This window comes from Winogradskyella poriferorum (genome assembly GCF_036553625.1).
Lineage (GTDB): Bacteria > Bacteroidota > Bacteroidia > Flavobacteriales > Flavobacteriaceae > Winogradskyella > Winogradskyella poriferorum.
Genome location: NZ_JAZHOU010000007.1, coordinates 88,102 through 178,340 on the forward strand (window position 1 = coordinate 88,102; position 90,239 = coordinate 178,340).

Here is a 90,239-nt window from a genome sequence, read left to right on the forward strand (position 1 = left end):
AAGCTAAAAAATCGAATAAATCCATCAACTTCTCAACACCTAACTAATAAACAACTACACAAATAAACGGTTAATCAATTCCACTAACTTTGCACTTTACAACTTTTAACTCGTAAATTTGTTTTTATGAAAGTATACACAAAAACAGGAGATAAAGGTACTACTGCCCTATTTGGTGGCACACGTGTTCCTAAACATCATATTCGTATAGAAAGTTACGGTACTATTGATGAACTTAACTCGTATATAGGCCTCATCAGAGATCAAGACATTGATCAGTTGTACAAAAATACTTTAATGCATATTCAAGATCGCTTATTTACTGTTGGTGCCATTTTAGCAACCGATCCCGAAAAAGCTACTTTAAAAAATGGTGAGCAACGCTTAAAAATCCCAAAAATATCCAATGAAGATATAGAACGTTTGGAAAAAGAAATGGATGCCATGGAAGCAAGTTTACCACCTATGACACATTTTGTTTTACCTGGTGGTCACCAAACCGTGTCATTCTGTCACATAGCACGTACAGTGTGCCGCAGAGCTGAGCGAATAGCCTCGCACCTTAATGATTTAGAGCCTTTTCAACCAGAAACGCTAATGTACATAAACCGCCTTTCTGACTACCTTTTTGTGTTGGCACGGAAGTTGTCTCATGACTTACACGCTGAAGAAATAAAATGGATTCCTCAAAAAGAATCGTAAAAATTGTAGCCATTGCAAACAAAGCGTGGCAATCTATTCAGAATAGGATTATGACAGCAAATTAATAGTCTGAAATAGTTAAAAACAACACGTTCTTTTTAATAATGAATAATTAATTTACTTTTTTCTTGAATAATTCAGTTAAAAAATTATTTTTGCAAAAAATTAAAACACACAACGCAAATGTATTGGACATTAGAATTAGCATCGTATTTAAGTGATGCACCTTGGCCAGCAACAAAAGATGAGCTTATAGACTACGCGATTAGAACAGGAGCACCTCTTGAAGTTGTAGAAAATTTACAAGCAATAGAAGACGAAGGAGATTCTTACGATTCTATCGAAGAAATTTGGCCAGACTATCCAACAGATGAAGATTACCTCTGGAATGAGGATGAATATTAACATATAATAAAATCTCAAAAAAAGTCTCTTGCGTTATCTTAACTGAGAGACTTTTTTTATTTTCGGATTCTCTTAAACGAGAAGACCGTAGCGGCTGTTTAGCCGTTAAATTTTACTGAAATTAATACACAGATTGAGTATCAATCAATCTGAAGCAAAACATACAAAATGGGCATATTAGATAAAGTACTAAAGGTATTTGTAGGAGACAAATCTAAACAAGACGTTAGTGCCATTAAACCAATCGTAGACAAAATAAAAACATTTGAACAAGCACTTGAAGCCTTATCTCATGACGAGCTAAGAGCAAAAACTGTTGAGTTCAAAGAAAAAATAGCAGAAGCACGTAAACCACTTCTAGAAAGACAAAACGAACTTTTAGCTAAAGCTGAACAAACAGAAGATATAGACGAGCGTGAAGACATCTACCAAGAAGCAGATAAAATAGAAGATGAAATCTACGAAGTTACCGAAGAAGTACTTAACGACATCCTTCCAGAAGCCTTTGCTGTAGTAAAAGAAACTGCTAAGCGTTTTGTTCACAATACTGAAATTCCGGTAACTGCTAATGCTTTTGACAGAGAAGTTTCTGGTGATAAAGATTACGTTACTCTAGATGGTGATCAAGCTATTTGGGCAAACTCTTGGGATGCGGCTGGTAAGCCTATCACTTGGGATATGATTCACTATGATGTGCAATTAATAGGTGGTATTGCAATGCACCAAGGAAAAATTGCAGAGATGCAAACTGGTGAAGGTAAAACCTTAGTAGCAACACTTCCTGTATATCTTAATGCTTTAGCTGGTAAAGGTGTTCACCTTGTAACGGTTAACGATTACCTAGCAAAACGTGATAGCGCCTGGATGGCACCAATTTTTGAGTTCCATGGCTTGAGTGTGGATTGTATAGATTACCATACACCAAACTCAGATGCACGTCGCAAAGCGTATAATGCAGATATCACTTATGGTACTAATAACGAATTTGGTTTCGATTACTTACGTGATAATATGGCGCATTCGCCAGAAGATTTAGTACAACGCCGTCATCACTATGCGATTGTCGATGAGGTCGATTCTGTATTAATTGATGATGCACGTACACCTTTAATTATTTCTGGTCCTATTCCAAAAGGAGAGGAACACGAATTTGACATGCTTAAACCAAAGGTTCAGCAAATTGAAGAAGTACAACGCAAATACTTAGTAGGAGTTTTAGCAGAAGCTAAAAAACTAATTGCGTCTGGAGACACTAAAGAAGGTGGTTTCCAACTTTTACGCGTGTACAGAGGTATTCCAAAAAATAAAGCTTTAATTAAGTTTTTAAGTGAAGAAGGAGTAAAACAATTACTTCAAAAAACTGAAAACTTCTACATGCAAGACAACAATAGAGAAATGCACAAAATTGATGCAGAACTTTATTATGTTATAGATGAAAAAAACAATCAAGTTGAATTAACCGACAAAGGTGTTGAGTACCTTTCTGGTAAAGACGATCCTAATTTCTTCGTGATGCCAGAAATGGGAACCGAAATCGCAAAGATTGAAAACAAAGGACTTTCATCTGAAGAAGAAGCGGTTCTTAAAGAAGAATTATTCAGAGATTTCGGTATAAAATCTGAACGTATCCATACCCTAAACCAATTACTAAAAGCTTACGCACTTTTTGAAAAAGACGTACAATACGTAGTAATGGACAATAAGGTAATGATTGTAGACGAGCAGACTGGTCGTATTATGGATGGTCGTCGTTACTCAGACGGATTACACCAAGCGATTGAAGCAAAGGAAAATGTGAAGATTGAAGCTGCTACACAAACGTTTGCAACGGTTACACTTCAAAATTATTTTAGAATGTACCGCAAACTGTCTGGTATGACAGGTACTGCGGTTACTGAAGCTGGAGAGTTCTGGGAAATCTACAAATTAGATGTTGTTGAAATTCCAACTAACAGACCAATTGCCAGAGACGACAGAGAAGATTTAGTTTATAAAACTAAGCGTGAAAAATACAACGCTGTTATTGACGAAGTTGTAGAATTATCTAACGCAGGAAGACCAGTGCTTATTGGTACAACCAATGTAGAGATTTCTGAGCTTTTAGGTAAAATGTTGAGCATTCGTAAGATTCCACATAACGTTCTTAACGCGAAGCAGCACAAACGTGAAGCAGAGATTGTAGCGCTAGCTGGTAATGCTGGTCAGGTAACAATTGCTACCAATATGGCTGGTCGTGGTACAGATATTAAGTTGAGTGACGAAGTTAAAGCCGCTGGAGGTTTAGCCATTGTTGGTACAGAGCGTCACGATTCGCGTCGTGTAGACAGACAGTTACGCGGTAGAGCTGGTCGTCAAGGAGATCCAGGAAGTTCGCAATTTTATGTGTCTCTAGAAGACAATTTAATGCGTCTATTTGGTTCTGAGCGTATCGCTAAAATGATGGATAGAATGGGACTTAAAGAAGGTGAAGTGATTCAGCATTCTATGATTTCTAAGTCTATTGAGCGTGCTCAGAAAAAAGTGGAAGAAAATAACTTTGGTGTTCGTAAGCGTTTGTTAGAGTATGATGATGTTATGAACGCGCAGCGTGAAGTGGTTTACAAACGTCGTCGTCATGCCTTACATGGTGAGCGTCTTCGTGTGGATTTAGCCAACATGATTTTTGATACGTCGGAAGGTATTGCAATGAGCAACAAAGCTGCTAACGACTTCAAAAACTTTGAGTTTGAATTAATCCGTTACTTTTCAATGGCATCGCCAATTACTGAAGCAGAATTTGCTAAAATGGGTGAGCAGGAAATAGCAGGAGTTATCTACAAAGAAGCCTTTAAGCATTATCGTGAAAAAATGCAACGTGCGGCTGACTTAGCCTACCCTGTAATTGAAAATGTGTACAACACGCAACGCGACAGATTTAAGCGTATCGTTGTACCTTTTACAGATGGCGTTAAGAATTTACAAGTTGTAACAGACTTAGAAAAAGCATACGAAACAAAAGGTAAGCAGTTAATTAATGATTTTGAAAAGAACATTACACTTGCCATTGTAGATGATGCTTGGAAAACACATTTACGTAAAATGGATGAGTTAAAGCAGTCTGTACAGTTAGCAGTACATGAGCAAAAAGATCCGTTATTGATTTATAAGTTTGAAGCTTTTGAATTATTTAAAACGATGATAGATCAGGTGAATAAAGATGTGATTTCGTTCTTATTTAAAGGTGAAATTCCTCAGGAAACTGCCAACACCATTCAAGAAGCAAAGCAACGTAAGCAAGAAAAGCTTGAAACGCAGAAAGAGGAAATCCCTAATATGGACGAGCGTGCTGCACAAAGCAGAGCTGCAGGGCAAGGAGCATCTCGCCAACAGCAACAAGTGGTAGAAACTATTGTTAGAGAGCAACCAAAAATTGGTCGTAACGATAAGGTAATTATTAAGCATGTTATGAGTGGTGAAAGCAAAGAAGTAAAATACAAACAAGCTATTCCTTTAATTGAAAAAGGAGAATGGGTTTTGGTTAATGATTAAACCTTAAACAAAGATTGTCATCCTGAATTTATTTCAGGATCTAAAATCCTGATGTAAACCATCAGGATTTTTTAATTTTATTACATGAAGTTAATCAAAATCATAATCATACTTGGAGCAATATTCATAGGTCTTTCATGCTCTAACCCAAAAAAAGAGCTAGCCACTAATCTAACTCAAAATAATGACATTACCTGCACAAACAACAATTGCGAGGGTACATACATAGGTAAAGAATTTATAAATGGCAGTGATGTAGCACATCAATTCTCTAATACTATGTCTGCTAAAGTTGGTGACCATCTAAAAGCTTTATATAAAGTCGAGAAGTATAGTAAAGTGGATTTCTCTAAGATAGAAATGACTACAGAGGGTATGGGTTCTGGTACAGTAACTTATTATTTAAAAATTCCGTTTGTGAGGGTTGCCAAAAAATGTGATGCTTACACCTCTTTTGATCATGTTGGTGGTTGGAACCACACTCCTGCCCTTTCCCAAAGAAAGAAACAACTCAAAGGAGCTTTAATGAATGGGCAAAAATTAGACATCAGTGACTTAAAAATCACAAAAGAAGGCTTACAGGAGTATTGGATACAATGGAAAAATAAAATCACTCAGGCTGAGTGTGAATAAACATTAATTTTTTTATTCTATATTTACATTATAACCTACTTATAATTAATTTATTATGAACCCAAATCTATTTCGCATACTTACGTTAGTGCTATGTATAGCATTTGTATCGTGTTCTTCGGATGATACAAGCTCAATTCCAGATGAAACCAATAATGCGTTTACTTTTAATGGAAATACTTATGATTTAATGTCGGTAATAATTGTGGACGAAAATACCGCAAATAATGACCCAAGTGACATAAGTATTAGTCTTTTTAACAAAACCAGTTCTGAAATTACAAGCAACAATGATTTGAGCGATATTAACTATGTCAACTTTAAAATTGTTGATCCCACCATTCAGAACACCACTTATAATGAGATTGACAGCTACGATGTTTCCATAAACAGCAGCATAACGAATAGTGAATTTACAGCTGGTACTGTTTTACTTTCTGATGATGATTCACAATCAGATGTGTATGCACAGTCTGGTTCAGTAACCGTAACTAACTTTACGCAATTCAACATTGTTTTTACATTTAGCTTCACCAGAAACGACGGACAGGTTATTTCTGGTAGCTATGATGGTAATTACTATATGCCTAATTAATAGGTTAAACTATTAAATGACATAAGGAAGTGCTCTTTGGACATTTAAAAAACAAAATGATATAGTCAGTTCGAGTGATTTTGAGATTATCGAAAACAAAATATTTTTTGTTTGAAGATACCTAAGCGAAGCTTAAAAAATTGTATCGAGAACTTGTTTATTGAAAAAATTCAGCTTCTCGATACAAATTTTTCTCATTTCAATCGAAAAATCCACTCGAAGTGACGAATTTTATCAACCTGATCTCGTTCCAAATTCTAGAATAAATACGCAGAACTACGTATTCCGAAATAGAAATAGCAATTGTAGTTTTACTTTTTAACTTACAAAAGAGATATGTCTATACTAGCCAGCATTGTAGCACAACCCAAGAAACATCTTAGGGAATGGGATTTTTTAATTTTCGCACTACTAACCGCTTTATCTATTGGCTACGGACAAACAACAGTATTTTATGTCATTTACTTTTTTTGGTGGAATGAGTTTATTAGAATAGTTGTTAGACGTCTTTTTTACAGACACAACAAAAGCAATAGCGACAACCAAATAGGTTCTAAATTTATGTTTGGCTCTTTGTTTATGATGTTCATCTATTTGGTATTCATTATTGTATTTTTTGGGTTGATTGCCAACTGGAACAACTCTGATATTACATTAATCAATATGGAAATTCTGTTTTTTAAAAATTGGTTTTTCAATATAAATTTACTGTTTGTCCTATTTGAGCATATCTACATAAATCTCAACGAAGACAAAACAATAGCTAGTTTTGGACAATTTACATCTAACATGCTGGTATTGCATATTTCAATAATACTGGGAGGTATCATAATGTTTTTTATTGTGAAACCTTTTCCTGAGACATTTTCGCCAGATAATCTATGGACTTCAGTGTTGATTATTCTACCTTTTTTATTGCTTAAAATAGGTATGCAATTTATCTTTTCACCAAAGAAATTGACTGTGAAGTAGAGTTATCAGTTTTAGTTTTTAGGAAAGCGTATTATTTTTTTGACTACCTTAAACCCACTAACTAAGACAAAACTTAATGAAAACGTTTATTGCTACGCTCTTCTTTTGCACTACGATACTATTTAGTTTTTCTCAAACCAAAACAAACTTAGAAGACATCAATAAAACTTGGGAAAAGTTCTACAAAGCTTTTGAAACTCTGGATTATACTTTAATGGCAGAAATTCATTCTAAAGATTTGGTACGAGTTTCTGGTGGAAATCGGATTTTAGATTACGATACTTATATAAATAATTATAAAACTGGTTTTGAACGTGATAAAGTAGCAGAACAAACAAGCACTATTTCACTCCGTTTTTTTGAACGCATAAACAACGACACTAATGCGAGCGAAAGAGGCATTTATAAATTGGTTAGAAATAAAGGAACAGACAATGAACAAGTCTACTATAGTCAGTTTCATGTACTTTTAAAAAAGAGCGATGGTATTTGGAAAATAACTATGGATTATGATTCTTCTGAAGGAGGAACAATTGGTGAAGAACAATACCAAAATGCTTTTGCAATTAATGATTTTGAAAAATTTTAAACTTTTATGTCAGATAAAATAGATTTAAAAGAAGCCATATCTATAGGTATAGGCGGTATGGTTGGTGGCGGTATTTTTGCTGTTCTCGGCTTGGCTGTGTCTATTGCCCAGGGTGGTACTCCAATTGCCTTCTTATTTGCTGGAGCTTTGGCTTTAATAACGTCTTACAGCTATGCTAAGCTTTCAAAAAAATATCCTGACAGAGGCGGAACGGTTAAGTTTATTAATCAAGGTTTTGGTATTTCTATATTTAGTGGTGCTATTAATAATTTGTTATGGATTAGTTACATAATAATGCTTTCATTATATGCATCAGCATTTGGTTCCTATGCACCTAATTTATTAGAAATCACTTCAGACAAAACAGTAGACTTTCACATTTATGCAAGCTCTATAATTATCCTTGCAACTGCTATTAACTATTACAGTATTGCTGTTGTTGGTAAAATTGAATCGTATGCTGTTATCATCAAATTAGTAATACTTATAAGTTTTATAGGTATTGGAGCTTATGGATTAATTGGAAATGAAAATTTATCGCAACTTGCAATTTCTAATTGGGAAAACCCATTACAACTCTTTGCTGCCGGAATGGTAATTTTTGTAGCTTATGAAGGTTTTGAATTAATCGCCAATGCAGCACCTGACATAACAAATCCTGAAAAAAATATTCCAAAAGCTTACTTTTATTCAGTGATTTTTGTAATTATACTCTATATCATAATTGCTATAGTCACCGTAGGATCACTGGCTTTCGATAAAATTGCTAAAGCCGAAGATTACGTATTAGCCGAAGCAGCTAAACCCATGTTAGGACAAATTGGTTTTACCATTATTACTATTGCTGCCTTGATTTCTACATTTTCTGCCATAAACGCATCTTTATATGGAGGAAGCCGTGTAAATTTTGAAATAGCTGAAGATGACGAATTACCAAATCACTTTTTATCAAAACTATGGAATAAACCAATTGGGTTGTTAATTACGGCAATGGCAACTCTAGTTTTGGTTAACATTTTAGATTTAGAAAGTATATCTACTGCTGGAAGTGTTGGCTTCATTTTAATTTTTGGCATTGTAAATTTGGTAGGTTATAAATGCTCAAAGGATACCAAAAGCCTGAAAATAATTCCACTTTTAGGATTTATATTATGTCTTATAGCATTGGTCATTCTTATTCATCAGCAATACAAATCTAACCTTACAGGTGTATTGGTATCTGCAGGTATAATAGTGTTGTGCTTTGTTATTGAATGGATTTTTAAAGCAACAGAAAAAGCAAAAAACAACTAAACTTTTAAAAGTAAATTCGGGTTAGGGCAATTCGTTTTATAAAATTCTAAATCGAGTTGATTGCTCACACCTGGATAATCGCCTTTGTAATTCTGAATATCCTTTATAATCTGAAAATGCAAATGTGGCGCATAATCACCATTAACTTCAGCAGTGCCAAGAGTTGCGATTGTGTCTCCTTGCTTTACTTCTACTCCAACTTTTAAATTACTAATGGACTCTAAACTTAAATGACCATATAAAGTGAAAAACGTTTCGTTTTCAAAATGATGCTCCAAAATTAGTGTTGGTCCATAATCACCATAATTAGTATTATTTTTAAAACTATGGATTTTCCCATCTAAAGGAGCATTAATTTCAGTGCCTGCTTCAATCCAAAGGTCTAATCCTAAATGAATATTGCGTTCTTCTTCTGGTTTGGCTGTATTAAAATAATCACTTCGGTTATAGATAGCACGATGCTCTAAATACCCACCAAAAGCAACTTTAGCGTTATTAGCATTTAAATGATTCCAGATATATAATTCCAAAGCATTAGAAGATGATACCTCAACACTATCTAATTCCTTATTATGAATAGATAAATCCAGTGGCACATAAGCATTATGAGAAACACTAGGATGAATTAAAGGGTGTGCTTGAAGTGATTTTAGAAATTCTTCAAAAGAAGATAAGGTCATAAAAAACAAAATTTCCACAAAAATAAGAATCTATTTTAATGGAAAATAGGAAGAAAAGCTACGATGCCTAGTTGCAACTAATAAACATTCTGAAGTACACTTCGACTGCGCTTAGTGGAACAATTCAGAATGACAGATTTAACTTTTAATAGTTAATTCATAATAACATTACTAAACTTGGCGTTAACGACAATGCTTCTATTAGAGCTTTGGCTGTCTTCACCGTTTCTAATGGTCTTTTGTGAAGTAGCTTTATTATTGAATTTAGATCTACTACCCTTAAAATACATGTTATAATCTACATTTTTTGGCAGGTTAACAAAAGCATCACTATTTTCTAAAACCAAGTTTAGATTTTTAAACGTCTCGGCAAGATTTGAAATCGTAAGGTCACCAAAACTTCCATCTATAATGCCTGTATCAGATAATGTTTCAATATTAATGTTTGAAGACTTAGCATTTAACACTAAATTCTTAACATTTTTAATCTGTGCTTTATCCACATAATTTAGATTTAAAGTTCCTAAATTCCATGAATTAATTACTACAGGCGAATAAGAAACATTAATGGAGGTCTCACCTCCATCAATGTTATCTGCTACCAAAAAGGCGTGAGAGATATCTCCTTGTAGGTTATGAATAACCGAAGATATTTTTAACTCACCATGTCTTATGTTAGTTTTTAGTTTCGCTTTTTTAGGGATTTTAATTTTAATCACCTTACGAACTTTGCTATTGCTGCCAGATTCTAATTTTCTAGCATATCCTATTGCTGCTTTTCTTTCTCTCATTTCCTTTCTGCGTTCTGCCATTTCTTTAGAGCGTTCGGCAGTACGCTCCTTCATACGTTCTGCGCGTTCTACTTGTCTCTCCATAAGCTGAGCTTGTCTTTCCATTTGTTGGCCAAAACGTTCTCCCCAAGCTTCCATTTTCTCTTCCCATTCCTTGCCAAACTTCTCACCAAATTCTTCTCCCCATTTTTCCATCTCTTTGGCATATTTTTCGCCGAATTCCTCGCCCCATTTTTCCATGTCTTTAGCCCATTTTCCTTCAAAGCGTTTACCGTACTCTTCGCCCCATTTAGCCATTTTTTCTTGGTAACCAGATTCTGCAAATTTCTTAGCCCATGCTTCCATACGGTTTTGTAGTTCTTTACCACCTTCTTTTTCGTAGCGTTTACTCCATTCACTTAAATACTTCTCACCTTCCTTTTGGTATTTATCATAATCAAACTTAATAGTTTTTATACCCTCTGGTAATTCCGGAAGCTCGGGAAATTCTGGCATTTCTGGTAACTCTGGCATCTTTGGCATAGCAGCTAATTCTGGGATTTCAGGCAGTACAATAACTTCAGGTATTTCTGGTAAATCTGCCAACTCAAACTCTAAGTCTTTTAATATTGCAGTATAATCTCCTTCTCCATACAAACCTATAGCACGCGCACCATGAGAGGAAATCACTACTTTATTATTAGAACCATCAACTTTGAGATTCCAAGCCTCTAAGGCTTTTTCTAATTCTGCTTCAGATAGTTTATCGCTTTCTAAATAGGCTTCAATTTCCACGATATCTCTGTTCCATGTATCGATTTCAATTTCGGCATAACTTGTATTTAAGTCTACTACAACATCCTTATCTACCTTTATAGACTGCGATATTTTACTTAACTTTTTTTGTGCATAACCAAAAGTGGTTAACAAGCACAACACTAAAATTCTAATTGTGTTCATGATTTTTTGATTTAACTGTTCGTTTTTTGATTTATGATTTTTGATTTGATTACGTAATTTCTTGTTCAAAGGCATCGTCATTAAACTCTTCTAACTTGTCTTTTAGACGCATTACAAGGTTTAATCTCAGCTTTAAATTTTCTATAAGAGCATCTAAGGTTACAGAGTTTGGTCCATTTTCATTAAGCTCTTCTAGTAGTTTATCGTATTCTTTATTTAGCTCCTGCAGTCTTAACACATAGCCATCAAACAATTCTTTGTTTTGTGGTGTTAACTCTACTTTAGACAATTCTAAATTGATACTTGCTAAATAATAATCTTCTACTTTTTTGAGGTCTGGTGATACATCGCCAAGCGTCTTCAAATCTGTATCTACAATTTCTTGTTTTGATTCCACATCAATAGGAGTTTGAAAATACTTGTAAGCACCAAAACTTAAACCAAGTAAGACTACTACACTCGCAGCAATATTTAAGAAACTAAATCCACTAGATTTATTCTCAATTGGCAATTCTTTATCTAGCTTATCTAAAAAGCGTGCTTCATGATCTTGAGACATTTTTGCGCGCTGTGTCAACCTATCTTTCTCAAATAAATTTCTAAGATCTTGTGCCATTTCTTTCTGTTTTTAATACGGTTTGTAACTTTTGTTTTCCTCTGGATAATTGTGTTCTTGAAGCCACTTCAGAAATATTTAATATCTCTGAGATTTCACTGTGGTCATAACCTTCAATTAAATAGAGCATGACGACATATCTATATTTTTCGGGCAATTCTTCAATTGCTGATTTTACATCTTCAATAGTAATATCATCATCAACCAACCATTCATTTTCATCTTTTGCATCAACCACATTAAGATGATGCTCTTCTAATTCTACTAATCGTTGTTTTTTAGATTTTAATACATCAATACATCTATTCACTACAATGCGCTTTAACCATGCACCAAAACTTACTTCAGCTCTGTATTGATCTAATCTTGAAAATGCTTTTATGAATGCTTCCTGCACAATATCTTCTGCTTCCATAGTATCTTTTACAAATCGAAGTGCCACGATAAGCATGCCGTCGCAATATTGTCTATACAATTGCATTTGCGCCTGCCTGTCATTCTGTTTGCATTTTTCAACAATATGAATCTGGAACGTATTAATGACTAATTAGTTTTTTTTTGATTGGTTCACTTTAAAGACGACATAAATTTTTGAGTGTTGCAAAAAATTTCAAAAAAAATTGATTTTATAAGATTTGCTTAAATTTCTGCGTTCTGTTCTATAAATTTAGGGAATTGAATTATCTTTATTTTTTAAAATTTGCTGAAGTATATTCAGCACATATAAATTAGCTAAAAACTGCTTAAGAAAACTCACTATGCTAAAACGCATTCTTATTGTATTATCAATAATAGCTTTAGGTCTGTTATTGTATTCTGTTTTTGTTGAAAATATTTTTGCCTCACGCTTAAGTCCAAAAGACACTGCAAAAGTTACGCTTAATGATTTAAAGTTAAAGGTTGAATACAACAGACCTTCTAAACGCGAACGTGATATTTTTGGTGCACTTGTACCATTTAATGAAGTTTGGAGGACTGGTGCAAACGAAGCTACAACTTTTGAAACTAACGAAGACTTAATGATTGATGGTATGCGTCTTAAAAAAGGAAAATATACCCTTTGGACTGTGCCAATGGAAAATTCTTGGAAGGTAATGTTTAATACCAAGCAGTATGAATGGGGAGTTAACGAGAAAATGGAACCAATGTGGGATCCTAATTATGATGCTATTGAGATTGAAGTTCCTAAGCAAAAACTGGAAGAAGTTGTAGAAAAATTCACTATTGCCTTTGATAATAAAACAGGTGATTTAAAGCTTACTATGGCTTGGGATAAAACATTGATTGAAATACCAATGCAGACCTATCCAAAATTAGATTAACCTTAAATATTGTGGCTAAAAAAAGTGAACCATATAAATCTGCTTTACACGAACAAGACGGTATTGAGCCTCCTAAAACTTTTAGTTCTAACTCTGCTAAATTTATAAAAGCTAAACGCAAAAAACAACCATCTGTTGAGGATTTAGTAAAAGGCATCACTGCAGGAAACATTACTGACCTCAGCAGAGCTATTACCTTAGTAGAAAGCACAAATCAGACTCACACTCAAAAAGCACACGATATTATTACTGATTGTTTGCCATATGCTAACCAATCTGTAAGAATTGGCATCACAGGAGTTCCTGGTGTTGGTAAGAGTACATTTATTGAAGCTTTTGGTAGTTATCTAACAAGCATTGGCAGAAAAGTTGCCGTACTTGCTGTTGACCCAAGTAGTAGCCTCAGTAAAGGTAGTATTCTTGGTGATAAAACCAGAATGGAAGATTTGGTGAAAGATAAAAATGCTTTTATTAGACCTTCACCTTCTGGAGACTCACTTGGTGGTGTCGCAAGAAAAACCCGAGAAACTATTATACTTTGTGAAGCTGCTGGATTTGACACTATAATTATTGAAACTGTTGGTGTAGGCCAAAGTGAAACTGCTGTACACAGTATGGTCGATTTCTTTTTACTTTTAAAACTTGCTGGTGCAGGTGATGAACTGCAAGGCATAAAACGAGGCATTATAGAAATGGCAGATGCCATTGTGATTAATAAAGCCGATGGAGATAATCTCAAAGCTGCCAAGTCTGCCAAAGTAGAATTTAATAGAGCCTTGCATTTGTATCCCGAAAAAGATTCAGGTTGGTCACCAAAAGTATCGCTTTGTAGTGCTTTAAAACAAGAAGGTATTTCTGATGTTTGGGATGTAATACAAGAGTATCTTAAAATCACATCTTCTAATCGTTATTTTGAACACAATAGAAATAATCAAAATAAATTTTGGTTGCTTCAAACTATTGAAGAGCGTCTTAAATCTGACTTCTATAAATCTGAAAAAATAAAAAAGGAGCTGCCAACTCAAATTAAATTGGTAGAAGAAGGCAAAACAACACCTTTTGCTGCTGCTGAGTATTTACTTAAAATTTCAAGTTAGTTTAATTCACCCTAAAACGTCGAGAACACCAAGGTTTCTCTGTAATATTAAAAAAGCATACTTTTGTGCCAGAAATTCTAACAATAGATGAACTACAAGTTAACCATCATAGTCCCTGTTTATAACGAAGAGGATAATCTTGAGCGTGTAGAAACAGAGCTTTTAAACTATATAAATATAGCTTCGGTGCCAACATGTATATTGTTTATTAATGATGGCTCTAAAGACAAAAGCCAAACTATGATTGAGGATATTTGTAATCGTAACGACGCTTTTGACTATGTGCTTTTTAAAGAAAATAGAGGTTTAAGCGCAGCAATAAAAGCTGGTTTTGATTATGCAGACACAGAACTTGTTGGTTACATAGACTCGGACTTACAAACTTCACCAGAGGATTTTAATCTATTACTAGATCATATTAATGACAACGAACTCGTAACAGGTGTACGTGCAGACAGAAAAGATTCCTTTGTAAAAAACATGTCTTCTAAAATTGCCAATGGTATAAGACGTGCGTTTACCAAAGATGGTATGGATGATACTGGTTGCCCTCTTAAAATTATTAAAACAGAATATGCTAAACGTATTCCTATGTTTAGAGGTTTGCATCGTTTTTTACCTGCAATGATAATGCTGCAGAATGGTAGAGTTACCCAAATACCTGTACGTCATTTTCCAAGGATAGCTGGTACCGCAAAGTTCGGACTTTGGAATCGTCTTCTTGGTCCTCTTATGGATTGCTTTGCATACCTATGGATGAAGAAAAAGTACATTAACTACGATGTTGCTAAAACCAGCAAATGAAACATCAACAATTAATTATTAATTACAAATAGAAATGATAATAAGATGTTCCATGTGTCCATTAAAAGGCAATAGATATTAGCACATGAAAGACTGGATTATTTATAGCATAGGTTTTTTAGCGCAGATTCTGTTCTCGTCAAGACTACTCATTCAGTGGGTTACATCTGAAAAGCAACGTAAAGTTATAACACCAACAACGTTTTGGACCCTTAGCTTAGTTGCATCATTCTTATTATTTATTTATGGGTATTTACGTTTAGATTTTGCGATAATGCTTGGTCAGAGTTTAACGTATTTTATTTATATCCGAAATTTGCAGTTACAAGGCCAATGGCAAAAGTTTCCGAAGCTGGTTCAGATATTATTGTTCACTGTCCCTGTTCTAATTGTGATTTTTTATTACAATAATAATAAGATAGACATAGAGCTGCTCTTTAAAAATGAAGCCATACCAACATGGCTACTTATTTTAGGCATAATAGCTCAGGTTATCTTCACGCTACGTTTTGTATACCAATGGATTCATGCAGAACGACATAAAGAATCTTCTTTACCAATGGGTTTTTGGGTACTGAGTTTAATCGGTGCATCATTAATTTTAACCTATGCGGTTATTAGAAAAGATCCTGTATTGTTTACTGGTCATCTGTTTGGCATGTTGATTTATGCCAGAAACGCTTATCTAATTCGAAAAACCAATGATTAAGCTGATAGAAAAATATCCAATTACCAGCCTTTTACTTTTTGTATTGGTTATGCTTGGTTTTACCATAGATGCCATTCCTGTTAGTATTATGGAAGCTCGAAACTTTATTTCGGCCAGAGAAATGCTTACTGATAACAACTGGATTTTAACCACTATGAATGGTGAAGCGCGCTATGAAAAGCCACCCTTGCCAACATGGATTACAGCATTTTTCGGTATGCTGTTCGGAATAAAATCTGTACTCGCACTTCGCTGGCCAGCGCTTTTGTTTTTGGCAAGTATTGGCATTTCAACATATTTAATATCGAAGAAACTAGAACTGACGAAATCGCACAGCCTAGTCAATGGATTTATAGTATTGAGTTCATTCTATGTTATAGGTATTACTATTGAAGCGCCTTGGGATATATACACACATGGCTTTATGCTTATGGCTTTACTTCAGCTTTTTATTATGTTGAAGCATCAGAAAACGAGTATACTTAGTAGCCTTCTCTTTGTGTTGTTTATAGCAGGTTCTGTGTTATCTAAAGGTCCTGTGTCTTTGTATGTATTGTTTTTATCCTTTGCTATTGCTTATGGCATCGCTCTAAAACCAAAAGGCAATCTGTTGCACTTCTTAAAACTATTCAGTTTATTGATATTTGGTGTTGTACTTGGTGGTTGGTGGTATATGCATGTACGCATCGCAGATCCTGAAACCTTTGCTGCTATAGCTGCCAGAGAAACATCTAATTGGAGCAGTTATAATGTAAGACCATTTTATTATTATTGGAGCTTTTTTGTGCAAAGTGGATTATGGACTATTCCTGCATTTATAAGCTTATTGTACCCTTATTTAAAATCTCGTGTCACCGATTTAAGAGCTTATCGTTTTAGTTTCTTCTGGACTATAATTGCGGTAGTTTTATTATCTGTTATTCCTGAAAAGAAATCGCGATACCTTATGCCTGTATTAATTCCACTTGCTATAAATATTGGCTTTTATATTGAATATTTAATCCGTGAATTTAAAAACCTAAAAGACAAACGCGAGACTATTCCTGTGTATTTTCAGTTTGGATTGATCGCTTCTATTGCTTCTCTATTTTGGGTTATCTGGTTTTTTTCGAGTTCGGTATTATATGGTACTGTACTTATCAGATTTATTGTTACAGCAATTATTTTATTAATTATTGGAGTTACAATCTTTAAAAATTTAAAATCGAAAAACATTAAAAATGTATTCTATTTGGTAATAGCTTTTATGCTTAGTGTTGGTCTATTTGCGTTACCAATAGCAGAGACACATACAACGACTGACTACAAACCTATTTCAGAATTACAAGACAAGAATCTTAATTTGTATCATTTAGACTATGTAGCACCAGAAATGATATACAATTACGGTGATAAAATACCTAGTCTTAAAACAGATGAAGGCTATAATATTCCTATTGAAAAAACTTTCCATTTGCTAACTAGAACAAAGCAACCTGACACTATTAAAGTGTTGTCAGAACTATATAAAATGGAATTTATCGATACTTACGACCTTAATCGTGCTTCAAAAGATTCTAGAACGTACAACAAACGATTGTTTAACCAATTGTACAAACTTACTCGGAAATAAAACGCTTAAGGATATATTGATTAAGCTTATAAAAACCAAAACCAGCCAAGGCACCAAAAGCCATTCCGCATAGAATATCTATTGGAAAATGTACACCAACATAAATACGACTGTAGGCCACTAAAAATGCCCAAAAAAGCAGAATAAAAATAAGATTTTTAAAGTACGGTCTCAATACTAAACCGCCAAAAACAGCTGCTGCCATTGAGTTAGATGCGTGGCCAGAGAAAAAACTTCGGTTACTACTGCAACGTTCTGCTATAAAACGAATACTGTCCTTTATCTCATCGCAAGCGCATGGTCTAAAACGCAAAACTGTACGTTTAACAATATTTGTGGTTTGGTCTGTAAACAAAATCATTAATGCTATAGTCACAATGATAAACAAAAGGGCTTTCCACCCTAACTTTCTGTAAATTAAGAACAGTAATAAAGCGTAAAGCGGAGCAAAGGTAAACTCATGCGTAATAGCCAACCACATACTATCCCAAGTTGGCGAACCAAGGCCATTGAGATATACAAATAATTCAGTATCTAGGTCTAAAAGTTTATCTAGCATTAGTCTTCGTCGTAACGTGCTACTTCTCTATCGTAGAATTCTGTAGCCTCTCTAATATAGTTTTCGGCTTCGGTTTCAAGCTCTTTTTGGTCGTGTTGGTCAAATTCTTCAAACCACTCTACCTCATCGTTTTCAAGATTAATAATAAATCTAGGAAACTCAGTATGTATAACGAATATAGCATCAGGATAGTCTGTGTTATCGCCTAAAATGAATTTTGGAAGTTCCATTGGTTTAATTTGAAGTTTGAAGAACAAAAATACAAATTTAGTTATGAGTTCTTCATACTATTTTTAAGCTTTGTTATTACAATTTCCATGCGCTTCTGACCTCTCAATAAAATTCCTTACAACTCCAGAAGCACTAGAAGCGACTTAACTATGATAAATCATATAAGTAGAAATAACAACGATTCTTAATTTCATATTAAAAACGTTTTCAAAAACACTAAAAATTGTAAATTCGCTTCCTATGATTAAAACACAAATTCCAGAACTAAAAACATTACTTAGCACACCACAAGATATTGTGATTGTGCCACACAAAAATCCAGATGGAGATGCCATGGGTTCTACGTTAGGCTTGTATCATTATTTAAAAGCCTATAACCATAAAGCAACCGTTATTGCACCCAATGATTATCCAGATTTTTTAAAGTGGTTACCTGGAGATGATGCTGTTTTAATCTTTGAGTCTAACCGAGACCAGTGCGAAGCTTTAATAAACAAAGCGAAGATTATTTTTACGTTAGACTTTAATGCTTTTCATCGTACTGGTGATATGGCAGTACCTTTAGAGCAGTCGTCTGCAACCAAAATTATGATAGACCATCATCAGCAACCCGATGATTATGCCAAGTACACTTACTCTGATGTTAGCATGTCTTCTACCTGCGAAATGGTTTACAATTTTATTGAAATGCTAGGTGATTTAGATAAAATAGATAGTGCTATTGCTACTTGTTTGTACACAGGAATTATGACAGACACTGGCTCTTTTCGTTTTCCGTCAACCACAAATAGAACACATGAAGTGATTGGCGACTTAATGAAGCGAGGAGCTAAAAATTCTGAAATTCATAATAATATCTACGATACTAATAGCTACAGCCGTTTACAACTTTTAGGCAGAGCTATGCAAAACCTAAAAGTAATACCAGAATTACGTACAGCTTACATTACATTGTCGCAAGCTGAATTGGATGAATTCAACTTTAAAAAAGGAGATACCGAAGGGTTTGTTAACTACGGTTTATCATTAAAAGATGTCAAGTTTGCCGCCATTTTTATAGAAAACAAACAAGACAATATTATAAAAATATCGTTGCGTAGTAAAGGCACTTTTTCTGTGAACGAATTTTCGAGAGCACATTTTAATGGTGGTGGACACACCAATGCTGCTGGTGGACGCAGTGGAGATGATTTACAAACTACCGTTGAAAAATTTATTAGTATATTACAACAATATAAAAATGAACTGTCCCAGTAATGAAACACCTGCTCTACATACTAATTTCAGCTTTTGTTTTAGTGGGTTGTAAATCTCCAGAAGCCAGAATGCCAGAAACGGTACAGTCTGGTTCTTTTCTAAAAGAATCTGCAGAGCGCAACAAAAAACTAAACGAAAAGGAACATGAGATTATTCAGAATATCATAAAGAATAATCCAGAAAAAGACTATATCGCCTCAGAAAGTGGGTTTTGGTACTACTACAATACCAAAGCAGAAAAAGACACTATTCAACCAAATTTTGGCGACATTATTAATTTTGAATACAACGTATCTGACCTTAGCGGAAATGAAATATATGCAACGGCAGAAAGAACCTACGTTATGGACAAACAAGAGCTTTTTACAGGTCTGCGCGAAGGTTTAAAATTAATGTCTGAAGGAGATCATATCACCTTCATTTTTCCATCACAGAAAGCTTATGGCTACTATGGTGATGAAAACAGAATAGGAACAAATGTTCCGTTAATATGCGAAGTAACTTTAAACACTATAACCCAAGAAAATGATTAAAAAAGCACTTACAACGTTAATAATATTAGTTGTATTGGCAAATATCTCTTGCCAAGAGAAGTATCCTAATTTAGAAGACGGACTTTATGCAGAATTTGTTACCAACAAAGGTACAATGCTTGCCAAACTGCACTACGATAAAGTACCTGTAACTGTAGCCAATTTTGTGGCTTTAGCCGAAGGTAACCATCCAATGGTAAAAGAAGAGTACAAAGGAAAACGATACTATGACAGTATTACTTTTCATAGAGTGGTAAATAATTTTATGATTCAAGGTGGTGACCCTACAGCTTCAGGAATGGGAGATCCTGGTTATAAATTTCCAGATGAGTTTCACCCAGATTTAAAGCATGATAAACCTGGCGTTCTATCTATGGCAAATCCTGGTAGAGATGCAAACGGAAGCCAATTTTTTATCATGGAAAAAGAATGGCCAAGTTTAGATAACAGACATGCTGTTTTTGGCCAAGTTATAGAAGGTATGGACGTGCATGACTCTATCTCTAACGTTAAGGTAATTGATCCTGCAAGAAGAAATCATAAGCCTGTTGAAGATGTAGTAATTACAAAACTTAACATCATCAGAAAAGGTAAAGACGCTAAATTCTTTGATGCACCAAAGGTATTTGAAGAAGAGATGCCAAAAATGTTAGAAAAAAGAAAACAAAAAGAAGCTGAAGCCAAGAAAAAAGCTGAAGAACTAGCTCAAAAAGCTAAAGAAGAATGGCTTAAGAAAAACGAATCTTTAGACGGTCGTCGTATAGATTCTCCTACAGGAATGGCTATGATTTTTACACATGAAAGTGATGGTGTACAACCAAAATCTACAGATCGTGTAAATATAGATTGCGCTGGATTTTTTGAAAACGGAGAGTTATTCTGGACAACTTGGGAAGACGTTGCTAAGAAAAACGGAAAATTAGATGAAAGACAAGCGCAAGCTGGGCAATACAAACCATTTGTAATGCCTTATAACGAAACCGCTAGTCTAGTAGCTGGTTTTAGAGAAGCGATGTTAAACATGAAAGTTGGCGATAAAGCAAGAGTATTTATTCCTTACTATTTAGGTTATGGAGATACAGGAAGAGCACCTTTAATTCCACCAAAAACAAACTTAGTTTTTGATATTCAGATTACAAGTATTGCTGAATAAGCAAAACTCAAAAAGTAATAAAAAAGGCAGTTGGTCACTGAGCGTAGTCGAAGTGCAACTGCCTTTTTATTTTTATAAACTATAGTTAGATGCTGAAACAAGTTCAGCATGACACAAATACATTTAAGCTTTCTTAGGAATGTTTTTCAAAATCTCTAAAACAAATTCCCAGTACTTCTGTGCTGATGAAATCTGAGCACGTTCATCTGGTGAGTGAGCACCTTTAATATTTGGCCCAAAACTAATCATATCCATTTCTGGGTAATTTTGCCCTAGAATCCCACACTCTAAACCTGCATGGCAGGCTGCTACATGAGGTTTTTCTCCATTATTAAGACGCTCATAAATTGGCACCATTACTTTTAAAATGGCAGAATCCATATTTGGCGCCCAACCAGGATAACTTCCTGAGAATTCAACCTCACAACCTGTTAACTCAAAAGTTGCACGAAGTGTATTAGCTAAATCCCATTTAGAACTTTCTACAGAACTACGTGTTAAACACCCAATTTTAACCGCTCCATCTTTTACAATAACTCTGGCAATATTATTAGAAGTTTCTACCAAATCTTTAATATCCGGACTCATTCTATACACACCATTTAAGGCAGCATACAAAGCTCTTGTTAATCCTTCTTGCACTCCTAAATCCATGATTTTTTCTGGTGTTTCAGATTTAGAAATTTTAATTTCTAAGTCTGGCTCCATGGTTTTATATTCATGCTTAATGGTATCTGCCAAAGTTTTCATTTCAGCTTCAAAAGTTGCTTCATTAACTGCATCTATCGCAACAATCGCTTTACTTTCTCTTGGTATAGCATTACGTAAACTACCTCCGTCAATTTCAGAAATACGTAAACCAAAGTTTTCAAAACCATCAAATAATAATCGGTTCATTAACTTATTTGCATTACCTAAACCTTCATGAATTTGCATACCTGAGTGACCTCCTTGTAAACCTTTCACTTCAATGGTGTAACCAATTTTAAACTCTGGCGTTTCCTCTTCATTGTATGTACGCGTAGCAGTAACATCTACGCCACCTGCACACCCAACACCTATTTCATCATCTTCTTCGGTATCTAGATTCAGTAGTATTTCACCATTAAGCAAACCGCCTTTAAGTTCCATGGCACCTGTCATACCAGTTTCTTCATCTATGGTAAACAAAGCCTCTAAAGCAGGGTGTGCTATACTGTCACTTTCTAAAATAGCCATAATTGTAGCCACACCAAGACCGTTATCTGCACCAAGTGTCGTCCCTTTTGCCTTTACCCAATCTCCATCAATATACATATCGATACCTTGTGTATCAAAATCAAAAACGGTATCGTTATTTTTTTGATGCACCATATCTAAATGCGATTGCATCACAATGGCTTTTCGGTCTTCCATTCCTGCTGTTGCAGGCTTTCTGATGATGACGTTACCAACCTCATCTTCTATAGTTTCTAAACCTAATCCTTCACCAAAATCCTTCATAAATTTTATAACACGTTCTTCCTTTTTTGAAGGACGAGGTACTGCATTAAGATCTGCAAATTTGTTCCATAGTGCCTTTGGTTCAAGGCCTCTTATATCTTGACTCATATTACTTACCCACAGAAGTGGGTATCTTTTTAAATTAATACTTGATTTTCGATTACAAAAGTACAAAAAGACTTATTGTTTTTTTGTCATCCTGAACTTGTTTCAGGATCTCATATAGATATTCAACCTTCTGCAAATATAGATTCCGCATCAAGTGCGGAATGACAAGTTTTTCCTATTTTTGAGTCATGCTGAAAAACAAAAAACTCATCATTGCGCTTTTCTTGATTGTTCAGATTATTGCTATTCAAATCTTAAAGTTATTCCCTGAATTTGTAGAGCAATTTTACAGTAATGGTGTTTATGTTTTTACCTCTAAATTAATGCGCTATGCCTTTGGTTGGTTACCATTTTCAGTAGGTGATGTGTTTTATACTTTAGCTGGTATTTATATAATCCGATGGCTAATCATTAACCGAAAACGTATTTATAAGGACACCAAAAATTGGTTGTTAGACATTTTAGCAACCTTGTCCTTGGCTTATTTTGCATTTCATATGCTTTGGGCTTTTAATTACTATAGACTTCCTCTCTATAAGTCATTAGATCTTGAAGCGGAATACACCACAGAGCAATTAGTAAATTTCACAAAGCAATTGATTGAAAAATCAAATAAACTCCATAACCAATTAGCCCTAAACGATTCTACAAAAGTGGACATGCCTTTTACCAAATCTGAAGTTTTTGATATGGTAAAAGACAGTTACAAAACATTGTCTGAAACCTATCCACATTTAGATTATAATCCTGTAAGCATTAAAAAGTCCATTTACAGTATGCCTTTAACTTACATGGGATTTTCAGGGTATTTGAATCCTTTTACAAATGAAGCACAGGTAGATGGATTAATTCCAACCTACAAATTTCCAACCACATCGTGCCATGAGGTTGCGCATCAATTGGGTTATGCAGCTGAAAATGAAGCTAATTTTATTGGTTGTTTAGCCGCTATCCATAACAAAGATCTTCATTTTAAATATTCTGGTTACACCTTTGGATTGCGTTACTGTTTGGTAGAAATCTTTAAACGCGATAAAGATTTATACTACGAGATTCTTGCTACAGTAAATAAAGGCATTTTAATGAATTACCAAGAAGTTCAAGACTTTTGGAAATCTTACGAAAACCCAATTGAACCTCTTTTTGAAAAAACCTTTGATAATTTCCTAAAAGCAAACAATCAAAGCGATGGTATGAAAAGCTACAGTTACGTTGTGGCTTTACTGGTAAACTACTTCGAAAACCAGTCGCTATAAACGTTAAAAAAACTGAATTCAATTTCAAAATTGTCTTTAATCATTATCTTTAGAATTCTAATTAACTAACCATTTTATGACAAAAGTATTTTTACGGCTGCTCATGCTTATGTGCAGTTTTTCGCTATTTGCGCAAGATTACTTTCCAAGTAACACTGGTGTAAAATCTAAAAACACTAATTACACTGCGCTTACAAATGCAACAATCTACGTTTCGCCCACAGAGGTTTTAAGCAATGCCACTTTATTAATTAAAGACGGTAAAGTTGTAAACGTAGGCACTTCAGTAAACATTCCGAAAAACACCACAACCATTGATGTTTCAGGAAAAACCATTTACCCATCATTTATAGATATTTATACATCTTTTGGTGTAAAAAACCCTGAACGTGGTGGCAACGGTCCAAGATATGGCGCTAGCCGAAGTGGCTTTTACTGGAATGATCACGTGATGCCAGAGCAAGATGTGATGGCAAGCTTTAACTACGATTCTAAATCAGCAACAGAACTACATCAACTTGGTTTTGGTGTGGTTAACACGCATATGCCAGATGGTATTGTAAGAGGAACTGGTGCGCTTATTGCCTTAAATAATGATGCGGATAATTCACTTCGTGTTGTAGATGGAGAAACCACACAGCATTTTTCGTTTCGTAAAAGTGTAAAATCGCGTCAATCCTACCCTTCTTCAATTATGGGAAGTATGGCTTTATTGAGACAGATGTACAACGATGCTAAATGGTATGCAAGCGGACATGTAGACACCAAAGATCTATCATTAGAAGCCTTAAACAAAAACACATCGCTTTTACAAATTTTTGAAGCTGGTAGCAGAGCCAACCTTTTAAGGGCTGACAAAGTTGGTGATGAATCTAACGTGCAATATACCATTGTTGGTGGTGGTGATGAATATGAACGTATTAACGAAGTAAAGCAAACTAATGCTACAATTATTCTCCCAATTGACTTTAGATTGGCTTACGATGTAGAAAATGCACACTTAGCTTCAACATTATCATTAAGCGATATGCGTGCTTGGAATCAAGAGCCTCATAACCCAAGATTATTGGCTGAGAATGGTATTAATTTCGCCTTAACAACACATGGTTTAAAATCTAAAAAATCATTTAAATCTAATTTACTAAAAGCCATAGAAAGCGGACTTTCTAAACAAAAAGCGCTTGAAGCGTTAACTACAGTTCCTGCTTCATTACTAGGAAAATCTGATGTTTTAGGTACTTTAAAAGCTGGTAGCTATGCCAACTTTTTAATTACTTCTGGAGATATTTTTGAAAAGAACACAAAACTCTTCGAAAACTGGGTACAAGGTGAAGCGCATGTGATTGAAGACATGAATACCAGAGATATTGATGGTGATTACACATTTAAATTAGCAGGCGAAGATTACAAACTATCCATTTCTGGGAGTACATCAAAACCTAATGCAAAACTTGAAAGTGGTGACCATCAATTAGGCTCTAAATTGAACTACGCAAATGATTGGGTTAACCTCACCTTTAAAACTGCAGACAGTACAAAAAGTGAATTTATTAGAGTTGTAGCCAATGCTGCAAATAGCAACGGTCTAAATGGTAAAGCCATTTTACCAAATGGAAACGAATTGTCTTTCTTTGCAAGTAAGGCTAGTTCAAACGAGCAAGACGACTCTAAGAAAAAGGATAAGAAAGACTCAGAAGTTTCAAACGAAAGTATGAGTCCTATTACCTATCCTAATCTGGCATTCGGATTTACAGAACAACCAAAATCTGAAACCTTATTATTCAAAAATGCTACGGTTTGGACCAACGAAAAGGATGGTGTTTTAGAAAATACCGATTTACTAATTAAAAACGGCAAGATTTCAAAAATTGGTAAAAACCTTTCAGACAAAAATGCTACCGTAATTGATGCTACCGGAAAACACATTACTGCTGGAATCATTGACGAGCATTCACACATTGCTGCTGCTTCTATTAACGAAGGAGGACAAAATTCTTCTGCCGAAGTGACTATAGAAGATGTTATCGATGATGAAGACATTAACATATACAGAAATCTTGCTGGTGGAGTGACATCGATTCAGATTTTACATGGATCTGCAAATCCTATTGGTGGTCGTTCGGCAATTATTAAATTAAAATGGGGAGAATCTGCGGATAACCTCATCTACGATAATTCACCAAAGTTTATAAAATTCGCTTTGGGTGAAAACGTAAAACAATCGAGATCTAGTAGAAATGAGCGTTTCCCACAATCGCGTATGGGAGTTGAGCAGGTTTTTGTAGATTATTTTACAAGAGCAAAAGCTTATGACGATGCCAAAAAAAGCGGTAAACCTTACCGTAAAGATGCTGAAATGGAAGTTTTAGCTGAAATTTTAAATAAAGAACGCTTCATTTCTTGCCACTCTTATGTGCAAAGTGAAATAAATATGTTGATGAAAGTTGCTGAGCAATTCAACTTTAATATTAACACATTCACCCACATTCTTGAGGGTTATAAAGTTGCTGACAAAATGAAAGAACATGGTGTTGGTGGCTCAACCTTTAGTGATTGGTGGGCATATAAATATGAAGTTAATGATGCTATTCCATATAATGCTGCTATAATGCACAGCGTTGGTGTTACTACTGCAATAAACAGCGATGACGCAGAGATGTCTCGTCGTTTAAATCAGGAAGCTGCGAAGTCTGTAAAATATGGTAATGTTAGCGAAGAGGATGCATTAAAATTCGTGACTCTAAATCCTGCAAAACTACTTCATTTAGATGACAGAGTTGGTAGCCTTAAAGTTGGTAAAGATGCTGATGTCGTTTTATGGTCAGATCATCCGCTTTCAGTATATGCAAAAGCTGAAAAAACAATCATTGAAGGTGTAACTTATTTTGATTTGGAGCGCGATAAACAAATGCGAAAAGCCATTCAAAAAGAAAAAAGTGAGCTTATTAACAGTATGCTACAAGAGAAAAACAAAGGGTTAAAAACACAGCCTATCCAGAAGAAAGAAAAAGAATTATTGCATTGCGATTCTATGGGTGGAGAGCATACAACACATAATCATTAAAAATTATTAAGATGAAAACATTAAAACATATAAATATTGTTCTTTTAATGCTGTGTGTTACTTTAAATTTTGCACAGCAAACACCTGCACCAAAGCAAACCAAGGATTTTGCTATTGTTGGTGCCACTGCGCATATTGGTAATGGTGAGGTTATTGAAAATAGTATCATTGTTGTAAGCAATGGTAAAATAACAACGATTGGTCCTGAAGCTTCTACTCCACTGACCAGACAAGCCATGGATATCATTGACGCCAAAGGCAAACACGTGTATCCTGGATTTATAGTTTCTAACGGAACCTTAGGCTTGGTTGAAGTTGATGCTGTAAAAGCCTCTAACGATCTTTCGGAAATGGGTACTTTTAATCCTAATGTTCGCAGTATTATTGCCTATAATGCAGAATCTAAAGTTGTAGAATCTATGCGACCAAATGGTGTGTTACTTGGTCAAGTAGTGCCTCGAGGTGGACGTATTACAGGAACCTCTTCTATTGTACAATACGATGCTTGGAACTGGGAGGATGCGTCAATTAAAACAGACGATGGTTTACACATTAACTGGCCAAGTAGTTTTAGTCGTGGTCGTTGGTGGCTGGGTGAAGATCCTGGATTAAAACCAAACAAAAACTATAGCACTCAGGTTAAAGAATTATCGGACTATTTTGCTGAAGCTAAAGCTTACAATAAAGGCAGTAAAAAAGACAAACACTTGCCATATGAAGCGATGTCTGGTTTATTTGATGGTTCTAAACATTTATATATTAATGCAGATGATGCTAAAAGCATCACGGACGCTGTAAACTTTGCAAAAAATCAAGGTATAGAAAAGTTAACTATTGTTGGTGGTTACCAAGCTGGCGATGTTGCCGATGTGTTAAAACAAAATAATGTATCAGTAATGTTGCAACGTGTACATTCATTACCAGAATTAGAAGACCATGATTATGACTACACCTTTAAGCAAGCAAAAACATTAGTGGATGCTGGTGTATTAGTGTCTTTAGAAACTAGTGGACAAATGGAACGTATGAACTCTAGAAATTTACCATTTTACGCAGGTACTACAGTAGCTCACGGGTTAACGAAAGAGCAAGCGCTTCAATTAATAACACTAAATGCAGCCAAAATAATGGGTATTGACGATATGTATGGAAGCTTAGAACTTGGCAAAAGCGCAACACTCTTTATTAGCGAAGGTGATGCCTTAGATATGCGAACTAACAAATTAACTCATGCATTTATTGATGGTAGAAACATTAGTTTAGAAACACATCAAACTAAGCTCTGGAAGCGTTATTCTGAAAAATATGAGAATCAGGAAGTCAAGCAAAAGTGATTTATATTAAAAATGCAAAACGTAATTAGTTTCATTTTAGATCTCATATCTCAAGTTTTTGAAAGCAATACTAAAATAGCCATAACTGCAGCAATTTTAATAATTATCATTTTTATTATAGTTCTTGTTTAACCATAAGTTTCTAAAAGTTAAAACTAAAAAAGTGAGCTGAAAAGCTCGCTTTTTTTAGTTGATGTCATTCTGAACGCGTTTCAAATCTAGAACATAAATGAGAATCTGAAACAAGTTCAGATTGACAAATTTTTATCATTTTACTACAGTTGCTCCTTCTGGCATTTTAAACATTGTGCTATCTGGTGCTTCTTCAGATAGCAAAACATCAATAAATTCTACTGTACTTCTTTTTTCTGTTGGCAGGTTGTTTTCGTACTTATACCAATCTACTGATTTAGGTAATTTCAAACCATTAATGGTTTGCCAATTGTTATAACGAATAAAATGAAAATCTTTACTCTTTTCATCCTTACCGAAAGTTACCGTATATCCTAACCATGACATTTCGCCTGTGGCTTCATCATAGTAAATTTTATATTGGTCGTCTGGAGACTCACCAACTCCAGATTCGTAAGAAATTAGAATTCCTTTGTAAGTTTTTCCTTCAAAAGTAAGTGGTTCAATATCTTCATACATGATGCCATCATCGCCTAAAACAAAAGGCATTGCATAAAAATAAAACATTAGACCTTTGTAAAACTTAGCATTGCCCTTGTATGGTTTATTATCCTTCTCTAAAACCCATTGTGTAGTGCCATCGTAACCCATTTTATAATCAGGATTTTCAATAACTTCGGCTCTGGTTTTTAGATTTAAGGTTGTTACTTCTTTTCCGTTTGGTTTTTCTAATGTAAAAGAAAGTGACTTCATGGTATTCCAAGTATCTATTCCACCGTGTGCATTAAACACTTTAGTAATTGACTCTGGATAAATACTTGTTGTAATGTCTTCTTTTGCTACTTCATTTATAACTGTAGATTCTGTTTGTTTTTCGTTTTTACAAGCTGAAAATAATACGGTAAAAAGTAAAAGATAAATTGCTTTTTTCATGGTTAGATTTATTAATTGTTGAATTGGACGAAATCTATTTTTAAACATTACAAAAAAAGCTTCAGAATTAATCTGAAGCCTTTTTGAAGAATATTTTTATCTAACTTTTATTCAACAATCAACTTTTCAATAATTAAGTTGTTTCCGCTTCTAAGCTGGATAAAATATAAACCAGCATTTAAAGAGGAAACATCTAACTCCACAGTACTATTAAATTTCTTTTTAGGAATATTAATCATCTTACCTTGAATGTCTACCAAAGATACCGTTGTTGTATTTAAAACATTTTGACTTAAAGTAACCTTTACTTTGTCTTTTGCAGGGTTTGGATAAACCTGCACTTCAACATTATCAAGGTCATTGATAGATAATGGTTCTACAAATTCAGAATCAAAACGGTTGGTTATAACTGGTGCATTAAAATCAAAATAAATAGCTGCAGTATTTGGTATAATATCACCAACTGCATAACCTGAAAGAGGCTTTATTCTAAAGTACACAAAACCAATACTTCCTGCCGCATCATCTTGCTCTGCTGGTAAATTAATATTGTCAAAATACCACTCTAAATCTCTTCCTGTTCTTGTAACAACATAATCGTGGCTAGATCGCAACATTTGAAATGTTGACTCATCTAGTTGAGCATTTAAGGCATCTTCAATTCTAACAAAAATGGCTTCTGCTGTTCCTAAGTTTTGGAATCGTATCGTGTAATATAACCACTCATCTGAAACTACAAAATCATCATATACTATATCTGGTCCGTGAGCTTCCATTTTATCATTTGGATCCCAAGACCCAACTACAACCTCAGACAATGTTGAGTAATTATTATCTGGTACTAAATCATTAGTATCAGTAAGATATGTTGCAGTATTTGTTACAATATCATCTAGTGCTACACTTGCAGGACACGTTATTGAAATTCCAATACTCTCAACGTCTCCTGGTTGTAGGTTTACAAAATCTACCGTAAAACCATTGGCAGTATTTGTTATGGTGTAAGCAGGATTTACACTAAATGTATTATTAAAAATTAGTTGAGAATCTAGAGTAAACTCAACAGATCCAGAAGCTATAGTCGTAAAGCCTAAATTCTCTAAATACAAGTAATTAGTGTGAGTAAATCCAGGTCTTGGAGGTGCCCAATTATTGATTAGGTATACCGCTAAGTCTTCACAACTTTGCTCTTCAACAACAGGAAAATCTACAGTTACAGTGCTACCATTTGCCACAGAAACACCGTTAAAACTCGTTGTAGTTATATCATAACAAGCTTCTGATTCATCATATAAATTAAAGGTAATATCATATGAATCTGTTTCGTTAGCACTAATTATTTGAAAACTTCCGGTTGAAGAATTTACTGTATTAATTACACCATCTCCATTAACTTCATAAGTAAAATAACCGTTAGTAAAACCAAACTCGTTAATATCAAAGACACTATTAGTATTGGCATCTACAAAGGCATTAACTTGAATAAAACCAACAGATGAAGCGCAAAAGACATCAAAGTCAAACTGCGCAGTACAACAACTACTACCAGACGTACAACTCACTGTACCATCGGTATCAAATCTAATAGATAAAGTATCACCTGAGGAGGTATATGTTAATCCTGCAAAATCACCACCATTACCATATGGTAAATCAGGGTTTAATACTGTGCCATCAGAATCTTCAATATAAAGTTCGTCCCAATTAACCTCAATACCACCAGTATTAAACACTACTGTTAGAGGCTGACCATCCGAACTTTGAAAATTGAATTCTGTAGTATCATTATTACCATAGCAATATGTTGTATTTACAGGTCCATCCTGACAAATAATTGTTTGATTTGGATTAGCTCTGGTCGTAAAACTAAACTCACTACAATTTTCGGCCGGACCATTTGTATTGTAAGGTACAACTGTTACATAATACGTAGTTTCATAATCTAGTGTTTCTAAATCATACTCATACACTGCACCTACATCTACATTATCAAGAACTTCGGTTCCACCAGAAGTAAGACCAACAGACACTGTATAGCCTGTTACAAAACCAACTGCTGGACTCCAACTTAAATCTACATTTTCACTAACATCAATGGCACCATCTAAGGGTTCGGATAAGGCTTGTAGACAATCTGGAATTGCGCTTGTATCTACACAAGACACTTCGTACGTTATAGATGTAAAGTTTTGAGTTTGACATGAGATACTTCCATCAGCCTGAACGAAAATAGTGATATTATCTCCTGAAGAGGTAAATACTAAACCAGACAAATCACCATTATTACCATACGTTGTTTCGGATGGGTTAAGATTAGTAACACCATCAGAATCTAAAATGACTAACTCATCCCAATTGTTTTCTACAATTCCTTCTATAAAATTAACTTGAAGTGGAGTTCCATCAGTACTTTGATATATGTATTGTATTTGAGTGTTATTTTCGTAGCAAAAAGTATTTGTTATTGGTCCTTCTTCACAACTAAACTCTAATGGACATGATGCATCAGTAGATATATTAAAGCTAGAAATTGAATAACAATCGTCATTTAGATTTTGAACTCTAACATATATTATCTCTAATGTAGATTGCAACGAATAACTTTCTGGCGAAGCAATAGCATTGTTATTAGTATTAGCTAAAACAATATCATTGAAATACCCAATTATAAATTGAGATGCGTCTAATCCATTTAAAATTTCGGGTAAATTAGAGGTCAAATCAAAAACAGCATTAGGCTCACAACTTGTTAGAGCAGTTGCTACTTCACTTATTGACGGAGAGTCAGTTACTACAACCTCAAAAGTTACAGTCTCCGAACAACTTTCTTCTGATGAACGTACTTCTACAGTGTAGATTCCGGCTTCACTTACAACAATTTCTGGAGTGGTTTGAAATGTACTCCAATCAAAAATCCAATTTCCATTAGAGTTTGGCGCAGGATTCAATACGACCTCTTGCCCATCACAAATCGTATAGGTCGTGTCTGAAATAACTTCAGGTATTTCTAATATATTTAATGTTATTGTAGTTAAATCATTATCACCCGTTGCAATTTCTTCAACCCTTACATGAATAGTTTGAGTACTATCCGTATTCATATAATTTGTAGGATTGGCAATTTCATTTATTTGCGCTTCTGCATCAGTCTGAGAAGTAAAATACGAAAAGAGGAAATTTGACACATCTGCTCCATTAACAATTTCAGAATTTAAAGATGTTAAATCAAAAGTTACGATATCGTTTATACTTTCTGAACATTCATTCATCGTAACAGCACTCAGTGAAATACAATTAACATCTGCAACAAGATCTAAAGGTAATATCTGATCGCAATCATCAAAAACAGGACTTATGTGAACATATATTGTTTGGTTGAATTGAACAATATTTGAATAATATTGACCTAATGCATTCGTAGAATTTTGAGCATCTACTAAAGTTTCATGATACGTAAGATTAAAAGCATTCGCATCTAACTGACCAATAATTTCTTCATTCTTTGAAAATAAATCAAACACTTCAAATCCATCATCATCCAAGTCGCATACAATTAATGGTGTTGGCTGATTAAACTCATGCACATCACTTACATTAAGATACAGATTATTATTAGAACTCGCAGTAGAGCAACCTGTTACGTCATTCTCTACTCGCACATATAGCGTTTGGTAATAAGGTGAAGTGTTTGTAAAAGCTTGTGGATTGGCAATTGGATTAACATTAGTAATAGCATCTTGAGCAGTTAAAAAGTATGAAACTGTCAGATTAGGTTCGCCACCCATAAACACAGCAGAACTTTGTGTTAAGTCAAAGACAGCAAAACCATCCACACCACACAAAATCTGCTCTACGCCAATGTTACCTACAGGACTTGGGTTTACTCTAAGATTAAAATTAGTTATCTCATAATTTCCTGTAGATAATTCAAAAACGCGTGCATAAATAGTTTCTGGGTTCGATGTATTTGTGTATGGACTCGATAATGCATTAGTTTGATTAGTAGCATCTGTTAATGTTAAGTGATAAGTCAATTCATAAGAAACAGGATCTAAACCATTTAGTATTTCAGCATCCTTTATAGTTAAATCAAAATCATATACCTCATCACTATTATCATCACAAACCTCGTAATCTGTAGGTTGATTAATGCCTATTTGGCTGTAGGATTTTAAAGAAAATAAAAGGGGAATGAGGAAAAAGAGTAATGTTTTTTTCATGAATGATTGATTTTTAGTTTAGCTAACTAAAGTTTATAGCACCTTAATATAAGACATCTATTTGACTTACAGATACAAAACAGATAAACACATAAAATTCCTACCTGTGATGTAGGCTTAGATTTCTAATATTGAAAATTTGTTTATAGTAATTATTACTTCACAATCAATTTTTCAATAAATGAGTTGTTTCCGTTTCTAAATTTTACAAAATAAAGCCCTGAATTTAAAGAAGATACATTCAATTCAATAGTATTACCTAACTCCTTTTGTGGAACATTAATCATTTTACCTTGAATATCAAACAATGATAAATCAGTAGACTTTACTACATTCTGATTTACCGTAATAATCACTTTCTCTTCAGCTGGATTTGGAAAAACACTTACTTGTGTAGCATCCAACTCATTAACTGAAAGTGTCTCTACAAAAGTTGTATTAAATGTGTTGGTTATAATTGGTGCATTAAAATCGAAATAAATTGCCGCATTGTTTGGAATAATATCTCCTATAGCATAACCTGGCTTAGGCTTTAATCTAAAATATACAAAACCTACACTACCAGCAGGATCATCTTGTTCTGCAGGTAAATTTATGTTATCAAAATACCACTCTAAATTATTACCAACTCGTGTTACAGAATAATCATGACTTGATCGCAACATCTGAAATGTCCTTTCATCTAACTGAACATCTAATTCATCTTCGATTCTAACAAAAATGGCTTCAGCAGTTCCTATATTTTGAAAACGAATGGTGTAATATAACCATTCATCACTATTAATAAAATCATCATAAATCAAACTGGGACCATGGGACTCCATTTTATCATTAGGGTCATATGAACCAACAACTGCTAAAGTAAGACTAGAATTATTATTTATCGGATTAAAATCGGTCGAATTTGTTGTATAGGTAGCATTACTACTAAGAATAGTACCTAATGGTACATCAGAAGGCAATAAAAAATTAAAGTCTACGTAAACTTCTTCTCCTGCTTCTAAACTGGTAAAATTTACACTAAAACCATTAGTTAACGGTGTGGCACTTAAATTAGGACTAGAAAAACTCATATCCTGAAACAAAAGCAGATCTCCATACAAAAATTCCACATTCCCATTTTCTACTGTAGTTGTATGCTCATTAGAAATATATAGTCTATTTGAATAGGCAAAACCAGGTCTTGGAGGTGCAGAAATTCTTACAATATCTACAGAGATATCTTCACATTGCGAACCATTGACTATTAAATCTAATTCAACAATTTCCCTACAATTATATTCAACCGGAAATGGGTTAAGAGATACACACGCAAATATAGTTTGATTATTAGGTGTAACATTTGTGTATTCTAAAGGTAAAGGATTAATTAGATTAATAGCGTCATCATATGTTTCATAAAATGTTAAATAATTACCTAAATCTGATGGTTCATATATAATTTCTTGACTTTTTGAATATAAATCAAAAACCGAAAAACCCGAGTCATCAAATTCACAATTAAATAAAGGCGTAGGCCAATTTGCCGTAGGTGCTGTTCCAATAATTAAAGGTTCACCTGCAATCAAAACATTATGCTCTTCACTATTAATAGGATCAGCTCTTCTGTAAATATCCTGGTATTCAGATGCAAAAAAACTTTCTGCATTAAGAGCATTAGCAGAATTTAAAGCATCTTCTTCACTTAAATAATAAGTTAAAGGGTAATAATTAGAAGCTTCACTTGATGTTATACTGCAAAAATTAAATGGAAAAATCTCACTTAAATCTACCAAAACAACACCATCTAAATCTTGGTCGCAAATTACTATTGGTGTTATACCACAAGGTGGTGGTATTTGAGCATCTGAATTAAAAGTAATTAGAATAAGCAATAAGATATTAAGTAGTTTTATCCTCATTTTTAAAGTATTTTTACTCTTTAAATTTATAACAATAATATGTCAAAAGTTATAAACAGTGTTAATAATCCACTTATAAAGCAACTTTATCAGTTAAAGGAAAAATCTAGACAACGAAAAAAAACAGGTCAGTTTTTAATTGAAGGTAAGCGTGAGTTGTCTTTGGCGATAAAAGGTGGCTACAAGATTGAAACACTTTTATTTTTCCCAGATTTATTTTCTGAAAGTGAAGCAAAAGCCATGTCGCAATATGGTATTGATATTATTGAAATTTCTAAAGAAGTTTTTCAAAAATTGGCACATCGAGACACCACAGAAGGTGTTATTGCTGTCGTAAATAGTAAAGCACACCAACTTGAAGATTTAAAACTCACTAACAAAAACCCTTTAATTTTAGTTGCTGAAGCACCCGAAAAACCAGGTAATATTGGTGCTTTATTAAGAACTGCTGATGCTGCTAATGTAGACGCTGTGATTATTGCCAACCCAAAGTCAGACTTATACAATCCAAATATTATACGCTCTAGTGTTGGTTGTGTCTTTACAACACAAATTGCGATGGCAAGCACTACTGAAGCTATCGATTTTTTAAAGCATTACAATTTCAACATTTTCTCTGCTATTCTGCAAGAATCTGAGCCTTATCATACGCAAGATTACACCTTACCAACAGCTATTGTGGTTGGCACAGAAGCCACAGGACTAACCCAGGAATGGCGAGATGCAGCTACACAAAACATTAGTATACCAATGCAAGGTGTTATCGACTCTATGAATGTTTCTGTTGCTGCAGGAATTCTTATTTTTGAAGCAGTTCGCCAAAGGCGAATTAATGAATAATGATTGATGAAGAATTAGTAATGAAAGAGAATATAATTGCAACCAAGTCTTATAATTTTGCTATCAAAATAGTGCATCTCAGTAAAACGCTAATTACCAATAAAGAGTACGTATTATCAAGACAACTATTAAAATCAGGAACCTCCATTGGTGCCAATGTTGAAGAAGCTATTGGAGGGATTTCTAAAAAAGACTTTAGAGCAAAAATGTCTATTTCATATAAAGAAGCGAGAGAAACTCACTACTGGCTTAGAATACTAAAAGACACTAGCTATATTACCATAGAGGAATTTGAAGAATTAGAAAAAGAACTCTTAAGCATCCTAAAAATATTATTTAAGATTATACAATCTTCAAAGGAATAACTAAATTATTAATCATTCATTATTAATTACTAATCATAATGACAGCGCAAACCCTTTTCTACATCATCATAGCCATAATCCTTATCAACTTTATAAAGGATAAAATTCTAGATGCGTTAAATGCCAAACATTTTAACGATGTTGTTCCTTCTGAAATAAATGATGTTTACGATGAAGACGAATACAAAAAATCGCAAGCTTACAAAAAAGTCAATTACAAATTTGGTGTATGGTCTTCTTCATTTTCATTAGTATTAACCTTAGGTTTTCTGTTTTTAGATGGTTTTGAATATGTAGACAATATAGCCAGAAAATATTCTGATAACCCTATCATTATTGGATTAATTTTCTTTGGAATTATTATGATTGCTAGCGACATAATTACTACACCATTTGCTTATTACAAAACCTTTGTGATTGAAGAAAAATTTGGCTTTAATAAAACCACAAAAAAGACATTTATCTTAGATAAATTAAAAGGCTTAGTAATGATGGCCATATTAGGTGGTGGTATCATTGCCTTAATTATTTGGTTTTATCAAATTACAGGGAATCAATTTTGGCTGTATGCTTGGGGAATTGTAACCGTATTCACGGTGTTTATGAACATGTTTTATTCTAAGCTCATTGTACCCATGTTCAATAAGCAAACACCTCTAGAAGATGGAGATTTACGACAAAAAATATCTAATTATGCTGCTTCTGTTGGTTTTAGCCTGAACAAAATATTCATCATTGACGGTTCTAAACGTAGCACTAAAGCCAATGCGTATTTTTCGGGTTTTGGAAGTGAAAAGCGTGTTACACTTTACGATACTTTGGTCAATGATTTAGACGATGAAGAAATTGTTGCAGTTTTGGCACACGAAGTAGGGCACTATAAGCGCAATCATATTATTTTCAATTTGATTGCTTCTGTTTTACTTACAGGATTGACATTATACATTTTATCGATTTTTATTTCAAATCCATTATTATCTTATGCTATTGGTGTAGAGCAACCTAGTTTTCATGTTGGGTTAATTGCCTTTGGATTGCTCTACTCGCCCATTTCAGAAATTACAGGTTTGATTATGAATTACGTTTCAAGAGTTTTTGAATATCAAGCGGATGATTATGCCAAAAACACCTACAAAGCTGAGCCACTAATTACGTCTTTAAAAAAGCTATCAAAGAACAGTTTAAGTAATTTAACTCCTCACAAAGCTTATGTGTTTATGCATTATTCGCATCCAACGCTTTTGGACCGTGTAAAAAATTTAAGGAAATTAAAAGCTTGATTTTATAACAGAAAAAGCCGAACTTGGTTATCTTATAATTAAGCATTAATCAACAATCTGAGGCTAACAATGATAAAAGAAAATCATATTTCGAGAATAATACTAACTGTTTTAATTACACTTTTCAACTTGAGTTTAGTTAGCATTTATGCTCAAGTTGCTAAAAACCCTGTTATATGGGCAGATGTTCCAGATGTTAGCACCATTAGAGTTGGTGATACTTACTATATGAGTAGCACCACAATGCATATGAGTCCAGGGTTACCAATCATGAAATCCAAAGATTTAGTCAACTGGGAAATCGCTGGTTATGCATACGACCGTTTAGTAGAGAATGATATAATGAATCTTGAAAATGGTCAAGAAGCATACGGAAAAGGGTCTTGGGCTAGTAGCCTTCGTTATCATAATGACACATTCTATGTTTCCACTTTTTCCGCTACATCAGGCAAAACCCATGTTTACAAAACAAAAAATATTGAAACAGGACCTTGGGAGTCCCATTCTTTTGAACCTGTTCTTCATGACAACTCTCTCTTTTTTGATGATGATGGTAAGGTATATATGCTTTACGGAGGTGGAACTATAAAACTTGTTGAATTACTTCCAGATGCCTCAGCAATAAAACCAAACGGTATAGAAAAAGTAATTATAGATAATGTCAACTTAGTTTTTGGAAAAGATGAAGTTGGAGGTTTGCCTGGTGAAGGCTGCCAAATACACAAAATAAACGGAAAATATTACCTTTTCAATATAGCGTCACCTAAAAGTCATTGGGCACGCACAGTAATTGTGCATAGAGCTGATAAAATTACCGGTCCTTATGAAGGTCGTGTTGTACTTCAAGACCAACATATTGCACAAGGTGGATTAATTGACACTCCAGACGGAAATTGGTATGCCATGCTTTTTGGAGACCGAGGAAGTGTTGGTAGAATTCCCTACTTAGTTCCTGTTAAATGGGAAAATGATTGGCCTGTTTTGGGAACTAATGGTAAAGTACCTGAAACCCTAGATTTACCAGATAATTCAAATGGTATTTTTGGCATTGTAGCTTCTGATGAGTTTGAACGAAAAGAAAATGACCCAAAACTTCCGCTAGCATGGCAATGGAATCATAATCCTGATAACAAAAACTGGGCTATTCTTGAAAATCCTGGTCGACTGCGTATTACAACAGGTCGTATAGACAAAAATGTATTATTCGCAAAAAACACACTTACCCAACGTACGTTTGGCCCTAAATCTTCAGCCACAACCTTAGTGAATGTTAGTAAAATGAGAAATGGCGATGTTGCAGGTCTTATTGCCTTTCAAAACAAATTCGGTTACGTCGGTGTAAAGAAAGAAAATAATAAAATGTTCATTGTAATGACGCAGTCTAGATTGGGTTTTGAAGATGAAGACCAAAAACAGGGCATCAAAATGATAAACAAATTAAGTGAGTCGTTCAAAGAGATAGAACGAATTCCTCTTCATCAAGAAAATGTGTATTTTAAAATAGATTGCGATTTTGAAACTGATGAAGCCTATTTTTATTATAGTCTCGATGGTGAGAACTGGCAAAAAATAGGCAATACTTTAAACATGGTATATACCTTCACCAAGCACTTTATGGGTTATCGCTTTGGGTTATTTAATTTCGCTACAGAAGAGGCTGGTGGTTATGTTGACTTTGATTATTATCGCATAAATAAGAATGATTAGAAGGTTACAAACCTTTACTTCATGCAGAGCCAATAGTCAAACTTCCTCAACTTAATACATAAGTTATTAGATTACGGTGAGACGCTCAATGTAACAAAAACACACACCTTTCGTCTCTATAAAACAAACCAATCAGAAAACCAAATGCTTAAAAATCCATCAGAAAGAAAAGAAGTTTGGAAAACAATCTTTCTATTTATCGTACTGGTTTTTGCTCTAACGTTCCCTTTTCATTATGCTATTGTAAACTTATTTCCCTCAAGAATATATGTTGGTGCCATAATGTGGTGTCCTGCAATAGCAGCATTTATTACCTTAAAAATAAAAGGGCGCAAAATTTCATCTTTAAATTGGAATTGGGGAAATTGGAAATACATCCGACTCTCATATTTTATTCCCGCATTATATGCCATAATCACTTATTTACTTATCTGGATTTTAGGCTTTGGAAGCTTAGCCAGTAAAGCATCCATTACAGAATGGGGAAAAGAACTTGGTTTGTTTGGTATTGGCACATTAAGTTCAACATCTATCACAATCATAGCTATCATCTTATTAGGAACCGTAGAAGTAATAAGAGCATCGGCAACAACATTAGGAGAAGAAATCGGTTGGAGAGGCTTTTTTATCTACGAATTAAGAAAAGTACTTTCCTTTACAGGTGTATCTGTTTTTAGTGGAGTTATTTGGGCAGCTTGGCATTGGCCGCTACTTGTCTACTACAGCAATAATGTACTATTAGAATTTACAACATTCTTTATCGTAATTATTTCTATGTCTTTTATTATGGCCTACTACACTTTTAAATCCAAAAGTCTTTGGCCTGCAGTACTATTTCATGCGGTAAGCAATGTGTACATACAAAAAATACTACCACCTCTAACAATTAAAACCCAAGGTGCAGAACATTGGCATGGCGAAAACGGAATTATGTTCGCTATTGTTACCTGTGTTTTTGGAATTTACTTTTGGCGAAAAGCCATTAAAGAAAAGTTGTAAAAAAAATATTACTTAGCTCATAGACTTGACTTTATGAAATAAAAAGTCGTTCTTCGTTATTAGTGATATTTATCACTGAAATGGATTAATGCTCTAAAATACTTACCAACAATAAAAAAACATTGAAATGAATAGACAACTATTAATTTTAGGAATACTAACAATCTTTATTTCTTGCTCAGCAACTAAGGAGGCTTCCAAAAACACAGCTCAAATTCTTCGTGATAGTAGTACATTTTTGGTTACAGAAATATCTACAGATAAAACTTATGGCTTCTCACCGAAAAATCCAGTTGAAGTTGGTGGAGCTAAAAACTCTGAAGGTCCAAGAAATGAAAGAAGATTTCTTAATGCATTGGCAGGACCAAATGGTGAAAAGATTTCATATTATAGAGCTGGGAGTTGTTGCCCAATTAAAAGTGATAATGATCCTTATGGATTTGGTAGCGTAATGCTAGACAACTATCGTGTTACTTGGGAAAACGCAAAAGATACCGTTTCTATATACATTAACATGTACGACTCCTCTAAACTAAAAGCACCTGTTGGGTTTACTATAAAGAAATAAAAGGCGAACTTCGTTACAACTGTTGGTAGACCCTAATATGTGAAAGAAGAATCTTTGAATTAATTTATATCTATGAACCCTATGTTGTTTTAACATAATAATGACTAAAGTATTTTTGAATTTATTGTTAATTAATTTTCTATTTCTGGTTTTAGGATGTAACACTAAGAAAGAGAAAATAGTAGTAGGCGCACAACCAAACAACTGTGAGAGTCCTACTGATGCAATAATAAAATTTATAAAATCGACAGAAAGTGATGTTTCAGAAAGTGTTTTGGGCTATATCGAAAGTCAGTCTATAAAATTTAGTAATTCTGAAGAAAATCAAGTTTCTGATTGGATTAATAATTTTGTCTTTAGTGAGAAAAGAGGTTATTCAGAAGTCAAAGAGTGGAATATAAACGATAATGACATTTGCTTTACGCAACATGTAAAAATAAAATCTACCTCTGATTCTACTCAAGTCTCGGAAGTTGATGTTAAAATATGTAATTCGATTTTAAATAAAAACGTCTCTGCTGGAAATTATTGGGAATTCGAATCGAAAAATTTCAGAATTTCTCTAAAGTATTGTTTTGATTCTTTAGAATACATAAAACCCGTCGGTTATTATGAAGTTGTTGAAAGAAATGGACAGTTAGAACGATCAATAACAACTGATTTAAGAAAGTATAAATGTGTAGTCCATATTAACTTAGTATTTTGGGACAAACACAACCACTCAGAATATAACAAGCGAATTTTATCTGACAATGGATACTTATACACTGATTTTAGAAACTGGAAATAAAAATCTATATCTCTGCATAACTAAGACTTAAATCAGTAATTGTAATCCAATGTTATTTTGTTTAACCGCCTAGCGATTATGACTTAAAATCTCACACAAAACGAATATCAAACCCAAAAAATTTCTTCCAAAAAACCCATTGCCTATCTCATAGACTTTGTTTACTTTAGTTCTTATGACAGAAGTAGACATTGAAAAAGAAAATGCAGCCATTGCAAAAGCCTACAAAGAGTTACTCAGAGTAAGCTATCAGACCTTAAGCAAAGACGATAAAAAACTCATTCGTCATGCTTTTGAGGTAGCTCTAGATGCGCACAAAGATCAACGTCGTAAGTCTGGTGAGGCTTATATTTTTCACCCAATTGCTGTGGCTAAAATTGTGGCACAAGAGATTGGCTTGGATGCGACGTCTATTGCTGCTGCTCTACTTCATGATGTGGTTGAAGACAATCCTAACTACACCATTGATGATATGGAGCGTCTTTTTGGCGAAACCGTTGCTCGTATTGTAGACGGACTTACAAAAATATCTGTCCTTAATAAGGAAATGGATGTATCCCTACAAGCAGAGAACTTCCGTAAAATGCTGCTAACGCTAAACGAAGATGTGCGTGTTATCATCATTAAAATTGCAGACCGTTTGCATAATATGCAAACTATGGACTCTATGCGTGCAGATAAACAAGTAAAGATAGCATCAGAAACCTTATACATTTATGCTCCATTAGCCCATAGAATTGGACTTTACAATATTAAGACCGAACTAGAGGATTTAGGATTAAAATATACCGAACCCGAAGTCTACAATGACATACTAGAGAAAATGCAAGAAAGCAAGGAAGAACAAGATGCTTACATTAAAGCCTTTTCTAAAGTCATTGAAAAATCCTTAAACAAAGAAGGTCTTAATTACGAAATTAAAGGACGACCAAAATCCATTTTTAGCATAAGACGAAAAATGGTAAAACAAGGAGTTTCGTTTGACGAGGTGTACGACAAGTTTGCTGTTAGAATTATTTATAAATCAGATTTTGAAAACGAAAAGTTTCTGGCTTGGAAAATTTATTCTATCGTTACAGACCACTTTACACCAAACCCAATTCGTTTACGCGATTGGATTTCGTCACCTAAATCTACAGGCTATGAAGCGCTTCATATTACTGTTGTAGGACCAAAAAGCCGTTGGGTAGAAGTACAAATTCGTAGTGAGCGTATGAATGAGATTGCCGAGAAGGGCTATGCAGCACACTACAAATACAAAAATGCCAACGATAAAGAAGATAGTTTAGACCTATGGATCAACAGACTTCAAGAAGCTTTAGAAAATAACGAGGCTAATGCTGTAGATTTTGTTGAACAATTCAAACTAAACCTCTACTCAAAAGAAATCTTTGTTTTTTCTCCAAAAGGAGATTTAAAGTCATTACCAAAAGGAGCTACTCCACTAGACTTTGCATTTAGTATTCATACCGAAGTTGGTATGAAAACTCGTGGTGCAAAAGTCAACGGCAAATTAGTACCTCTTAGTCACGAGCTACAAAGTGGAGACCGTGTAGAAATATTAACCTCAGAAAACGCCAAGCCAAACGCTAACTGGTTAGACTACGCCACAACTGCAAGAGCACGTAGTAAAATTAAATCGGCATTAAATGCACATACCAAAGAAATAGCCGAAGAAGGCAAGGAAATTCTTAGACGTAAGTTAAAGCAACTCAAAATTACACTCAATGAAAAAAGTGTGAATGAGTTGGTCAACTATTTTAAGCTTAAAACATCTTTAGATTTATTTTATCGTGTTGGTATTGGCACTATAGATAACGCTAAACTCAAGGCCTTTGCTTCATCCAGAAGCAACGCCTTTATGAGCTATATAAAAAGCAAAATCCGTAAACCAGATGCGCCAAACAAGGATATAGACAAGGAAGAGATTACTTCCAAGTACGATATGTTGGTTTTTGGTAAGGAAGAAGAACGTCTCAACTACACACTTGCTAATTGTTGCAACCCAATTCCTGGAGATAAAGTATTTGGATTTGTTACCATAAATGACGGAATAAAGGTTCACAAAAAAAACTGTCCAAATGCAGTAAGTTTGCAGTCTAACTATGCCTACAGAATACAATCTGCTAAATGGATAGATTCTAGTCAACGCGCTTACACTTCTCATATTAAGTTATCTGGAATAGATAATCTTGGGTTAGTAAACGATATAACAAAACTCATTTCCGAAAACCTTCATGTTAACATGAAAAGTATAAGTTTTTCTAGTGACGATGGTATTTTTAACGGCGACATAACGGTTGAAGTAAAAAACCAAGCTATGCTTAAAAATCTCATAGATAAACTTAAAACAATTAATGGCATAGACAAAGTAGTAAGAGTTTGATTTTTACAGATTAATAGTCTTGAAAACTTGTTCATTTCTTTCAACTATAATCCAAAATTAAATCATTCTTATCCTATATTTTTATGTAAATTTGCACCTTAATTATGAATGCAACAACAGAAGAAAGTAATCAGGAAATTGTAAAACGAGTTTTTACACAATTCCTTGAAGATAAAGGCCATAGAAAAACACCTGAACGTTACGCCATACTTCAGGAAATATACGATAGCGAAGAACATTTTGATATCGAGTCTTTATACATTAAAATGAAAAATAAAAACTATCGTGTAAGTAGAGCTACACTTTATAATACCATAGAATTACTTTTAGAGTGCGCATTGGTACGCAAGCATCAATTTGGCCAAAGCCAGGCACACTATGAAAAATCATATTTTGATAAGCAACACGACCACGTCATTCTTACCGACACAGGTGAAGTTATAGAATTCTGTGATCCACGCATTCAATCTATTAAAAAGACCATCGAAGAGGTTTTTAACATTGAAATAACTAATCATTCACTATACTTTTACGGTAACCGTAAAAAAGAAGACTAACTAATTTTTTAAAATGGCAGTAGACTTACTACTTGGATTACAATGGGGAGATGAAGGCAAAGGTAAAATTGTCGATGTATTCACCTCTAAATACGATATTATTGCACGCTTTCAAGGTGGGCCAAACGCTGGTCACACCTTAGTTTTTAATGGCAGAAAGCATGTTTTGCACACTATACCTTCTGGTATTTTTCATGACGACACTGTAAACCTAGTTGGTAATGGTGTAGTTATAGATCCTGTTATTTTTAAAAAGGAATTAGACAAGTTAGATGAGCAAAATGTTGATTATAAAAAATCCCTTTGCATCTCGCGTAAGGCACATATCATTTTACCTACGCATCGCTTATTGGATGCTGCGAGTGAAGCTTCAAAAGGAAAAGCAAAAATAGGTTCTACTCTTAAAGGAATTGGTCCAACATATATGGACAAAACCGGAAGAAATGGTATTAGAGTTGGAGATATTGAATTAGCTGACTGGAAAGAAAAATACAGAGCTTTGGCAGATAAGCACGAAGCTATGATAGACTTTTATAATGTAGACATTCAATACGATTTAAAGGAATTAGAAACTGATTTCTTTGAAGCTATAGAAACTCTAAAAACACTAAAGTTTATTGATTCTGAAGAGTACGTTCACCAAGCACAACAGTCTGGTAAAACTATTTTAGCTGAAGGTGCTCAAGGATCGCTTTTAGATATTGATTTTGGAACGTATCCGTTTGTAACATCATCAAACACAACTGCAGCCGGTGCATGTACAGGTTTAGGTGTTGCGCCAAATCAAATCGGAGATGTCTTTGGTATTTTTAAAGCCTACACAACACGTGTTGGTTCTGGTCCTTTTCCAACGGAATTATTTGATGAAGATGGAGAAACTATGGGACGTGTTGGCCACGAATTTGGAGCAACAACAGGTCGTGCAAGACGTTGTGGATGGTTAGACTTAGTAGCACTTCGCTATGCTTGTCAAGTTAATGGTGTTACTCAATTAATAATGATGAAAGGTGATGTACTGTCTGGTTTTAAAACCTTAAAAGTATGTACAGCCTACAATTATAAAGGTGAAACAATTACACACCTTCCATACAATATTGAAGAAGAAAACGTATCACCAATTTACACAGAAGTAAAAGGATGGTCTGAAGATTTAACTGGTATGACAGAAGCATCTCAATTACCTGAGGCTTTTAATGCTTATGTTGAGTTTTTAGAAAAAGAACTTAATATCCCTATTACAATAGTATCTGTTGGTCCTGATCGTAAACAGACGATTGTTAGAAAAACAGTGTAATTTTTGAATTATAGATTCTGTTAAAAAAACTGTTAACCCATACTAAAGCTAATCTATTAGTGTTATTTTTTAAAAACCATATGGCTTTGAATAGTTTAAAGAATCTAATTTTAATTATTACGCTTTGTATTTCTTCGTTTAGCTTTGCTCAAGACAAGCAAAAAATAGTCGTAGAATACTCAGGTATTACAACATCAAATCCAGATGTAGAAGATGGTGCTTTAATTTTTCTTAGAGATGATTCTCAGCAAGTACATTTTATTCACAAAGGTGTTAATCTTTGGTGTGATAAAGCCGTGTACTATCAAGACCAAGATTATATTGAAGCCTACAGCGGTGGTTCTGGAAAGGTATTAGTTAAGCAAGGCGACTCTATTAATATGGTTGCCAAATATGTAGAATACAGTGGTAAAACCGAGTTAGCATTTGCTCAAGGAGAAGTAGTTTTAACCGAGCCAAATTCGGTATTAACTACAGATAAATTGTATTTTGACAGAATCCGCCAACTAGCCTATTATGACACTAGTGGTAAAGTTGTGAGAGATTCTTCCGGAACCATTACAAGTCAAATAGGTCGTTATTACATGAACAGTAAAAAGTATCAGTTTACTAAAGATGTGGTACTTGTAAATCCTGATTATACTTTAAATACTGAACGCCTAGATTTTTTCCCTGATAATGGACATGCATATTTATTTGGACCTTCTACCATCGTAGGAGAGGAAAGTAAAATCTATACAGAGCGTGGTTTTTATGACACTAATGACAATACAGGCTATTTTCAACGAAATGCAAAAATAGACTACGACAACAGAAGAATTGAAGGCGATAGTATCTATTTTGATCGTGACAGTAGTTTTGCATCAGCAACCAATAATATAAAGGTTACAGATACCATAAACAATAGTATTGTAAAAGGTCACTACGCAGAGGTTTGGCGCGATAAAGATTCTGTTTTTATTACCAAACGTGCTTTAGCTATCACTGTACAAGAAAAAGATTCTGTGTATTTGCATGCAGACACCTTAATGGTTACAGGCAATGAAGATAATCGTATTACTAGAGCTTATTACAATGCCAAACTCTATAAAAGTGATTTGGCTGGTAAGGCAGATTCTATTCATGTAGACCATAAAACTGGATTAACTGAACTCATAAACCTAAGTAGATATAGCTCAACAGATGCTTTTGCAACAGCTCGCAAACCTGTGTTATGGAACATTGGTAACCAAATGACAGGAGATACCATTCATCTAATTTCTAATACCGAAACTGAGAAACTAGACTCTCTAAAAGTATTCAATAACGCATTTTTGGTGAGTAAGGATACTATTAGTGAAGATGGTTATAACCAAATAAAAGGTCAACAATTAATTGGTCTGTTTAGAGATAATGAACTCTATAATGTAGACATCATTAAAAATGCCGAGACTATTAGATACATGCGAAATGAAACCAATGAACTCATAGGAATTCAAAAATCTAAATCTGGTAGTATTAATATTCAAATTGTAGAACAAGCTATTGAAGAAGTAAGATTTATCAATCAGATTGATGGTAATATCTTTCCAGAACCTGATTTCCCTAGAAACGCCAGGAGATTAAGAGGTTTTGACTGGAGAGGTGAAGAACGCCCAGGATCTGTAGAGGATCTATTTAAAGATGATCCGCCTCTAGACTTACCAAAAATATCTGGTTTAGATGATTACGTGCCACCAGAAGATTTCTTTGATGATAGTATTATTGAACGTGTTGAAGAAGCAGGCAAGGACACACCTAATAAACCAAATAAGGCTGCCCGAAATCTTCCTAAAGAAGAAGATAAAGGAGCGACTAATCCTAAAGGAATTAAGCAAAAAGTAGAGTCACCTGCAATGAAAGCAAAAGCAGATTCGATACCAAAAAGCAAACCTGCAAAAGTTTCTGATAAGACTAAAAAACTGAAAGCAAAAGGAGGTCAATAATTGCAAAACGAATTTTTTAAATATCAGGCTCAAACATCTCCTCATCCTTTGGCTATGGAAATAAGCCATGCTAAAGGCTCGTATATTTTTGACAAAAACGGAAAGTCATATTTAGATTTTGTTGCAGGTGTATCAGCATGTTCATTAGGACATTCCCATCCTAAAGTTGTTAACGCTATAAAGGAACAAGCAGACCAATACCTTCATGTAATGGTTTACGGAGAATACATTCAAGAACCTGCTTTAGAGCTTTCTAAACTTATTGCCAGCCATTTACCAGAACCATTAGAGAGTACTTATCTTGTAAATTCTGGTACTGAGGCCATAGAAGGTAGCTTAAAACTTGCTAGACGCTATACAGGTAGAACAGAAATTATTGCAGCAAAAAACTCCTATCACGGCAACACTATGGGTTCGTTGAGCCTTATGGATTATGAAGAACGTAAAGCTCCTTTTTTACCTTTAATACCAGATATTAAGCATATATTTTTTAATTCTGAAACTGACCTAGAACAAATCACTGATACAACAGCTGCTGTAATTTTAGAAACCATACAAGGTGGTGCTGGTTTTATTGAACCAAAGAATAATTACCTTCAGAAGGTTCAAAAACGATGCAATGAGGTTGGTGCTGTTTTTATTTTAGATGAAATTCAACCAGGAATTGGTAGAACAGGCAAACTATTTGGTTTTGAAAACTATAATTGCCAGCCAGACATTGTTGTTACAGGCAAAGGTCTTGGAGGAGGATTACCAATCGGAGCGTTTACTGCATCTAAAGACATGATGCTAAGTCTAAGCGATAATCCAAAATTTGGACATATCACAACCTTTGGAGGCAATCCTGTAATTGCTGCTGCAGCACTTGCTACCTTGAAAGAAATCACAGAATCCAACCTTATTAAAGAAACTCTTGAAAAAGAAAAATTAATAAGAAAACACCTTAATCATAAACATATTAAAGAAATAAGAGGAAAAGGATTAATGCTTGCTGCAATAGTAGAAAATTCAGAAATTGCTAACGAGGTTATACTCAAAGCCCAAGATGAAGGCTTGATTCTATTTTGGCTACTTTTTGAACCTAAAGCCATAAGAATTACACCTCCACTTACTATTTCAAGCAAAGAAATTATTGAAGGATGTAAAATAATCACGTCAATTTTAGATAACATTTAATATTCCCACCTTAACACAAACCTCTGATTTACAAGCAAAAACAAACTTTAACCTAAGTTTAAATCAATGTTAATTAATTTGTTAAAAACAAAAACGCATTTAACAAAGAACATTTGATGATAACTGTAATTTAGAGTAGTGAATCTTAAAACCGCTTATGAATTATAGTCACGAAGACGAAAACTATCCGCTTACAAGATTTGAGTCCATGCTAAAGACAAATGATATTTTGTTTTTCGATTCAAATGAATTTGAGAATATTATTCATCATTATCTTGAAAATGGTAAAATTGCCTTAGCAAAACGCGCCATTAAACTTGGATTAGAACAACACCCAACTTCAATCAACCTAAGATTATTCCAAGTAGAAATATTGGTTATTGAAAATAAATTCTCAGAAGCAGATGAAATTTTAGATATGCTTCATGATATTGAACCTAATAACGAAGAGATTTACATTCAAAAAGCCAATGTACTTTCTAAACAAGATGAGCATGAAAAAGCAATTAACACGCTTTTAATTGCCATAGACATCTCTTCTACTCCAGAAGATGATTCGGATTTATATGCTCTTATAGGTATGGAATATTTATTCTTGGATCAGTTTGAAAATGCTGTGATTTACTTCAAAAAGTGTTTAGAAAGTGACACTTCTGATTACTCAGCATTGCATAACATTGTTTATTGCTATGATTTTTTAGACCAGAATGAAGAAGCTATAAGCTATCTCAATAACTTTTTAGATTCTAATCCTTATTGCGAAGTGGCTTGGCATCAGTTAGGACGTCAGTATTTCACCATTAAGGATTATGCAAAAGCAAATGCAGCTTTTGATTTTGCAATCATCTCAGACGATACTTTTGTAGGCGCTTATATTGAAAAAGGTAAAGTTTTAGAAAAACTAAAGCAATACGAAGAAGCTATAGAAAACTACAAAGTAACTTTAGCCCTTGATGAACCTACATCATTCGCTTTACTTAGAATTGGATATTGTTATGAAAAACTTGGACAAGATGATATGGCAGTACAATTTTTTAATAAAACCATTAAAGATGATGCGTTATTAGACAAAGGATGGATTGCTATTACTAAGTTTTACATGAAACGCTTAGACTACAACAAGGCGTTGAAGTTTATCAGCAATGCCGTAAATATTGATGGTGAAAATGTGTTGTATTGGAAACTTTATGCCACAATTAATAAACGTTTAAACTTCCTTGAAGAAGCAGAAATTGGCTACAAACGAACCTTGGAGCTTGGTAATTACGAACTAGATACGTGGTTGGATCGGTCAGATATTTTAATTGCTTTAGGTGAATATGAAGCTTCTATTTATAATCTTCTGCAAGCTGCTGAGTTCTATCCCGAAAATCCAGAAATTGAATACAGACTTGGTGGCTTATACTTTACAACACATCAAACGCAAGAAGGTCGTTTTCATCTAAAAAATGCATTGAGACTTAATATAGATTATAGTTTTATTGTTTCTGAACTATTTCCTTTGCTTGTTGACAGACCAATGGTTAAAGCCATAATTTCGGAAGCAAAGAAGGCTTCCGACTAAAAAAATCCATACCTTAGCGTTTCTTATATTTAAAGAAATGCAACGACGTTTTTTAGACTATCTTATTATTGCTTTTAAAGGTGTAGCCATGGGAGCTGCCGATGTTGTACCAGGTGTTTCTGGTGGGACTATAGCCTTTATTTCTGGTATTTACGAAGAACTTATTGAAAGTATAGATAAAGTAAATCTAGGTGTTTTTAAAGTATGGAAACAACAAGGTTTTAAAACCGCCTGGAAATCTATCAATGGCTCATTCCTTTTGGCATTATTTTCTGGAATTGCCATTAGTATTTTATCCTTAGCCAAACTTATAAAGTGGCTTTTGCACAACGAACCTATTTTATTATGGTCTTTCTTTTTTGGATTGGTACTAGCAAGTATTCTATACATAGCAAAACAAATAAAAGGATGGTCACCAAAAATAATCATTGCTATTATAGCAACTTCTGCTCTATCCTATTACATAACGTTAGCAGAACCATTTGCCTCACCAGATAGTCCATTTTATTTATTATTCTGTGGATTCATTGCCATCATTGCTATGATTTTACCAGGTGTTTCAGGTGCATTCATCCTACTTATTTTAGGTGCTTATCAGACTGCAATTGACACCATAAACAATTTACGAGATGGATTGGTTACAGGTAATATGGAATTATTTAAAGATGCCTTTTTAAAGTTTGTATTGCTTGCTATTGGTGCAGTTGTTGGATTAAAAGTATTTTCAAAAGCACTTAACTGGATGTTTAAACATCAAAAAAATCTTACGCTTGCCATTTTAACCGGCTTTATGATTGGCTCTCTCAACAAAATTTGGCCATGGAAAAAAGTTTTAAAAACCAGAGTTAATTCCGAGGGAGAAGTAGTGACGCTGTTAGACCAAAGCATCTTACCTTCAGCTTATGAAGGAGATAATCAAATGGAGTTAGCCGTTATATTTATTGTGGTTGGTTTTGTAGCTATATTAATTTTAGAACGTTTAGGAGATCAAAAGAATAAAATCTAATGCAAAGCACCAGAACTTTTAAGGATCGTATTTTTTTGGTCATTAAAGGGTTGGCTATGGGAGCTGCCAACAAAGTTCCTGGTGTTTCAGGTGGTGTTGTAGCCTTTGTAGCAGGTTTTTACGAAGAATTCATTTACTCGCTTCAACGAGTCAACAAAACTGCTTTCAAGCTTCTTTTCAATGGTCGTTTTAAAAGTTTTTATCAGTATATCAATGGTAAATTCCTAGGGCTTTTATTCTTGGGAATGGTAGTTAGTTATTTTAGTGTTTCTAAAATACTTGATTACCTCATTGTTAACTTTCAGCTTTATGTTTGGAGCGCATTTTTTGGGATGATACTAGGCTCTATCTATTACATCAGTAAAGATTTTAAAGCCTGGAATAGCAAAACAATTATCGCTTTAATCCTTGGTGCAGTTGTCGGTATAAGCATTAGTTTTTTAGATCCTGCAAAAGAAAACGATAATCTATGGTTTGTATTTTTCTGTGGTATTATTAGTGTTTCTGGTATGACGCTTCCGGGTTTTTCAGGTTCATTTATTTTAATTCTACTAGGAAATTATGTACTCCTTCTAGTAGACTCTGTTAATGCGCTTTACGACACTATTTCAGATATATTTACTGGTAATTTTGAGTTTATTAAAAATGAAGATCGAATTAGAATGCTTAAAGTGCTTGGCATATTTACGTTAGGCTCTGTGACAGGTTTGGTGACCTTTTCGCACGTATTAAATTACATTTTACACCATTACAAAAATATTACACTAGCAACTATTGTTGGTTTTATTATTGGGTCTCTTGGTGTGGTTTGGCCTTGGAAAGAAACTGTCTATAAAACAAATATTGATGGCAGCTATATTTTAGATTCTACTGGCAAACAAGTCATTGCAAATTACAAGCGTTTTTTCCCTGAAGCGACTACCGAAACTTATATTGCAATTGCGTATATTGGCTTAGGAATTCTCATTGTTTTGGGATTAGAATGGTATGGACAACGCACAAGACAAATCAAAGCTTAAATTCGGACTGGTAGGAAAAAACATTTCCTATTCATTTTCAAGAGGGTATTTTGCGGATAAATTTTCAAACGAAGGTTTACCGCATTCTTATGTGAATTTTGATTTAGAATCAATTGATGAACTAAAGGAAATTATTGAAAATACTTCAAACTTAAAAGGTCTTAACGTTACAATTCCTTACAAAGAAGAAGTGATTCCTCTACTAGACAAATTGAATAAACGTGCCAAAAAGATAGGTGCAGTTAATACTATAAAAATAAAAAAGGGTAAGTTAATCGGTTTTAACACCGATTATGATGGTTTCAAAAACTCATTAAAGCCACATTTAAAAAAATGTCAGAAACGCGCTTTAATTCTGGGTACTGGTGGAGCTTCTAAAGCTATTGCACATGCATTAAAGAAACTTGGTATTAAATATCATTATGTATCACGTACCAAAAAAGAAGGTGTTACCTATACCTACTCTGAATTGACTGAAGACATCATTACGTCATTTCAAATCATTATAAACTGTACACCAATCGGTACTTTTCCCAATATAAATGAATGTCCTGACATTCCTTACGATGGCATAACAGATAAACATATTTTGTATGATCTTATCTATAATCCAGAAGAAACCAAATTCCTTAATTGTGGGAAATTAAAAGGAGCTACAATTATTAATGGTTTAGAAATGCTAAAACTACAGGCCGAAAAATCTTGGGAAATCTGGAATAAGTAGTGATTAGTGAAACTAAATTCTAATAACCTTTATTTAAAGTCTTCAACATTCTTATTATCCAACTATTAAACAAATAAACACATCAACGATTAAACAATTACACAAATAAACTTCACCCTTTTATTTGCTTTGTAATTCAACGAGTTGTTAGTATCTTTAACCTCCTAATAAATATTTTGACATATGTCTGAGAATGATAACCTGCAAGATGCAGACGGAAAAAAAGAAGTAGAGTTACAAAACAATGCTCCGCAAGAAGAATCAGCTCCACAAGTTGAAGAAACTACTGAATTGAAAAATGAAAATGAAACTGCTGAAGATTCTAACAATGAATCTAAAGTAGATGCTGATGCGCATTCAGAAATTGAAGCTTCTAATGCAGAGGACGCAGAAGATGAATCTAATGCAGAGCGTCATGAGGTAGAAGAAAAAGACTACCATGCTATGTCTATGCAAGATTTGGCAGAAGAGCTCAACAGACTTTTAAAGCATCATAAAATTCAGACCATCTCTAAACAAGTCAATGAAATTAAAGCAGAATTCAATGCTAAATTTGGTGAACTTTTAGAAGAAAAGAAAGAAGAATTTATAAACGATGGTGGTAATGAAATAGACTTCTACTACACCAACGATACCAAAAAATTATTCAATCAACTTTATAAAGATTACAAGCAATCTATAAGTGCTTATTACAAAGAACGTGAGCATAACCTAAAGCAAAATCTAGAAAACAGATTGGCTATTATTGAAGAAATTAAAGGCCTACTTTCCGTTGAAGAAAACATGGGAAGCACTTATAAAACCTTTAAAGAGCTTCAAGAAAAATGGCGAAATGCTGGGCCAATACCTAGAGATAAATATAACAATGCCTGGAACACATATCATCATCATGTAGAGCGTTTTTACGACTTCTTGCATCTTAATAACGACTTGCGAGATATGGACTTTAAGCACAACTATGATCAAAAATTAAAGATTATAGAACGTGCCGAAGAATTGGCGAAGGATGATAATGTAAATCGTGCTTTTAGAGAACTGCAAGTACTACACAAACTTTGGAAAGAAGAGCTGGGTCCAGTAGCTAAAGAACACAGAGAAGAAATTTGGGAGCGTTTTAGCAATGCTACAAAAACCATACATGATAAGCGCCAGGCTTACTATGCTGATTTAGACAAAGCTTATGAGAAAAATCTTGAAAAGAAAGAAGAAATCATAGCAAAAATTCAAGCCATTGCAGACGACAAAGCTAATACTCATAGTGCTTGGCAAAAGAAAATTAAAGAAGTTGAAGCACTACGCGAAGCATTTTTTAATGCAGGCAAAGTACCTTTAAAAGTAAACGAATCTACTTGGGCAAAGTTTAAAGATACCGTTAGAAACTTTAATCGAGGTAAAAATAAATTCTATAAAGATTTAAAGAAAGACCAATATGAGAATCTTCAAAAGAAGAAGGAACTTATCAAAATTGCTGAAGAAAACAAAGACAGCGACGACTTTGCAGTTGTTACTCCTTTAATGAAGAAAATTCAAAACGATTGGAAAAAAATTGGTCATGTTCCAAGACGCGATAGCGACAAAATCTGGAAACAGTTTAAAAATGCTTGTAACCACTACTTTGATAGAATGCATGCTCAGCGTAAAGCTGAAAACCAGCATTTGTATGATGCTTTTGATAAAAAAGTAAAGTTACTTGATGATCTAAAAGCAATGGAACTAAGTGGCGATAACAAAGCTGATGTAGAAAATTTAAAAACCAGAATTGCTGAGTGGAAAGAAATTGGTTATGTACCACAAAACAAGCGCTACATAGATGGTAAATTCTATAAAGCAATTGACGATGCTTTTGATAAACTAAAAATGGAGAAGTCTAAGTTAGAGATGGTAAAATTTGAAAGTAAGCTTGAAAATTTAGCCAATAATGACGATGATACCAGACTTTTAGATAACGAACAAAACTTTATCCGCAAGAAAATTGGCGAGGTAAAATCTGAAATAACGCAGCTTGAAAACAACTTACAATTTTTCACTAATGTAGATTCTGATAATCCATTGGTAAAAGATGTACATAAAAATATTGCTAAGCACAAAAAAGAACTAGAAACATGGAAAGCTAAGCTTAACAAGATTCGTGGGATGTATTCTTAAGATTCTTATAATCTCTTTTTTTATATAAAAATCAAAACCCATCTGCTACTAACAGATGGGTTTTGCCCTAACTAAACTAAATTAACCTTAATTACAACCGCTTAATAATAATTAAGATTTCCTACTAAGAATATAAAAACGTTGTTGTCTTTATATACCTTATTTACGTGAGAAATTTCTGTTTGGATCTTAAGGATTTTGATTTAGGATAATTTTAACATATCTCTCTTTTGTCATTGCTGCGAAGGCAGGAATCTAAAAATCGGTAGTGTAAAGGTGGATTCCGCATCAAGTACGGAATGACAAAATATAAACTAAAGAGATTTCGCCTCTTCCCAAAAGACATCCATCTCAGATAAGGTCATGTCTTTTAGTGGCTTATTAAGTTCTTTAGATTTACTTTCTAAATATTGAAAGCGTTTTATGAATTTTTTATTGGTACGTTCTAAAGCATTTTCAGGATTTACTTTTAGAAAGCGTGCATAATTAATCATAGAAAATAAAACATCACCAAACTCGCTTTCAATAGCATCTTGATTACCTTTTGCTATTTCAGTTTTTAATTCGGCTAACTCCTCTTCTACTTTTTCAAAAACTTGTTCTGGTTGTTCCCAATCAAAACCAACTCCTGCTACTTTGTCTTGTATTCGGTTGGCTTTTACCATTGCAGGCAAACTTCTTGGCACACCTTCGAGAACGCTTTTCTTACCTTCTTTGAGTTTTAGTTGCTCCCAATTGCGTTTTACGTCTTCTTCGTTTTCAACCTTAACATCTCCATAGATGTGAGGATGACGATCTATAAGTTTATCGCAGATGCTATTACATACATCTGCGATATCAAAATTATTTGTTTCACTTCCTATTTTAGAATAGAAAACAATATGTAGTAACACATCTCCCAACTCCTTCTTTACCTCATCTAAGTCATTATCTAAAATGGCATCACCAAGTTCGTAAACCTCTTCTATGGAGAGATGACGCAGCGATTCCATCGTTTGCTTTTTATCCCACGGACATTGCTCTCGCAACTCGTCCATAATAACAAGCAAACGTTCAAAAGCTTTTAGTTGGGCAGTTTTATCCGACATTGTTAATTTATAGCTATATAAAATTCATCAATTCGAGTGAATTTTATGATTGAAATGAATGAAATTTTTACCGAGAATAAGAATTTCTAACTTTGAAAATGTTCTCGATACAATTCCTCATTCTTCGGAATCACTCGAACTGACGTCTGTAATTATTCTTCTTCGTCAGAAGCAGTTACTTCTTCTTCAGTTTCAAGAGATTCTAAAAGATTGTTTTTATGAAGTAAATTGTACCACTGGACCACCTTTTTAATGTCTGAAGCATATACACGATCTTCATCATAATCTGGTAAAACTTCGAAGAAATATTCTTCTAAAGTATCTTTTCCATCTTTATGGCTAATCGATGTTTGTTCACCATTCTCTTTATCTTTAATCTTCTTAAGCACATCTTTTAGAGGCACTTCTTCTGTTAAAGTATAAATAGCAATTTCACTTAAGATACTAATGTTACTATGTGCTCCTACAGTGATTCTCTTTTTATCAATTAAAGATTGTACAACAGCACCTGTTCTTGTTTGTGTTACAATTTCGTATAATCCTGGCTTTCCAGAAATAGCTAATATTTTATCTAAGCTCATATATTTTGTATTAACGTTTTTTGCTCATTGCAGGAAAACGCATTTTATAATCTATTCTTATTTTTCCTTTTGAAATATTTGTCAATTTACCTTTAATCAAACGCTTTTTAAACGAAGATAGTTTGTCTGTAAATAAAATTCCTTCGATATGATCGTACTCATGCTGAATGACTCTGGCGATTAAACCATCATATTCTTCAACATGCGTTTCAAAATTTTCATCTTGATATTGAATCTTTATTTTTGGCTTTCTAAATACATCTTCTCTAACATCTGGAATGCTTAAACAGCCTTCATTAAAGGCCCATTCATCTCCTTCTTCTTCTAAAATCTGAGCATTGATGAATGTTTTCTTAAAATTCTTCATTTGTTCTCTATCTTTTTCAGACAAATCTTCATCGTCTGAAAAAGGTTCTGTATCTACCAAAAATAAACGGATAGGCAAACCAACTTGTGGTGCAGCTAAACCAACACCATAAGCACCATACATAGTCTCGTACATATTTTCTATCAACTCATTAAGCTTTGGGTAATCTTTATCGATTTCCTTAGCCTTTTTCTTTAATACGGCATCTCCATATGCAACTATTGGTAATATCATAACTTTGTTGTTTTCGGGTGCAAAAGTACAATTCTTATTTAAAAATTTGAAGCCAAATAACTCTGCAATATTAAGGTTGCACTTATTTCATCTACAAGTGCTTTATTCTGTCTTTGTTTTTTCTTTAGCCCACTATCAATCATGGTTTGAAAAGCCATTTTTGACGTAAAACGTTCATCTACACGCACCACAGGGATTTGTGGAATTTCTTTTTGCAGTTTTTCTAAAAACTTCTGAATATGCACTTCACTCTCTGAAGCAGTATTATCCATCTGTTTTGGCTCTCCTACAACAAATTTTTCTACAACTTCGGAATTAACATAAGCTTTTAAATACTGAATCAATTCTTTTGTTTCAACAGTTGTTAATCCAGATGCAATAATTTGCATAGGATCTGTAACTGCCAATCCTGTCCGTTTTGTACCGTAATCTATGGCTAAAATTCTTCCCATTACTGCAAAGATAGTGTAATAAAAAACGCTTCTTAGTAAAAAGAAGCGTTTTTAAAATTAGCTATTAATTAAGTCGTTGATTTTATTACCCTCTATAAATAAATCACGTTAATTATATCTTTAAGACACCATATCTTTTAAATGGTCACATTTTTTTTCAAAAAAAGAAAACTCCTCAAATTAAGGGGAGAGGAGTTTTCATAATTAGCTATTAATTAAATCCTCAGATAAACCTATATGAAATAAATTTACATTGCATTTAATACTGTTGAGACACAACTTTTTAGAATAGGTCACAATTCTTTTTAAAAATATTTTACAAAGGCTGTTTATCAACTTATCTTTGCGAAAATTTTAGACACATGAAACAACTACAAACCGTTATAGAAAATGCTTGGGATGACCGTTCTCAATTAACCAATAAAGTTACTATTGATGCCATAAGAAGTGTTATAGACCTAATAGATGCTGGCACACTTCGTGTTGCTGAACCAACTGAAAATGGCTGGCAAGTAAACGAATGGGTTAAAAAAGCGGTAGTGCTTTACTTCCCTATTCAAAAAATGGAAACACATGAGGTAGGTATTTTTGAATACCACGACAAAATTCCATTGAAGCGCAACTACATGGAAAAAGGCATTAGAGTTGTACCACATGCTGTAGCAAGACATGGAGCTTACATTTCTAAAGGTGTTATTATGATGCCAAGCTACGTTAACATAGGTGCTTATGTAGATGAAGGCACTATGGTAGACACATGGGCAACTGTTGGTAGTTGTGCACAGATTGGTAAAAATGTACACCTTTCTGGTGGTGTTGGTATTGGTGGTGTTTTAGAACCATTACAAGCCTCTCCAGTAATTATTGAAGATGGTGCTTTTATTGGTAGCCGTTGTATTGTTGTTGAAGGAGTACATGTAGAAAAAGAAGCGGTTCTTGGTGCCAATGTGGTATTAACTATGAGCACCAAAATTATAGATGTCACTGGTGATGAACCTGTAGAAATGAAAGGTAGAGTACCTGCGCGTTCTGTGGTAATTCCTGGAAGTTATACTAAGAAATTTGCTGCTGGCGAATACCAAGTACCTTGCGCATTAATTATTGGAAAACGTAAAGAAAGTACAGATAAAAAAACATCTCTTAATGATGCTTTACGCGAATATGATGTAGCGGTTTAAAAAAAGCTATTTTATACTACAAATATTTCCTTAAGAAGGAAAAAATAATTTTGGCATAATTAAGCTTTTCTGAATGAAAATTTTAATCATACAACAAAAAATGATTGGTGATGTTTTGGCTTCAAGCATATTGTTTGAGGCCATTAAGCATCAATATCCTGATGCAGAATTACATTACCTCATTAACACGCATACCTTCCCTGTTGTAGATCAAAATCCTTATATAGATAAGATTCAGTTTTTTACTCCAGAACACGAAAACAGTAAACTGAAACTTTTTAAAATTGCTAAACAACTTCGTAAAGAAAATTATGATGCCATCGTAGATGTTTACTCAAAACTATCGAGTAACCTCATAACCTTATTTTCTAAGGCGAAAATTAAAATTTCTATAGATAAAGGCAGAAATAAGTTATTATACACTCACTTATACAAACACAAAGCTAAGGCAGATACTAATGCCGGTTTGGCCATAGAAAACCGTCTACAACTACTTCAAACTTTAGACATAGACAACAGCAAAATAGTAAGACCCAAAATATATCTTACTAAAGAGGAAGAATCTAAAGCTAAAGCGTTTTTAGAATCAAGTAACATTGATACTAACAAGCCACTCTACATGATTGGTGTTTTGGGAAGCGGATCTAACAAAACTTATCCGTTTGAATATATGGCTTCTGTAATTGATACAATTGTAAAAACGCAGCCCGAAAGCCAGATTTTATTCAATTATATCCCTAAGCAAGAAGAAGATGCTAAAGCCATTTTAGAGCTTTGTGCACCTGAAACTCAAAAACATATTCATTTTGAAGTATTCGGTAAAAGTTTGAGAGATTTTTTAGCCATAACACAGCATTGCGATGCACTAATAGGAAATGAAGGAGGTGCTATAAACATGGCGAAAGCTTTAAGCATTCCAACATTCACTATATTCTCTCCTTGGATAAAAAAAGAAGCTTGGAATATGTTTGATGATGGTATAAAGCACGTTTCGGTTCATCTAAAAGATTATGACAACCAACCATATTTAGATATAAAACACCCAAAGGAATTAAAATCTCAAGCTTCAGAATTGTATTTAAAATTTAAACCTTCCCTTTTTGAAGAAGACTTGATCAAATTTTTAGAAAGATTATAGACCTAACCTTTCTTAATACCGAATTCGGTCCACTTTAAATTTTCTTTTTTCACTTTAGCTCTAATGGCTAAATTTCTATCTAAAGATTCTTGTGTTTTATAACCACGCGCATGATCTAGATGCAAACAAATAGCTTTATATCGTATTTGTTTTGTCTTAATGCCGTTATTTACCAAACGTTCACCCAATTCTCTATCTGGCCCACCATATTGCATACGTTCGTCATAACCATTGATTGCAATTAAATCAGATTTCCATGCTGAGGAATTACAGTTGTTAAATGTAGCACCTGTTGGAGTTACCACATCCAAGAAGTTAGCCAGGCCATTTTTTGCAGAGAGCTTTAGTTTGTTTTTTCCACTAAGTTCACCTTGTTCTTTAAGCCATTTAACCTCAAAACAACGCTTAGATTTTATATCATCTTCAGCAATAGTTTTGCTAATATCCATTGGGAGTTTACAGTAGCCACCAGACAAAAAGTAACCTTTTTCTGCATGTTTAGCATGAGTTTCTACAAAATCTTCACGTGGAATACAATCTCCATCTGTAAATAAGATATAATCATTTTTTGCCATGACTATAGCTTCATTTAAAATTTTTTGGCGTCTGTACCCTTTATCTTCATGCCAAGCGTGCGTAATTTCTACAGGATAATCTTGTTTAAACTTATCAATTAAATTTTTGGTTTCTTCTGTAGAACCGTCATCAGCAATAATAATATCAAAGTCTTTGTAGGTTTGTACACTATAGCCATACAGCACCTTCTCTAACCAATCGGTTTTATTGTAAGTAGCAATAATGACTGTAATTTTTGGTAACGCCATGAATCTTTTATCTCTTAATACCAAACTTGGTATATGTTGATTTATTTTTTTTTGTTTCTTTTCGAATTTTCAGATTTAAAGTCTCTGCTTCTTCGTTTTTATAAGGTCTTTCGTGATGCAAATGTACGCAAATAGTGCTATACCTCACTTGCTTGAATCTTACACCGTTATTCATCATACGCTCGCCTACTTCCCTGTCTTCACCTCCATATTGCATACGCTCATCAAAACCATTTACAGTTAAAATATCTTTTTTATGACATGATACATTCATACCATCAAAAGTAGCTTTTGTTGGAGTTAATGTGTTTAAGAGGTTCGCTTTCAATTTAGACTTCGTTAACTTATTTAGCTTAAAACTTTTAGCCTGACCTTGCTTTAAAAGCCATTGTTTATCAAAACATTTTTGACCATCTATGATCTCTTTAGTAATACTTTGAGATATTTTTTCAGATAACTTAAAATACCCTCCTGATAGCGCACAACTCGTTTGCTTCAACCTTAAATGTGTTGCTACAAAATCTGCTCTTGCAATACAATCTCCATCCGTAAATATGAGATATTCTGCATTTGAAGCTATTATGGCTTTATTAAGAATTTTGGTTTTCTGAAAGCCTTCATCCTCTTGCCATACGTGAGTAACATTTATGTTTGACTGCTTAGAAAACTCATCAATTACAGTCTTTGTTCTATCATCAGAACCATCATCTGCTATGATTAATTCGAAATTAGATTCTGTTTGAATACCATAACTATGCAACACCAACGCTAACCATTTTGGCTGGTTGTAAGTGCTTATGATAACTGAAGCCTTTAGTGATGATTTCATTAGCACAAAAATACTATTTTTACGGTAGTGAAATCACAACTATGCTAAAACTGTCTGGTGTTATTATTACCTTTAATGAAGAGCGAAACATAGAGCGTTGTTTAGAATCCTTAGTAAATGTGGTTGATGAGATTGTGGTTGTAGACTCTTATTCTACGGATAACACTAAAGCAATTTGCCAAAAATTTAATGCAACGTTTATTGAGCAAGAATTTTTGGGGTATATAGAACAGAAAAATTTTGCTCTAGAACAAACCACCTATAACCATGTGGTTTCGCTTGATGGTGATGAAGCCCTTTCTGAAACACTTCAAAAATCCATAATTGAATTAAAGACCAATTGGAAATTTGATGGGTATTATGCCAACCGATTTAACAACTTTTGTGGTCAGTGGATAAAATATAGTGACTGGTATCCCAATAAAAAACTACGCGTTTTTGATAAAACCAAGGCGAAATGGACAGGCATTAATCCACATGATAATGTACAGTTTCATGATAGTAAAACCAAGAGCGGTCATTTAAAAGGTGATATTTTACATTGGACCTATCAAACTTACTCTGAATTCAACAAGAAAACGGAATATTTCTCAACCATCGCTGCAAAAGCCTATTATGACAAAGGTAAAACGGCACCGATATGGAAAATTATCTGGAATCCTACCTGGGCGTTCATTAAGTCCTATATTTTAAGACTTGGATTTTTAGATGGTTTTAATGGGTTTGTTATTTGCGTACAAACTGCAAACATTACCTTTTTGAAATATTCTAAGCTGCGTGAACTATATAAAAAGAAAATTTAGTTTTTCTTTTTTCGCCAGAAATAATACTTCTTTTTAAAAGCCTCTTTCTTTTTAAAGCCAGACGAAAACTTTTGTGAAAAGTGATACATACGTTCTCTAACTTCATCATGAGGTTTGTTAATCAATTTGGCATATTCATCACTAATGATGTCTAGCATATAATCTTTTGGAGATAAACGTGCAAAATTTGCCATGCGCTCATCATAAGTTAACGTCTTAAACTCCATACGATTGAGATCTACTAAATAAAAATCGTAGCCAGTACTTGTCTTTTTTATAAGTGTATTACCTGGCGAATGATCTAAAAAGTGAATACCATTTTCGTGTAACTTATACGTAAACTGTGTAAACTGTCTGAGAATATTATCGTAGTCATCACACTCTGGCTCATCAATAAGTTTTCTGATTGTAAAATCGTATTCTAATTGTTTACTTATATAGTAACTTTTTCCAAATATAAATAGCGATTTATACTCTATATAAGCTTCAGGTGAAGGTGTAAGAATTCCCAAGTCCAATAAACGTTGACCATAAAGAAATGATCGCTCTGCTTTACTTTTTCTGAAAAAACGATAGACAATTTTATTGACTAGATTAGGAACCTTAAATTCCTTGATATTATACCGTTGCCCATCAATCGTTAGAATTTTAATGACGTTTCGGTAACCATTACCAATCATTTCTCCTTCATGGTCAAAATTCTCAATAGCTTTCATTAAGCTGTCTTTTGACAAGGCTGAGTTTTTGTGTATTTTAATGGTTACTGACATAGGTTAAAACATATCTAACAATGATTTGCAAAAGTAGGTATTTATAGCGTGCCTTTCAAATTAGCAAACTAAGGATGTAGAAATATTATTTCTTTAAATTTGCCTATCAAACAACAGCAAGAAGATGTTTAAACATTATCTCATTACACGTTTTAACCTCAAAAATAAAAATTGGGAAGTAACTAAAAATAACGAAACGCTTTTAACACGTGAATGGATGACACATCGCATTGGCTTGTTTAGCAATTTCTGTCTACCTTCAGTTGCTAGCCAAAGCAACACTAAGTTTGAATGGCTATTGTTTTTTGACACAAGTACAGATTCTGATTTTAAGGATGAAATAGAAACTTTACTAAAACCTTATTCGCATTTTAAATCCTTCTATATTGATGGCATGGACGCTTTTCATTCTTCCATCAAACAGTATATTGAAGAAGATAGTAAGGATACTCCATACATCATCACCTCTCGTATAGACAATGATGACTGTATCCATAAAGATTACATCAATACAATTCAAGAGCAATTTAAGTCACAAGATTTTATGGCTATTGATGTCTTAAAAGGGTATTCGCTTCAAATTTCACCTGAAATAATGCTAGGTAAAAAAGAGCATATTTTTAACCCTTTTATAAGTCTTATCGAAAAAAATGAAGCTCCAAAAACAGTTTGGTTTAGCGATCATAATATGTGGAAAAAAGAATCTAGACGTGTTGAAATTTCAGACAAACGTCTTTGGATGTCTATAATACACGAAAAAAATAAAGTTAATGAGTTTGATGGTTATGACAATGTAGATTGGGACGATATAAAAACTCAGTTTATAGTATCTGAAACTATTGAAGAAAAAATATCTAAAGAGATTATTCCGCATAAAAAATGGCGAAAATTAAGTCTAAAGAATAAGCTCTACGTTAATTATGTTCTTGCAAGTAAAAAGTTTAAAAAAGCCTTGGGACTCTATAAAATAAAGTAACCTTGAAAAACCTTACTTTTGTTTTGCTAAAAACACTTTAAATGCGGTTAATACAATTTACAGCCTCTAATGGTTGGCGTGGTCACGAACAAAAAATCATCTACTTATACGAAGCTTTTAAAGCAGAAGGCTATGTAGAAGACCAATGGATTGTTTGCCCTATAGGCTCTGAAGTAGAACGTATTGCAACCGAAAAAGGCATGCAAGTAATTCCTTTTGAATACAAATCTGAATACAGTTTATCTTACGCAAAAGAATTTAAAAAGTTAGCCCAAGAAAAACAAGCTTCGGTAATTTTCATTCATAGCAGTAAAGCACATACTATAGCGGTTTTAGCACATTTTTTATTCGGAATGAAAGTACCTTTAGTACTTTGTAGAACACTAATAAAACGAGTAGATACCAATTTTTTCAGAAAGTGGAAATACAATTACAAAGGCATAAAAAAAATTATTTGTGTCTCTCAACCTGTTGTAGAATCTTTAAAATTTGCAGTTAAAAACCATAGTAAATTAACTGTAATAGGTAGTGTTACTGATGTAAATAAATTCAAAAAGCAAGAAGGCACCGGAATTTTACATGAAGAATTCAACATTCCAAAAGACTATAAAATAATTGGTAATATTGCCGAATTCACAGGTTTCAAAGATCATTATACTTGGGTAGATACTGTTGAAATTTTAGTTAAAGAAAATGCTATTAAAGCCAAATACATACTTGTTGGCAAAGGTAGCATGGAGCAAGACATCAAGAATTATGTAGAAGAAAAAGGCCTAACAGAGCACATTATTTTTACAGGTTTTAGGAGAGATGTTCCTGAAATTTTACCAGAATTTGATTTGTTTTTATTCACTTCAAACAACGAGCCTACAGGAGGAGTTCTTTTAGAATCTTATGCTTGTAAAGTTCCTATTGTAGCTGCAGATGCTGGCGGTATTTCTGAAGTCATTGTAGATGGCGAAACTGGTCTTTTAGCTAAAGTAGGCAATCCTAAAGATTTTGCAGAAAAAGTAACTTTATTAATGCAAGACAAAGGTTTACAAGATAAATTTACAAAAAATGGGTATCAATACTTATTAGATAACTTTACCAAGAAAGTTATTGCTAAGAAAATGCATGATGAGTTATCTAAGCATGAAATCTAATATTCCATAAATCATGAAGCCCACCAAAGCACTCTTTATAACTTTTGATTTAAGCGGTTATTACAATTGTATTTTTGAAGAACTAAAATCTCATTATGACGTTGTAGACTACTATAATTTAGCCGATTACAAAAATCAACCATACAAAAATATCGGACAAAGGATTTCATCTTTTTATCTAAAAAAAACTAAAAATCTAAAGCTAAAAAACTACTACAAATACAATCCGGTAATTGAGGATATTAAAGATAAATCTTATGACTTTACACTCATTATAAGACCCGATTTATTTTTTGATAAGCAATTAAAAATTCTCAGAAAAAACAGTAAAAAATTAATCGCCTATTATCATGACTCCATAAATAATATTCCGCGAAAAAAAGATGTGATTCATTTTTTTGATGAGGTTTACTCTTATGAAAAAAGAGATGTTAAAGATTTCAACCTTAAATTCATTCCAAATTTCATCTATCTAAATAATTACAAAGTTAATGATGCAACTAAAACACAAGTTTTTACTGTTATTTCCAAAGATTATAGATTTAAAAGTCTCATTAAACTAGCTACCTTTCTCAAACAAAATAAATTCGAATACAAATTTCTCGTTCATTCAGACAAAGAGCAACCTAAGTCTGATCTCATTCAATTTATTACAGAAAGAAAGACAAATTCTGAAGTTTTAAAGGAAATAAACCAAGCATCAATCATAGCCGATATTCATAAATATGGTATTCAAGATGGACTAACATTTAGAGTTTTTGAAAGTATTTATTTTAAAAGAAAACTTATCACTTCGAATACAGATATTAAAAATTACGAGTTTTACAATCCTAACAATATTCATGTAATTGAAAATTTTGATAATATCAATATTCCTAGAAATTTCTTTTTAGAGCCATATCAAGATATTCCTGAAGAAATTTATAAAAAACACCTCTACACCACTTGGGTAAAAACTATACTCGGAAGAGCATAAAAAATTAGCCTTATGTAGTATCTTTGCAAAACCATTTTTATTTCATGAAAGTGAATCACAAACAAGCCTTAAAGCACCATATTTTTAAAATCATTTCGCATTCAGCCGAAGAATTGCAGCTAGATTGTTATGTGATTGGTGGCTTCGTACGCGATTATCTTTTAGAGCGTGGAGATGCCAAAGACATCGATGTGGTTGCTGTTGGTAGTGGTATTGAATTGGCACAACAAGTTTCCAAAAACCTAGAAACAAATCCTAAGGTTCAAATATTTAAAACCTATGGTACAGCAATGTTGCGCTACGATGACATTGAGGTTGAATTTGTAGGTGCTCGAAAAGAAAGCTACCATGAAAATAGTAGAAATCCTATTGTTGAAAACGGAACTCTACAAGATGATCAAAATCGTCGTGATTTTACAATAAATGCACTTGCCCTTAGTCTTAACACATCTAACTTTGGCGAATTATTAGACCCTTTCAATGGTATAAAAGATCTAGACAAAGGTATTATTCGTACACCTCTAGATCCTGATATAACCTACAGTGATGATCCGCTTCGTATGATGCGTGCTATTCGTTTTGCTACGCAATTGAACTTCAAAATTGAAGAACAGTCTCTAAAGGCTATTACTGACAATAAGGACCGAATAAAAATTATAACCAAAGAGCGCATTGTTACAGAGTTAAACAAAATTCTGGAAAGCGATAAACCTTCCATAGGATTTAAACTTCTGGAAAAAACAGGACTTTTAGATTTTATTTTACCAGAACTCACAGCACTCAAAGGTATTGATGAAGTAGAAGGCCAACGGCACAAAGACAACTTTTACCACACCTTAGAAGTAGTTGACAATATTTGTGAAACCACTGATAATCTTTGGTTGCGTTGGGCTGCGTTGCTTCATGATATTGGTAAAGCTCCAACCAAAAAATTTAGCAAAAAAGTAGGCTGGACATTCCATGCCCACGAATTTGTTGGGTCTAAAATGGTTTACAAACTTTTTAAAAGATTAAAAATGCCATTAAATGACAAAATGAAATTTGTTCAAAAAATGGTATTAATGAGCTCTCGACCAATTGTTTTGGCTAGTGACGTTACTGATTCTGCAGTGAGACGCTTAGTTTTTGATGCTGGTGAACACGTTGATGATTTAATGACACTTTGCGAAGCCGATATAACGACTAAGAATCCTAAAAAGTTTAAAAAATATCATAACAACTTTAAACTTGTAAGAGATAAAATTGTAGAGGTTGAAGAACGTGATCGCGTACGTAATTTTCAACCACCTGTTTCTGGAGAAGAAATAATGAAGGCTTTTAATTTAAAGCCTTCAAAAGAAATTGGAATTATAAAAGAAGCCATAAAAGAAGCCATTTTAGAAGGTGATATACCAAATGAACATGAGGCTGCATATCAATTAATGATAAAAAAAGGAAAAAAATTAGGACTTACTGTAGCAGTATGATTAGGTTAAAAAGAACTGATTCTTCAGATAAAGATTTTGTTAATCTAGTTAACCAGCTCGACGCCTATTTAAGGATTACAGATGGAGATGAACACGATTTTTACAATCAGTACAACGCTATAGAAAATCTTAACCATGTTGTTGTCGCTTACACAGAAAACAAATCTGTAGGCTGTGGAGCTTTTAAAGGTTTTGAAAATAATAGCGTTGAGATAAAACGCATGTTTACTTCAGAAAAACATAGAGGAAAAGGCATAGCCTCTTTACTCTTAAACGAACTTGAAAAATGGGCTTCTGAACTGAACTATGATTCTTGCATATTAGAAACAGGCATAAGACAAATTGAAGCTGTTGAATTTTATAAAAAGAACGGTTATACTATAATTTCTAATTACGGACAATATAAAGGTGTTGAAAATAGTATTTGCTTTGAAAAAAATATTGAAAAACTGAAAAAGAAAAAAGACAATGAAAAAGGATAACAAAGCTGTAATTTACTGGCTACTCACAGGTTGTTTCTTAATTTTTATAATGGTAATTGTTGGTGGTATTACCAGACTTACACATTCGGGATTATCTATATCTAATTACAAGTTAATCTCTGGAACAATTCCTCCAATGAATGAGATTGAATGGAATGAAGCCTTTGAGCTTTATAAGCAATATCCTGAATACCAAAAACTCAACAACCACTTTACTTTAGAAGACTTTAAAGACATTTATTTTTGGGAATGGATTCACCGTGTCATTGGTCGTTTTATTGGTTTAGTGTTCATTATTCCATTTATTTATTTTTTAATCCGAAAGCAACTTTCAAAACCTACCATCAAAAAATCTATTGTTCTGCTCCTTATGGGAGGTTTTCAAGGTTTTCTTGGTTGGTATATGGTAAAGAGTGGATTGGTTGACAGACCAGATGTAAGTCATTATAGGCTAGCTGCACACTTAACCACAGCCTTTTTAACTTTTGCTTACACATTTTGGGTCGCTCTGGATTTAATGTTTCCTAATAAAAAAAATGTAGACACTAAGCTTAGAAACTTTATTAGAATAGGTCTTGTTATACTAATCATTCAGATAATTTATGGTGCATTTGTAGCAGGTTTAGATGCAGGTTGGATCCACAACCACTGGCCTTTTATGAGCGAAGGTAAGCTTATACACGAAACTGTGTATACAGAACAAAACCCAACCTACCTCAACTTTCTGGAAGGAAAAAGTGGAGTACAGTTTGTTCACAGAACATTAGCCTACGTAGTGGTTATATTTATTTTAGCAATTTGGTACAAAGCTACACGCAACGACATTACAAAATGGCAATCGAAAGGTGTTAATAGTCTTCTACTTGTAGTTGGTATACAGTTTTTGTTAGGTGTACTCACACTATTACTTGCTGTGCCAGTTTGGTTAGGTGTTTTACATCAGGTTGTTGCTTTTATTTTATTGAGTTGTATGGTTTTTACACTGCATCGTTTTAGTAAGTAGTGAGATGTGAGATGTGAGATGTGAGATGTGAGATGTGAGATGTGAGGAAGTTATTATGCTCGCAAAGAGTTCCCTAAAAAAACTTGTAAACTTTTAAACAATTCAAAGCCGATGTGCATTTTGATTTCAAAATCTTAATTAAGCATCAGTTCGAGTGATTTTGAGGCACGAAAAATTGTATCGAGAACCTGTTTAAATTGAAAAATTCTATTCTCGATACTGATTTTACTCATTTTGAATCGTAAAACCCACTCAAATTGACGAATTTTATCAAAATGCACAACAGGAAATTCAAGAAATAAATTACCGAATAGTCAACACATAAACTAAATACTTTTCACCACATAATAATTACGTTTTAAAATCTATCTTTGCAAAATGATTTACAGATTTAGAGTCATATTAGACAACGATACAGAAGACGATGTGTTTCGTGATTTAGAAATCCGCGAAACAGATACTATGGAAGATTTACATAACATCATTACCCAATCTTTTGGATTTGATGGAATGGAAATGGCTTCATTTTACATAAGCGATGACGAATGGAACCAAGGCGAAGAAATTGCTATGTTCGATATGAGTGAAGCCGGTAATGAAGTTAAAATGATGAGCACAACAATTATTAAAGACATTGTACACGAGGCGTCACCAAAGCTAATTTATGTGTATGATTTCTTAAGCATGTGGACATTCTATGTAGAACTTGCCGAAATTGTAGAAGAAGCTCAAGGTACAGATTACCCTAACTTAATGTTTGTTCACGGACAAATTCCTGATGAGGCTCCTGATAAGACTTTTGAAGCTGAAGAAGATGATGCCTTTAATGAATTTGATGATGACCTAGACATTGATGATTACGAAAATCTCGATTTTGACGAGAATTGGAATTAACTATCAAAAGAAATTTTTCATATTAATGCCTTGGTAATTTCGCTTTACGAAATCTAAGGCATTTTTTAATATACCACCCATATTATTGCAGCGTCTAAATTCTAAATCGTTGGTATAGTTGTAAATTTCTTCCTTTAATAAATCAATGTGTTTTGGGATAGAAATTACATCGTTATGCATACAATCTAGTAGTTCACTTATTCTATTTTGATAACTTAACATTCGTTTTGCAATAATAGATCGTTCCTCAATTTTGTATTGGTCTATAGATTCCTTCTGAATACGATTTCTAACCAACTCTACCATTTTATAATTTTCTTTAAAAAACTGAGGCCTGTAAATTTTCAATTTTCCTTCATAGCTCTGTTGATCAAAATCTATAGCTCTTATCTTATAAACCACATGGTCAAAATCGTGAGTAGGCACAATAACATAGTTATAAGAACGCATATCTCCCAGTAACCTAATCATACAACGCTCATTAAACTTTACAAACTCTTTTGCTATCTGCGATTTTTCTGATTCTGTACGTTGCGGTAACATGTTTTTTATAAACTCATCACCAGGAATTCCTGCAATATGCTCTTCTATAAGAGTGTCTTTATAAACTAAAAAGTTTAGATTATAAGGAGATAACATGTGTTCTAACTCTAAACCATAGACTCTTGAAGCATCACCTTTTTTTATATAGAAGTATGTGTAGTTATCGTTCAATATATTTCTCACCTTTACTCTGAAAGGTTTAGAGTTTCCGAATGTACAATAATCAACAGCATCTACATTGAGGTACTTAAAAATGTCTTCATTACCATCAGATATTAAAATAGAGTAGACAAGCTTTAGGCTACGGTCAATTTCTTCCCTCTCAAATTCATTATAATAAACACGTACCCAAAGTGTATCTTCTTCGTTTTTATCATAAACCACAACTGAACCTTGAAAACGTAGCAAATCATCATAAAAAATAGGCAATCGAATATTCCTATTATAGGTCTTTAGATAATTATGCAACTTATCATTAATTGGATAAGATGGCTTCTTTTTAGAAATTTTTAAATCTTCCATATCAACTAATTAGTACTAAAGTAAGGTTTTATATCGTTACTTTGTAACAAATATTTTAAACACTCGTCTTACATACATAACCAATCTATACTGTATTTTCAGTATAAAAAAACCAATCAATTTTGGAACAACCCATTCTTACAATTAACAATCTTACTAAAAGATTTGGAGCGCTTACAGCTGTAAAAAATTTAAGCTTTACAATAAACAAAGGCAACGTATATGGCATTTTAGGACCTAACGGAAGTGGTAAATCTACTACTTTAGGCATTGTTCTTAATGTCGTTAATAAAACCAATGGAGATTTTAAATGGTTTAACGGAAACACCTCTACACATAATGCTTTAAAACAAGTAGGCGCTATTATAGAGCGACCTAATTTTTACCCTTATATGACTGCAGAACAAAACCTTAAATTGGTCTGTAGAATAAAAGGTGTTGACCACAGTAAAATTGATGAAAAACTTGAAATAGTTGGCCTTTTAGAAAGAAAGCATCATAAGTTTAAAACATATTCTTTAGGAATGAAACAGCGCTTAGCCATTGCTTCTGCCCTACTTAACGATCCAGAGATTTTAATTTTAGATGAGCCTACTAACGGTCTCGATCCTCAAGGAATTCATCAAATTCGTCAAATCATTAAAGACATAGCGGCTGGTGGAACAACCATTCTATTAGCTTCTCACCTTTTGGATGAAGTTGAAAAAGTATGTTCTCATGTTGTAGTCCTTAGAAAAGGTGAAAAATTATACTCTGGCCGTGTTGATGAAATGATTAGTAGTCATGGCTTTTTTGAGTTAAAAACTGACAAAAAGAAAGAGCTCGTTGCAATTCTAGAGTCTCATCCAAATTTTGGTAAACTAAAAATTGAAGACCAATTAATTACCGCCTTTTTAAACGAACCTATGTCTGCATCTGACTTTAACAAAATGATGTTTGATAAAGGTATAATCTTATCGCATTTAGTAAAACGAAAAGAAAGCCTTGAAGAACAATTCTTGCAACTGACAGATGAAAATGAGATTAATCAAGAAATAGGAAAATTAAATTAAAACTAAGCACAACCAACCACATCATGTTAAGATTATTAAAAATAGAATTTGATAAATTAAGATATAATAAAGCAAGTAGAATACTTATACTTACATACTTCATTTTACTTGTACTCATAGCTCTTTTTGCTGTAATAAAGTTTGATATTGGTCCTGTTAAATTTCATTTAGCTGAAATGGGCATTTTTAATTTCCCATATATTTGGCACTTCAACACTTTTGTAGCAGGATTATTAAAGTTTTTCCTATTACTGGTTATTGTCTCAATGGTATCCAATGAGTATAGCAATAAAACCTTAAAACAAAACCTCATTGATGGTTTAAGTAAAAAAGAGTTTATACTGTCTAAGTTTTATATGGTTTTAGCATTCTCGCTAATATCTACAGCTTTTGTATTTATTGTATCATTAGTACTAGGTTACATCTACTCAAGCTATACAGAGTTTTCTATAGTTTTTACAGATTTAGAATACCTACTCGCCTTCTTTGTTAAACTTGTTGGTTTTTTCTCTTTTGGTTTGTTTCTAGGTGTGCTTATAAAGCGATCTGCGTTTGCAGTAGCAACAATGGTTGTTTTATTTTTAATAGAGTTTATAAGTTGGAGTGTAGTCTCTGCCTATAACAGAGGTACTGACCTTGCTGATAATATTTACCAGTATATGCCTTTTAAATCCTTATGGAATTTAATTGACGAGCCTGGCTCTAGATTATCAGCCGTACAAGCATTAGCCAATCAAATAGAAGAAGATTTATCTTATGATTACGCAGTACATTGGTACGAAATTGCAATAGTATTAGGCTGGTCTGCACTTTTTATCTTTTTATCTTATCAATTATTAAAAAAGAGAGATTTATAATAGCTTTGTAGTAATTGCTATGTTATTTTAATACTAAATCTAGGAGTTTTTGAGTTCTAGTTGTTATATTGTATTAAAGTGTGTAGTGTACATTAAAGCAATTATGAAAAAGAAATACGCCTTACTGTTTGCATTTTTTTATTGTGTTTTTGCATATGCACAAGAAGAAACTACAAATTGGGCTTTTGGAAACAATGCAGGTCTAAATTTTAATCTAGCAACAGGAAATGTTGTACCCATTTCAACATCAATAAGTACTAACGAAGGCTGTTCTACTATCTCTAATGAAGATGGTGTTTTACAGTTTTACACAGACGGACGTACGGTATGGAACCGTAACCATCAAATTATGCCAAACGGTAATTATTTTGGTGGTACAGGTCTACTTGGTGATCCATCCAGTACATCATCTGGTGTCATTGTGCCACATCCAACAAACAATAACTTATACTACATTTTTACTGTAGATGAGCCTCATCATAATAATGCTTGGGCTTCACCTAACCAAGGTCCAGCAGACCAAAATGGGAATCCAATAAATTTTTACGAAGAAACCTTTGGAGACTTTCAAACTGTACCTAATGATGATGATGGCTTTAATAATGGTTTTAATTACTCTTTAGTAGATATGACGCTTAACGGAGGTTTTGGTGATGTCGTACCTTCTGAAAAAAATGTTCATCTTATAACTTATGACACTTCTCAACCAGACCAAGAACTATATAAATGTGCAGAAAAAATAACCGCTGTTCAAGGAGCAGATTGCGAAACAATGTGGGTTATAACCCAATTTGTAGACACGTTCTATGCTTTTAAGATTGATGCAGACGGCTTTAATAACTTAACGCCTGTTACCTCAACTGTAACACCCAATATTAGTACACTTGGCTATAGAAGAAATGGAATTGGTTACATGAAATCCTCACCAGATGGTGATAAAATAGCAGTTTGTCATGCTCAAAACGGTGTATTACCCAGTGATGACAATGCAGCACCCAATACAGGTAGCTTTTGGATTTATGATTTTGATAATGAAACAGGGCAAGTTAGCAATCCTGTAAATTTAATTTCCAATATTCAAAGCTATGGTACTGAATTCTCTGCTGACTCTAAAAAACTATACGTAACAAATGGTACTGTTGTAAGACAATTTGACCTAGACAATAATAATGCAGAAACTATAGTTTTTCAAGGAACACAATTTATTTCATCGATGCAATTAGGACCTAATAACAAAATTTATGTTTGTAATGGAGCAAGTCCAAACAGCCTTGATGTTATTGAAAATCCTGGTGAAGCTGGTTTAGCTTGTAATTATAACCAAGGTGGACAACCCTTAGCCAACGGCACTACTGCTGCTCTTGGCTTACCACCTTTTATTACATCCTTACTCGGTTTTGAAATAGATATTATTAGAAACGGAATTAGTACTTCGGAATTAAACTTGTGTGTTGGAGATAGCTATACCTTACAAGCCGATGAGATTACAGGTGCCGATTATGTTTGGTCTTTTGACGGAACACCAATTACCGGAAATAACCAAGCGCAATTACTAATAGATGCTCCTGGTTTTTATGAAGTTTATATAGAACCCAATAACGGAGATTGTCCAATAGAAGGTAGTGCAGTAGTTGGTGTTTTTGATATTCCTGTAGCCAACACCATATCTAATCTAACCGTTTGTGACGATTTTATTAACGATGGTATTGTTAGCACTTTAGATTTTACAGATCAAAACGAAGAAGCGCTCTTAACGCAGTCACCAGCCCAGTACAATGTGCGCTATTTTGAATCGATGGATAATGCCATTAATCTCGAAAATGAGATTAGCTTTCCGTATACAAATATTAGCAATCCACAAATCATCTATGCAAGAGTAGAGAATTCAGATAACACCAACTGTTTTGACATTACCAGTTTTCAGCTCGAAGTGCTTAATACTCCACAAATTGTTCAACTCAATAATATTGAATTTTGTGATAATGAAGGAGATCCAACTGATGGAATTGCCACTGTAGAATTAGATGATTTAATTCCATCTATAAGAGGAGATCAATCTGAAACAGATACAAATGTTACTTTTCATTCTACACAACAAGATGCTAATGACAATACAGATCCTTTACCTCTAACCTATACCACAAGTTCTGGTGAAATTTTTGTGAGAATAGAAAACACAACTAATCCTGAGTGCTATAGCACAGGAAGCTTTCAACTTGATGTTAATGATGCTCCTATTGCAAATGACATAAGTATTGTACAATGTGATGAAGATGGTATACCAGAAGGATTTACGTCTTTCAACATTAATCTCTTTAATGATGATGTTGTCAACAACGAACCAGACCGGAATGTAACATACTATTTATCTCTCGCAGACGCCGAAAATGGAGACAACCAAATTAATGCAGATAATTTTGAAAACTTCTTTAATCCACAAATCATTTATGCAAGGGTTATCAACACATCAACTGGTTGTGTAAGCTATAGTGAAGTTTCCTTAGAAGTAAGTACAACATCATCAAACGATACGAGTTTAGTTGCTTGCGATACAGATGGTACAGAAGATGGTTTTATGGCATTTAGTCTTATTGCATCAAACCCAATAGTCTTGGCTGGCGCACCTGCAGGACTAGACGTGCAATACTACGAAACCTATGAAGATGCTCTTTTAGAAAATAATGCACTTAGCGATACTTACACTAATACAACTCCTTATAATCAAATTATATATGCACGCGTAGAGAATTCTAACGCATGCTATGGAATAAGTGAAATAGAACTTATTGTTAATGAACTACCAGATATTGAAACTGAATTTGAAACACTATACTGTATTAACAGTTTTCCTGAAACCATTGTATTAGATGCAGGAATTATTGACGACTCACCGAGCAACTATACCTACTCTTGGTCTACAACAGAAACCACATCTACAATTGAGGTTAACGAGCCTGGCACGTATACCGTAACTGTTTTTAATAGCAACAATTGTAGCAAACAAAGAACCATAACTGTTTTACCATCCAACATAGCTACTATTGAAAACATTGAAGTTGTAGATGCTTCAAACAATAATTCTATAACAATTTTAGCTTCTGGTGAAGGTGATTACGAATATGCTTTAGATGATATTAATGGCCCTTATCAAGATTCTAATGTATTTGAAGATATTTCACCAGGTCTCTACACAGTATTTGTTAGAGACAAGAACGATTGTGGAATTTCAGAAGAGCTAGTTTCAGTTATTGGTTTTCCAAAATTCTTTACACCAAATGGTGATGGCACTAACGAGTTTTGGCAAGTCAAAGGTATTAATAATCAGTTTCAAGCTAATTCTTTAATTCTTATTTTTGACCGTTACGGAAAACTTATAACAAAACTTAATCCTCTTGGTCCTGGTTGGGATGGCAGATACAATGGTGCTAACATGCCTGCAAGCGACTACTGGTTTAAGGTAGAATTAGAAGATGGAAGAACTTTTACAAGTCATTTTGCATTAAAACGATAATATTGAAACCAAACCTATCCCTTTGTAAAAATCTATTAGCTCTAGTTATTTTATGTTTTAGTATCTTTTGCTATAGCCAAGAACCAAACGATTGTGTTAATGCTATTACAGTCTGCGGAAACTCAACACTAGAACTTGATGCTCAAGGAGTTGGCACACAAGAATTAACTGGTTCCAACACATGCTCAAGCCAAGAAAACAATAGTATTTGGTTAGAAGTTACAATTGCCAATTCAGGAACTTTAGCCTTCACTCTAACACCTGCAAGCACAAACATTTCCGAGGATTATGATTTCTTTTTGTTTGGTCCAAATGTTACCTGTGGAAATATTGGACAGGCTGTAAGGTGTTCTACCACGAATCCTCAAGCCGCAAATCAAGGCAATAATCTAACAGGAATGAGTCCAAACGACCCTGATGCTGATGAAGGCCCTGGAGCTGATGGTGATAGTTTTGTAAGCGATTTAGATGTACAGGCAGGAGAAACCTATTTTTTAGTTATTGATCGTCCAATAGGAAATAGTCCTTTTTCCATAGAATGGACTGGTACAGCTACATTTCCTGATAGTCCTTCAAATCCGGTTTTAACAAATCCAAACATTACAAGTTTACCACCATTAGAACTTTGTGATAATGTTGCTCCTTTTGATGATTTAATCACAGAAATTGATCTTACTTCACTTAGACAAGATATTATAAATGGTGAAGGTGATGTTGCTGTGAGTTATCATAACAGTGAAAATGATGCTAACATTAACATTAATCCATTAGGAGATATATTTACCAGCTTTTTTAGTACACAAATTGTTTTTATTAGAATTGAAAATACAACTACAGGATGTTTTATTGTTAATTCTATGGTTGTAAATGTTACTGCGTTTTCAAACTATAATACACCTACAACCTATGAACTATGTGATGATGATACAGATGGTGATGACCAAAATGGGCAAGCCACTTTTGATTTTGATGTAAAAACTCAAGAAATAACTAATGGCATTTTGGGTGGAAACTTCAATATAAGCTATCATTTGTCTCAAGCAGATGCAGAAACTAATACTTCTGCTTTACCTACCATTTACACGAACACTTCGGCAACACCAACTGAAATTTTTGTACGGATTGAAGATTTAGTTGGTGGCTGTGTTGGTTTTACTTCATTTGACATTGTAGTAGCTGCCAAGCCAATTGCAAATGATGTATCGCTAATTCAATGTGATGAAGATGGCATCCCAGAAGGCTTTACCACCTTCAATCTTAATGAAATATCTAGCGATATTACCAACGGAGACCCAAACGCTGACGTATCCTATTACCTATCTCAGTTAGATGCAGAAAATGAAGAAAATGAAATTAATGCTAATGCTTTTGATAATTTCTTCAATCCACAAATTGTATACGCTAGAGTTACCAATACTTCAACTGGTTGTGTAAGTTTTAGTGAAGTTTCTTTGGAAGTGAGTACCACATCTTCTAACAATGCCAGTATAGCTGTATGTGATGACGACGGTAATGAAGATGGTTTTGCTGTTTTTAATCTTAATGACACCAATGCCATTGTGCTTGCTGGCGCACCTGTTGGCTTAGATCTTCAATATTTTGAAACGTATGAAGATGCTTTAGTAGAGTCTAATCCGCTTAATGCTAATTTTACCAATACCATTCCTTATAATCAAACCATCTATGCTCGTGTTGAAAATTCAAATGCTTGTTACGGAATAAGTGAAATTGAACTTACGGTTTACGAACTTCCTGATATTGAAACCGAATTTGAAACGCTGTACTGCCTTAACAATTTCCCCGAAACCATTGTTTTAGATTCAGGTATCATTAATGACTCACCAAGCAACTATATTTTTGATTGGTCAACTGGTGAAAATACAGCAACCATAGAAGTTGATACGCCAGGTACATACAATGTTAGAGTTAGCAATGTTAATGGTTGTTTTAAAGACAGAACAATTACTGTTTTGCCATCTAATATTGCAACTATTGATGCTATTGAAGTTGTTGACGCTTCTAACAACAATACGATTACAGTTTTGGTATCTGGTGAAGGTGATTATGAATATGCTTTAGATGATGTTGATGGACCTTACCAAGATTCTAATATTTTTGAAGACGTATTACCTGGATTATATACTGTTTTTGTAAGAGACAAAAACGACTGTGGCATTGCCGACGAATTAGTATCGGTTATTGGTTTTCCTAAATTCTTCACACCAAATGGAGATGGTACAAACGAATTTTGGCAAGTCAAAGGAATAAGTAACCAATTTCAATCTAATACCAGCATTCAAATTTTTGATCGTTATGGTAAATTGCTGGCAGAACTCAACCCTCTTGGTGGTGGTTGGGACGGAACTTACAATGGAAAAAAAATGCCAAGTAGCGATTATTGGTTTAAAGTGCAGCTAGAAGATGGTCGAGTCTTTACCAGTCATTTTAGTTTGGTGCGATAGATTTTAATCGTAATTTAGAGCTAACCAATCCAAGCCATTTGAAACAAGCACATTACATACTTTTTATGCTATTTTTGGGCTTAGTATTGCCGTTATCTGCTCAAGATATTTCTTTGTTTGAACAATTTAATGGTAGATACGATTATACTGCAATTGGGAACACTTTAAATCAGGCTGAAAATAACATTGACCAGAGTTTTTGCTCGCTTTTAGAATCCTCTAGTGCTAACTTTACATTAGATGCAGATAATCAAATCGTGAAAGCATATTTGTATTGGGCAGGCTCCGGATTTGGTGATACAGAAGTTACACTAAACGGAACACAAATTACTAGTGAAGAGATATATACCGTAACCTACAGTGATATTTTTAATGGACAATTAGAATATTTTTCCTGCTATGCGGATGTAACCGATTTAGTTATTAGTGAAGGTAATGGGACCTACATGTTTTCAGGCTTGGATATAAGTGCAGACTTAATGTCTAATCCTGGTTATTGTAATAATAGAACAAATTTTGGTGGTTGGAGTATTTATGTTATCTATCAAAATGAAGACCTCCCTTTAAATCAAGTTAACCTATACCAAGGTCTAGAAATCATAAACCGAAACGTACAAGAAAAAGAAATTATTCTAGATAATATTGATGTTATTGATAATATCGGTGCAAAAATTGGCTTTCTGGCTTGGGAAGGAGATAATAGTTTAAACTATGGTGAATCATTATCTGTAAACAATAATGTATTATCTAACCCTCCTTTAAATCTTTCTGACAATGCGTTTAATGGCACCAACACCTTTACAAATTCTACCACATTTTACAATGCAGATTTAGATGTGTATAATTTAGAAAACAATATAAATATTGGCGATACTTCTGCTTCTATAAAGTTAACAACAGGAGGTATCAATGAAACTGGAGGTTTTAGTGCCGATCTCATTATTCTAAACAATATTATAACAGTACTTAATAGTCAATTACCAGATGCTACTATAGAGGTCAATGACTATATAGTAAATTGTGGAGATAATAGCGTTGAGTTATTTTATACGGTCAATAATTTTAATAGTACAGATGTTTTACCAGCTAATACACCAATTGCATTTTATTTAGACAATCTTCTGCTAGGCCAAAGCCAAACCGTAAATGATTTAGATATTGGAGAGTCAGAATCTAGCTCCACTATTGTAAACATTCCTGAAGATTCTGACCCAAATTTAACAATAACAGCTATTGTTGATGATGATGGCACTATGTCTGGAGTTGTAACAGAAACTAACGAAGACAACAACATTAACTTTATTGATATTGAGTTACTAGTAATACCAGATATTATAACTTTAGCAGGACTTATTGGTTGTAACGAAGGTTTTGAAACAGCAACTTATAACTTGTATGAGGCCTTGATTAATCTGCAATATGACGAAAGTAATGTTTCTTTCTATCAGTCGCTCCAAGATTTAGAAACAGCAACCAACCCTATTTTAACACCATCTAATTATAACAACACATCAAATCCTGAAACCATTTATGTAAGATTAGAAAGTCCACCTTGCTACGAGGTATATCAATTTCAACTTTATATAGAAAATTGTCCACCTTATGTACCTGATGGATTTTCTCCAAATAACGACACATTTAATGATTGGTTTAACATACAAGGTCTGTACGACATTTTTACTGAGCATCAATTAAAAATATATAACCGCTATGGTGACATTATTTTTGAAGGCAATAATGATAAGCCTTGGTTTGGAAAAATAAACAGAGGATTAAACAATCATGGTAATTTTGTCCCAGTTGGAACATACTATTACATTTTAAATCTCAATGATCCTGACTATCGACCAATGGTAGGTTGGGTGTACGTAAATTACTAGATTTGTTAAGATTTTTGTCCGTTTATCTTTTTCATTTGCAGGTAAGATAATCATCAATTAATTTTAAGTAGTGTGTATAGATTTCAATCTCCCTCTAACCCATTATAATTGCACACTTCCCTCTAAATATTATTATCGAAAGCTATGTTTTTCCAATTTGGAAAACAACAATACGGAGTTTCAGGTTAAAAAACATTATTTGTTGAGGCTGTAATGTTTTTCGAAATTTCAATTTGGGAGAAAGACCTCTTTTTAGAGGTCTTTTTTGTGCGATTAAGAATACAAAACGACTCAAAAATGTTAACATTTAGTGTTATTCGTCGTATTTTTTTGTATTTCGTCTTTATTAGATATACTTTTCGGCAATATAAGGTACAGAATATCAGCCCCAAATAGATAAACTTGTACAGTTTAAACTTAACCTAACTTATGAATTTTATTAACCGCTCCCTCCTACTAGTCGCATGCTTTATTTGCAGTTTTTCTTATACACAGCAAATCACCGTAGATAATTCAGTTAGCCCTCAAAACCTAATAGAAAATAATCTTATTCAAGGTTGTGTAGAAGTTTCTAACATTAGCTCTCCTTCCAACGGTAGTGTTGTTGGTTTAGGTAGCTATGGCTATTTTGAAAGTGGTGACTCTAATTTTCCTTTTGAAAATGGTATTATTTTAAGTACTGGAGATGCAAATTCGGCAGGAAATTCTCAAAATGCTGCAACGCTTAATGAAGGTAACAGCAGTTGGGGAACTGATACTGATTTAGAAACAGCTCTTGGTATAACAGGTACATTAAACGCTACCTCTTTAGAGTTTAATTTTGTTTCCATTTCAAATCAAATTCAATTTAATTACATTTTAGCATCAGAGGAATATTTTGGAAACTTTCCTTGTCAATATTCTGATGGGTTTGCTTTTTTAATTAGAGAAGCAGGCACTAATGCACCTTATACTAACATTGCTTTGGTACCTGGTACAACAACACCTGTAAATACAAATACTGTTCATGATGAAATTGTTGGATTCTGTGAAGCTTCAAACGACCAGTATTTTGAAGGTTATAGTTTGGGAGACACCAATTATAATGGTAGAACAACAATAATGTCTGCAACAGCTTCTATACAACCTAACGTAGAGTATCAGATAAAATTAATCATTGCAGATCAAACCGATGAAAATTACGATTCGGCAGTTTTTATTCAAGGAAATAGTTTTAATGCTACTGTAGATTTAGGTGAAGACTTTTCAACTTGTGCAAGCGAAGTTACTTTAGATGGAGATATTGGCAATCCGCAGGCAACATACAATTGGTATTTAAATGATGTCTTAATTCCTGGAGAAAACCAAACAACACTTAGTGCAAATGTTACTGGCAACTATCGTGTTGAAATAGAAATCCCTTTGTCTGGAAGCTCTTGTACCATTGAAGATGATATTACTCTTACTCTAAGCTCAACTCAATCTTCAGACCCAATTTCGGATTATGAGCTTTGTGATGATACCAGTAATGATGGTATAGAAACTTTTGATTTGACAACAAAAAATACTGAAGTTTTAGCTTCTGTGCCTTCTTCAAACTATACTATATCATATCACTATTCTAACATCGAAGCTCAGAGTGGCGTTAATTCTATCACCAACCCTATTCAAAATACAACAAATCCTCAAACTATACATGTTAGAATTGAAGACACTAACAATGGTTGTTTAGCATTTTCTACGTTTAACCTCATTGTTAATGCCTTACCAAACATTAATGATCCTTCACCTTTAGAGGTTTGTGATGATCAGGTTGCTGACGGATTCACTGCGATAGACCTAAACATTAAAAATGATGAAATTACTAACGGTCTCACCAACTTAATAGTTACTTATCATAGTACACCTGCAGATGCTGCTAGTGGTACTAACCCTCTACCAATGCCTTATGTAAATACTAACACAAATGAGCAGGTATTTGTAAGTGTTAGAAATGAGTTTACAGGTTGTATCAGCACAACAACATTAGATATTACAGTTTTAGACAATCCTGTTATAAATACAGAAGACCTATACATAGACGCGTGTGACGAAGATCATGATGGCTTTGCTAATTTTGATTTAACAAGTATTATCCCAGATGTGTTACAAGGTCTAACTGATGTTACTGTCACATTTCACGAAACCAATGAAGACGCTTTATCTGGAAGTAATCCTATAATAGATGACACCAATTATACAAACATCACTTCTGAAGAACAAACCGTTTGCATTAGAGTTGAAAATAATACAACAGGTTGTGCTACTATAACAACTGTAGAACTACACACCAATTTGTTATTAACCGCTACAGCCATTAATGATGTATCACTTTGTGATATTGATAATGATGGTGTTGAAGAATTTAATTTTTCAGGAATTGCTACTAATATAATTAATGAACTACCTGAAGAATTTGATATCTCTATTGATTTCTATTTAACTGAAAGTGATAGAGATAATCAGGTAAATGCATTAGATCAAACCACTCCATTTATACCAACGAGCAATCCTCAAACTATTTATTTAGGTTTAAGTAGTGCTACCTGCTATGATATAGAGCAAATAGATTTAATTTTAATTCCTGTCTATGAGTTTGAATCTATTATTAGTCAAACCGTTTGTGATGAAGACCAGGATGGTTTTACAACAACAGATTTATCTCAATTTGACACACAAGTTACAGATGCTTTAGATGGATTTAGTGTTACTTACTTTTTAACAGAAGACGATGCCAGAAACAACACTAATGTTCTGCCAAACTTTTACACCAACACTACAAACCCGTTTACCGTTTATCCGAGAATAACCTCAAATGAAACAGGTTGTTCTGATGTTAACTTTTTTGAAATTACGGTTTTAGAAGCTCCTATTACTTCTACTCCATCAGACATTGTTATCTGTGATGATGATCAAGACGGTTTCTTTATCGTTAATTTATTAGATGTTATTCCAGAAGTTGTTAGTAGTACTACAGATAGACAAATAACATTTCATCATAGCCGAAATCAAGCCAATAATGGTACCAATACAATAAATAACGAAAGTAGCTACAACGCTCAAACAGAAACTGTTTTTATCAGAGTAGAAAACACAAATACTGGTTGCCATTCTGTTGAAGCTTTAAGCATAACAGTAAACACATTACCAGTATTCTCGGCAATTGAAAACTATAAAATTTGTGAAGACAATAGTGATGGTTTCGCCGAATTTATTTTCAGTACCAAAGACACTGAGATTTTAAACGGACAAACAGGGAAAGAAGTGTCATATTATTTAAATCAGGACGACGCTGATAATAGAATAAATGCAATAGACAAAGATGTAGCATACCAAAACACCACTACTCCACAAACAATTTTTGCCAGAGTAGAAAACACATCAGATCAAGATTGTTATGACACTACCAGCTTCATTATAGAAGTAGGAACAAACCCGCTTTTTAATGAACCTGCAGATTGGTTTGTATGTGACGACATATCTAACGATGGTTCAGAAACTTTTGATTTATCAACTAAGATTACAGAAATATCAAATGGTATTTCAGACAACCTAACTGTAACGTTTTACACCTCATTAAATAATGCTGAAAACAGCATCGACCCATTACCTCTTGAGTATACTAATACCGTAAATCCTCAGACTATTTTTGTTCAAATTGATAATGGAACAATATGTAATTCTATTACGTCTTTTGAATTGAATGTTATACAAGTACCTGACGTAAATCCTTCTATACCGTTAATAGGTTGCGATACAGATTATGATGGATTCACTGAGTTTGATTTAACAAATGCCGAATTTGATATTTTAGATGTTAGACAAGACAACATAGAAATCACCTACTTTGAAAACTACGAAGATGCCGAAGACAATACTAATAATATTACTAATCCTGAGGCTTACACCAATACAAGCAATCCGCAAACGGTATACATTAAAATAAATAATACCATCTCAAACTGTTATGTTTTGGTCCCAATTGATTTAAGTGTAAATATGCCTCCTGTTATTAATAATTTTCAGTCATATGATATTTGTGAAAATGAAAATAACAGTTTCGACTTAACTGAAATTGACGAAGTTATCATGGACGAAAGTTTTAATGTATTATTCAGTTATTACTCAAATGAAGCTGATGCTTACGCTAACGAAAATGCATTAAATACAGATTATACATATGTAACCAATAATGACACTCTCTATGCACGAGCTGAATTCAGTACAACACATTGTTTTACAGTGTATGAATTTAACCTCATAGTAAATCCACTTCCTGTTGCCAATCAACCAAGTAATTTAGAGGGATGTGATGATGACTATGACGGATTGTTAGATTTTGATTTAACACAGCAAAATGCTCAAATACTAGGTGCGCAAAACCCAGCTAATTTTACCATAACCTACCATAATTCTGAAGATGATGCTAACACTAATTTATCTGCTGTAGACACAGACTACATAGCTTTTGATTCTGAAATTATATATGCTAGAGTTGAAAATAATACAACAGGATGCTACGCTGTAACACAGTTTTCTGTTATTATTCATTCATTACCTGTTATCGATATTGAAGATCAGGTTATTTGTTTAGATAATTTACCATTAATTGTTTCTGCAAACACCAACAACTCTACAGATCAATATATTTGGTCTACTGGTGAAACTACACCTGAAATTACAATACCTGAAATTGGAACCTACTGGGTTACTGTTACGACACAATTTGGTTGCGAAAACACAAGAGTTTTTAGTGTGGCAGAATCTGAAGCAGCAACTATAGAAGCGACTGAGATCATAGACTTTTCAGATCCTAATAATATTACAGTAACTATTAGTGGAATTGGTGATTACCTATATCAATTAGATGATGGTGAACCTCAGGAATCTAACTTTTTTGATAACGTAGGCATGGGTTACCACACAGTAACTATTATAGATTTAAATGGTTGTTCTGAAGTAACGAGAGAGGTTTTAGTAATAGATATTCCCAAACATATGTCTCCAAACGGAGATGGTCGTTATGACACTTGGCATATTGTTGGTGTAGAAACACTTCCAGGAACCATTATTCATATTTTTGACCGTTATGGTAAACACTTAACGACACTAAGACATGATAGTCCAGGTTGGGATGGTACTTTAAATGGTTTAAACTTACCTGCAAGCGACTATTGGTTTGTTGCTAATGTGGCAAGAGGCAATCAGTCTTTTGAGGTAAAGGGTCATTTTGCTATACGTCGTTAAAAACTTACCTAAAGCAATTAGTCAATTAATATTAACGAAAGCATAAGGTTTTTCCTATCTTTGATTATAAGAGACTTATAATAAGTCTCTCATAATTAGCTATGACAAGGAATAGAACATATACTCTTCTCCTCTTTTCGTTGTTTGTAAACTTTTTGTTTTCCCAACAGATTATTACAGACAACACGCTAACTCCGCAACAACTTATCCAAAATTTAGTAGGCGATAATTGTGCTACTGTCAACAGTATTTCTTCACCTTACAATGGTAGTGTAAACAATATTATAAGCTATGGAAATTTTGACAGAGGCTCTTCCAGTTTTCCTTTAGAAAGTGGTATTGTTTTATCTACTGGAAGCATAACTAATGCTGGAAACTCAGTTATAACCAACAACCTTAGTGATGGTAATATCAATTGGGAAACGGATCCTGATGTGTTGAATGTTCTTGGTATAGACCAAACTCTCAATGCCACTTCCATTCAGTTTAATTTTAGTACTGCTAATAATTTTATAGCCTTTAAATACCTCTTTGCTTCCGACGAATACCAGCAGGAATACCCTTGTAATTTTAGAGATGTATTTGCCATTCTTATTAGACCTGCTGGTAGTGCAGATCCTTTTGTAAATATTGCTTTAGCTCCAGAAACCACAACAGAAGTAAGCACCTATACCATTCACCCAAACATCAATGGGTTTTGTGAGGCTATTAACGAAGATTATTTTCAAGGTTACAACTTGCCTGGTACGAACTTCAATGGTCAAACTAACGTATTAACAGCCAATACCGAAGTTATTCCCAATGCAGTTTATGAAATTAAATTTGTAATTGCAGACCATATTGATCAACGTTTTGATTCTGCTGTTTTTATTGAAGCGGAAGGCTTTGGTGGCTCTATAGATCTTGGACCTGACCAATTGGTTTGTGGTAGCAACCTAACTCTAGATGCTGAGATTAATAATCCTTCTGCCGTGTATTCATGGTTTTTGGATGGTAATCTTGTTACTGGTGAAACAAACCCTACGCTTCTGGCTGAACAATCTGGTACTTATAGTGTTGAAATCTCAATTCCCAGCACTACTAACAACTGTGTCTTGGAAGATAGTATTGAAATTGAAATAATCCCTTATCAAGAAGCGGCTCCTATTGATGATCTTTCCGTTTGTGATCCTACTCCTAGCGATGGAATTTATCAGTTTGATTTTCCGTTATTGAAAAATGATGAAATTTTAGCTGAGTTGCCTTCAGATAATTACAACATCTCTTACCATCTAAGCTTGGATGATGCTCAAAACAACGTCAATCCTCTGGTTGGTATATATCAAAACACGGAGCAGGATGAAATCATTTTTGTAAGAATTGAAAGCTTAAATGGAGACTGTCTGCAAATTGGTAGTTTTAATATTTCTGTATACCTATCACCAGAAACCAATGAAATTACAGTTGAAGTTTGTAATGGTAACATCACAGAAATAACGTTCACAGACCTAAGCTCTTTAGATCTTGTTGTATCTAATTATCAATTTGAGACAACAGTTACTTATTACGAAACTGAGGATGATGCCATAAACACTATAAATCCAATTACGGATTTTCCAGACTTAGAAAATGAACCTGAAGTTTTTTTTGCTAGAGTAGAAAGTGATTTTAATGGTTGCCCATCAATTGTTCCTGTTAATTTATCCTATGTATCATCTCCAGAGATAACCAATGTCATAATTAATCATTGTATAGACCCTAATTATAACGAAACTGTAAATGGCGAAACTTTTGACTATTATAGCTTAACAACAGATTATAATGCTATTGATATGAGAGATGCATATATAAACGCTAATCCTGAATATGAAGCTATCATTTCTCTAGATATAATAGAGCATCCTGATTTTCCTGTTTTACATATTTCTGATCCTGCGTTTAATTTACCTATCACTGTTAGATATGTTGATGAAAATTGTCCAAAAACCATATCCATAGAGATTCATAAAAACCTACTTTTTAATGTTCTAGGAGAAGAAACTCTAATTTCTCAATGTGATGACGCCTCTAATGATGGAGTTATTGATGTAGATTTAGCTGAAATTACTGAAGATCTAAAAAATGGTTATGAAGATATAGAAATTACATTTTACGAAACAGAAGAAGACAGATCCTTATTAACAAATGCATTAGATCAGAACGCTCTAACATCTGTATCTAACGATCAAAGCCTTTACATAAGATCTACCTACCAAGGTTGTACATATAATACAAAAATTACTTTTGAAATTGAACCACTTTTTATTCCTGAGCCCGTAACAATAGATTATTGTGGAAATACCAACTTGGATACAAATACCACCACAATCTCAATTCCACCTTTGATTGATGAAATTCGTTTAGGTTTAAATACAAGCCTGAACTCCGCTACAACTGTAGAATTATACTTAACTCAAGAAGATGCGGAAAACCAAGAAAACCCTCTTGAAGAAGAGTATGAAATTAATGGAGATAATCATTTGTTTTATGTTAGAGTTACAGATATTTTTTCACCTAATCAATGCTATAATTTTACCACAGCACAAGTAAACATAAGCAATTCAATAAATGCTGTAAATCCAAGCCCAATTGTTGTATGTGATGAAGATCAAGATGGCTTTTCTAACGTTAATCTACTAAGTGTCATTCCAGAAATAACAGACGGAACTGATAACCTTGTATTTACCTTCTTTGAAAGCTATGACAATGCTACAGATAATCTAAACCCAATTTTAAATCCTGATAGCTACACTACAGACTCTAAAGAAATTTTTATTAGAGCCGAAATAGATGGAATGAGCTGCTTTACGGTATTCCGATTCGACGTCCTCATCTACGCAGACCCACAGTTAGATAGCGTTTCCAATTTTATAAATTGTGAAGTCAATCCTAATGTACCATCTGAGTTTATTTTTGAAGATAATGACGCCTCCATCATCGGCAACCAACAAGACATGCAAGTCCTCTATTTTGAAACTGAAGACGATGCCATTGACAGAGAAAATGCTATTGATAAAACAGCACCTTATTTCAATACTTCAAATCCTCAGACCATTTATGTTAGACTTGAAAATGAAGCTAAAAACAGT

71 protein-coding genes are annotated in these 90,239 nt (G+C 33.7%); 53 read left to right on the plus strand and 18 right to left on the minus strand.

All coding sequences use genetic code 11. The features are described from left to right. Positions 1-126: 126 nt before the first annotated feature. From V1468_RS15305 to V1468_RS15340, 8 genes are all read left to right on the plus strand, one after another. On the plus strand, positions 127-702 hold the full coding sequence (locus V1468_RS15305) for a cob(I)yrinic acid a,c-diamide adenosyltransferase (RefSeq protein WP_331811081.1): 576 nt from the start codon (positions 127-129) through the stop codon (positions 700-702). Between the two features lie 183 nt (positions 703-885). Further along, positions 886-1,107 (plus strand): DUF2795 domain-containing protein, encoded by a 222-nt coding sequence (locus V1468_RS15310; RefSeq protein ID WP_008272287.1) that lies wholly within the window; start codon positions 886-888, stop codon positions 1,105-1,107. Between the two features lie 168 nt (positions 1,108-1,275). After that, positions 1,276-4,635, plus strand: a complete 3,360-nt coding sequence (gene secA, locus V1468_RS15315; protein ID WP_331811084.1) for a preprotein translocase subunit SecA — start codon at positions 1,276-1,278, stop codon at positions 4,633-4,635. An 84-nt stretch (positions 4,636-4,719) separates the two neighbouring features. Beyond that, entirely contained in the window at positions 4,720-5,268 is a 549-nt protein-coding gene (locus V1468_RS15320) for a hypothetical protein (protein WP_331811085.1), read from the plus strand. A 55-nt stretch (positions 5,269-5,323) separates the two neighbouring features. Further along, positions 5,324-5,863, plus strand: coding sequence for a hypothetical protein (locus V1468_RS15325; RefSeq protein ID WP_331811086.1), 540 nt, complete (start codon positions 5,324-5,326; stop codon positions 5,861-5,863). A gap of 336 nt (positions 5,864-6,199) precedes the next feature. Further along, positions 6,200-6,835: a hypothetical protein gene (locus V1468_RS15330; protein ID WP_331811087.1), complete on the plus strand. Its 636-nt coding sequence runs from the start codon at positions 6,200-6,202 to the stop codon at positions 6,833-6,835. 76 nt (positions 6,836-6,911) lie between these two features. Further along, a complete protein-coding gene (locus tag V1468_RS15335; RefSeq protein ID WP_331811088.1) occupies positions 6,912-7,424 on the plus strand; it encodes a nuclear transport factor 2 family protein in 513 nt (170 codons plus the stop codon). Between the two features lie 6 nt (positions 7,425-7,430). Further along, on the plus strand, positions 7,431-8,717 hold the full coding sequence (locus V1468_RS15340; RefSeq protein ID WP_331811089.1) for an APC family permease: 1,287 nt from the start codon (positions 7,431-7,433) through the stop codon (positions 8,715-8,717). Here the strand turns inward: V1468_RS15340 and V1468_RS15345 are convergent. From V1468_RS15345 to V1468_RS15360, 4 genes are all read right to left on the minus strand, one after another. After that, complete coding sequence (locus tag V1468_RS15345; RefSeq protein WP_331811090.1) at positions 8,714-9,397, minus strand: peptidoglycan DD-metalloendopeptidase family protein; 684 nt, start codon at positions 9,395-9,397, stop codon at positions 8,714-8,716. The two genes, V1468_RS15340 and V1468_RS15345, sit on opposite strands and share 4 nt — an antisense overlap. A gap of 152 nt (positions 9,398-9,549) precedes the next feature. Further along, positions 9,550-11,127 carry a hypothetical protein gene (locus V1468_RS15350; RefSeq protein ID WP_331811091.1) on the minus strand — a complete coding sequence of 526 codons (1,578 nt, stop codon included), beginning with the start codon at positions 11,125-11,127 and terminating at the stop codon, positions 9,550-9,552. Between the two features lie 49 nt (positions 11,128-11,176). After that, complete coding sequence (locus V1468_RS15355; RefSeq protein WP_331811092.1) at positions 11,177-11,743, minus strand: hypothetical protein; 567 nt, start codon at positions 11,741-11,743, stop codon at positions 11,177-11,179. Further along, positions 11,727-12,284, minus strand: coding sequence for an RNA polymerase sigma factor (locus tag V1468_RS15360; RefSeq protein ID WP_331811152.1), 558 nt, complete (start codon positions 12,282-12,284; stop codon positions 11,727-11,729). The genes V1468_RS15355 and V1468_RS15360 overlap by 17 nt, the downstream gene beginning before the upstream one ends. A 217-nt stretch (positions 12,285-12,501) precedes the next feature. Between V1468_RS15360 and V1468_RS15365 the strand changes: the two genes are divergently transcribed. The 5 genes from V1468_RS15365 to V1468_RS15385 all read left to right on the plus strand — a co-directional run bounded on the left by V1468_RS15365 (position 12,502) and on the right by V1468_RS15385 (position 17,287). After that, positions 12,502-13,065 carry a DUF2911 domain-containing protein gene (locus V1468_RS15365; RefSeq protein ID WP_331811093.1) on the plus strand — a complete coding sequence of 188 codons (564 nt, stop codon included), beginning with the start codon at positions 12,502-12,504 and terminating at the stop codon, positions 13,063-13,065. A gap of 11 nt (positions 13,066-13,076) precedes the next feature. Beyond that, positions 13,077-14,162: a methylmalonyl Co-A mutase-associated GTPase MeaB gene (meaB, locus tag V1468_RS15370; RefSeq protein WP_331811094.1), complete on the plus strand. Its 1,086-nt coding sequence runs from the start codon at positions 13,077-13,079 to the stop codon at positions 14,160-14,162. A gap of 87 nt (positions 14,163-14,249) precedes the next feature. After that, positions 14,250-14,966 (plus strand): glycosyltransferase family 2 protein, encoded by a 717-nt coding sequence (locus V1468_RS15375; RefSeq protein ID WP_331811095.1) that lies wholly within the window; start codon positions 14,250-14,252, stop codon positions 14,964-14,966. 85 nt (positions 14,967-15,051) lie between these two features. Next, positions 15,052-15,675 (plus strand): lipid-A-disaccharide synthase N-terminal domain-containing protein, encoded by a 624-nt coding sequence (locus V1468_RS15380; RefSeq protein WP_331811096.1) that lies wholly within the window; start codon positions 15,052-15,054, stop codon positions 15,673-15,675. Next, the gene (locus tag V1468_RS15385) at positions 15,668-17,287 is read left to right on the plus strand and encodes an ArnT family glycosyltransferase (RefSeq protein ID WP_331811097.1); all 1,620 of its coding nucleotides are present in this window, start codon (positions 15,668-15,670) and stop codon (positions 17,285-17,287) included. Before V1468_RS15380 ends, V1468_RS15385 begins: the two co-directional genes overlap by 8 nt. Here the strand turns inward: V1468_RS15385 and V1468_RS15390 are convergent. After that, the gene (locus V1468_RS15390) at positions 17,274-17,846 is read right to left on the minus strand and encodes a phosphatase PAP2 family protein (RefSeq protein WP_331811098.1); all 573 of its coding nucleotides are present in this window, start codon (positions 17,844-17,846) and stop codon (positions 17,274-17,276) included. The two genes, V1468_RS15385 and V1468_RS15390, sit on opposite strands and share 14 nt — an antisense overlap. Continuing rightward, on the minus strand, positions 17,846-18,076 hold the full coding sequence (locus tag V1468_RS15395; RefSeq protein ID WP_243472493.1) for a hypothetical protein: 231 nt from the start codon (positions 18,074-18,076) through the stop codon (positions 17,846-17,848). The genes V1468_RS15390 and V1468_RS15395 overlap by 1 nt, the downstream gene beginning before the upstream one ends. Positions 18,077-18,317: 241 nt before the next feature. On the opposite strand from V1468_RS15395, the gene V1468_RS15400 reads away from it, so the two are divergent. The 3 genes from V1468_RS15400 to V1468_RS15410 are packed head-to-tail and all read left to right on the plus strand — an operon-like array spanning position 18,318 to position 21,020. Next, positions 18,318-19,334 carry a DHH family phosphoesterase gene (locus tag V1468_RS15400; RefSeq protein WP_331811099.1) on the plus strand — a complete coding sequence of 339 codons (1,017 nt, stop codon included), beginning with the start codon at positions 18,318-18,320 and terminating at the stop codon, positions 19,332-19,334. Beyond that, entirely contained in the window at positions 19,334-19,867 is a 534-nt protein-coding gene (gldI, locus tag V1468_RS15405; protein WP_331811100.1) for a gliding motility-associated peptidyl-prolyl isomerase GldI, read from the plus strand. Before V1468_RS15400 ends, gldI begins: the two co-directional genes overlap by 1 nt. Then, positions 19,860-21,020: a peptidylprolyl isomerase gene (locus V1468_RS15410; RefSeq protein ID WP_331811101.1), complete on the plus strand. Its 1,161-nt coding sequence runs from the start codon at positions 19,860-19,862 to the stop codon at positions 21,018-21,020. The genes gldI and V1468_RS15410 overlap by 8 nt, the downstream gene beginning before the upstream one ends. A 123-nt stretch (positions 21,021-21,143) precedes the next feature. Here the strand turns inward: V1468_RS15410 and V1468_RS15415 are convergent, their stop codons facing one another. Continuing rightward, a complete protein-coding gene (locus V1468_RS15415; protein ID WP_331811102.1) occupies positions 21,144-22,610 on the minus strand; it encodes an aminoacyl-histidine dipeptidase in 1,467 nt (488 codons plus the stop codon). A gap of 188 nt (positions 22,611-22,798) precedes the next feature. Here V1468_RS15415 and V1468_RS15420 point away from each other — a divergent pair, with 188 nt between their 5' ends. The 3 genes from V1468_RS15420 to V1468_RS15430 all read left to right on the plus strand — a co-directional run bounded on the left by V1468_RS15420 (position 22,799) and on the right by V1468_RS15430 (position 28,264). Then, positions 22,799-23,866: a DUF3810 domain-containing protein gene (locus V1468_RS15420; RefSeq protein WP_331811103.1), complete on the plus strand. Its 1,068-nt coding sequence runs from the start codon at positions 22,799-22,801 to the stop codon at positions 23,864-23,866. 76 nt (positions 23,867-23,942) lie between these two features. Beyond that, positions 23,943-26,930, plus strand: a complete 2,988-nt coding sequence (locus tag V1468_RS15425; RefSeq protein ID WP_331811104.1) for an amidohydrolase family protein — start codon at positions 23,943-23,945, stop codon at positions 26,928-26,930. Positions 26,931-26,941: 11 nt separating this feature from the next. Further along, positions 26,942-28,264, plus strand: coding sequence for an amidohydrolase family protein (locus V1468_RS15430; protein ID WP_331811105.1), 1,323 nt, complete (start codon positions 26,942-26,944; stop codon positions 28,262-28,264). Between the two features lie 267 nt (positions 28,265-28,531). On the opposite strand, the gene V1468_RS15435 is transcribed toward V1468_RS15430, so the two are convergent. From V1468_RS15435 to V1468_RS15445, 3 genes are all read right to left on the minus strand, one after another. After that, the gene (locus tag V1468_RS15435; RefSeq protein ID WP_331811106.1) at positions 28,532-29,329 is read right to left on the minus strand and encodes a hypothetical protein; all 798 of its coding nucleotides are present in this window, start codon (positions 29,327-29,329) and stop codon (positions 28,532-28,534) included. Positions 29,330-29,436: 107 nt separating this feature from the next. Beyond that, a complete protein-coding gene (locus V1468_RS15440; RefSeq protein WP_331811107.1) occupies positions 29,437-33,549 on the minus strand; it encodes a T9SS type A sorting domain-containing protein in 4,113 nt (1,370 codons plus the stop codon). 155 nt (positions 33,550-33,704) lie between these two features. Then, entirely contained in the window at positions 33,705-35,450 is a 1,746-nt protein-coding gene (locus V1468_RS15445) for a T9SS type A sorting domain-containing protein (protein ID WP_331811108.1), read from the minus strand. Between the two features lie 39 nt (positions 35,451-35,489). Here V1468_RS15445 and V1468_RS15450 point away from each other — a divergent pair, with 39 nt between their 5' ends. From V1468_RS15450 to V1468_RS15530, 17 genes are all read left to right on the plus strand, one after another. Beyond that, the gene (locus tag V1468_RS15450; RefSeq protein WP_331811109.1) at positions 35,490-36,290 is read left to right on the plus strand and encodes a TrmH family RNA methyltransferase; all 801 of its coding nucleotides are present in this window, start codon (positions 35,490-35,492) and stop codon (positions 36,288-36,290) included. A gap of 20 nt (positions 36,291-36,310) precedes the next feature. Continuing rightward, positions 36,311-36,655, plus strand: coding sequence for a four helix bundle protein (locus tag V1468_RS15455; protein ID WP_331811110.1), 345 nt, complete (start codon positions 36,311-36,313; stop codon positions 36,653-36,655). A 38-nt stretch (positions 36,656-36,693) separates the two neighbouring features. Continuing rightward, entirely contained in the window at positions 36,694-37,935 is a 1,242-nt protein-coding gene (locus V1468_RS15460; protein ID WP_331811111.1) for a M48 family metallopeptidase, read from the plus strand. Positions 37,936-38,004: 69 nt separating this feature from the next. Beyond that, a complete protein-coding gene (locus tag V1468_RS15465) occupies positions 38,005-39,642 on the plus strand; it encodes a glycoside hydrolase family 43 protein (protein ID WP_331811112.1) in 1,638 nt (545 codons plus the stop codon). A 144-nt stretch (positions 39,643-39,786) separates the two neighbouring features. Continuing rightward, positions 39,787-40,641, plus strand: a complete 855-nt coding sequence (locus V1468_RS15470; RefSeq protein ID WP_331811113.1) for a CPBP family intramembrane glutamic endopeptidase — start codon at positions 39,787-39,789, stop codon at positions 40,639-40,641. A gap of 127 nt (positions 40,642-40,768) precedes the next feature. Next, positions 40,769-41,209, plus strand: coding sequence for a 2-dehydro-3-deoxyphosphooctonate aldolase (locus V1468_RS15475; protein ID WP_331811114.1), 441 nt, complete (start codon positions 40,769-40,771; stop codon positions 41,207-41,209). A gap of 100 nt (positions 41,210-41,309) precedes the next feature. After that, positions 41,310-41,999, plus strand: coding sequence for a hypothetical protein (locus V1468_RS15480; protein ID WP_331811115.1), 690 nt, complete (start codon positions 41,310-41,312; stop codon positions 41,997-41,999). A gap of 175 nt (positions 42,000-42,174) precedes the next feature. Next, positions 42,175-44,385, plus strand: coding sequence for a RelA/SpoT family protein (locus V1468_RS15485; RefSeq protein ID WP_331811116.1), 2,211 nt, complete (start codon positions 42,175-42,177; stop codon positions 44,383-44,385). Positions 44,386-44,489: 104 nt separating this feature from the next. Then, positions 44,490-44,942: a Fur family transcriptional regulator gene (locus V1468_RS15490; protein ID WP_331811117.1), complete on the plus strand. Its 453-nt coding sequence runs from the start codon at positions 44,490-44,492 to the stop codon at positions 44,940-44,942. Between the two features lie 13 nt (positions 44,943-44,955). Next, positions 44,956-46,236, plus strand: a complete 1,281-nt coding sequence (locus V1468_RS15495; RefSeq protein ID WP_331811118.1) for an adenylosuccinate synthase — start codon at positions 44,956-44,958, stop codon at positions 46,234-46,236. An 80-nt stretch (positions 46,237-46,316) separates the two neighbouring features. Then, on the plus strand, positions 46,317-48,200 hold the full coding sequence (locus V1468_RS15500) for an OstA-like protein (protein ID WP_331811119.1): 1,884 nt from the start codon (positions 46,317-46,319) through the stop codon (positions 48,198-48,200). Positions 48,201-48,254: 54 nt separating this feature from the next. After that, a complete protein-coding gene (locus V1468_RS15505; RefSeq protein WP_408647379.1) occupies positions 48,255-49,376 on the plus strand; it encodes an aspartate aminotransferase family protein in 1,122 nt (373 codons plus the stop codon). A gap of 157 nt (positions 49,377-49,533) precedes the next feature. Continuing rightward, a complete protein-coding gene (locus V1468_RS15510; RefSeq protein ID WP_331811121.1) occupies positions 49,534-50,940 on the plus strand; it encodes a tetratricopeptide repeat protein in 1,407 nt (468 codons plus the stop codon). Between the two features lie 37 nt (positions 50,941-50,977). Next, positions 50,978-51,946, plus strand: coding sequence for a DUF368 domain-containing protein (locus V1468_RS15515; protein ID WP_331811122.1), 969 nt, complete (start codon positions 50,978-50,980; stop codon positions 51,944-51,946). Next, positions 51,946-52,965 carry a DUF368 domain-containing protein gene (locus V1468_RS15520; protein WP_331811123.1) on the plus strand — a complete coding sequence of 340 codons (1,020 nt, stop codon included), beginning with the start codon at positions 51,946-51,948 and terminating at the stop codon, positions 52,963-52,965. Before V1468_RS15515 ends, V1468_RS15520 begins: the two co-directional genes overlap by 1 nt. Beyond that, entirely contained in the window at positions 52,934-53,689 is a 756-nt protein-coding gene (locus V1468_RS15525) for a shikimate dehydrogenase family protein (protein ID WP_331811124.1), read from the plus strand. Before V1468_RS15520 ends, V1468_RS15525 begins: the two co-directional genes overlap by 32 nt. A gap of 183 nt (positions 53,690-53,872) precedes the next feature. Further along, complete coding sequence (locus V1468_RS15530; RefSeq protein ID WP_331811125.1) at positions 53,873-55,834, plus strand: DUF349 domain-containing protein; 1,962 nt, start codon at positions 53,873-53,875, stop codon at positions 55,832-55,834. Positions 55,835-56,148: 314 nt separating this feature from the next. On the opposite strand, the gene mazG is transcribed toward V1468_RS15530, so the two are convergent. The 4 genes from mazG to ruvX form a co-directional block, all read right to left on the minus strand. Beyond that, positions 56,149-56,922, minus strand: a complete 774-nt coding sequence (gene mazG / locus V1468_RS15535) for a nucleoside triphosphate pyrophosphohydrolase (RefSeq protein WP_331811126.1) — start codon at positions 56,920-56,922, stop codon at positions 56,149-56,151. Between the two features lie 152 nt (positions 56,923-57,074). Then, positions 57,075-57,503, minus strand: a complete 429-nt coding sequence (locus V1468_RS15540) for a DUF5606 family protein (protein WP_331811127.1) — start codon at positions 57,501-57,503, stop codon at positions 57,075-57,077. A gap of 10 nt (positions 57,504-57,513) precedes the next feature. Then, positions 57,514-58,104 (minus strand): peptide deformylase, encoded by a 591-nt coding sequence (gene def / locus V1468_RS15545; protein WP_138433798.1) that lies wholly within the window; start codon positions 58,102-58,104, stop codon positions 57,514-57,516. 38 nt (positions 58,105-58,142) lie between these two features. Then, positions 58,143-58,556 carry a Holliday junction resolvase RuvX gene (ruvX, locus tag V1468_RS15550; RefSeq protein ID WP_331811128.1) on the minus strand — a complete coding sequence of 138 codons (414 nt, stop codon included), beginning with the start codon at positions 58,554-58,556 and terminating at the stop codon, positions 58,143-58,145. Positions 58,557-58,918: 362 nt separating this feature from the next. On the opposite strand from ruvX, the gene V1468_RS15555 reads away from it, so the two are divergent. Continuing rightward, a complete protein-coding gene (locus V1468_RS15555; RefSeq protein WP_331811129.1) occupies positions 58,919-59,734 on the plus strand; it encodes a 2,3,4,5-tetrahydropyridine-2,6-dicarboxylate N-succinyltransferase in 816 nt (271 codons plus the stop codon). 73 nt (positions 59,735-59,807) lie between these two features. After that, positions 59,808-60,872 carry a glycosyltransferase family 9 protein gene (locus tag V1468_RS15560; RefSeq protein ID WP_331811130.1) on the plus strand — a complete coding sequence of 355 codons (1,065 nt, stop codon included), beginning with the start codon at positions 59,808-59,810 and terminating at the stop codon, positions 60,870-60,872. Between the two features lie 2 nt (positions 60,873-60,874). Here the strand turns inward: V1468_RS15560 and V1468_RS15565 are convergent, their stop codons facing one another. Further along, entirely contained in the window at positions 60,875-61,696 is an 822-nt protein-coding gene (locus V1468_RS15565; RefSeq protein ID WP_331811131.1) for a glycosyltransferase family 2 protein, read from the minus strand. 7 nt (positions 61,697-61,703) lie between these two features. Next, positions 61,704-62,525 carry a glycosyltransferase family 2 protein gene (locus V1468_RS15570; protein WP_331811132.1) on the minus strand — a complete coding sequence of 274 codons (822 nt, stop codon included), beginning with the start codon at positions 62,523-62,525 and terminating at the stop codon, positions 61,704-61,706. Here V1468_RS15570 and V1468_RS15575 point away from each other — a divergent pair. After that, complete coding sequence (locus V1468_RS15575) at positions 62,516-63,328, plus strand: glycosyltransferase family 2 protein (RefSeq protein ID WP_331811133.1); 813 nt, start codon at positions 62,516-62,518, stop codon at positions 63,326-63,328. The two genes, V1468_RS15570 and V1468_RS15575, sit on opposite strands and share 10 nt — an antisense overlap. Here the strand turns inward: V1468_RS15575 and V1468_RS15580 are convergent. Next, positions 63,325-64,098, minus strand: a complete 774-nt coding sequence (locus V1468_RS15580; protein ID WP_331811134.1) for a Kdo domain containing protein — start codon at positions 64,096-64,098, stop codon at positions 63,325-63,327. The genes V1468_RS15575 and V1468_RS15580 overlap by 4 nt on opposite strands. Before the next feature lie 124 nt (positions 64,099-64,222). Here V1468_RS15580 and V1468_RS15585 point away from each other — a divergent pair, with 124 nt between their 5' ends. The 7 genes from V1468_RS15585 to V1468_RS15615 all read left to right on the plus strand — a co-directional run bounded on the left by V1468_RS15585 (position 64,223) and on the right by V1468_RS15615 (position 71,040). Beyond that, the gene (locus V1468_RS15585) at positions 64,223-65,074 is read left to right on the plus strand and encodes a glycosyltransferase (protein WP_331811135.1); all 852 of its coding nucleotides are present in this window, start codon (positions 64,223-64,225) and stop codon (positions 65,072-65,074) included. 41 nt (positions 65,075-65,115) lie between these two features. Then, the gene (locus V1468_RS15590) at positions 65,116-66,219 is read left to right on the plus strand and encodes a glycosyltransferase family 4 protein (protein WP_331811136.1); all 1,104 of its coding nucleotides are present in this window, start codon (positions 65,116-65,118) and stop codon (positions 66,217-66,219) included. Positions 66,220-66,232: 13 nt separating this feature from the next. Beyond that, entirely contained in the window at positions 66,233-67,195 is a 963-nt protein-coding gene (locus tag V1468_RS15595) for a hypothetical protein (RefSeq protein WP_331811137.1), read from the plus strand. Between the two features lie 50 nt (positions 67,196-67,245). Then, entirely contained in the window at positions 67,246-68,661 is a 1,416-nt protein-coding gene (locus V1468_RS15600; RefSeq protein ID WP_331811153.1) for a CCA tRNA nucleotidyltransferase, read from the plus strand. Continuing rightward, complete coding sequence (locus V1468_RS15605) at positions 68,658-69,143, plus strand: GNAT family N-acetyltransferase (protein ID WP_331811138.1); 486 nt, start codon at positions 68,658-68,660, stop codon at positions 69,141-69,143. The genes V1468_RS15600 and V1468_RS15605 overlap by 4 nt, the downstream gene beginning before the upstream one ends. Next, positions 69,130-70,146, plus strand: a complete 1,017-nt coding sequence (locus V1468_RS15610) for a COX15/CtaA family protein (RefSeq protein ID WP_331811139.1) — start codon at positions 69,130-69,132, stop codon at positions 70,144-70,146. Before V1468_RS15605 ends, V1468_RS15610 begins: the two co-directional genes overlap by 14 nt. A gap of 378 nt (positions 70,147-70,524) precedes the next feature. After that, complete coding sequence (locus tag V1468_RS15615) at positions 70,525-71,040, plus strand: IS1096 element passenger TnpR family protein (protein ID WP_331811140.1); 516 nt, start codon at positions 70,525-70,527, stop codon at positions 71,038-71,040. A 3-nt stretch (positions 71,041-71,043) separates the two neighbouring features. Here V1468_RS15615 and V1468_RS15620 read toward each other — a convergent pair whose 3' ends face one another. Then, the gene (locus tag V1468_RS15620) at positions 71,044-72,105 is read right to left on the minus strand and encodes a hypothetical protein (RefSeq protein ID WP_331811141.1); all 1,062 of its coding nucleotides are present in this window, start codon (positions 72,103-72,105) and stop codon (positions 71,044-71,046) included. A gap of 122 nt (positions 72,106-72,227) precedes the next feature. Between V1468_RS15620 and V1468_RS15625 the strand changes: the two genes are divergently transcribed. The 7 genes from V1468_RS15625 to V1468_RS15655 form a co-directional block, all read left to right on the plus strand. Continuing rightward, positions 72,228-73,157: an ABC transporter ATP-binding protein gene (locus tag V1468_RS15625; RefSeq protein ID WP_408647378.1), complete on the plus strand. Its 930-nt coding sequence runs from the start codon at positions 72,228-72,230 to the stop codon at positions 73,155-73,157. Between the two features lie 23 nt (positions 73,158-73,180). Next, a complete protein-coding gene (locus V1468_RS15630; protein WP_331811142.1) occupies positions 73,181-74,014 on the plus strand; it encodes an ABC transporter permease in 834 nt (277 codons plus the stop codon). Positions 74,015-74,117: 103 nt separating this feature from the next. After that, complete coding sequence (locus tag V1468_RS15635; RefSeq protein WP_331811143.1) at positions 74,118-77,525, plus strand: T9SS type B sorting domain-containing protein; 3,408 nt, start codon at positions 74,118-74,120, stop codon at positions 77,523-77,525. A 2-nt stretch (positions 77,526-77,527) separates the two neighbouring features. Beyond that, positions 77,528-79,987, plus strand: coding sequence for a T9SS type B sorting domain-containing protein (locus V1468_RS15640; RefSeq protein WP_331811144.1), 2,460 nt, complete (start codon positions 77,528-77,530; stop codon positions 79,985-79,987). A 38-nt stretch (positions 79,988-80,025) separates the two neighbouring features. Further along, positions 80,026-81,867, plus strand: coding sequence for a T9SS type B sorting domain-containing protein (locus V1468_RS15645; RefSeq protein WP_331811145.1), 1,842 nt, complete (start codon positions 80,026-80,028; stop codon positions 81,865-81,867). Positions 81,868-82,296: 429 nt separating this feature from the next. Continuing rightward, positions 82,297-87,132: a T9SS type B sorting domain-containing protein gene (locus V1468_RS15650; protein WP_331811146.1), complete on the plus strand. Its 4,836-nt coding sequence runs from the start codon at positions 82,297-82,299 to the stop codon at positions 87,130-87,132. A 101-nt stretch (positions 87,133-87,233) separates the two neighbouring features. Further along, positions 87,234-90,239, plus strand: a 3,006-nt coding sequence (locus tag V1468_RS15655) for a choice-of-anchor L domain-containing protein (protein WP_331811147.1), incomplete at its 3' end; no start/stop codon positions are given.

Coding starts and splice junctions, on each gene's coding strand:
- V1468_RS15305 (WP_331811081.1), top strand. CDS start 127: ATGAAAGTATACACAAAAACAGGAGATAAAGGTACTACTGCCCTATTT.
- V1468_RS15310 (WP_008272287.1), top strand. CDS start 886: ATGTATTGGACATTAGAATTAGCATCGTATTTAAGTGATGCACCTTGG.
- secA (WP_331811084.1), top strand. CDS start 1,276: ATGGGCATATTAGATAAAGTACTAAAGGTATTTGTAGGAGACAAATCT.
- V1468_RS15320 (WP_331811085.1), top strand. CDS start 4,720: ATGAAGTTAATCAAAATCATAATCATACTTGGAGCAATATTCATAGGT.
- V1468_RS15325 (WP_331811086.1), top strand. CDS start 5,324: ATGAACCCAAATCTATTTCGCATACTTACGTTAGTGCTATGTATAGCA.
- V1468_RS15330 (WP_331811087.1), top strand. CDS start 6,200: ATGTCTATACTAGCCAGCATTGTAGCACAACCCAAGAAACATCTTAGG.
- V1468_RS15335 (WP_331811088.1), top strand. CDS start 6,912: ATGAAAACGTTTATTGCTACGCTCTTCTTTTGCACTACGATACTATTT.
- V1468_RS15340 (WP_331811089.1), top strand. CDS start 7,431: ATGTCAGATAAAATAGATTTAAAAGAAGCCATATCTATAGGTATAGGC.
- V1468_RS15345 (WP_331811090.1), bottom strand. CDS start 9,397: ATGACCTTATCTTCTTTTGAAGAATTTCTAAAATCACTTCAAGCACAC.
- V1468_RS15350 (WP_331811091.1), bottom strand. CDS start 11,127: ATGAACACAATTAGAATTTTAGTGTTGTGCTTGTTAACCACTTTTGGT.
- V1468_RS15355 (WP_331811092.1), bottom strand. CDS start 11,743: ATGGCACAAGATCTTAGAAATTTATTTGAGAAAGATAGGTTGACACAG.
- V1468_RS15365 (WP_331811093.1), top strand. CDS start 12,502: ATGCTAAAACGCATTCTTATTGTATTATCAATAATAGCTTTAGGTCTG.
- V1468_RS15375 (WP_331811095.1), top strand. CDS start 14,250: ATGAACTACAAGTTAACCATCATAGTCCCTGTTTATAACGAAGAGGAT.
- V1468_RS15380 (WP_331811096.1), top strand. CDS start 15,052: ATGAAAGACTGGATTATTTATAGCATAGGTTTTTTAGCGCAGATTCTG.
- V1468_RS15385 (WP_331811097.1), top strand. CDS start 15,668: ATGATTAAGCTGATAGAAAAATATCCAATTACCAGCCTTTTACTTTTT.
- V1468_RS15390 (WP_331811098.1), bottom strand. CDS start 17,846: ATGCTAGATAAACTTTTAGACCTAGATACTGAATTATTTGTATATCTC.
- V1468_RS15395 (WP_243472493.1), bottom strand. CDS start 18,076: ATGGAACTTCCAAAATTCATTTTAGGCGATAACACAGACTATCCTGAT.
- V1468_RS15400 (WP_331811099.1), top strand. CDS start 18,318: ATGATTAAAACACAAATTCCAGAACTAAAAACATTACTTAGCACACCA.
- gldI (WP_331811100.1), top strand. CDS start 19,334: ATGAAACACCTGCTCTACATACTAATTTCAGCTTTTGTTTTAGTGGGT.
- V1468_RS15410 (WP_331811101.1), top strand. CDS start 19,860: ATGATTAAAAAAGCACTTACAACGTTAATAATATTAGTTGTATTGGCA.
- V1468_RS15415 (WP_331811102.1), bottom strand. CDS start 22,610: ATGAGTCAAGATATAAGAGGCCTTGAACCAAAGGCACTATGGAACAAA.
- V1468_RS15420 (WP_331811103.1), top strand. CDS start 22,799: ATGCTGAAAAACAAAAAACTCATCATTGCGCTTTTCTTGATTGTTCAG.
- V1468_RS15425 (WP_331811104.1), top strand. CDS start 23,943: ATGACAAAAGTATTTTTACGGCTGCTCATGCTTATGTGCAGTTTTTCG.
- V1468_RS15430 (WP_331811105.1), top strand. CDS start 26,942: ATGAAAACATTAAAACATATAAATATTGTTCTTTTAATGCTGTGTGTT.
- V1468_RS15435 (WP_331811106.1), bottom strand. CDS start 29,329: ATGAAAAAAGCAATTTATCTTTTACTTTTTACCGTATTATTTTCAGCT.
- V1468_RS15440 (WP_331811107.1), bottom strand. CDS start 33,549: ATGAAAAAAACATTACTCTTTTTCCTCATTCCCCTTTTATTTTCTTTA.
- V1468_RS15445 (WP_331811108.1), bottom strand. CDS start 35,450: ATGAGGATAAAACTACTTAATATCTTATTGCTTATTCTAATTACTTTT.
- V1468_RS15450 (WP_331811109.1), top strand. CDS start 35,490: ATGTCAAAAGTTATAAACAGTGTTAATAATCCACTTATAAAGCAACTT.
- V1468_RS15455 (WP_331811110.1), top strand. CDS start 36,311: ATGAAAGAGAATATAATTGCAACCAAGTCTTATAATTTTGCTATCAAA.
- V1468_RS15460 (WP_331811111.1), top strand. CDS start 36,694: ATGACAGCGCAAACCCTTTTCTACATCATCATAGCCATAATCCTTATC.
- V1468_RS15465 (WP_331811112.1), top strand. CDS start 38,005: ATGATAAAAGAAAATCATATTTCGAGAATAATACTAACTGTTTTAATT.
- V1468_RS15470 (WP_331811113.1), top strand. CDS start 39,787: ATGCTTAAAAATCCATCAGAAAGAAAAGAAGTTTGGAAAACAATCTTT.
- V1468_RS15475 (WP_331811114.1), top strand. CDS start 40,769: ATGAATAGACAACTATTAATTTTAGGAATACTAACAATCTTTATTTCT.
- V1468_RS15480 (WP_331811115.1), top strand. CDS start 41,310: ATGACTAAAGTATTTTTGAATTTATTGTTAATTAATTTTCTATTTCTG.
- V1468_RS15485 (WP_331811116.1), top strand. CDS start 42,175: ATGACAGAAGTAGACATTGAAAAAGAAAATGCAGCCATTGCAAAAGCC.
- V1468_RS15490 (WP_331811117.1), top strand. CDS start 44,490: ATGAATGCAACAACAGAAGAAAGTAATCAGGAAATTGTAAAACGAGTT.
- V1468_RS15495 (WP_331811118.1), top strand. CDS start 44,956: ATGGCAGTAGACTTACTACTTGGATTACAATGGGGAGATGAAGGCAAA.
- V1468_RS15500 (WP_331811119.1), top strand. CDS start 46,317: ATGGCTTTGAATAGTTTAAAGAATCTAATTTTAATTATTACGCTTTGT.
- V1468_RS15505 (WP_408647379.1), top strand. CDS start 48,255: ATGGAAATAAGCCATGCTAAAGGCTCGTATATTTTTGACAAAAACGGA.
- V1468_RS15510 (WP_331811121.1), top strand. CDS start 49,534: ATGAATTATAGTCACGAAGACGAAAACTATCCGCTTACAAGATTTGAG.
- V1468_RS15515 (WP_331811122.1), top strand. CDS start 50,978: ATGCAACGACGTTTTTTAGACTATCTTATTATTGCTTTTAAAGGTGTA.
- V1468_RS15520 (WP_331811123.1), top strand. CDS start 51,946: ATGCAAAGCACCAGAACTTTTAAGGATCGTATTTTTTTGGTCATTAAA.
- V1468_RS15525 (WP_331811124.1), top strand. CDS start 52,934: ATGGACAACGCACAAGACAAATCAAAGCTTAAATTCGGACTGGTAGGA.
- V1468_RS15530 (WP_331811125.1), top strand. CDS start 53,873: ATGTCTGAGAATGATAACCTGCAAGATGCAGACGGAAAAAAAGAAGTA.
- mazG (WP_331811126.1), bottom strand. CDS start 56,922: ATGTCGGATAAAACTGCCCAACTAAAAGCTTTTGAACGTTTGCTTGTT.
- V1468_RS15540 (WP_331811127.1), bottom strand. CDS start 57,503: ATGAGCTTAGATAAAATATTAGCTATTTCTGGAAAGCCAGGATTATAC.
- def (WP_138433798.1), bottom strand. CDS start 58,104: ATGATATTACCAATAGTTGCATATGGAGATGCCGTATTAAAGAAAAAG.
- ruvX (WP_331811128.1), bottom strand. CDS start 58,556: ATGGGAAGAATTTTAGCCATAGATTACGGTACAAAACGGACAGGATTG.
- V1468_RS15555 (WP_331811129.1), top strand. CDS start 58,919: ATGAAACAACTACAAACCGTTATAGAAAATGCTTGGGATGACCGTTCT.
- V1468_RS15560 (WP_331811130.1), top strand. CDS start 59,808: ATGAAAATTTTAATCATACAACAAAAAATGATTGGTGATGTTTTGGCT.
- V1468_RS15565 (WP_331811131.1), bottom strand. CDS start 61,696: ATGGCGTTACCAAAAATTACAGTCATTATTGCTACTTACAATAAAACC.
- V1468_RS15575 (WP_331811133.1), top strand. CDS start 62,516: ATGATTTCATTAGCACAAAAATACTATTTTTACGGTAGTGAAATCACA.
- V1468_RS15570 (WP_331811132.1), bottom strand. CDS start 62,525: ATGAAATCATCACTAAAGGCTTCAGTTATCATAAGCACTTACAACCAG.
- V1468_RS15580 (WP_331811134.1), bottom strand. CDS start 64,098: ATGTCAGTAACCATTAAAATACACAAAAACTCAGCCTTGTCAAAAGAC.
- V1468_RS15585 (WP_331811135.1), top strand. CDS start 64,223: ATGTTTAAACATTATCTCATTACACGTTTTAACCTCAAAAATAAAAAT.
- V1468_RS15590 (WP_331811136.1), top strand. CDS start 65,116: ATGCGGTTAATACAATTTACAGCCTCTAATGGTTGGCGTGGTCACGAA.
- V1468_RS15595 (WP_331811137.1), top strand. CDS start 66,233: ATGAAGCCCACCAAAGCACTCTTTATAACTTTTGATTTAAGCGGTTAT.
- V1468_RS15605 (WP_331811138.1), top strand. CDS start 68,658: ATGATTAGGTTAAAAAGAACTGATTCTTCAGATAAAGATTTTGTTAAT.
- V1468_RS15610 (WP_331811139.1), top strand. CDS start 69,130: ATGAAAAAGGATAACAAAGCTGTAATTTACTGGCTACTCACAGGTTGT.
- V1468_RS15615 (WP_331811140.1), top strand. CDS start 70,525: ATGATTTACAGATTTAGAGTCATATTAGACAACGATACAGAAGACGAT.
- V1468_RS15620 (WP_331811141.1), bottom strand. CDS start 72,105: ATGGAAGATTTAAAAATTTCTAAAAAGAAGCCATCTTATCCAATTAAT.
- V1468_RS15630 (WP_331811142.1), top strand. CDS start 73,181: ATGTTAAGATTATTAAAAATAGAATTTGATAAATTAAGATATAATAAA.
- V1468_RS15635 (WP_331811143.1), top strand. CDS start 74,118: ATGAAAAAGAAATACGCCTTACTGTTTGCATTTTTTTATTGTGTTTTT.
- V1468_RS15650 (WP_331811146.1), top strand. CDS start 82,297: ATGAATTTTATTAACCGCTCCCTCCTACTAGTCGCATGCTTTATTTGC.